The following is a 115,343-nucleotide window of genomic DNA, read 5'->3' on the forward strand; positions in this document are numbered from 1 at the left end:
TCGTGATGATCGTTGTTGCGATCTGGTTTCGTAACCATCCGCACGATGTTGGACTCGCTCCATATGGTACGGATAAAGTTGCTCCGCCAGTGCCGTTTACAGGGAATATTTTTCTAGCACCGATTAAAGCTTTGCTGTCCGCATTGAAAAACAAAACGTTCTGGCTGCTTGCAGGTACATTCTTCTTCTGTGGCTTTTCGACGAATGGTCTTATTGGAACGCACTTGATTCCAGCTTGTGGAGATTTTGGAATTCCAGAGGTGACGGCAGCAGGTCTTTTAGCTCTGATGGGGTTGTTTGATCTCGTAGGCACGACTCTGTCGGGCTGGCTCTCAGATCGTTACGACAATCGCAAGCTGCTCTTTATTTACTATGGACTGCGCGGTCTGTCTCTGATGTTTTTACCTTATGCGCTTGATGCAGGTCCAACGATGCTGCTCATCTTCTCGATCTTCTATGGTCTCGATTGGATTGCAACCGTTCCACCTACTGTGAAGCTGGCTGCGCAAGAGTTCGGTAAAGAGAATTCGGGCATGATTTTCGGCTGGATCGTGGTCGCTCACCAAGTCGGAGCTTCGGTAGCTGCGTACGGAGCAGGGGTTATGCGTGATTGGCTGGGAAGCTACTCGACCCCATTTATTATTGCCGGACTGGTATGCTTGCTCGCTGCGTTGATGGCGATGCGCATTGCCAAGGAGAATACGGCTTTGACTGTGGCAGGAATAAGCAAATAACGATAAGTTGTCAGCAGGAAAAACAAGATCATTTGAATACCAGAAATTAAGAGCCAGCTCGAATTGAGGTAGAAGTCAATCAAAGCCAGATCAATACTGCTTTTGCTCAGATTGATCAAGAAATTGCTCAAGCAATTGTAGATATGACTGCCTATTACGAAGCCAAGTACCCCGATTCTTATTACGAGAACGTTTCTATTACAGTTAATCCAACAAGTTGGAATGCACAATCTAATTCCATGACTAGATGGCCCGGTTCCTTCCCAATGACTGTACTTGGACCTGGAATCGATAGAAACTACTCGTTGAATCCGAAATCTGCTGTGCAAAGTCAGATCTACGATGGTACAACAGTACCAACATTAACAACATGGGCCCTACAACTAAATGCTGAAGATTACGTTGTTAAAACCGAAGCATTTGAAATTGAGGTACCTTACAAGGTGGATTTTGAGATCAGTTATGAGTTATGTTCCGGAACGAGCGATCCATCTGATCCAGACGCTCCAGCTGGAGATTGCGCACCAGGAACAGATCGTGGCAGCATTCAAAACACGTTTACCATTAAAGTTACTGGGGATGATACCAAGTTTGAGGTATACGAACCAAATGCAAAAGGCTATTGCTGCACACACCAGAATGGATTGATAAGCATTCGAGAGACCGGTACAAATCGAGTACAAACAGCTCTTACTATGCTGGTGAAACCATTCTTACCCATATGATTTTAGAGCCACGACATAAGCATCCTTTCTCCAATCAATATCCAGTCATCCTGTCAGCTACATCCTGGATGCAAGAAAAAGGCGGAAAGAACACTGACCTACGAAACTCGCTCAATCTCGTGAAAGTAGGACAAGAGTGGCACGGTCCATCCATTTCCGTACCGAAACTGGGTAATCGAGAAAATGGAGTGGATACCTTAAAGATGGGGGATGTATGGAGTGGTTTGCAGCTAGGGAACTATGCTGTATACTTCCTGCCCCGCTTCAAGTTCGGGGTCGATAAAGGGTATCCCGTGTATGATAAGACGCAGCTGCGTGGTCACAACATGGATGATTACAAGTTGCCTATCGAGATCCTTGGGAACGCAGCGGAGTGGATGGCCTACAAAACCCATTACAAGTAAACCATGGAATTACTAAATGGTAAGAGATGGCTGATAATGGCCATCTCTTGTTTTACCTCAAAATACGAAAGAAAAGGGGAAATACTATATGCATAATGTGAAGAAGGTGGGATTGGTATTATTTTCAGTGATGCTGACGATCATGTTCATGGTTGGCGTTGCTATTAACTATCAATCCGAGACAGCGCAAGGATTATCAAAGCACAACACTCATCATGGTGGTGAATGACAAATCCATTTCACAGAATAATAGTGAGGTAGTGTAAAAGGCTTTTCCTCCATCCTTCCTCTTAACTCTTGACTTCTGCACATGTCATTGCTACTTCAGCCTGTTAGTCTGAGTGTAGCAAGCGATCTATCCCTCATTTGATGCTTCGGCAACGATGCAACAGTTGGGAAAACTCATCAAATTTAACTTGTGGAGGGGGATCTAACGTTTAAGAAGAAACATCTAAAGTGACGATGGATACTCCAAAACCCTTTTTGCGGCCAAATCTCCTTCAGGATGGAAGGCCTTAAAATCAATCATCTCGTTTATAGTTACGTATTCCAATGTTAGAAATTTCATACCAAAAAGCCTCATATGATGTTCCGCTTCTATGATCCCTCCAATACATCGGCCCAAGCCGATTCTTGAACGTTGTCGCCAGCAAACGTAAATATACGCACTGAGGAGGGGGTCTCATTTGATGCTGACTTTAGTGACAAGAGGAACTGCCGGAAACCCAGCAACACAACTAAATGGGAACGTCAGCAGATTTAGGATACACTATACTGGTTTACTATCTGCAATGAGATGCCTACAACTTGGACCACCCACGGCAAAGGAATTACTAATCACCGAGCCCATGAGAAAATATCAAACACAATGAAAACAGCCTATTCCTCATTGGTAGGCTGTTTTTCATTGTGTTCATAAAATATGGGATACATCCTATTAATTGGAAGTATAGGGTAAAAAATTATTGTTTTTCTACACCATTAACAGCCCAAGTTTCCCCATTCTTCTCTAATGTGATTTCTATCTTTTCCCCTTTTCCTTCTTCTCTTTCAAATAGAATTTTTGCAACATTTAGTTCCTTATTGACAAGTACCACAGGAACTAAATCACCTTTTTCACGCACATCAGTGATAGCTTCTAATACCGTATCATTAAATGAAGTGGCTTCTTTTTCGTTCATTTGTTGTGTGATAAGGTCTGTATCGAAATAATCATATGCTTTCCACTCGTTGTCTGTGACCATAAATTCAGTTTTTAGTTCTTCCCATGAATCGTTAAGCTTATTATTTTCTTGTTCGCTTCTAAGCTGGCTCATTTTGCCTTCGTTGGCAGCGAGCTTTGCGGTGGAACTTGCTTTCGATATTTCTGCTTTAGGTTCTCCATAAGCGTCCCAAATTTTATGGTTTGTTTTAGCGGAATAATTTGTATGTTGATTGGTTACTTTAACCACTGCATAAGAATAGGATCCTGACACTTTACCGCTATCATCATTGTCTTGGAATACGCCATTTTTATAAATTTCGATGTACGTTTTTGAATAATGAACATCTAATGGTTTACCTTTTGTTACCCCTAATGCTGACATATAGACGTTATTGGAACCTGATGGGTAAATTTGGGTATAAAAATTATCAAAACCAAATGCAGCATAAGCAGATGAAACTGGAAGTAGTAATGCAATCCCTATCCAATAGATAGTACTTTCTTTTTCATAAATTTACCTCCAAATGTTTATGTTGGAAACAATCCTATTATATTCTAATTTTTTACAATTAATATATTGTTACAAATACGTGAATTTTTCATTGTTTTGGAAATTATTTTTATCTATAAAAATATAACACATGAATACTAAAGGATTCTTTTTGTACACTCTGTGTGAATGATACATTTTTCCCGACCATCCAGTGTTATAATCGTGTTAATATTCTTATGTTGTTCTAATTTAGGTAGTGATCTCATCTTTAGGATAGAAATGAAATAAAATATAATATATTCACCAAGAAGTGTTGAAGAGGAGTGGGATATGGATTATGGAATATGTTAAATATCTCTTTCACATTCTATGTATAGCCATTTTATTTCCAACCGCTATGTCTATTGTTTATTCGATTAGTAGCCCGGTTGCTTCTTCGCAAACGAAGCCATACATACCCGTTGAAACGAGACTTTACACTGAAAAGCAGCAAAGAAATAATGATCAGTCGACTGTTGAGTTCGATGATCATATTAAGCGTTCATGGTCCAAAGGAATAAACCGACTTAATGTGTCTACCACAAATTATTTACAATTCAATTACTTTGATACCGATAAGATTACTCAAAAAATGGGGGATGAAGAAGCAACCTCATTTAATGATACTTTGCTGAACTCTTTAATCAGTGTGAGGAAAAAGGGTGACTTAGTTCCTATAGTTTTAATAAATAAAGAATTAAGTGAGGCGATTTTGGTTTTTCAAGAGAATGAAGGAAAAGGTGGATTTGTAGGCATCTTTATGTCTGTTAATTCAATCACAGGAAAGAAAAAATGGCAGCTCGATTCAATAAAGAATTTGTAATTGCAAAGAGTCCAAGAAACGATGGACCGGGCGCAGCTTCGCTCGGAGGAGCTCAGCAGCATGGACGTTCAACCGGAGCAGCAGCAGCTGTCCCGGTATGTGGAGGCCTTCGAGCAATTCGATATTGCTGCTCTCGTCGCGTTGTTCCACGAGGAAGGCTGCATGTCGATGCCGCCCTTCGAGATGTGGATCCGCGGCAAGGAAGATTTGTCCGCCTTCTATTCGCTTACTCGCTTGCATTGCGAAGGTTTGCGATTTGGGCCCATTACGGTGAATGGCGGTTATCCGGCGTTGGCCCAGTAAATGTCGGGCAAAGAGGGCTCTGGCCTGGTACCCTGGGGCATCCACGTCATCGAAACCAAAGAAAATCAAATCCTGCACGTTTAAAACTTCATTCATATACCATTATTTTCGCGATTTGAGCTGCCTGAGCGAATTGACCAATGAATTTCGTCATTGGCTTACGTCTATATCATTGAGAATAACCAAACGACGAATATCATGAGAGAGGTGTCTATTTAAAATGGAAACGAGTCAACCGACGAAAGTAACCGTGCAAGCCGTCATTCAAGCCCCTGTCGAGAAGGTATGGCGCTATTGGACCGAGCCGGATCACATCACGAAGTGGAATCAAGCGTCAGAGGACTGGCATGCGCCGAGAGCCGAAAACGATCTGCGGGTCGGCGGCAAGTTTCTGACACGGATGGAAGCGAAGGATGGCAGCATGGGCTTTGATTTTGGCGGCGTCTACGATGTCGTGAATCGGCATGAGGCGATCGGCTACATCATGGAAGACGGAAGAAGAGTGGATATTGCTTTCGTCGATCAAGGGAATGAGACGAAGGTCATTGAAACGTTCGATGCGGAAAGCTCCAATCCTGTCGAGTTCCAGCAAGCAGGCTGGCAAGCGATCATGGACAATTTCAAAGCCTATACCGAACAAAACTAATCATCGCGAAGAAGACGCCGGGGGAGATGCCCGGCGTCTTTCTTTTGAACCCTAGTACGAGCGTGCTCTCCGTTAGCCTTAACCTTGTGCCGCATTCATGTTCATGTAGTTAATGGCCCACAGATGCCGTCCAAGTCCACGAAGCCCCAATGATACATGAACCCATGATCTTCAGGTTCAGCGTGCAATTTCCCTCCCAAGGAGACCGCGGTATTCACGATTTCATCGACCTTTTCCCGACTCTCGAAGGCCAATGCGATCGTCATCTGCGCATACTTGCTCGTATCGACGGATTCCTTCTCCGTGAGCGTATTAAAGAATGCTTGATTGATCAGCATGACCTGTAGGTTGTCGCCGATCACGATGGCTACCGAATTCTCATTCTCGGGGAATTGCGGGTTGAGCTCGAATCCGAGTCCGGTGAAGAACGCTTTCGATTGTTCTACGTTTTTTACAGGCAGGTTGAAGCTCGTGAATGCGGACGTTAATGCCAATTTCAAAACACCTCTTCGTCAAATTAGTTTGTGTTCATTTTTGCCTTTGTTTATGAAGACGACAGTCGATCCGGGAATTCGTCGGTCTCATGGATTTGGAAGCGTAAATTTTGAAAAATAACTTGGTATTGAGTTCGGATACCCGCTATTCCCCTAAGGTTGCTTATTCTTATTGTGCAGGGACGTGAAAATACTCGGAAAACGAAATAAGTTGTTGAGGGTGTATTCAAGAAGTGGGGGTGGAGTCCTGGAGCAGTCTTTAAATTGGTCAGAGTCGTTCCCGTAACATTTTTGAACGAAAGATCGTCATTATGGGTAAGGGGTGTCACGAAGTAACAGGATTCAAGGTTAAAGATTATATACAAGACAAAACACTAAAAGGAGGAGTGTGGTTCGATATTACTTTTTTTCCAAATTTAAACTTTTTGTGAACGTCACTTTTCGACATATTTTTCCAATAAAAAGTGATAAGATACAAATAAGGAAAATAATAGTAGTTATTCTTATCACTTATTGTCAATTGAGTTTCTCATTTCGACTGCCTATAATAGCGACTGAATGGAAAGTGTATATTTACTTTAATATGTGCAATGTCACTATGAAGGGACACTTAACAATTAGTAGCTCTTTATGGAAGAAAAGAAAAATGGGCTACCCCCTTAGTACAACAACTTCAATAAAATATACTAACTGAGAAAGGGATGGGTCGATTATGAAGATGAAAAAAAGTTCACTTACGGGTGTAATAGTGACTTTGGCTTTAGTGATTGGCGTACCTACTGTATTTTCAATACAAAATGCTGTGAAAGCTAACATTTCAATGGAAAAAGGCGCATCTAATTATCCTGTTAACGAGCAAGGACAAACCCATGGGTCAGTACCTTACGCTTTTGAATCAACAGAAACACTGGACAAAGATGCTGATAAAACGAACTCTTCGATGGAAGAAGATGCATCTAACTATCCTGTCAACGAGCAAGGACAAACCTATGGACCAGTACCTTACGCTTCTAAATCAACTGAAACACCAGATTTAATTTCGGCAACAGGAGAAAATGGCGTTGTTGGATATGTAAAAGCCACCGATTTAGATCCAAAAGTTTCTTCACCAGAAGAGGCTATGGCCTACCAAAAATCTATTGAGGCTATTGGTTACAAATCTATCCCACTGTATGAGGCAGATGGTAAAACTGTAATCGGTGAATTTAGATTATCTACTTCAAAAAGGGATTAATGACATTAACATATAATCCAAAAAAATACTTATGGTGAGGAGAAGAAAAATACAATGAATTTATTAACGAAGACTAGTAAAATCTTGATGGGCAGCGTTTTAGCAATGACTATGCTAGCAATACCAGTATTCGCTGACACTTACTCCCCCCTTTAAAAACACCTGAGATCTATGGTAAAAAGTATTCTTTTACATCTGAGGTATGGGTTCGTTATTTAAACCCAAAAACAGTAGAAGCAGTTGCCTTCGTTGAGTCACTAAACGGGGATGTGCCAGTAGGATATATGGGTGGACAAGCTTATTTGTATGATAAAGCTGGCAATTTAAAAGCTGGAAGTACCATGGTTTATAACTCAGATAGTATTTCTGCTTTTCACGTGTATTCGCCTCGTATTAGCACTTATGGCGAGTATTACGCTTTCAGTAGAGCCGATTTCTATAATGGAAATGGATACACAAGGTATGCAGGTAATAAATCGCCAATTCAAACATTAAATAGCTCAACTTTCGCAAAAACAACTGAAGATTCCAAGGTTATTGAAGACTTATTGTCTAAAACGGAGTACGATGTTAATGATAACGGAGAAACCTATGGTTCTGGCTTATCCATATTAAGCATTGGTGAAGAACCAGATTTAATTTCTGCAATTGGTACCAATGGGGTTAAGGGATATGTTAGAGCTATTGATTTAACACCAGAAGTTAGCTCTATTGAAGAGGCAATTGAGGCTAATAAAGATAATGGTGACATTAGCACAATTCCTCTTTATGATGTAGATGGAACAACTGTACTTGGGGAATTTGAGTTGGTAACTAACTTTGAATTAGATCCTGAAAAAAAATAACACCAGATTAGTTCTGAATAGTTGGGTTATTTTAATAATTGCCAATAAACCCTCAGCCGTTTTGGTTGAGGGTTATATGCGCTAGAAAGTAATGCTAGGCTTACATATCAGTCCAGTGTAAGACTTTATTTTCCTTGAACACTCGAAACGGATCTAGTTGAAAAAAACTAAAATTAACTTGAAATATAACCATGTAATGTCAAAATATGTATGTCATCTGCTTGAAAATTTTGACAAGTGGTGTCAAAATTGCCACTTATTTGTTTTCGTAGAGGAGGCCGGTCTCTCGCATACCTATTTATACCAAAGATTTGAAAAAATGGAGGTTTTCGTATGAAGAGCAAGTGGATTTACCTTATCACATTTCTTGTTATGTTAAATGTTGCTTTTATTAATGCAAATCCTGTACAAGCATATCAGCAGAAAGAGTGTGATAATAATTCAACAAAATGGTATTGTTCTGATTGGTATTCTGGAGATTTTGAGTATGAAGAAGACTCTGATTCAATTGGAGGTGACTACCAATTAAATTATGACGGGGCGGGTGTTTATTACTGGGAAATTGCATGGGATGAGATTTTAATGTTATCTGAACCTCGATTATGGGTGCACTTAAACGAGTCAAAATTTAGAGCTGATGCTATGTATATGGTTTTGTATGACGACTCTGGGTTTGGAGCGGAAATGATAGGTTCAATTGATCAAAATACAGCACCAGGAGGATGGAGCTATATTGGGAGAGGGGATAGTAATGGAACTGGATCAGAATATACTACCATCTATGTGTATGCACTCGGTGGAGATGACAACCTAGGCGCTGATGCAATAAGAGTTCGAGAAAATTATTAATTACAGGGAGGTAACATAATTTTGAAGCGACTATCTATTATAGCAATTCCTATTCTTACGATTATGCTTTTAGGTGCTCAATTTAACGGTGGAGAAGGTTTAGCAAATGCTGCAAGCAAAAAAGTAGATATTAAAGAAAAAATGTTAAATTCAATTGATTATTACGAGTATGTAGAAGGTGTCTTTACGTATGATATTGGTGAAAAGAAATACAAAGCAGAGTTTTCTGTTCAGGAAGGTAGCAATCCAGGAAGTCGTACTCTTGTCAAAGATTCTTCTGGACAAAAAGTGCAGGAATTGATTGCTGACGATGACAATAATGTCCTACAATTAAACACAATGGCTAAAACTTACGTGAAAATGAAAAGTTCGAAAGTCAAAGAAATACCAAAAGGTGATCGAGTAAAAAAAGACAAGAGTCCTGATGGTAAAGAGATAAATGAATATATTTACCGACAAGACCCTGCAAATGCTCTCATAGCGAAAACTGTAACATTTCCGCAGGAATATGCTTTTTGGTTAGATGATGAATCTCAAAATTATGAAATTCTTGGTGAAGAAAAGCTATTGGAAAGAAACTCAGTTGTTATCTCCGGAGACCTATCTGAATATTTGGCAAAGAAATTAAATTCAACTTCTTTTAAAATGTGGGTTGATGAAGAAACCGGGGTTCTATTAAAATTAATTACATTAAATAAAGATAATAAGATCGAAAATAGCATTGAAGTTTTAGAGATTAATTTTGACACGAAGCTTGCCAAAACTGCGCAAAAAAACTTTGATACAGATGACACCAAAGGGTATAAACAGATAAAGTTTGACACAAAAAAACCAGAGAAAACAAAAAAGTGATTGTTTAAATTCAATTAAACCACAGATTAACCAACCTTACTTCTTCAAAAATGGAGAGTAAGGTTGGTTAAACTCATTAGTAGAGGTGAGTTATTCATAAAAAAGCAGTGGTTGTCCTACATCCTAGTCTTGAGTATCCCTACTTTAATTGTAGCTTTAATTTTCAGTCAAAATAACAATGAATCAAAACCTCAACTCGAAACTGTTTCTGGCTATCAAGAGGAGAAAACAGATCTAGATTTAATGAATCCACTATGGGAGCAAGATGACAAAGCTATTGAATTAGATGAAAGGAACTATATAATCCATGATGGATTTTATTATGTTCCTATTGATGAAGAGGTCAATGAATCGCAGTTAGATACAATCCTCGGTACAGTGACTAGAATAGGAGAATGGGAGGATAGGCGCGAAGGAGATACCAGACAGTATATACCGGGTACCAAATACTACAGTATAAAAGGAATAAAAGATAAGGATAAAATTGCGATAGAAATACTTTGGCATACAATTTATGAACATAAAATTCTAAAATATCAAGTGATGGAAAGAGAAAAACCTATATCAGAGACACCTCAACATGGACGGTAAAGGTAGAGCATATATCTATATGTGTGCTGATTTAGCATTTTCAGCTTAAGCTATTTATTTTTGGAATCGATTAAGATTAAATGTAGCCTGGCAGAATGTCCAATAAGGTTTCGAAAACATTGTCTTTAACCAAGCAAACTGTCGATTTTAGGTCCTACAGATTCGAAGTACAATTCAGATGTGAAATCACTTATCACAGTATATTGGAAACCGTTATTCGAATGATAAAAGATGATTAGGTTACTAGGAGGAGGCATTATGAAACATTCTGTTACTATGACGTTGTTTCTTGCCTTTATAATAAGCGGTTGTACAGATACAAATGCAATAAACGATAATCATTCAGATCAGCCAATAGAAAATACTAAAATGATAGAAGCTGAAGTTTCTGTTCAACGGTCCGACACACAACAACAACAGATTAATAAAGTAGAGGCACGTAATGAACAAGAAACAATATATGGACCACCTAAAAAAGAGGAAAATTACAACGATATGACAAAAAAGGAAGTATTAACAAAGCTTCTAAATACCGTTGATCACTTTGATACAGCAATGGGGAAGTTTGAACTCTTAAGAAACGGGAAAAAGGTGCAGGTTGAATATCAACTGAGTTTAACCAAAATGTCGGGTGGATTCAGTAAGGTAACTATAGATGAATCAAGCTCAAAAGATCCTAAAGTTCAATATATTTATTACAAAGACGGTATTTTATGGAGAACTGACGAAAAAAAGCAGTCATACGACATGATAAAATACTCAGTAAATAATAAATCAGAGTCAATTACTCCAGAAGAGGCATTTAGTGTAGATAGTGAAGGAAATAATGTTACAACATACCGTGAACGTCCACCTATTGGCTTAGCTCAAGTTTCTCTGTTTCCTTACGAACTAGCATCTAACTATACAAGGGTATATGGAGACTGGGAAGTTGAAAAACAAAATGAAGATGTGTTGGGTCATAATACAATAGTGTTGAAAGGAACACTAAACAACTATGCCTCTATTAAGCAAGGAGCGAAAACATTCCGTTTTTGGGTCGATAAAGATACAGGGATTCTTATTAAATACGAATTATACGATGAAAATAGTGTAGTTGTTAACTACATGCACTCAATAGAACTTCAGGTAAACGTCCCAATTGATACAAAAGAATTCGAGCCAAAAACAGCTAAATTAAATTAAAGGGCTATGAATGAATTGTGGTCAGCATTACAGCATGAATTCATTTTAATTTATCGAAGCATTGCGTCGCTCGTCATCATAAAACGCTATCCTTTCGTTAGTCTATCTACCGAGAGAATAGCGTTTTTGTTTTGAGGATCATGTCGAAGCGATGTGGCTCATGCTGCAACAGGAAAAACGGAATGACAGACAAACCTATTGCAAGAATCGAACAATCTTTCACTATTAACAGGTCAGCCTATTAGTGAGCTGCAAGAGAAGTGAGTCTCCTGATTTCTTATAAAAAAGCAGAAAATTCAAGTTTATCTGAATATTAAATCTTTTGGCACGCCGCTTGCTTGTGTAGAAAAGTGCATATGGTCCAAACGTTTTCAATCGAAAGGAGGCTTCATATGAATCTGGTAGCTAACATCTAGCGAGGAGAAAAGATAGAGAGCTCACATCTCGGCCACATCCTCGAAATAGTTAGGGGAAATAATCGTTATTGGACAGTATAACCATTCCTTCACAAAGAAAAAGGGGGTCAATCATTCATGAAGTTACGAAAAGGGTGGAAGCTGCTTAGCTCAGCAGCTCTGGCAACTGTTCTTGCTGTGACAGGCTGCAGTCAAACGGTAGCTCCGACGCAGCCAGGCACAGAGACTACTAAGGGACAGGCGCCGCAAGATGACGGTGGACAAGCTGACATGACCGCGATGCTAAGACTCAATTTGAAGACGGAACCACCTTCTCTCGATCCGCCAAAAGGTTTTGACACCACATCCAATGAAGTGTTGAATGCCACCATGGAAGGTTTGGCACGTCTGGACAAGGATCACAAGCCACAACCAGCGATGGCAGAAAAATGGACCGTGAGCGAGGATGGAAAAACCTACACGTTCACTCTGCGTGACAGCAAATGGTCCAATGGAGATCCGGTTACTGCACAGGATTTTGAATTCGCTTTCAAGCGCATCCTTGATCCGAACAATGCATTCCCTTCCGCTTTCCTTGCATACTACATTGCGGGTGCAGAAGAGTACAACACTGGCAAAGGGAATGCAGACGCAGTTTTGGTGAAAGCGCTAGATGACAAGACACTGGAAGTGAAACTCGACGCCCCGGCAGGCTTCTTTACGCACATCCTCACCCAGCCGACTTTCTTCCCAGTAAATAAGAAGGTCGTCGAGAGTAATCCGAAATGGGCTGAAAATGCTTCGAGTCTTGTAACCAACGGACCATTCAAAATGGAGGATTGGGTGCATGACCAGTCTATCAAAATCGTCAAGAATGATGGCTATTGGGACAAGGATTCCGTGAAGTTAGCGGGAATTAACTGGGTCATGGTGAATGATGAAAATACCCAGTACCAAATGTATAAAACAGGTCAGCTAGATAAGGTGTCAAGCGTCCCGAATGACATGAAAAAGCAGTTGATTGACTCTGGCGAAGCCAAAGTAGAATCAGACGCATCGATCTATTACTATCGTATGAACACAAAGATGCCCCCATTTAACAACGTGAACATCCGCAAGGCTTTTGCGCTCGCCATCGATCGCCAATCGTTGATCGACAACGTCGTACAAGGCAAACAAACTCCGGCTTTGGCCCACGTACCATACGGCTTCCCTGAGCCTGCAGGCGGTGATTTCCGCGAAAAGGGCGGGGAGTACCTAAAGGACAACGACATCGAACAAGCAAAAGCACTGTTGAAAAAAGGCATGGAAGAGGAGGGATGGACTACTCTGCCACCGGTAACCATGACCTACAATACGAGTGATGGACATAAGTCGATCGCACAGGTACTGCAAGAAATGTACAAGAAAAACCTCGGCGTAGATGTAAAGCTGGAAAACAAAGAATGGAAAGTGTTCCTGTCTGACCAGCGCGCTCGTAATTTGCAGTTCTCCCGATCAACGATTCCTGCAGACTATGGCGACCCGATCAACTACCTGGAGCTGTATGTAACCGATCACCCAGGAAACCGGATCAACTACAGCAATAAAGAATACGACACACTGGTAGAAAAAATCCGCAACACAGGAGATGAGACGGCGCGTTTCAAATTGATGCATGACGCGGAGAAAATATTTATGGATGACATGCCGCTCGTGCCGATCTACTTCGCTACAAAAATATTCATGGATCAACCAAATGTAAAAGGCATCATTCGTCACCCTGTTGGAACGACAGACTACAAGTGGGCAGAGGTCAGAAAAAAATAGGAAGATATATGAAGACAAGAGCTCTGTTATTAGGAAGCTCTTGTCTTCATTTTACTTTCTGGAGCGAGCGAGAAAGAAAAAACAGCAGCCTTTTTGCGAAATAGGTCTTACAGCGTAATATCCAAGTCCTTCAGCTTTCAGCATACTCTCCCGATAGCTTTCCTTGATCCCCATTTCGATTTTTTCCTCGTCGGATACCCATTCCACCGAGCGATCGTCCATACACTCCAAGACAATCCGCTTGATGAAGTCTGCGGCTTGTCGCTGTTTTTGATCGCCAGGATCAACCAAAATCGCAAAACGCTCCAATGAAACCGACTTTTAAAGAAGCGAACGGTCGGTATATCGCTTGTCACTTGTACGAATAAAATAGCCTGTTTTCCTAAGGAGGATGTACGAATGACGTCAACGAACTATATGAAAGAGATGAGCTGGACCGCCTTTGTCGAGCGCACCACGGAAACAGGGAGGTACCTAAGCAAAAAGATCTCTTTCCCGAAATAATAAAATATTCCCGTTATTCTACAAAAACAGAGTCGGGCGTCATTGGCAATTCTACAGCAGCAACGAGTCAAAAGGGCGAGGTGCATGTCCAGCGTTCCGTCGATCGGATCGTTCATTTTTTGCATGATACATGGGACATTCCTCATTCCTAGTACATAGTAAGTGGTCACTGCGCTCGATGTAGACAGGAGGATTACTGATGACAATAAGTGAAAATCAGGTGAGAGTGGCTGTTGTGCAAGCATCCCCAGTGATCATGAATTTGACAGAGTCGATCGAAAAGCTACGCACGTTGACATCAGATGCGGCCAATCAGGGAGCCAAACTAGTGCTGTTCCCGGAAGCTTTTCTTTCCGCATACCCAAGAGGACTCACCTTTGGATCCAAGATTGGAAGTCGTTCTGAAAAGGGACGAGAAGACTGGTATCGGTATTGGGAAAGTTCTCTCGCTGTACCAAGCGCAGAAACTGATCAACTTGCTAAAATAGCAAAGGACTATGCGGTGTATCTCGTCGTAGGGGTAACGGAAAAAGATCATGGCTCTGGTACGCTCTATTGCAGCGTTCTTCATTTCGGACCGGATGGTACATTACTCGGAAAGCACCGTAAATTAAAGCCTACCGGAATCGAGCGGCTTGTTTGGGGGGAAGGAGACGGGAGCACACTGCCTGTTTTCGAAACGCCGCATGGGAAAATGGGGAGCTTGATCTGCTGGGAAAATTACATGCCCTTGGCACGAATGGCTATGTACAGTAAAGGTGTGGAGCTCTATTTGGCACCAACGGCGGATTCCAGAGAAGTGTGGCAATCGACTATCCGCCATATCGCTTTGGAGGGACGTTGCTTCGTTTTGTCTTGTAATCAATTCGTTACGAAGGATATGTACCCGACTGATTTGGCTTGCTACGACGAGCTGGAATCTGAGCCAGAAGTAATGTGCAGTGGCGGAAGCGCTATCGTAGGACCACTCGGAAACTATGTGGTAGAACCTGTTTATGGAAAAGAAGACATCTTGCTTGCTGATCTCGATTTAAGCCAAATTGTGAAAAGCCGTCTCGATTTTGATGTGAATGGGCATTACTCCAGACCGGATGTGTTCCAGCTCAGCATCGATGAGAGACCGCGTACCAATACAAAAAGAGATGAGTAGCGAGTAACAAAAGAAAAGACAACCATTTGCATGACAGCTCCTTGTTTGGAGTGACAGTAGATGGTTGTCCTTCTTTATAATGTACATCGTTCACTCTACGTACAACCCACCGGTATACATCGCAGTTAGATTCCGAGCGATCTCACATACCGAATGGTTATACTCATTTCGGACGATGTCCCACAAATACATTTCGTTTGCAAAAAACCATCCTCTGGCGATCAAGATGTGGTCAACATCCTTGCGAGCTAGGCCGTTTTGCTGGGAATAGACGATATCCTGCGAAATGTGCATGATAAATCGCTCACGAATTTCTTTCCATTTCTGATTCACATCATCGGATAGCCGTATGCCTTCCTCAATCACTTGCATCATGGCACGCTCCTGATTCGCCATTTCGAGAAAAAGTCCCGCCTGTTTTTCAATCATCGCACAAGCCTCTTCTTTTGTTCGGGGGTGGAACGGCAGCTGCGCAATGGCATAAAACTGGTTCATGACCTCATCCATTAAGTGGATCAGAATTTCGTCTTTTCCGGTGAAATGCAGATAGGCAGTGCCATATCCGGTTTCAGCCTTTTTTATAATCTGCGTAATCGTCGCTTTTTGAAAGCCATGCTCGATAAAAACGTCTCGTGCAGCGCTAAGCAGCTTAGCCCTGGTCTTAAGGGACCGTTGTTTTCTTGCAGAGGCTTGCTCATTAGATGGATTCATGTCGAGTCCTTCCATTTCTTTGATTTGTAACTGACACGATGTCATTGACATGATGTCAGTTATAGAATATTCTAAATTCATTAGTGAAATCAAGTCAAAAAGGGTGGTTACGATGAAAGAGTATACGTTCGATCCTTCGGTAGACTGTGCACATGCAATGGATAAGGCAGATGAATTGGCAGCTTTTCGTCATGAATTTTACATAAAACCAGAACGAATTTATTTGGATGGCAACTCGCTCGGATTGCTCTCCAAAAGAGCAGAGCAGTCGCTTTTGGATGTATTGGACACATGGAAGGAGTACGGCATCGACGGATGGACGGAAGGCCCTAATCCATGGTTTTATTTATCCGAGAGTCTAGGAGAAAAAATGGCGCCGCTCGTAGGTGCGAGACCTGAGGAAGTAATTGTTACCGGTTCGACCTCCGTAAATTTGCATCAGGTGGTTGCAACGTTTTATCAGCCAAGCGGCAAGAAGACGAAAATACTAGCAGATGAATTGAATTTTCCGTCGGACATTTACGTGATGCAAAGCCAGCTACAGGCAAAAGGCTATGATCCCAATGAGCACTTGGTTCGAGTAAAAAGCCGTGATGGTCGTTTTATCGAGGAAGAAGATATTATTGCCGCGATGACAGATGAAATTGCATTAATCGTTTTGCCAAGTGTTTTGTACCGCAGCGGACAGATACTCGATATGAAACGACTGACCAAAGAAGCACACGATCGCAACATCTTGATCGGCTTTGACTGCTGCCATTCTGTTGGTGCCATTCCGCACTACTTTGATGAGTGGGGCGTCGACTTTGCCGTCTGGTGCAACTATAAATACGTGAATGCGGGACCAGGGGGCGTTGGCGCCATTTACGTCAATCAGAAGCATTTTCATCGGGTGCCTGGTCTTGCGGGATGGTTTAGCTCTAGCAAGGAAAAGCAGTTTGACATGGAGCATGTGCTGACGCCTGCAACTACGGCCGGAGCCTTTCAGATTGGTACCCCACATTTGCTCAGCATCGCTCCCTTGATCGGATCACTCGAGATCTTTGCGGAAGCGGGCATTGACCGGTTGCGGAGCAAGTCGCTACAGCTAACAAACTACATGCTCTATTTGATCGGGCAAGAGCTGGATGGCATGGGCTTTACGATTGGAAATTCGTTGGAAGAAGAAAGACGTGGAGGCCATGTATACCTGGAGCATGCAGAGGCAGCGAGAATTTGCAAGGCGTTGAAAGACAACGGTGTGATCCCTGACTTCCGGGCTCCAAACGGGATTCGTTTGGCTCCGATGGCTTTGTATAACACTTTTGAAGAAGTGTGGAATGCTGTTCAAATACTTGCCAAAATCATGCGAGAAGAGCAATACAAGAAATTTGAGAATAAACGGGGAGTCGTCGCTTAAAACGAGTTCTCCAGTACAGCGTGGTAATAACAGGACACCCCTTTTACACTGAAAAGTAATTACAAAAAAATGATCTGCCCGAAAAGAAGGGAGCAAAACAAAGAACCGGAAGCTGATCTGTCTTCCGGTTTCTTCTGTTCTCTTCCAACGATCTGGTGTTAGCGCACTTTTTTCATACCGAGCAACGTGATTTCCCCTTGATCATCACGGGAAAACGTACAGCTCCAATCTTGCCACATATGCTGGAAAGAGGCTTCTGATCGTGGATAAAGCGGAATGACTGTCTCCTCATTCCAAACTAACAACCACTGCTCTCCGACTTGCTCCACGCTGGCTGTACAGCCAAAGCCTTCATATACTCCCATGTAAGTGTCGAACGCTCTTTTTTCAAGCGGATATTCTGGTGGACGCCGAGGAACGGAGATGTCCTTCCCAAAAAGCAAGGTACTCAAGGCTTCCACAAGTTTGCGTACAGGTACAAAATCATAGTTGGTCAGCATAATGACTGTGGCCTGATCGTCTGGGAACCTGTGCAGTTCACTTCGATGCCCGCGGTATGCACCACCGTGATGGACTCTTCTGTGTCCAAGATACGTGTCCAGAAACCAGCCAAAACCGTACCCTGCACCGGTTGCTTGAAAGGCCAATTCTCGTGTCTCTTTTGAAACTATTTTTTCGCTGTACAACGCCTGGTCCCAGAGGTAGAGATCATTGACTGTTGAATACATGGCCCCGGCGGAAAAGCTGGAGCTCATGTCCATATATTCGCACAAGATGAGATCATTCCATGAAGAATCATAAGCCGAGCTCATATGAGGGATAACCTTTCTGTTGTTGTCTAAGCCCGTGTCATTCATCCCGAGGGGAGCGAGTAAATGCTTGCTCAAAAAGTTTTCAAATGTCAGTCCGGTTATTTTCTCGATGATCATCCCAAGCAAGAAATAGCCCGAATTTTGATATGCGAATGTAGAGCCTGGTGTGAAAGCAAGCGGCTTATCCACAAATAAATTAAGAACCTCTTGTCTGGACATCCTCCGTTTGTTTCCATACTTATTGTATTCAGGCAGTGACGAGTAGTTGATGAGCCCGGAGGTATGGGTCAACAAGTGTGAAATGGTAATATCTGGAGCCTGGCTGAGTTCGGGAAAGTAACGATGCAGTCGATCATCTAAAAGAAGCTGTCTTTGTTCAAATAATATCAAAATAGCCATCGCCGTAAACGATTTGGTAATCGACCAAATCCGAAATTTCGTTTCTGTGGTGTTCGGTACATGATGCTCGAAATTCGCATAGCCATACGCTCTTTTGAGGAGAACTTCCCCTCGATGGGCGACTAACACCGTTCCGCTCAAGGGCCAATCACGTTCATACGCGTTTATATATGTTTCCAACCGTTCCGGTAACCCAATCATTTCCATACCCACCGCTAATTAACCCCCACCTGTTTTTTCCAACCGCTACATTCGATTAACGTAAGTTTGCATTCTTTATCGCTGCTTGAATATAAGTCTCCAAGGTATCTATAAACGCTTTGGCGGCATACCCCAGATATTTGTCCGAGCGATAGACAAGACAGATGTCCTGACTGGGAGTAGGATTCAAGAGCGAAACAATGGCAATCTCCTTTTTGGCCAGATTTTCGAGAAGCAGGCGAGGCAGTACACATACACCGATCCCTTGTTCTACCAACGAAAGAAGCGAGGATAGGGTAGTGGTTTCAATATGCGGCTGCAGTCGGAAGCCTTCTTGCTGGCAATACTGGCTAATGAGCTGTCTAACTTGATGATCGTGTGGGAACATAAGCAGTTTCAAATCCTTGAGCTGGGAAAAGGGGACTGCTTTGTCTATGGCAAGGGAGTGGCCCGCCGGAACAGCCAAGGCGAATTCTTCGTGAAATAAGGGAATGACAGTCATTCGCTCGTCAGAAACAGGCATCGTTGTAACGCCAATATCGATCGTCCCTTGGATAATCTGCTCCAGAATTTTCGTAGATTCGATGACGGACAAGGATAGTTTGGGATAGGTACGGTGAAATTCGATGAGCAGCGCGTTAAATATCAAATCTGCGTCTCCGGGAAGGACACCGATTGAAAGGGAGCCGCTTTGGACGTTCTGGAGTTCAGCGATGGCTGAACGCGCGTAATCAAGATGTGAAAAAACATGGCGGCTTTGCTCCAGCAGCACTTTTCCGGCTTCGGTCAAACCAATGCGTTTTCCCAGGCGATCAAAGAGCGGTACACCAAGCTCACTCTCCAAAAACTTGATTTGTTGACTGAGATTGGATTGCGAGGTGCACAGCTTTTCGGCCGCTCGGGAGAAATGCATTTCTTCACAAACGGCGATAAAAAATTCTAATTGACGTAGCTCCATGTATCCATCTCCTGCGTCTCATCGTTTTTATTAATCATTATAATCGGAAAGGCATGATTGTTGGCTCTCTTTCTAACAGGTACACTGATGTTGACGATAAGCGCGCGCGAGTCAAGAAACGATAATCATTGGAGGGATTGCCCCATGTCTCAAAACATTATTCATACGGCTGTATCTGTTCGGCAGATTGCATTGCAGCAGGTTCAAGCGATTCCAGAGGAGCTCTTTGACGTTCATCCTCAGGCATTTGCTAATACCATTCGATGGAATGTGGGACATCTCGTCTTTTCCCTGGATTATTTTCTCTCGCTCTGCCTGCCTTTTCACTCCAATCTACCACAAGCCTATGCGACATTCTTTCATACGGGAACGAAGCCGGCGGATTGGACTCTTGCCCCTCCGACAAAAGCAGAGCTTGTACAGTACCTGACAGGTCAATTAGAGAGACTTGGCCAACTAGCTCCAGAGCAATTCGATCAGCCGCTGCCATCGCCTATTGAAATGGGGCCGTTGCGATTCGAATTCGCGGGAGAGGTTGTCAACTTTGCCATCGTCCATGAAGCCATGCATCTCGGGACGATCTCAAGTCTCGTTAAAGTGATCCAGCACGAGCTTGCGGATAGCGTGAAATAACGAAAAGAACAGAAAAGGAAAATCTAGGACGGGTGCTGGTCATCCGTCTTTTTTGCCAAAGGATGGATCTTCAAAATGAATATCAAGATAAAAGGGATTGGAATGATTGTTATATTCGCGTTCCTGACTGCTTGTACTGTAAATGAAATTAATCAGGAAACATCTCAGAGTAAAGACGTTATTACTGCGCAACAGTCTAATACAAGTGAAGCTAGAATGAATGCAGCATCCATACAAACTCCTAGTGAAGATCTGGTAGGAACGCTTGGTACTGGGGCAAGTAACTCTCCACACAGCTTCACTTTGGATTTTTCTAAAGTTGACTGGGAACAACCATTGCCTCAAGCTACTTTAACGAATCATCTAGGAACAGTAGTCGAAAAAAAGCAAATAAACGATTATGTAGTATTCCTCTATCAAAAAGACCAAGAAAATTTATATGCCGCAATCCAATCAGGCTCATCTACTTTTGATATCGGTCAAATTGGATACATACTACAACAAAAGGATTCCATATCAATTGAGCAGATAGATGCATTTGGTAAAGACTATGTGAAAATTACGGGCTTTTGTGGAGCAAATTGTCCGATCACTAATTATGTTCAAATGGACAAGAATCCCCCAAGTCTTCTCCAAATTCAAGCCCATACCGTAGAAGCGGATTTGAATCAAGACGGGGTAAAGGAGATTATTGCCACAGTTGGTACGTTAGCGGAGACATCGATCTATCGATTAGGCCAGGAAAGGATGGAAACTGTAAATCTAAATGAAGCGATGAAGGCACAGGTGGTTATTTACAAGTATGAGACGAATACGTTTGAAGCGAGTATACAGAACGAATCGATGTCCGTTTGGAAATATCTCGATGGAAAAATGGTATCACTTACTGTGATGAGAGGAGACTGATGAAATTCCGTCGACTCAATGCTTCTCCTTATTTTCTACATCATTTCTATTTATACTGAGAAAGAGTAACCCTCGCATCGTGTTTGGAGGTGTAATAGATGTCTTCCATACTAATCGTGGATGATGAGCCGCAAATTTTGGAAATCCTCTCGTCATATTTGAGAAAGGAGGGCTATCACGTTCTCACCGCGTCAGAAGGAGGGCAAGCGTTGGAGATAGCAGCGACATATCCATTAGCTTTGATGATCCTCGACCTCATGCTTCCTGATAAGGCAGGTGAGGAGGTATGCATAGAAGTGCGCAAATCATCCCGTGTACCTATCCTGATGTTGACCGCAAAAAGCGGGGAAGCAGACAAAATTAGGGGCTTGGAGATTGGTGCCGATGATTATTTAGTCAAGCCATTTAGCCCACGTGAGCTGGTAGCAAGGGTTCGTGCCATTTTGCGTAGGATGGGGGATTATCAGTCTTTGAGCGATCTCGTTGAAATGGGGGAGTTGACTGTATCCTTGGGGGAAAAACGGATTTTTCTGCGAGGAAAGGCCGTAGAGATCACACCCAACGAATTTCGCCTGCTGGCAACGCTTGTTCGATACCCGGGTCGTACGTGGACGAGGGATGAATTAGTAGAGGAAGTTCTGGGAATGGACTTTCTGGGAAATGATCGAACGATCGACACCCACATCAAAAACTTGCGCCAAAAAATAGAGGATGACCCGAGACAGCCAGTCTATATTAAAACGGTTTACGGGCTGGGCTATCGCTTCGACGATCCTGACAAAAGTCGGGGGTAAGAGATGAAACGTATCTGGGTGAGGCTCGCCCTCGTTATTTTACTGGTGAGCGCGAGTGGCATTTTGATTTCAACAATTCTTTCCATCAAAGAAATGCAGCATCATTTTACGCTCTATGTGCGTGACGTAAATCAAGTCCATAAGCAAGACCTGGTTACGATGCTCACGGACGAATATGCGATCCATCAAAAATGGGAGCAAAGTGCTTTTCAAAAGCTAGAGGCCGCTTCCCAATTGCTCGGATTGCAGCTCATGCTCTATGATGAAAACCTCCAGCTTCTCCGGTCTTTTGGGGATACGCTTGCCGTTACTATGACTGGTGGTGACGATGAGCTGACACAAATAGTGGAGCAGGGAAAGGTCGTCGGTTCTATACGCATTCATTTTACTAACACCGGAACCACTTTTTTGGAGGAGCATTTTCAAATCGCCCATACAAATGCGATGCAATGGACGATGCTTGCTCTGTTCATCATTGTCTGTCTGGTCAGTATCGTCACTGCTAAACGTTTCACCAGACCAATTGTCACCATGAGTGAGGCGGCAGTAAAGGTGGCAAAAGGAAATCTGTCAACGAGAATTATCGTTCCGCCTGGAAAAGATGAGCTTGCCAGTCTGGTAGAATCGTTTAACAACCTGGTGAATAGCTTGGAAAAGCAAGAGGAGCTGCGAAAGAGACTAACCTCCGATGTTGCACATGAGCTGCGTACCCCTCTCAATACATTGCTGGCGCAAACGGAAGGGATGATTGATCAGGTTTGGGAAGCCACCCCGGAGCATCTCGAGGCGATCCGCGCAGAAGTGCTGAGACTCATTCGAATCGTTAGTGATCTGGATCAGGTTATGCAGGCCGAAGCCGGGGCCATGACGATTTCCAGGGAGAGAGTGGACATGGGTAAATTGGTTGAGGCAACAGTTGCATCGATGACCGCCGCTTTTCAACAAAAGCAAATCGCGCTATCAAGCGAGGTTCAATCTGATGTTAGGGTGATGGGCGATGAGCAACGGCTAGCGCAAGTGCTGTCCAATTTACTGACGAACTCGTTCAAACATACCGAGAGTGGCGGTAAAGTGCTCGTGACTGTCCAAAAAGCAGGCGCTTTTGTCGAGATACAGGTGATCGATAATGGCAGCGGTATTTCACCGCAAGATTTACCATACGTGTTTGAGCGTTTTTACCGTGGGGATCGATCGAGAAATCGGGGGCGCGGAGGTGCTGGATTGGGTTTAACCATCGTCCAGGGAATCGTGGAAGCGCATCTGGGAGAGGTTCTCATCAACAGTAAAGTCGGGGAAGGTACGGTGGCTATGGTTCGTCTACCGGCAATAAAAGAAGAAGGGCAGGAAAAATAATTCCTGCCCTTTTTGCATGTGATTACTCAGGCTTGTTATTCACTGTAGGATCGACTACAAAATCTCTTTGGAAGCCCTCGTATTTTACTTCTGACATCATCCCTTGAGCGGCGTGACCTAAATCATGACAATGGAACATCCATTCTCCGGGATTATCCGCAATAAAGGCTACGACAAACTCCTCTCCAGGCAGTAGATTTAATGTGTCTTTTACTAATGGCGAAACGGAAACGGGCTGTCCGTTTTTACTCAGTACTTGGAAAAAGTGCCCGTGCAAGTGCATCGGATGAAGATCCTTTGGAGACTTGTTCACAAGCTTTACTTTTACTAAATCTCCTTTTGTGACCTGCAGTGGTGGCGTGTCTGGATAGGTTTTGCCGTTTATCGTGAACGTCATTTCTCCGCTTTTCATTTCGGTATTCAAATCCATCGTATACTCGATGTCATACGAATCGTCGAGTGAGAAATCACTTTTTGCAGCTTCCCCATATTTCGTAATATCGATCAGAGGCAAATCGCCTTTTTCTGCCTTTGGCTTGGTAGCCTCATAGCCTTCGTACAAGATCGGAACGGTCAAAGATGCGGCCCCAGGATTTGAGCTGCGTTCTTCCAAAAGCCAGCTTCCCGGATTGTTTGCTACAAACTCTATATCGTAGCGTTCGCCGGGAGCGATATTCAATAACTGACCACTTACGAGTGGCGGATTGTTGATCGGCTGACCGTCCGTAGAAACAATTTTGTACTCATGTCCCTGCAGATAAAGCCGATGGGATAGAAAGCCCGCATTAATCAAACGAATTCGTACTTTTTCTCCCTGTTTGATCATAAGTGGCGTAATCGCCGAGCCTGTTTTGCCGTTCGCGGAAAAAATCGTGTACATCAGTGGCATCATTTCAGCATCACTCATGGGCATTTCACTGCTATTGCTGTTCATCATGGAGGAATGATCGCTAGTTGTTGTGCTCATGCTCATTCCTGCATGTCCACCACCGTGACTCATGCCAGCCATGCTATCGTCTTTCAACCACTCATCTACTACAAGGGTGAAGTCTTTATCGACCGACTGCTGTTCTTTTGGCTCAACCACCAAGGAGCCGTATAGCCCTTTATCTACTTGGACAACTCCGTTTTGATGCGAATGGTACCAGTACGTTCCGGGGACATCTACTTTGAATTGGTAGGTAAAGCTTTCGCCGGGTTTAACCGCATTTTGGGTGACACCCGGAATTCCGTCCATGTTGTTTGGGACGGGGAGGCCATGCCAATGGATCGTGACAGGCTCAGGTAACTGATTTTGCAACAGTATTTTGACTGTCTCACCTTGTTTTACGCGAAGCTGTGTACCGGGAACCGTACCATTATAAGTCCAAGCCGTTTTCATCGTATTGTCATCCAGATGAAGCATGCTTTCTTTTGCCGTCAGTGTAAAAGTATTTCCTGTCAATACTTCCATGGCGGAATCGATTGCCGCGGACATGGTTTTGGGCTCAGTAGCTTGTTGCGGTGCCTGGGACATATTTCCCATGTCATGACCTTGATGATCCATTGGCTGACTGTTGGCAGCACAAGCCGAAAGCAGCAACGTAGCTGTCAGGATCAACGGCAGGGCAATCCGTTTTTTTCTCAGTTGCTTGGGAATCACGTGTATACCTCCTTTTTACTGATGCAACCAAGGTAGCACATGACTATGAAGAAAAGATGGAGAACTCAATACTCACTTGACCGCTGGGAATAATCAGATTAAACTAATGGATAATCTAGCCGATCAGACAGCTGAAGGCTCCCATAGCTTGCATGGCTTCAAGCAAGTGAGGGGGCTTTTTTGCTTTTTTACAGAGAAGCTGTTAGGAGGATGAATATGGAGTATAGATGCCCGGATTGCCAACAGATTTTTCAGGCTGAAGCTGAGTTATGTCCTCATCTGATGCAGTTTTTAGAAGCGCTCCATGGGCAAAAGGTATGGAGAATCCGCTTCCTGCACCGATATGCATTTGAATTTTACAGTGACGCGCAGATCCAGGATATGGTGAAGACAGAGCCCTTGAATGTTTCCGAGGTGATGTGCATCGAAGCATTCAATGCCAAGACGTTTCAAGGTGTAAACTCCCTAGGAAAACGGATCTCACTTTTTGAATAGGTCCAAAATATGCATGTCCGATGCAGCCGATTGCGACAAATTACCTTTTACAAAATAGAAGGAGGCGATTGGATGAATATTGAAAATCTCGAGGCATTTGTTTATGTCGTCCATTTCAACAGCTTTAATAAAGCAGCGGATGCCTTGTTTTTATCCCAGCCATCTATATCGGCACGTATTCAAACCTTGGAGCGGGAATTGGATGTGAAGCTGTTTCTGCGGGAAGGCAAAAATTTTTCTTTGACGGAAAAAGGAAAGCAATTTCTCCCGTTTGCCCAGCAAATCCTGCAATCGTACCGAAAAGGCAAGCAGCAGCTGCGACGCGAACAGACCACCCTGCACGAGCTGAGGATCGGTTGCACGGCCTCCGTTTCCGCCTATATCATGCCAGAGCTGCTGCCCGCACTTAAACAGCTAAATCCCGAGCTGCAAATCAAGCTGTTAACAGCGCCAAGTGAAACCATACTCGAAAAAGTACTGCAAAAAGAGATCGATTTGGGACTTGTACGCAACATTAGCCATCCCCTGATCGACTCTGTTTTGTTCTATGAAGACCCGATTCGTTTGTATGTTTATCAAGGACATCGATTTAACGAGCAGCATCCAAGCACACTGGACGAGATCGGTGGGGAGAAGCTCGTTTTTTTCGAATGCGGATCGCTTGACTGGATGAAGCTGCACAGCCTGTTCGAGACTTTGCAGCGGCAGCCTGTCATCGATTTGAATATCGACAATCATGAGACAGCCAAAAAATGCATTGCTAAAGGAATGGGGATCGGATTTTTGCCTGATCTTTGCGCACGTAAAGAAGTGGGGGATCAACAGCTGTTTCCGATTGATATTCCGGCCCTTGCAAGCCTTTCCTTGCGTACGAACATTATTACGTTAAAAGGGGAAGGAGGAGAGCTTCGCAATCACTTTTTAGAGCTGATCGGGCATGTTCGCCATCCGACAGAGGCTGAATCGAATCTTTCTATGCATCAATAGAAATCCCTGATTGGGCAATGGATTGACGACAAGAGGGCGTGGTGATAAAGTTTGGAATCATAAAACCAACTAATCTTATCGGTTTTATCGAAACAAAACTTCACTCATCTGGGGAAGGAAGATCGATTCAATGAAATTTGCTTTGTTTAGTCTGATGATGAACATTCCAAATGCAGTAACGGGGGAAACATTAACGACACAGCAAAAGTTCCAAAATGTTTTGAAGCAGGCGGTTCTCGCCGAAAAACTGGGCTTTGAAGCGTATGGAGTAGGAGAGCGACACGGCGAGCCTTTTATTTCCTCAGCTCCTCCAGTCGTTCTAACAGCCATCGCCGCACAGACATCAAGGATTCGCTTGTTGACCACCGTGACAGTTCTCAGCGTGCTCGATCCGATCAGGGTAGCTGAAGATTACGCGACACTCGATCATTTATCAGGCGGACGCCTGGAGCTGATTATCGGAAAGGGCAATGACCCACGTCACTATCCATTGTTCGGCATTACGGAGGAGGACCAGTGGGATTCACTGGCAGAGCGATACGAGCTGCTCTTACGCTTATGGACTGAGGAAAATGTATCGTGGAGTGGAAAATACAGACCGCCACTTCATCAGGTGACTACTCAGCCAAGGCCATTTCAGGCGAAAATTCCTGTCTGGCATGGGAGTGCTTCCAGTACGCTCTCCACTGAACTGGCAGCGAAATATGGCGATCCGATCTTTTCGTCAAACGGGTTTCACCATATGAGCAAATACAAAGCACTGATTGATCATTACCGGGAGCGCTGGGAGTATTACGGTCACGATCCGAAGGAAGCTGTAGTAGGAGCAGGGGGTGGAGCCTTGTACCTGGCGGATACTGCTGAAGAGGCTGTCCGGCGCTATCGTCCCTACTACAATGCTTTTCATGCGACGGACTCTTCCAAGCACAATCAATCTCCTTTTACAGACCTGGAAGACAATATCGAAAATGGCCCGGCTTTGATCGGAAGCGCCGATTTTGTGATCGAAAAAATCTTGAAATACCACGAAGCATTTGGTCATCAGGTACTCAGCATCAGTGTGGACGGTCTGACGGAGGCAGAGCAGCAGGAGCAGATCGAACGTTTTGCAGCCGAAGTCATGCCAGTACTTCGCAAAGAGATCCCGAGTACCGTTTGGGCAGATGGCCCGATACTGAAAAGAGCAAATGAAGTGGCTATCGCAGCCAAATAAAGGCACAAGAGAATCAGTGTGAAAAACAAAATGATGGTTTCATTCAAAGTTTAAACTGACTAAATACATCTGTTTACTAAGATAATAAAAAGTTTTATGGGAGGTCATGTAATCATGAGCCAAATCGATATTCAAGCCTATCTGGACTTGCACGGACAATTAATAGAGGCGATCAAAGGGTTAACAAAAGAAGAGCTGCATTGGAAGCAAAAAGCAGAATCCTGGAGTGTGACCGAAGTGCTTACGCATCTACTGGATCACCATATTGTGGTTTCGTTTCGGATTCGTGACGTACTTGCGGGTACGACAGTGCAGCTTCCGGCGTTTAACCAAGACCAGTGGGTCCATGGACAGAAGGGTAATCAAAGCGACCCGGAAGACATTCTAGATACCTATCGTTCGTTGCTCCAATACAATGCAAAGCTTTTTGGAAGACTGGCACCTGAGGAATTGGAAAAAACAGCGATTAACCACAAAGGTGATACCGTGCGTGTCGTCGATATTGCAGCTGGCTTCATCAAGCATGTGCATCACCATCTCGGACAAATAGAACGGATCAAGCAAGCACAGGCTGCTCAAAGCGTAGGCTGACCTGAGACATCAACCAATACACGAATAAGGGAGTAGAACGACAGTGAAGACCGAACGCACAAACAAATGGATAAAACATACTGCTCTTTCACTTGTGACGGCAGCACTGCTTGCCGGATGCGGATCAAACCAAGGACAAAGCTCAAATCCTTCTGCGCAAGCGGATCAGACTGCTGCCTCGGCAGGAAACGAGCAAGGCGGCGAACTGACGTATGCCTTGGCTACTTCTCCTGATACGCTTGATGCTGGCGCGAGCGGATTTGCGGTGTCCCATCGGGTGTTTCGCAATATCTTTGACAGCCTCGTGTTTCAAGCAAAAGATGGTACCTACCAGCCTTGGCTGGCCAGCAGCTGGACGAAATCAGAAGACGGCAAAGAGTACACGTTCAAGCTACGTACGGATGTAACCTTCCAAGACGGCACGCCGTTTAATGCGACTGCGGTCAAAGCGAATTTTGATCATATTTTTGCCGGAGGACGCGGACAGTCTCGCTCCTTGCTCGGTACGTTCTCGTCAGCAGAGGTCGTGGATGAGCATACGATCAAAATCAAATTGTCAGAGCCGTTTGAACCGTTACTTGCTGGACTTAGTTCAGGTTTTCTCGGCATCTCCTCACCCAAGGCATTTGAACAGTATGGGGATCAATATGGCAAGCATCCCGTTGGCACTGGGCCGTTCAAATTTGTGAGCTGGACGGAAAATGACCAAATCGTGCTCGAAAAAAATCCGGCTTACAAGTGGGGACCACCAGGGGCTGACAATAAAGGACCATCACAGCTGGATACGATTACGTTCAAGATCATCCCGGAGGAGGCAACGCGAATCGGCAGCGTACAGAGCGGTCAGGTGCTCGCTGCGGAGACCGTTCCACCACAATTGATTACTGCACTTAAAAATGATCCCAACATAGTCGTAGATCAGTCGATCACAAACGGTACTGCGTTTTCGCTTTATCTCAATACGAAAAATGAGCCTTGGAACGAGCTTAAAGCCCGTCAGGCTGTCCAGCTGGCAGTAGATGTGGATACGATTGTTCAAACGCTCTATTTGGGCACATACGAGCGTGCGTGGTCCGCATTGACACCGGGTATTCTTGGCTATGATTCTTCACTCGAAAACAAGGTGAAACAAGATATTGCCAAAGCCAATCAACTGCTTGATGATTTGGGCTGGAAGCAAGGTGCAGATGGAATTCGTGAAAAAGATGGCAAAAAGCTGATCCTTCGTTATCTCGATGGTTCGCCAAACCGCGAAAAACGTAATGATATCGCTGCAATTGTTCAGCAGCAGCTGAAGCAGATCGGGATTCAGGTCAATCTGAACATTACTAAAGATACCAATACACCGATTACAAACGGTGAGTACGACATTTTCGGCAATTCCCAAGTAAAAGCGGACCCTGATATTCTGCGCAATCTGTTCCGTTCAGATAAGGTTTTTACAAAAGGCGGAACGAACTGGTCTAATGTGGCAGACCCAGAAATTGACGAGCTGCTCGATCAGGGCGCATCAGAAAGCGATCCCCAAAAGCGAAAGGAAATCTACGCCCAAATCCAGCAGTACATGATTGACAGAGCAATTATCCTTCCGATCTATGTCTTTCCGTATACCGTCGCTCATTCGAAAAAGGTAGAGGGATTGAAATTCGATCTGCTTGGCTATCCGTTATTGTACGACGTCACCATTCGCAAGTAAGAGAGGAGGTAAGTTTTGTGACTGGAACGATTGCTACTCGTCTGCTGACCTCCCTTCTCGTTGTCATTGGATCGTCGATGCTTGTCTTTGTGATTATGTTTGTGCTACCTGGTGATCCGGTGCTGCAGCTGCTCGATGGCAACGCAACAACTCCAGAGGCAATTGAGCAAATGAGGCAGCAGCTCTGGCTTGATCAACCGTTTTACGTCCAATTTATGCAGTATTTCGTGCAGCTTTTGCAGGGGGATTTTGGTGCGTCGCGGATCGACAGCACGCCGGTCCTTCCTAAAATCCTGGAGCACGTGCCGGCAACGCTCGCCTTGACAGCGGTTAGTGCTGCGGTGTCCGTATTGGTAGGTACGATACTGGGAGTGCTTTCTGCCATTCATCGAAATGGAATCATTGATTTGATAGCAAGGTTTGTTGGCTTGTTCGGGATTTCCATGCCAACCTTTTGGACAGGAATTTTGTTGCTCCTTTTGTTTTCCATCCATTTGGGGTTATTCCCGATAGCAGGGTCGGACGGATGGAAAGCACTTGTTTTGCCAGGTATCACTTTGGGCCTGGTCGGGGCAGGGTTTATCGTGCGGATGGTGCGAAATACGATGCTGGAGGTCATTAGCGAGCCGTTTATTGTGACCCTGCGATCGAAAGGCTTGACGGAAAGAGTCGTTATGTACAAACACGCTTTGCGAAATGCTCTCATACCAGCCCTGACGATGATCGGTGTTATGGTTGGCGAGCTTTTGAGCGGAACGGTTGTCGTGGAGACTGTTTTTGCACGGCAGGGAATCGGGCGAATTCTCGCGGATGCCATCATGTCGAAGGATATGCCAGTCGTACAGGGTGTGGTCTTTTTCACTGCCATCATCTATGTACTTGTCAATTTGCTGGTAGATGTCTCGTATTCCTTTGTCGATCCACGTATTCGACGATCGCAGTGAGGGAGGAGGAAGCGTAAGTGAAAGAAACGACGATTACGAAACCACTTGGGACGACAGTCCAACTGCACAGGTATCGGCTGAGACGGTTGGAGCCTTCACAGTTTTTCCTGTTTGGGGCAGGACTGGTTGTACTGTTTTTAACGATATGTGCCATTGCTCCGCAGTGGGTGGCACCTTATGCGCCGACGATGATTGACCCGACCAATTTGCTGCAGCCTCCGAGTGTGAGTCATCTATTCGGGACGGATTATTTTGGGCGAGATGTCTTTACGCTTGTCGTTTACGGCAGCCGAGATTCTCTGCTCATCGGACTTGCTTCTGTCGTCGTTGGCGGAGTGTTGGGAGGAGTGCTCGGGGCAATCTCCGGTTATGTCGGTGGACTCGTTGATCTGATCATAATGCGTTTCATCGAGGTGCTGATGACCATTCCGGGCATACTTTTGGCTCTGGCAATCGCGGCGGCACTGGGACCCAGCACACTCAATATCATTTTGGCAATTGCCTCTGGGACGATTCCGCGTTATGCGAGAGTAATGCGCAGCTCGATTTTAACGGTGAAGCATCGCTCCTATGTCCTCGCCTCGCGCTCGATTGGTAGTTCAGAATTTCGCATCTTTTGGAAGCATGTTCTGCCTAACTCAACTGCCCCTTTTCTGGTGATGGGGACAATCGGCATTGGGACGTCCATTTTAACCGGATCTGGCCTCAGCTTCCTTGGACTTGGGGTAATCAAGGAAATTCCGGATTGGGGTACGGTCTTGTCCCAAGGGAGAGGATACTTGACGGTTGCCTGGTGGGTTTGCACCTTTCCCGGGCTCGCCATTGCCCTATTTGTCCTCTCTGTAAATGTGATTGGAGACCGGATTCGAGATGTGCTGGACCCGAAAAAGAATAACGGATGATTCAAAGGAGGCAGCTGATGTCACAATACCTTCTCGAAATCAAAGGGCTGACGGTTGAATTTCCGACATCTGAAGGATCAGTAACGCCTGTAACAGATGTGTCGTTTCATATGGATCGTGGAGAAACCGTATGCCTCGTCGGCGAGTCCGGCAGCGGCAAAACGATTACCTCCAAAGCAATCATGCGCCTGATTGACTTTGAGCGGGGCCGAATTTCTCAAGGTACGGTCAAGCTGGATGGTGAAGATCTGACTACTTTTCCCCAGAGTGTTCTGCAGTCAATTCGGGGAAAACGAGTTGCTATGGTTTTTCAGGAGCCGATGGCCGCCTTCGATCCTGTATTTACGATCGGGACACAGATTGTTGAAACGATCCGCAGGCATGAAAAGCAAAGTGCAAAGGAAGCCCGTGCTCGTGCCATTGAACTTTTAGAGCGAGTGGGACTGCCTGAGCCGCAGCTTCGCTTTCAGCAATATCCGAATGAAATGTCAGGAGGGATGCTGCAACGAGCGATGATCGCAATGGCGCTCGCCTGCGGCCCAGAGCTACTGATTGCGGATGAGCCGACGACCGCTTTGGACGTGACGATCCAAGCGCAGATTTTGACCCTGCTTCGTGATTTGCAAGCAGAGTACGGGATGTCGATTTTACTCATCACGCATGATCTTGGGATCGCAGCAGAGATGGCGGATCGCATGATTGTCATGTATGCGGGCAGGATTGTCGAGCAAGCTCCGACGCAAAAGCTGTTTACAGAACCGAAGCATCCGTATACGGCAGGTCTGCTGCGTTCTATCACGACGATGGACAGTGATCGCTCGGCTGTGCTCTATACCATCGAGGGCACTCCCCCAAATGTAGCTGATTTCCCTTCTGGCTGCCGCTTTCATCCCCGTTGTCCACTGGCGACAGAGCATTGTCGAACTACCACACCGCCACTTGTTGGAACAGGTGATCATGAGGCAGCGTGCTGGCATAGCGATCTACTGTCAGCTGGGCGCGACCTAGGTCAACACGGAACCTCTGTAGCAGAGGTAGTGGTTGGAGAAGAGCGATCTGCTGACAGTCATCCATCAGATCAGGAATCGCAGCGGTTGTTTGAAGTGGAAGGACTGACGAAGCATTATCCAGTCCGGGGGTCATTCGGTCAAACGAAAGCAGTGATTCACGCTGTAGACAATGTCTCGTTTACGATTCATGAGAGGGAGACGTTTGGACTTGTAGGTGAATCCGGCAGTGGCAAAACTACGCTAGGGCGTGTATTGATCCAGCTGGAAAAAGCTACGGCAGGCTCAGTGCTTTTTCGTGGAGAGGACCTCGGTAGGATAGAGGCATCAAGGCGTAGATCGCTTCAACGTGACATGCAAATGATTTTTCAAGATCCTTATGGCTCCGTAAATCCGCGCTGGACGGTAGAGGAGACGATCGCAGAGCCACTTTCCGTACACAGTAATATAAGCCGTACGGATCGCCGAGCGAGGGTAGAGGAGCTGCTGGAATTGGTAGGGCTGAACCCGACTTGGGCGGATCGTTACCCGCATGAATTTTCCGGTGGTCAGCGCCAACGAATCGGGATCGCGCGTGCTATCGCGTTGCAGCCCAAATTCGTCCTTGCAGATGAAGCAGTATCTGCTCTCGATGTATCGGTTCAGGCTCAAATCGTAAATCTCATGCAAGAATTGCAAAACAAGCTGGGGCTCACGTATGTATTTATTGCGCATGGTCTCAATATCGTTAGACATGTTTCATCGCGTATTGGGGTGATGTATCTCGGCAACCTGGTGGAAATAGCACCGGCAGAGGAATTGTTTCAGCATCCTGCGCATCCCTATACAGCTCTGCTCATTTCATCCATTCCTTGGCCAGATCCTAGCCGTAAAAGAGAATTTACTCCAATTTCGGGCGAGATTCCATCGCCAGCGGCTCCACCATCTGGTTGCCGCTTTCACACCCGCTGTCCTGCCGCGACTACGCGATGCCGGGAGCTTGCTCCAGAGCTGCTTCCGATTGGACATGGCCGCATGGTAGCCTGCCATTTTCCTATCTAAATCCAAGCATAAATGACTAGTAGGGAGGAACATCCAATGAAATTTGCTCTGATGAGTCTGATGCAAAATACGCCCAATCCTGTGACAGGTGAAGCTTTTACTCAGCAGGAGAAATTCCAAAACATTCTGAACCAGGCCATACTCGCTGAAAAGCTCGGCTTTGATGCTTATGGTGTCGGTGAGCGGCATGGAGCACCGTTTATTTCCTCCTCGCCACCGATTGTTTTAACTGCCATCGCGGCAAGAACCTCGCGTATTCGTTTGCTGACCACAGTTACCGTTTTGAGCATCCTCGATCCGGTGAGGGTAGCCGAAGATTACGCAACACTCGATCATCTCTCGGGAGGACGGATCGAGCTGATCATAGGTAAGGGGAACTTTGCACAGCATTATCCGCTGTTTGGGATTAATGAAGAGGAGCAGTGGGATTCCTTGGCTGAGCGTTATGAGCTGCTCAGTCGGTTATGGAACGAGGAAAACGTCACGTGGGAAGGAAAGTATCGACCAGCTTTGCAAAATGTCACGACGCAGCCGAGACCATATCAAAAGAAGATACCAGTCTGGCATGGAAGTGCATCCAGTAAGCACTCGACAGAATTGGCAGCAAAATACGGCGAACCTCTTTTCTCATCAAATACATTGCATCGTCAGGAGAAGTACAAAGCGCTGATTGAGCACTATCGTGAGCGCCTCGCCTATTATGGTCATGATCCGAAAAAGGCAGTTGTAGGGGCTGGCTCAGGAGGTAGTATCTTTATAGCGGATACGACAGAAGAGGCGATTAAGAGATTCCGACCTTATCACGATGCTTTTCGGGCCAGACTTACGCAGCCACACGACATTCCTCCGTTTAAAGATTTGGAGGACAACGTGAAGAATGGACCTATTCTCGTCGGCAGTCCCGAGCATGTAATAGAGAAAGTTCTCGATTATCACCAGGCTTTTGGTCATCAAGTTCTGAGCATCAGTGTAGATGGACTTACAGTAGCAGAGCAAAGAGAGCAGGCGGAGCGCTTTGCACAAGAGGTCATTCCGGTATTGAAGCGAGAGATTCCAAGTACAGTCTGGGAGACGAGTCCAGTGATATTACAAGAGAGTGTCTCGTAGCGCTATGCATTCTGGCAAACTTCGCGTGAAAATTGGTTTACGATACAAGGGCGATTCCCAGGGAGGGGTCGCTTTTTTGCTTTGACACTTTCTAGGTAAATAGATACATAAGAAAGGCAGGATATCAGATGGATAAGTCGAACTATTCAGAATATATATCATGACACTTACGTATCCACTGTTAGGAGGGTGTAAAGATGTCTCTGTCCATTCAATTAGCTTATATGTCTGCCAGTGAACTCGCATCTCGTATCCGGCGTCGTGAGCTTTCGCCTGTCGATGTGACCCAGGCTTTTATCGAACGAATTGAAGAGCGGAACAGCAGTATCAATGCCTTGATTTACTTTGGCTTCGATGATGCTCGTAATGCGGCCAAACGAGCGGAGCAAGCACTCATGTCTGGCGAGGAAATTGGTCCTTTGCATGGTGTTCCCACAGTGATCAAAGATTTATTCGATTTTAAACCGGGGTGGGTTAGTACCTTTGGAGGAATTCGAGCATTTCGGCAAAACGTCGTGGATTTTTCGTGTCTGTATACAGAGCGTATGGAGAAGGCTGGGGCAATCATTGTTGGGAAAACAAATAGCCCCTTGCTAGGCTTTCGAGGTACTTGCGATAACTATTTGTTCGGTCCTACTCGCAACCCGTTTGATCTGAGTAAAAATAGTGGGGGTTCCTCAGGAGGAAGTGCAGCTGCGGTGGCAGACGGTCTCTTGCCAATCGCCGAGGGCACAGATGGGGGAGGCTCTATTCGCATCCCTGCCTCCTGGTGCGGAGTCTATGGCTATAAGGCTTCATTTGGCCGCGTTCCGCATACGGGTCGACCTAATGCCTTTGGCGGGACGATGCCATTTTTGTATGAAGGCCCGATTACGCGAACGGTAGAAGATGCAGCTATTTCGATGAATGTATTGTCTGGTTATGATCCGCGCGATCCGTTCAGTTTACCGGATGAAATCGATTTTACCAAAGCACTGACACGCTCGGTGAAGGGCTGGCGAATTGCCTACAGCTCCGATTTTGACATTTTCCCTGTCGATCCAAAAGTAAAAGAGGTCGTGGCAGTAGCGGTGTCTGCTTTTACCGAGGCAGGCGCACATGTTGAAGAGGTTCGCTTAGGCATCAAATATACACAACGGGAGCTAAGTGATTTGTGGTCACGGCTGATTATGCCGGGCAGTGTACGCATGCTGGACAGCATGAAGGAAGGTGGCTTGGATTTGCTGGCAGACCATCGTGATGATTTTCCACCGCAAGTGCTGGAGTGGCTTGAAAAAACGTCTCGATTATCTGCCCAGGATGTAATTCGTGATCAGGAAATGCGAACGCATATTTATGATGCGATACAAGGAGTCTTTGAAAAGTACGATCTGCTCATTACACCGACGCTGGCATGCTTGCCTGTCGACAATGCAGCAGACGGGAATACTGTAGGTCCAAGCATGATTAATGGCGAAGAAGTCGATCCCTTGATTGGCTGGTGCATGACGTATTTTATGAATTTTACCGGTCATCCTGCGGCATCTATTCCAGCTGGGCTGGCAGATAATCATCTTCCTGTAGGAATGCAGATTATCGGAAAACGGTACGCGGACGCCGATGTTTTGACAGCAAGTGCAGTATTTGAAAGAATACGCCCATGGCATCAGCATTATGAGCGCTGTGCAAATCGATTAGTAACGAGCTGAGCTGATAAAAAAACCGCTCCTTCATCACGAGAAGGGGCGGCTCTTTTTATGGGGGTCAATCAATTCCATACCGTGCGAGTGCTTTTTCGGATGACTCTAGCATTCGTTCTTTCAATTCTTGACCACTGACGATCCTGACTCGCTTTCCCAGGAAGCGCATTTTCGAGAGGATATATTCGCGATCATCCATGAGAAAAGTGAGGGTAATTCGGTACGTGTCCGTATCAGCTTCGTATTCGACATCCTTTTCAAAGCAGGAAAAGGAGTAAAGAATACGTGACAGCTCCTTGTTATAAGAGCGTACCACCTCAATGACAGCCTGTTCCTTTTTGGAATCAAGAATGGTTTCGATTTGTGCTTTTACAATCTGCATTTGAGCATCATCGAGCGCTGTCTTTTCGACGGACAGGATATTTTGGAAGCGGGTTGCCATAAAAGAATGATGCCGCAAATGGTACCATAGCAAATACCATTCACGTTTCACCATCGAATACTCCAATTTGTAAGGAAAGCCTGATTGCTCGCTTCTGATTCTCCCATTTTTGTTTTGGTACGTGATTCGTACTCCCTGATTGCTGGCGATGATGCGACGCAGCTGACGTAGCAAGGGATGATAAACCTGCTTCTCTACGCTTTTTGCCTTTTCAATCAAGCTGCTGGCTATGTCATACGTTTCTTCTGGCTCTAGGATTTGTTGAAGCTTGCTTAGTGTATTGGGTTCAAAAGCTTGTGCAGCAGTGGGGTGAGCAAGCATCGTTTTTAGCCATGTACGCTCCTGTGCGGTAATCGTAACAGTACTCGACTCATGGAGCCTGGCAAACAGTTGATAATTAAAGATTTTCTCGAATGGATTCATAATACGATTGAATCTCCTTCCATTCTGCAATAAATTCTCTCCGTAAATAAGAAGGTTCCAATACCTCGCAACTGGAGCCAAAACTGCGGAGCCACGGTCTGATCTCCATCGTTCCATTTACGATAATTTCAAAAACAAACGATTCCTCATTTTCCTCGGTGATCGTTCCCCACTGACCCTGCTGCTGAACACGATGCTTGATAAAATTAGGCTCACCACCCTCAGGATGATAGAAGCGCACCTTAATTTTTACTGGACGACCAGTATCAATCAACCAGCTGAATCGTATTTTTTCATCAAGCTCCGCGCATTTACGGGAAAACTCCTCTTCGGGCACACTCTCCTTTTCTTCTATTTGCGTCAGCCCTTCCACCCGATATTTCGTGATTCCAACTCTCCTGCTATTTCCGAGCAAATACCATCTACCGTATTGGTGGTCATAAATAACCTTCAAGGGGAGGACGAGCTCCTGTTTCCCAGATGATTCTTTTTCAAACAGAGGATTCGTGTTTTGGGATGTGTACCGCTTGCCTGATTTCGGTGAAAAATAAAGAAACGACAGCTTTCGTCTGTGACGGATCGCCCGAAATAAGGTATACAAGTGAGCTTCATCCAGGATGCGAGAATAAAAATGATATTTATACAAAAACAGCTCAGATGCCGTGTCAGCATGCTTCCTCACTTTTTTGAGGTTATCGCGGAGCAGGTATCCTTGGACAGAGGGGACTTGTGTGTTGGCCATCACGTCAACAAAGTCGTACAGATCGGTTAATTCCTCGTCGGTTAAGCTTGTCACGATTTCATTATGAATACGATAGCGATAAGGGCGTCCGCCTGGTTCCTTGCAAATGACACCGACCTCCTCCAAGTATTTGAGATCAGAGCGGATCGTTTTCTCATCGGGGACAGGGAAATCGGCAGGGAGCTGCTCGTTGCATACGTCGATTAATTCAGCAGCAGTCGACGCTTGCTCTTGAATAGCAGTCAGAATGAGAGACAAGCGCATACTTTCAGATTCCTTTAAAGATTTGGCGCGGAATAGAAACAGAAGCATCGGATCTGATGAATCGTAATAGCTGTAACGCAGCATCTGGGTAAGCTCTTTTTCCTGATGGGCAGGGAGCTCGTTGGACATTGTATAGATGATATCTTTTAACCGCTTAATCGTTTTATCAAAAGTATGTACGGAAATCCCTAATCGCTCGGCAAACTGCTGCCGAGAATAAGCGCCACTCGTCAAAACAAGCAGACGCAAGAACTGGATTTCTTTATCAAAGCTCTCTCTAGCCATATCATTTCCTCGCTTTGTGCGTAATTGCTATCCCTTATTGTAATGGGAATTCGGGAAGAAAAGGGGGAAAATGGTAAAATTATCTGAAGTCGTAATACTTTCGCCATGTTCGCTCACAAAAAAATAAGCGATGATAAGCGTGTGAGGTCAACACAACAGCTGATGGCCACACACCAGGATCATTGAGGCGCATGGATGGGTTACTCCGCCTTTTAAGCGACGTGTCGTTGGTTCGAGTCCAACTCCTGTCTTTGCGGCAGGATAGCTCAGTTGGTAGAGCAGTTTGTACCTATCCGCCTTTTTCCTCAATGATCACGATAAAAAGTTGCTGAAGCGAGGCGCACGAAAGGGATCCTTCGATAAAATCCAAAGTATTTGACAGTGCCAAGCGGGCACTGACCGACCTTTTCAAACTTTTCCTCGCTTCAGTCTAACATTTCAGATTTGGCGACACACTGGACAATTCATTGAACTAATCTCCGCTTTTCCCGCAAGGTCTACCAAAAGGGGGAGTACATATGGGAATGACGCGAAACATTTTTCAACCGCAGCCACCAACTACGAAAAACAAAGAGGGGTTCTCCGCTTATACACGTTCCTTAGAAGAACAATATGTGCAGACACTCTTGACCAATACACTTGGCAACACGTTTTATACTGACCAGAACCAAATGATCGAGGAAGCGACACAGCTGCATCATGAGATCGCAAAAGAAAATCCGCATTTTATGGCAAAGGCCATTGTCTTCGCTCGCAACGAGGGATTCATGCGACTACAGCCTTTGTTTGGCCTCGCGTTATTGTCTCTTTATCGTCCAGACTTGTTTTCTACTGTTTTTTTGCAAGTCGTGCGAATCCCCTCAGATTTGTCCGATTTTCTGACCATTCTCCAAAGCATGGGGAGGGGAGAAGGAGGGAGAGCGGTAAAAAGACAAGTGAACCGCTTCCTGGCCAATGTCTCTGAATATTGGGCGCTGAAATACAATGGGCGGGGACGGGGCTATAGCTTGGGTGACGTCATCGCTACGGCCCATCCAAAGCCAATCGACCTCAAACAACAAGCATTGTTTCGCTACTTGCGCGGTCATGAAGTCAATAAAGCACTTCTGCCACAAATAGAAGCAGTGGAAAAGCTGAAGCAGGCAAAGACAGAAAACGAACAAATCGAGTGGATTCAAACGGGAAAGCTTCCTTATGAAACAGTGACCAGTGCGATCAAGCCTACAAAAGCCATCTGGGAAGCGCTACTGTATCAAATGCCTGTCTTTGCTTTGCTTCGTCACCTGCAAGCTCTAACACGGACAGGAGTGTTTGAAGATCAGTCTCATCTCGACTATGCAGTGAAACGTTTAACGGATCGTCAAGCCTTGGAGAAAACCAAAATATTACCGTTCCAGTTTGCCAAGGCGTTCAAACAGATAGAGCATCCGGAGCTGCGAGATGCCTTGCGTGTAGCGGTAGATTTGACCTTTGATAACCTGCCAGAGCTCGGAGAGAAAACAGCTATCTTTCTCGATATTTCTGGCTCCATGAGCGGAGACTATTTGCAGATCGGGTCCGTCTTTGCTTTGGCTTTGTATAAAAAAACAAAAGGGAACTCTCTCTTTTGGCTGTTCGATACCAATGTAGTGGATGCGAAGCCCTCCCGTTTTGATAGCATCCTAAGCCAAGCGGATAAGATTCGTGCTCGCGGCGGGACCGATACGGGTGCACCTGTAAGAAAGCTTACGCAGGAGCGCAGGCTAGTTGATCAAATTATCATCATTACGGATGAGCAGCAAAATAGCGGAAGTCCGTTTTATCGTGAGCTGCTTAACTATCGTTCTGTCGTAAATCCGCATGTCAAAGCTTTTATCGTTGATATTGCGCCATATCGACATGCGATGGTACCTCCACAGGATGAGAAAACGTTTTACATTTATGGGTGGAGTGATACCGTTCTTTCGTACATTGCGCAAGCAGCTGCAGGCTATGACACGATCGTACAGAAAGTAGAATCGCTCCCTTTATAAAAGATCAAGCTGGCCGGGAACGCATCTTGTTCTTTGCCTTATTTACACAACAAAAGAAAGGTGGGCCCAGCATGCCTGATTATCAACAATCCATTCGAAACGAGCTACACAAGATTGAACAGGAAGAACAAGTCCGCATCCTTTTTGCTTGCGAATCAGGTAGCAGAGCGTGGGGATTCCCATCTAAAGACAGTGATTATGATGTGCGATTTCTATATATCCGGCAGCCATCCTGGTACTTATCCATTTTTGAGAAGCGCGATGTGATTGAAAGGCCGATAAGCAATATGCTTGATGTGAACGGCTGGGATTTGAAAAAGGCACTGCAATTATTTCGGAAATCAAACCCACCTCTACTGGAATGGCTGCATTCGCCGATTCAATATGAGGAAAAGTACTCTGTTGCGGAGCAGCTGCGACAATTAGCCGTTCACGCGTTTTCCCCCAAGTCATGTCTGTACCACTATTTGAACATGGCAAAAGGAAACTACCGCGACTATTTGATGGGGGACCAGGTAAGGATCAAAAAGTATTTTTATGTCCTACGTCCTATCCTCGCGTGCTGCTGGATCGAGAAGTTTGATAGCATGCCACCTGTGGAATTTGAGCGTTTAGTTGAGGTGTTTGTTTCAGATAGCAGTGAGCTTAAAGCAGTTATCGAGAGTCTATTGGCACGCAAGAAGGCCGGAGATGAACTGGATTTTGAGCCCAAACTTGAACCAATTCATGCTTTTTTGGAGGAAAGAATTCATTATTTCGAGGCGATAACAGGAACGATCGCACAAAAATCAGTACATGTAGATGAGCAATTGGATCAGTTATTTCGTGAGGCTTTACAAGAAGTATGGGCTATCGAGCAAAACAGGTAGTCGGGGGAGAAGATAAAAATGGCAATCGTTCAATTGAAATCGCAGAATCCGGAATTTTCTTTTCTGATAAAAAAGAACCCGAACTCCGGAATGCTTCTGCGATCAATCCGAAAAGGTATCGGTTATGGTTGGTATACAGATGATACGACGTTCAATGTGTACTTTAAGGATGCCGACAATGAAATCTCGTATAAACAGTCTGCTGATGATCGCTTTGAATATTTAAATGTGTCTCGTTACAATACTCCTTTATTTCCTTTGCATGCGATCAATGAATTTTTTTCTGCTCCGTTAAAAGTAAAGGATGACCGTGACGTAGAAGGATATGAGCATTCTTTTTTCATCAACATGGTTCATATCGAATTGGTTCATTACGTCGGTTTTTTTGAAAAGCATTTACCCGATTATACGTTTGAACTAAAATCTCTCGCGCATAAGAGCTATTCTCTTACTGTAACTACAAAGAAAACACTATATGAACTGCTGCACACCGTCAGCGTATTATGTTTGTTCTTCTCCATGTTTGGCAAGGAGCATCTGGATATCTCCGAAAACCTATTAGATAAATACGTAAATAGCATTCAAGTAATCGATGCACCGTTCTACATTCGCAGCCTGTTTGCCCGCAATTTTCTCACCTCGAGACAATTATTCGGTAAATACAAACCGGAGCTGGAGAAGACGGAGCGGTACGACATTCAGTTTGACTATGGCAGCACCGCTCACCAAAGAAGAAACTTCATAGAAGGTGTCCTTTCATTCAATAAACCCATTATTGATATTGGATGTGGGGAAGGGTTTTATGCGATTCGCTTCGCTGGAAAGCTGGAGGATTTTTATTATGCGGTGGATACAAATGAGGAAGTGCTCTCTACTGTTTCTCGCAGAGCAGAAGCAAAAGAGATCGATAACATCATACCTTTTTCCTCTATTTCTCATTTCATAGAAAACTACGATGGTGAACAGGTAGATGTGATTTTGACCGAAGTCATCGAGCATATGAGCCTGGACGAAGCTGGCTTGTTTATACAACAAATCGTGAAGGCTATTAACTTTGAGCGATTCGTTGTTACAACACCGAATGCTGATTTTAATCGCTACTATGAACTAACTGGATTTCGTCATGACGATCACCAATGGGAACTGGGGCAAAAAGAGTTTCGAGAGTGGTTTTTAGAAGTGATCGGCCAAACTGAATTGCAGGTTGACTTTATTTCGATAGGGGATAAGGTAAACCAGATTCAAACCACACAAGGCGTGATTCTCAAGAAAGGGGGGCATGAGCGTGGAAATACGGACTAATGTCCATACGATTTTTATGCTGATTGGACCCACAGAATGTGGAAAGACAACGTTTGCCAAGGAGGTGCTTATCCCGGGGCTTCGTTTTGTGGACGAATCTAGAAGAATAAAGGCAAATGTTCAATATATTTCATCGGACCAGCTGCGGCAGGAGCTTCTGGGATACGAATTTGATAAATACGATCAAGTTATGCTGGAAGCGAGTGAGCAAGCTTTTCATCTCTTGTTTGAAAAAGTAAAAATGGTCACTTCATTTCCAATCAATGCTGAATTTGTTGTGGTGGATACAACAGGCTTGTCAGAAGACTTCCGTGCCAAGGTCCGTGATATCGCAAAAGAAAATAATTACAACCTGGATGTGATTGTCTTTGATTATCGCAAACGCGAAGACTATTATGCGTCAGAGCGTTCGAAAAAATTGATTACTTCGCATACGCACCGAATGAAAAAAGAGGTTTTACGAGCGCTCTCAAAGGAAGGCTACACGCGCATTCACCGAGTCCGTGCGAAAGATTTTTACGGAATAGATACGCAGCAGGCAACTCCTGCATACAGGGTAGTGATCGAAAATGGAGACGACTATGCTTCTACGATCCTGCCAAAAGACCAAAAGTACATCATCGTGGGAGACATTCACGAGTGCGTGGACGAACTAAAAGGACTCTTGCTGAGCTATGGCTTTCAAATAGAGGGGAATCGGGTCGAGCTGACTGAAAGAGTCCAGAATACCAAGGTAATCCTCGCAGGTGACTGGATTGATAAAGGTAAAAAGACACAAGAGATCATTCACTTTTTATACGAGAATCAGGAACACTTCTTATTTGTCATGGGGAATCACGAGAACTTTGTCTATAAATATTTGCATGGAGAGATAAAAGGGATTGAGCAAGAACTTCTCCATAACTTTTTTGATTCGATTCAGGTATTGATCGACGATCCAGGGCTGCAAGAGAAATTTTTCCACCTGCATGCAAAATCAAAACCTTTTTACAAAGGAAACGCTATTTCGGGACCGACCTTTTATGTTACCCACTCGCCATGTAAAAACAAATATGTAGGAAAGCTCGATACGAACTCTGTGCGACGTCAACGTAATTTCCGGATTGACCGTAGCGCGGTACTTGAAGAACAGCTCTCCTTTATTAAAGAGGAAGCGACTGGGAACCATCCTTATCACATCTTTGGTCATGTGGCCGCCAAAAACGCGATTCGTATCAAAAACAAGCTGCATATTGACACGGGATGTGTACACGGCAATGCGTTAACAGCTGTTGAGATTACGAATAAGCCATATTTCAAGTCACATAAATCTACTTCTGCAGTATTCTCTGAGGAGCTCCGATCCTTGTTCCAGGAGGAGCGCCGCGTATCGATTCACGATTTGGCAGACGAGGAAATCCGTAGATTACAGTACTGCTCGCAGCACAAAGTAAACTTCATTTCGGGCACCATGTCTCCAGCTGACAAGGATGAAGCGAATAGTGATCTGGAGTCCTTGCGATCAGGCTTAGCCTATTTTGCCGGACGAGGTGTTCAGCAGGTAGTGCTGCAACCCAAATATATGGGCTCGCGGTGCAACATTTATTTGCATCGGGACCGGGAGCTTTGCTTTGCCGTCAGCAGAAACGGATACAAAATCAATCAGATAGATTTAGCTGAGGTATACAATCAGCTATGGCGAAAGTTTTCTACGTACATGCAAGAAAAACAGATTGCCATGCTCATACTGGACGGAGAGCTGCTTCCATGGCGAGCGATTGGAGAGGGTTTGATTGAAAGGCAATTTACCCCGATTGAAAAAGCGTTGGAGAGCGAATTGGAATTTTTGAAGCAAACAGGCTTTGATCAAGCAATCGACAAGCTCGCTACTGAGTATAGAGAAAGTGGCTTTGAAAAAGATCAATACCACACTTCAAAAGCGGAACTGACCCAGCGATACGGATCGAGGATGTATCAAACATTTAAGTATGTACGTGACGCACTTGATACCTACGCGCCAGTCGAGGAGCATCAAAAGGCTTTACGCATTTACCAAAAGCAGCTCACTTTGTATGCCGGTGAGGCTGAACTAGAATATAAGCCGTTTGCGTTATTAAAAATCGTCTATAACAATGGTGATGAGGAAGTACCAAGCTGGAAAACCTCGGATATGTATTCGTTCTTATCGGACGACGAGTGTATGTCGATAGATTTAACAGAAGCGGGCGCATATGAGCACGCGGCTCAGTTTTTTTCAAAAATGACAGTAGAAAATCAGATGGAAGGGCTCGTAATAAAACCCGAAGTTACTACGGGAAAAGCGGTGCCTTATATGAAAGTACGGAATCCAGAGTATTTATCTATCATTTACGGGTACGATTACCGTTTTCCGCATAAGTACAGCAAGCTGTTTAAACAAAAAAACATTACTCCAAAGCTGCGTACATCCATGCAAGAATACAACCTTGGATCGAAAATGCTTTCTGTACCATTTGACGAGATTTCTCCTACCAATCAATCGTATCGGGAAATCGCAGCGAATTTGTTATTTGAAGTCGCAAAAGAAAAAGAAATAGACCCGCGCTTGTAAAGCGCTGCCTAATTAGGAGGATAAAATAACGTGTATCAAACGATCAACAACGTAAGAGTATGGGGTAATCCGTTAGAAAATGCCGTATCACAAGCAGTTACATGCGCCAACCATGGAAATGTCGTACAGGTACTGCTAATGGCGGACCATCACAAAGGTTATTCGCAGCCTGTCGGCGGGGTCGTCGTGTACGAAGGACAAATCTCGCCATCTGGCGTCGGTTACGATATCGCGTGCGGGAATAAAGCAGTCAAAACAGATTTGAAGTACGAGGATATCAAGGGAAAAATAAGTACAATTATGGACTCTATCTCAAAAAAGATTTCGTTCGGGATTGGACTCTCCAATAGTAAAAAGGTAGAGCATGATCTGTTTGACGATGAAAACTGGTCCGTTTATCGAGAAATTGGGCAGCAAGAGCATGATACTCTCAAAGCATTGGCACGTAATCAGCTAGGTACTGTCGGGAGCGGCAATCATTTTGTTGATATTTTTGTAGAAGAGTCTACGGGAGATGTTTGGATCGCCAATCATTTTGGCAGCCGTGGCTTTGGTCATAAGACAGCAAGCGGATTTTTAAATTTGGCACAAGGAAAAAAATTCTCAGATAAAGCAGCCGGGGAGAGCATGGATCAAGCTCCAACTCTGCTTGACCTAAATAGCGAGCTAGGAGACATGTACTTCCGCGCCATGACGCTGGCAGGCAGGTATGCCTACGCTGGACGCGATTATGTAAGCGACCTTGTCTTGTCCATTTTAGGCGCGAAATCCGTATTTGAAGTCCACAATCATCACAATTTCGCCTGGAAGGAAATGCATAACGGCAAAGAGGTCGTCGTCGTGAGAAAAGGAGCAACTCCATCCGCTCCGAATCAATTAGGCTTTATTGGTGGAAGCATGGGTGATTTCTCGGTGATTGTAAGAGGGAAGGACTCCGAGGAAAATGCGGATGCTTTTTATAGTACCGTGCACGGGGCTGGTCGAATCATGAGCCGTACAGAGGCAGCTGGCAAAATGAATTGGAAAACAAAGACGCGAAAAGGAGGAAAAATCTCCGTCGAGCAAATGAGAAGCGCGATCAAGCAATTTGGAGTCGAGTTACGCGGTGCGGGAACGGATGAGAGCCCCTTTGTCTATAAAAAGCTCGGAGATGTACTCGATGCGCATCAAGAAACGGTAGAGGTATTACATGTGTTAAAGCCTATCGGGGTGTGTATGGCTGGCGCAGATGAATTCGATCCCTATAAAGACTGATGTTTGTTCGATGAGAGAAGGAACGACGCCTACTTATTTCGAAATAATAGAGTAGACCTCACGAATCAACGGAAGATAAGTATTGAAAACGGGAGGGAGAAAATGAATTCATTCGAGCAAAACATAGAGAAATATGCGGATTTAGCCGTTCGGACAGGAGTGAATTTGCAACAAGGGCAGACGCTTGTCATCCGCGCTCCGATTGAAGCCGTTACTTTTGTTCGTGTATTAGCGGAAAAGGCTTATGATGCTGGCGCGAAGCATGTCCATGTGGATTGGAACGATGACGAGCTATCGCTGATCAAGTACAGGAAAGCACCAGATGAAGCCTTTACGGAATATCCAGCTTGGAAGGCAAAAGGCTTCGAAGAGCTGGCAGCTGGCGGAGCAGCATTTCTCACTATTTACGCACCAACACCTGGACTTCTGAAAGACATAAATCCAGAGCGAATCGCTACGGAAGCTAAGACGACTGCGGTTGCGCTGGAAAAATACCGGAACTACACAAAGTCAGATGGTGTGAGCTGGTCGATCATCGCGTTTCCGACAGAAGCCTGGGCAAATAAGGTATTTCCCGATCAACCAGTCACACAGGCAATCGAATCTTTGTGGGATATCATTTTCAAGGTGACACGAATTTATGAGCACGATCCGATTGCAGCGTGGAACGAGCATAATACCAAGCTTGCCAATATCGTGGAGTACTTAAACAAAAAGCAATACAAACAGCTGATCTACGAGATGAATGAAACAAAGCTGTCCGTTGATTTGCCGAAACAACATGTTTGGAAAGGCGGAGCTTCTCGCACACAGCAAGGAATCGTCTTCAATCCAAACCTGCCAACCGAAGAAGTATACACCATGCCTCACAAGGATGGGACCAATGGAGTCGTTCACAGTACGAAGCCTCTTAACTACGGAGGCAATCTCATAGACCATTTTTCACTTGTGCTTGAGAACGGAAAGGTGATTGATTTTTCAGCGGAGACAGGCTACGAGACACTGCAGCATTTACTGGAAATGGATGAAGGCGCCCGTCATTTAGGAGAAGTGGCGCTTGTCCCGTACCGTTCGCCGATTTCCTTGTCAAATCTGATTTTTTACAACACGCTTTTTGATGAAAATGCCTCCTGTCACTTTGCACTGGGGCAATGCTACCCGACAAATATCAGCGGTGGAACGAGCATGACGGACGAAGAGCTAGCGCAGCATGGAGGCAATAAAAGCCATATTCACGTTGATTTTATGATGGGCGGAGCAGAAATGAATATTGATGGCATCACGGAGGACGGGAAGAGAGAGCCGATCTTCCGCGATGGCGAGTGGGCGTTAGACGGTCTGTAATCGATGGGAAATAGAATCCTTTCAAGACGAGGATTCTTTTTTCGTTGACTTATCATTTTTGAGAACTTTTTCTCATTTTTTGTAAATCTGTTGGAGCGATTTTCTAACATTCACAGGCAATTGGAAGAGATGCTGCCACGAAATAAGAGGGAACTAAAAGTGGCATTAGAATTGCAAATGCTTTGGAAGTGTTTGCTGGATGCCGCTACTAAGAGGAGTGTGTGCCATGAAAACAGTCAAAACCGTATGTCCGCATGATTGTCCAGATACATGCTCGATTGTCGCACAAGTAGAAGACGGCAGAGTTATTTCTACAAAAGGCGACCCAGCTCACCCATTTACACGTGGTGCTTTGTGTGCAAAGGTTATTCGCTACAGTGAACGGATCTACTCTCCAGATCGTCTTCTATACCCATTGCGCCGCGTCGGGGCAAAAGGGGAGGGGAGATTTGAAAGAATTTCCTGGGATGAGGCTTTGGATGAAATTGCGTCACGATTAAAGCAGACCATTCAAGAACACGGGAGTGAAAGCGTTTACTGTTTCGAAGGAAGCGGCAACATGGGGATTATCCAAATGAACGCGCATTCTCCCTTTTTTCATAAGCTGGGAGCGAGTCAAGGACGAGGAAATCTGTGCTCACCAGCTGCGGATGTTGGATGGAATTACACGATTGGCGCCATGCTTGGAAGTCGGCCGGAATCTGTGAAGCAAACAGACCTGTTCCTTGTTTGGGGATCAAATATGGCTTCGAGCAACATGCATATGCTTGCTTTTTTCAAGGAAGCAAAGAAGCACGGTGCACAAATGGTCGTCATTGATCCGTATAAAAATCGCACGGCCAAACAAGCGGATTGGTACGTCCCGATTCGCCCGGGGACAGACGCTGCTCTAGCGCTTGGCATGATGCATGTGCTGGTAGATGAGGGACTTATCGATCAGGCTTATATCGAAAAATATACGTTGGGCTTTCCTGAATTGAGCGAATCCCTTGCCGATTACACGCCGAAGAGGGTGGAGCAGATTACAGGAGTACCAGCAGAGGATGTGAAGCGTCTGGCGCGTATGTACGGACAGGCGCGTGCACCGTTTATCCGGATCGGAATTGGTGTCTCGCGCAGTCGTAGAGGCGGGATGTCCATTCGCACGATCTCCTGCTTGCCTGGTCTCGTAGGTGCATTCCATAAGCCAGGAGGAGGGGCATTGATGTTTACTTCTGGTGCCTTCCCCATCAACATGGAGGCGATTTATCGCTCTGATCTGTTGTCAAAAGAGACGCGAATTCTGGACAATGTGCGGTTAGGGTACAACCTCATGAATGAAGATGTTTCTCCGATAAAGTGCTTGTTCGTAACGGGGAGTAATCCGGTCTTGTCTTGTCCGGATGCAGGGATGGTCCGCAATGGCCTATTGCGCGAGGATCTGTTTACGGTCGTTCACGAGCAATTCATGACGGATACAGTCGCCTATGCTGACCTTGTCCTGCCAGCCACGACATCCTTTGAAAGCTTTGATGTATTTAAAAGCTATGGGCACACCTATTTGCAAAAAGCGGAACCAGTGATCCCTCCACTCGGTGAAGCGAGAAGCAATTACGATCTGTATACCGCACTCGGCAGGCGGATGGGCTACACCGAAGACATTTTCTCAAAACCGATAAGGGACCTAGTATGGGACCTATTTCCTAGCTTACAAACGAATGAGACGCTGCGTGATGATCTTCAACAAGGGAAAACGATTGAGCTGTTCAATATCGACGATGCGTTCGCAGACGGATTTCCAACTCCTTCTGGAAAGCTGGAATTTTACTCGGAACAGATGAAAAAAGATGGCTATCCTCCGCTCCCGACCTATCTGGAGGTTGATGAGGAGGAAGGAGACCTTCATCTATTGACACCACCTGCTCATTTTACGTTGAATACGTCGTTTGGTGGAGTGGAGGCGTTGCGTGAGAAGGAAGGCAAGCCAACGCTGCAGGTACATCCTGTTGATGCGGCAGTGCGGGGAATTGAAGAGGATGGCTGGATAGAAGCGTACAATCAACGGGGAAGCGTACAGCTATGGGCACGTCTGACAGAGGAAATACCCCCAGGTACTGCGGTTGCAGAGGGAGTATGGTGGAGCCGTGACACGCCAGACCAAAAACCGATCAATTTGCTTACGAGCGATCGGTTAACCGATATGGGGTGGGGGAGCACACTGCACGATAATCGTATTTTCATAAGAAAACCTTTATCGAAGCAAACTCAAGGGTGAGCGACCGCGTTTTAGCGGTAGGTTATTCTTGCTAAATCAGGATGAAGGTACGTGAAGATTATACTTTCTGATTTAGTATGAAAACCATTATCGAAGAATCTTCAGGGGTGAGCGACCGCGTTTTAGCGGTAGGTTATTCTTGCTAAATCAGGATGAAGGTACGTGAAGATTATACTTTCTGATTTAGTATGAAAACTGGCGCCAGACAGAGAATAGCGCTAGTGAAATCAAATTATGCATGGAATGGGAGGCAGTAGGCATCGTCCACACAGCTAGGCAAGCGAACAAAGGAGGTGATACTTTTTAGAATTGAGCGCCATTCGTTTGATGCAGGTGATACCAAATGATTTATTGTGAAGGGGGTAGTTCATTTGGAAAAACAGCTTTCATTCAATCGTTCGTTGACGCTGCTGCCAGTTGTTTTGTTTGGACTCGCCTACATGGCTCCCATGACTGTCTTTTCAACCTATGGTGTGGCATCAGAAGCTTCGCAAGGGATGCTACCTGCTGCCTATCTGGTGGCTTTGATCGCCATGATGTTCACTGCCTACAGTTACGGGCAAATGGTAAAAGCGTATCCAGTAGCAGGTTCGGCCTATACGTACACACAAAAATCGATGAACCCTCATATCGGATTTTTGGTTGGCTGGGTAGTCTTGACGGATTATTTGTTTTTGCCCATGATCAATTTTTTGGTAGCGGGTATTTACTTGTCTGTCGCTTTTCCATCTATTCCTACCTGGATATGGGTCCTGCTGTTTATTTCCGCAATCACGATTATCAACCTGCTCGGAATCAAACTGACGACGAACATCAATGCGTGGTTAATTTCCTATCAGTTTCTTGTCATCGCACTATTTATCATTCTTTCCTTCAAAGGAATTGCTGAAGGGATGGGGACTGGCACGTTTTTTTCCATGCAGCCCTTTTTTAACCCAGATGTGTCTTACTCATATGTTCTTGCCGGTTCTGCGATTTTGTGCCTGTCGTTTCTTGGCTTTGACTCTGTTACGACCCTCTCCGAAGAGACGATCGATGCCAAAAAGACGATCCCTCGTGCCGTTTCTCTTATCGCCCTGATCGGTGGCTGCATGTTTATTTTCGTATCATATATTGGTTATATGGTTCATCCCAACTATACTTTTTCTGATCCAGATTCAGCTGCGTTTGAGATTGCGCAGTACATAGGGGGAACCTTGTTTAGCTCGATGTTTCTCGCTGGGATGATCGTATTGTGCTTCGCATCGGCCCTTTCCTCACATGCCAGCGTGTCCCGACTTCTCTTTGCCATGGGACGCGACTCCGTTCTTCCAAAAAAGATTTTTGGTCATCTGAATCCTCAGTTCAATACTCCGATCTACAATATCATCATTGTCGGCATTTTTTCCTTATCAGCGCTCTTCATTGATTTGGTTACAGCAGCTTCCTTTATCAATTTTGGGGCACTCGTGGCCTTTACCTTTGTAAACCTATCTGTCATTTTCCATTACTTTATTAGACAAAAAAAGCGTTCGCCAAAAGAGTCCATCCGTTACTTTGTACTGCCTCTGATCGGCTCCCTTTTCAACATATGGCTATGGACAAATCTGAATGTGAACTCCTTGTTGCTTGGACTGATTTGGGGGGCAATCGGACTGATTTACCTGATGTATTTGACGAACATGTTCCGAAAGCGCCCACCCGAAATGAATTTTGAAGATAAAGAATCTTCTGTCGAAACGCGTGTTCCAGCATCATAATATTACCCGTGCAATGGGAAGAGAGGAAAGAAGGGGAGACGATTGGCAGTTCGTGAAAGAGAAAAAGCAGATCTGGTCTTGGCAAGCCATGCGATCTTTACCGGAATCGATGATCAGGTGAGGGCAGGCGCAGTGGCGATTACTGGCAACCGGATCACAGCGATTGGTTCAATGGAAGAGATAAAGCCATACATCGGTCATGAAACTCGTGTGTATGATTTCGGTGATCAATTGATTATGCCTGGTTTTCACGATTTTCATCTTCATCTGCTGCTCGGTAGTCTGTATCACGATTGTGTCAACTTGCTGACTGCAACTTCAGAAGAGGAAGCAGCTCAGATGGTCAAACAATTTGCGGATAGCCGGCCGGAAGATCCATGGGTTTTCGGCTTCAGCTGGTACCATGTCTATTGGAACAACAAGCAGCTGCCACATCGTGCTACGCTAGATCACCTCATCCCGGATCGCCCTGTCTTTCTCTTCAATGCAGAATGTCATGGTGCTTGGTTAAATACGAAAGCGCTGGAGCTATTGAACATTACGAGAGAAACGGAAGACCCGCCGTTTGGACATATCCAAAAAGACGCTCATGGTGAACCAACCGGATTTTTATATGAAACGGCGATGGGGCTGGCGAGAGAAGCATTCCAATTACCAGACCAACAAAAAAATAGATTGCTGCGCGGATTTATGAACCAGGCAGCGAGCCTGGGGATTACATCTATTAATGACTTTTTTCCTCTACCGGGCTTGGAGCTTGGAGATTTAGAGCTGTATCAGTCTTTTGAAAAAGCAGGTCAATTGAAAGCCCGGATTCATTTTCTCGCGGCACTCGATGGCAATTTGGAAAGACCTCGCTTCCTGCGGAGGCAGTATGCTTCAAGCAAGCTACGGTTTTCTGGGTTAAAACAGTTTTTAGATGGGGTTCCTACTACGTATACAGCTTTGTTAGTTGATCCGTATTCTGATCGGCCGGAAAGCATTGGCGATACGTTAATTCCACCAGAGACAGTGAAGCAATGGGTCGTGGAAGCGGATCAAGAAGCGTTTCGTGTGCGGCTGCATGCCTGCGGGGACGGTGCGGTACGCTTGGGACTGGACTGCTTTGAGGCTGCAAGAAAGCAAAATGGAGCCAGAGATTCCAGGCATACGATTGAGCATATCGAAGTGATCCATCCTGATGATATTAACCGTTTTGCACAGTTAGGGGTGATCGCCTCGATGCAGCCTGAACATATGGCAGCAGCGCAAACATTTGCAGACAACTGCTACCTAAATCGTTTTGGCAAAGAACGTGATCCGTATACATGGCCGATCAAAACCTTGTTGAATAATGGAGTATCTCTTGCTTTTGGCAGTGATTATCCAATTGTGCCGCTAGACCCCATGACAGAGATTTATCGGGCAGTGACGAGATTGCATGACGATCATCAGCCAGCGGGCGGCTGGAATCCGCAAGAGAAGATCACGATGGCAGAAGCGTTGCGTGCCTATACACAGGGGCCTGCATATGGCGTTTTTCGAGAGCACGAGCTCGGAACGCTTGCCTCCAATATGCTTGCTGATGTGATCGTGCTTGACCGTAATCTGTTTATGGTAACCTCTGATCAGATTCGAGAAACAAAAGTGGTCCTGACAATCATGGATGGCCAAGTCGTATACGACAGAGATACTTCAGAGAAAGGATGACTTCTCACTTTTAAGAAATGCTTCTCACCTGGAATCGATGCGTTCTGAATAGAAGAGCGCGAATTTCCGTCATAATGGTCGTTTCATTTCTAAAAAATGAGAAAAAACGTGCGGAAACAGATTGAAAACCGGGCTTTTTCGTGTGGCACCATTCTTGCAATTATTCCTAATTGTGAAACAACTACAAACGAAAAGGATGGATAAGTATGGAACGCAAGACAAGAGAAGAAGCACTGGAATTGGCGGCAGAGGTGCTGGAGTTTATTCAAAGTGAAACTCTTTCAGTTGATCAAAAGAAAAAAATCGTATCTGATTCTGTAGATAACTTTAGCAACTATGTAACCAAAGCGATACTGGCTCATCGCAAGTCTGTCTCCAATGATTTTTCCGTCGTCGAATGGGAGGACGAGGCAGCAGTATTCCGTGACACGATGGGAGATGAGTACATTGATTGCCTTGGTGGCTACGGCGTTTATTTGTTAGGGCACCGTCATCCAAAGGTCGTCAAGGCTGTTGAGGCGCAAATTAAGCGATATGCGCTACATAGTCAAGAAATGGTTGATCCTCTGCGCGGGTACTTGTCAAAGCTCGTTGCGTATATCACACCTGGGGACCTGCAGCACTCCTATCTTGTAAACTGCGGAACAGAAGCGAATGAAATGGCATTAAAGCTGGCGCGTCTGGCAACGGGGAAAAAGTATTTCATTTCGACGGAAAAAGGCTTCCATGGCAAAACGTTTGGATCTTTGTCTGCTTCGGGAAAAGGCACGTTCCGTGAGCCGTATTTGCCGCTCGTCCCTGGATTCCAGCACGTACCCTTTGGCGATGCTGATGCGGTTGAGCAAGCGATCCGTATTCTGATTAATACAGGAGAAACGGTGGCAGGGGTCATTGTCGAGCCGATCCAAGGCGAGGGCGGCGTTAATATCCCACCGGACGACTACTTGCCACGTCTGCGTGAAATTTGCGATCGCTACCAATGCCTGTTGATCGTCGATGAGGTCCAAACCGGGATGGGCCGCACAGGAACGATGTTCGGGGTCGATCACTGGAATGTCGTTCCCGATATTATGACTTTAGGAAAAGCGTTTGGCGGCGGTGTGATGCCGATTGCAGCGATGGTTGCCAAGAAAAAATGGTGGGGAAAAATGGAAGAAAATCCGTTCCTCCTCGGATCGTCCACCTTTGGCGGGAACCCGCTCTGCTGCGCTGGAGCGATCGCTGGCATTCATACGATTCTGGAAGACAACATACCGCAAATGGCGAAGGAAAAAGGCGATTATATCATGAAACAGCTAAAGGAAATCCAAAGCCGTCACGCTGATATTTTTGTCAATGTCCGTGGCAGAGGGCTCTTGATCGGAATGGAGTTCGCTACAAACAGCTTCGGCTATACGTTGGCAAAACGTCTATTCGGGAAAAAGATCCTGGTTGGCGGTACGTTAAACAACGCTACAGTCATTCGCCTGGAGCCACCTGCCATCATTTCGTACGAGCAAATTGATTACGTACTGGCTTGCATCGAGGAAGGTATTGCACAGCTATCCAAGGAAACAAAAGTGCTTCGTTAAGGGGGATTCATCCATGTCTAAGCCGATAAAACAGATGTACATCGACGGAGAATGGGTCTATTCTCAATCGCAAGAAACCTTCCCAGTTGTCAATCCTGCGACAGGCGAAACGATTGCCATCGTAACCAAAGGCGGCAGAGAGGATGCCCAGAGGGCGATAGCGGCTGCCAGGCGTGCCTTTGATGAATCGGGATGGGCAGAGACTCATGCCCGTCAGCGGGCGGAGATTTTGAACCGTGTTGCCGATTTGATTGAGCAGCGAGCGGATGAATTTGCGAAGCTGGATACACAAAATAACGGGAAACCGTTACGGGAGTCTACCTATGACGTTTCTGACGCAGTCAATCAGTTTCGTTATTATGCTGGATTATGCACAAAACCGACTGGACAAACGTATGACGTGCCAGATGATATTCAAGCACTCGTCGTGCGCGAGCCGATCGGGGTAGTAGGGGCAATCACGTGCTGGAATTACCCGCTAGTCATGAATGCGCAAAAGCTAGCTCCAGCTCTGGCTGCTGGCAATACGATTGTGTTAAAGCCTGCTGATCTGACACCACTGACGACGATTTTACTATTCGAGTGCTTGGAGCAAGCAGGCTTACCCGCTGGTGTTGCTAATCTGGTGACGGGACCTGGCAGCGAGGTCGGGGACGAGATATCCAAAAACGAGCTGGTAGACAAGGTAGCGTTTACGGGTGGAACCGACACGGGAATTGCCATCATGAAAAATGCTGCGGATACGGTCAAAAAGCTATCACTTGAACTAGGGGGCAAGTCGCCAAACATCGTATTTGCCGATGCTGATTTTGAGACTGCCGTCGATTATGCCCTGTATGCGATTTACGCAAACCAAGGTGAAGTATGCTCGGCAGGGTCACGCTTGATTCTCGAAGAAAGTGTTTATGATCGCTTTCTTGATCGCTTGGTAGAACGCGCCAAAAAGATTGTGGTAGGCAACGGAATGGACGAAGAAACCGAGATGGGACCACTCATTTCCGAATCTCACATGAATCGTGTATTGTCCTATATCCAGCTCGGAGTCGAAGAAGGAGCGAAGCTGTTGTGCGGAGGAAATCGCCTGGTGGAAAACGGATTGGGAAAAGGGTTCTTCGTTGAGCCGACCATCTTGGAGGCTGCTGATCCATCCCTTCGAATTGTACAGGAAGAGATTTTTGGACCTGTGCTTGTCGTGCAAAAATTCCGCTCAGAAGAAGAGGCAATCCGTTTGGCAAACGGCACGAAGTACGGTCTGGCGGGAGCTGTTTTTACAAATGACGGTGCCAAGGCTCAGCGTGTCATTCGCAAGCTCAGAGCAGGAATTACCTGGATTAATACGTATCACCCTACCTTTAATGAAGCACCTTGGGGTGGATACAAGCAGAGTGGAATTGGCCGTGAGCTAGGGACTTTCGGTTATGAAGCGTACACGGAGGTAAAGCAAATCAACATTAATTTGCAGGTAAAGCCGACTGGATGGTTCCGCAATTAATCACATAGCTAATAGAAAGGGAGGTACACCATGTACCTCCTTCTTTATGTCATATTCTCATCGATAGTGAGCTGATGGACATCAATTTTCCGATACAGGGTGGCAAGCCCAATATCTAGCTTCGCGGCGATAAGTCGTTTCGCTTCCAGTCCATGTCCATACTTTTTCAGCATTTCAATCAGGATTTGTTTTTCGTGATCCAAAAGCATATTTTTCAGCGACTGTTCATCAGTTTCAGCGGTTACTGGTTGAGAAGCACTGCAAGCATTTCGAATACGCGGAAGAATACTGTCCATATCGATGTAGGAGGACATTGTCATATTCACAGAGTATTCAATCGCATTTTCCAATTCGCGCACATTGCCTGGCCAATGGTAGCTGCTAAAAGCGCGCCTGACGGCAGGCGAGAAAGTGAGCGGGCTGTGCTCAGACATTTGGCTGTATTTTTCGAGAAAATAATCCATGAGCACGGGGATATCCTCTGTTCTTTCAGACAAAGGCGGCATGTACAGCGGGATGACATTCAGACGGAAAAACAAATCCTCGCGAAACTCCTTTGTTCGTACCATTTCCTCCAAATCTTTATTAGTGGCAGAGATTACACGAATGTCTACAGGGATAAGGCGATTGGACCCAACCCGCTCTACTTGCTTGGATTGCAGCACATGCAGCAGCTTTACCTGTAGATGCAGAGGGAGATCGCCGATTTCATCCAAGAAGATCGTTCCGCCATCTGCCAGCTCGAATTTTCCTGCTTTGCCTTCTCGTCTCGCCCCCGTAAAAGCTCCGCTCACATAACCGAATAGCTCGCTTTCTAATAATGTCTCGGGGATAGCCCCGCAGTTGACGATAATAAAAGGCCCGGTCCGCCGGTTACTAGCAGAATGGATAGCAGCAGCCATCATTCCTTTGCCTGTACCGCTTTGACCTGTAATCAATATATTGGAGGTTCCTCTAGCCACCTGCTCTGCTTGTTTTTTCACCAGCGAGAGGGCACGGCTCTGTCCATAGATTTCCGTAAAAAAGAGATCCTTCTGTTCACTGGTCAGCTCATACGCCAATCTCCGAGCATCCGCCATCCGGCGAAAGGTAGCCACAACGCCGACAACCTCATCCTGAATCAGAATCGGACGGGCTGTGACGATTAGATGCATGTCATGCTGATCCAGTTGGTAATGCTCTTCCTGCTGAATATAGCCTTTTCCAGTCTGAATCACCTCTAGCATGGGAGAGTTTGGCCAGATTTGTTCGATCGGAGTGTTGATCAATTGCTGTTTATCCATCTGGACAAGCTGCTCTGCAGTTTCATTACAATTCGTAATGATTCCATGTTCATCAATCGCAATAATTCCTTCGTGGATAGAACCAATCAAGACCTCCAGCTTTTGGGTAGTCTTAATCCACTTGTTGAGAGCGGCTTGCTCGGAAATTTTACTGGTCAACAATTCCGACATGCGCTGCAAATAGGTGAGCAGTACGAGCTTATTCATGAGAAGCGAGCGACGCTGGATTTCATCAAAAGCAATCAGGCCAATGACCCCGATCACGGCACCATCGTAATGGATGGGAGCACAAACCTCAGCTAGCTCTTCGGTACCTCCAGTGAGGACGGACGGATCGTAGGAGGGATCATTGCGTGCATCCTCCACAAAGAATGGCTGATTGGTTCGAATGACGCGTCCATACAAATATCCCGCTTCAACCTGGCCTTCTTCCTCCTTCATATTAATCATATCCTTGTATTTTCCTGTCCCGGCGATGATCGTCATCTCATTATCGACGATTTCCGTTTCGATCTGCAGGACCGCGGATATTGCTTCTGCAACTTGCTGGACTGTGTGCTGAATCTCTTTTAGCAGACTCACGTGTACACCTCCATCTATCCTTTTTCTATTAGGACCTCGTCAAAAGATAATAAATAGTATTTTCCCTCTTTTTAGAATAATACCTCTTTCTATTTCAGTTATTATTTATGAGAATAGGGAGAAGAAAAAAAAAAGCAGATCTCATGGCAGCCAGAAGGGAGCGAAAGCAGCAATGAACATCCAAAACATCAAAGCGTTTATTTATGTCGTACAATTCGGTAGCTTTAACAAAGCAGCGGAAGCCTTGTATTTATCGCAGCCATCTATTTCAGCACGCATTCGTTCATTAGAGAACGATGTCAGCCAAAAGCTGTTTATCCGGGATCGCAACAAGTGTGTGCTGACGGAAGCGGGAAAAAGCTTCTTGCCCTATGCTGAAAAGATTTTACGTGAGTACCAGGAATCGGTTTATAAAATGAATCAGCAACTGTATATACCGGATCAAGTTAAAATCGCCTGCTCCATTTCCATCTCAAATTATGTCATTCCCCAGATTCTTCCTGTCTTGCAAAGCAGGTTTCCGGCATGTCGGTTTAAGATCGTTTCGGACCATTCGGAGTCCTCGCTGTCCAAAGTTTTGAATAACGAAGTGGATTGTGGTCTCATTCGAGAGATTAATCATCCACGCATCGACTCCACAGTGTTGTTGAACTATCGTGTAGGCTTATACGCACATCCTGATCATCCATTAGTGCACCAGGAGAGCGTCACAATCGAACAGGTCGTAGAGCACAATATCATTTTCTATGACCATAATTCTCCGGAGTGGTTAGGGATCAGGAGCTTGCTTGAGACGGTCAAGTTTCAACAGCACTTAATTGTCGATATTGATAACATGGAAGCGGCTAAAAGACTGGTCATGAAAGGAATGGGGATTTGCTTTCTCCCGGAAAATGCCGTCGAGGATGAAGTGATTAGCCAGCGTTTGAAAAAAGTACCGCTCGTTCTTCCTCTCGAATTTACAACGAGCATCGCGCTCGTTCATCTAAAAGCAGAAGAAATATCGCCAATCGTGTCCGATATCAAAAGAATGTTTGTGTGAACAGCGAACCAGCGCGCAGGAAATAAGTCCGAGCGCTGGTTTTCTATCGGATGGGGCAATGACATGGCTACTAATAAAGTTTATCTATTAGTTGATAAATCTCTCGGATTATTTTTGTTTCCGCTTACATGATAGTCTTGGACATAAGACGTCTGAATCTTTTGATAGAAAGGGGATCCATGATTTGTGAGCTTACAAGACGGGACATTAGGGATTAATCTGCTTACCTCAACAGCCATTGGTGTGATACTGCTTTTATTTGGGATGTGGATTAACAAGAAGGTTGGTTTTTTTCGAAAGTACTGCATTCCAAGTCCCGTTATCGGCGGATTTAGTTTTGCAGTCATTGTCTGGCTCTTAAAAGAGTTCGAGATTGTGCAGGTCAAGGTCGACAATACGATGGGCGATTTGCTTATGTTTGTTTTCTTCGTAACCATCGGATTGGCAGGAAGTCTTTCCTTGATCAAAAAGGGCGGGAAGGTCTTATTCTATTACATTCTCGTTTGCTGGGGACTAGCAATTTTCCAAAATGGATTTGGCGTAGCACTTGCTATATTGCTCGGTATTGAACCCTTGCTTGGGATTGCATCAGGTGCTGCTGCATTAGAAGGCGGTCATGGTATGGCAGCAGCGATGGCACCCTCCATAGAAGCAGCGGGTGGAACAGGGGCTTTAACAGTGGGACTTGCTGCAGCGACATATGGCTTGGTTGCGGGAAGCTTAATCGGTGGGCCTCTTGGAAACTGGTTGATTAAAAGGAATAAGTTGAAGATCGAAACGGACGACAGCTGGGAGAAAAGCGTCGATCTCTCTGAAGAAAAGAAGCCAGAGAAAAACATCAACTATATAGATGTTGTGACGGTAATCGCTGTCGTTCTCATTGTTCTGGCTTTCGGGACGAATGTAGCCAAATGGCTGACGAATATCACAGGGTTTACGATTCCAGGACATGTCTTCAGCTTATTTGTTGGCTTGCTTTTTGCCTCCTTTAATAACAAGAAAAATATCGTCAAGATCGATAGCAAAACTCTTGATGTTGTATCTGTAGTCGCACTTGAGCTGTTCCTAACTATGGCGATGATGAATTTGAAAATTTGGGAGCTGTATGATCTTGCAATTCCTCTACTCATTATCTTAGTTGCCCAAACGATCGCTATCATTTTGATCGCATGGTTAATTATCTTCAAAGTGACTGGAAAAAACTACGATGCAGCATTACTGGCAGCCGGTTTTATCGGTCATGGACTAGGCGCGACAGCAAATGCTTTGGCAGTAATGGATGCGGTAACAAAGAAGTATGGTCTGGTTTCACGTAAAGCCTTTTTCATTATCCCCGTAAGTGGATCAATGCTAGTAGATATCGTTGGAGTACCATCCATCGTTATTTTTACGAATCTATTTGCTCATTAAACTACTAACTCTACCATTGGAGGTACGATCATGAAAAAAGTAAACATGCCGATTACAGGAATTTGCACGTTCGCGAAATACCCGATTTGTGATGATCTCGAAAAGCTGGATGCAGATGTTGCGGTTCTCGGGGTTCCTTATGATACAGGAGTTGGTTTTTTATCCGGATGTCGTTTTGGTCCGAGACGTATTCGTGAGGTGTCCACGCACTACGGACGAGGAGACGCAGGCTTTTATGATCCGGAAAGAGATGAGGTATTCCTGGGCGCGTCGGTTAAAATCGTAGATGTTGGTGATGCGGATGTCGTTCACGGAGATATTCAGGGCTCCTTTGATGCGATTGAGTATGCTGTCAGCAAAATTAGAGAAAAAGGAGCGATACCAGCCATCATGGGTGGCGATCATTCCATCTCGATACCAATCGCCAGAGGATTAAAGGATGAAGGGGAAGTGACCGTCATCCAGCTTGATGCTCACCTGGATTGGTCAGACGCACCTGGCGGACAGCGCTTCGGAAATGGTAGCCCGATGCGGAGAATGTCGGAAATGAGTCATATAAAGGAAATGGTGCAAATCGGATTGCGTGGTCTCGGCAGTAGTCGAAAAGAAGACTTCGAAGCAGCCAAAGCGTACAACAGCAAATTGATTTCAGCGAAGGAAGCTTTGCAGCTTGGCGTGGAAGGCGTCCTGGCGCAAATTCCAAAAGCAGATAAGTACTACGTCACCATCGATATTGATTGCTTCGATATTTCCTTGGCAACAGGAACAGGCTCGCCATCGCCTGGTGGCTTCTCCTACGACTTTTTAAACGATATTTTGATTGGAATCGCGGAAAAAGGCAATGTGATTTGCTTCGATTTGGTTGAAGTAGCACCACAGTACGATCCTACAAACGCAACTACACGCGTAGCAGCTATGACCATGCTTAATTTTATGGGGCACATTCTGAAACAAAAAGAAAAAAGAGAAGCGAAGTAGTACTTATAGTCATGGTGGAGAAGCGAAATCTCTATCATGGCTTTTTTTCGTACTTCATGCTAATTCGCTTCGATAGAGTTTTTTTATTTGGGCGATATCCTTTTTTGTTAACAGAGAGTACGGCTATAATGAATCATAAATGAAAAAGCTTGTGCTGAGAGGGCTGAACATGACAGATCAGACAATCAAGGAAAGAAAGCTGCTGCTGCAAGAAGTTGAGGGCCTGCTGTCGTTAATCACCTTACCTGTTCTGGTTGTCGATACGACTGGAGTAGTCATACATGCCAATCCAGCTGCAGAGCATATATGGCAGCGCTCTCAAGTGGTACTTCTCAATCAGACTCTTCAAACACTCGTGGATACACCCAAGCTGCTTGAATTTGTTAAAAAAGGAAAGCCCTTGCGCGATTTCGCAGTTGAGCTAATGGATGGAAGGGGGAAGAGGCATGCGTATGTATGCCGCTTGCATCCTCTTTTTGTAGATCGGCGTGTAACGGGGGCTATTCTGCAATTTACGATTCAAGTAAAGGAAACAGAGTCCGAAAAAAATCGCAAATTTGTTACGCGATATAACTTTGAAGATATTCGTGGACATAGCCCAGCGATTCTGGCATTAAAAGAGCAGGCAAGAACGATTGCGAAAAGCGATTCAACGGTTTTGATTCGTGGGGAGAGTGGAACGGGAAAAGAGGTGCTCGCCCAGTCTATTCATCGCAATAGCGAACGGAAAAATGGACCTTTTGTTGCGATCAACTGTGCGGCAATCCCGGAAGCGCTGCTCGAGAGTGAGCTTTTCGGTTATGAGGATGGAGCGTTTACCGGAGCCAAAAAGGGCGGCAAGCCCGGTAGATTCGAATTAGCACTAAACGGAACGCTATTTCTGGATGAGATCGGTGACATGCCGCAATATCTGCAGGCAAAACTGCTGCGGGTCCTGCAAGAGCGTCGGATGGAAAGAGTCGGCGGCTCCGAAAGCATCCCGGTAGATGTTCGCTTAATTGCCGCCACTCATAAAGATTTGGACGCGATGATTGTCAGTGGTCAATTTCGTGAAGATCTGTTCTACCGCCTAAATGTTATTCCGCTTTTTGTCCCACCGTTGCGGCATCGTAAAGAGGATTTATACGATTTAATTCAATTTTATTTAAAATGGTTCGGTGACCGATTGGGCAAGGAACCAAAGCGATTCTCGACGAAGGCGATAAAATGCTTTATGGATTATCATTGGCCAGGTAACATTCGCGAGCTGGAGAACACGCTGGAATATATTGTGAATTTGGAAATTGGAGATCTCGTTACGATCAGCAGCTTGCCAGCTTCGATTCGAGGGAATCAGGCAAATGATGAAATCTTATCTGTGCCACTACAACACTTTCCGTCTAGCCCTCATGCTATGGACAATCAAGGGGCTGCCGTTGAGGGCGTACTCGAGCAGAGTGAAGAACAGCTGATCATTGAGGCCGTTCGACGATTCGGCAAGAGCACCGAAGGAAAAAGAAAAGCAGCTGAGTTTTTGGGCATCAGTGTTGCCACACTTTACAGACGCCTGCAAAGGATCAATCGAAAAGGATAGAGGGGAGGGGGTGCGTGAATGACTACAAGTATCGATGAGCGCTTTGTCGATTCACTTGCTTGCGGCGCCATGTTTCTGGGCTCAGGCGGTGCAGGTGATCCAGCTTTGTTACAGATCATGGCGAAGCAAGCCATCCGCGAGTTTGGTCCTGTGCAGCTCGTATCTCCTTTTGAACTGCAGGACGAAGATTGGGTGGTGACGATCGCACTGATGGGCTCACCTGCCATTCACTATGAAAAAATGATGTCAGGTCATGAAATGGTCATGGCACTGAGAGAGATGGAAAAAGCAGAGCGGTGTAAAGCCCATGCCATTACTTCACTTGAAATTGGCGGGATCAATGCACTCCCTCCAGTTCTGACGGCAGCGCTGACAAATCTTCCGGTAGTCGATTGCGATGGGATGGGCCGTGCATTTCCGGAGCTGCAAATGACTACTTTTCATGCATTTGGTGTTCACGCAAGTCCGTTAATCCTTTGCGCGAGCAATGGTTATTCAGAAAAAATCATCAGTCCATCGAATATCGAGATCGAAAAAATAGGACGGGTATCCATGACAAAAATGGGAGGCTCAGTCGCGACAGCCAGCTTTCCCATGAAGGCAAAAATGCTGCAGGAGGTAGGAATTCCGCATAACTTCCTGCTGTCACAACGGATTGGCGAAGCCGTGCTGCATGCAGGGGCTGACGTTCATCGCGTCTTTACGAATCTGGCTCGAGAGCTGCAAAATTCAATCTATGGTCGGCCTTTCAAGCTGATCGAAGGAAAAGTAGTCGAGCTTCAACGATACTTGAAGAATGGACTGCTGCGCGGAGAGTTTTTCGTAGAAGGAACTGGTTTCTATCACAGTGAACAAATTGAGATCCAATTTCAAAGTGAATATTTGCTCGCCAAAAAAGGGGAACGAATCCTGACAACGGTACCTGATTTAATTTGTGTGCTGGATTCCGACACCGGACTCCCCGTTCTAATAGAAGATCTAGAATCGCATATGAATGTTTGGGTAATCGTCATTCCTTGTCCAATCGTCTTGCGGCATTCCAAGATGATGGATGTTATCGGTCCGTGGAACTTCGGCATTGCCGACTCATACACTCCAGCCGAACATCTATTAGCTGAAGAGGGGAATGGAGATATTCATGCACCGGTTAGGTATTGATGTAGACAAAGGCTCCACAACGGCTGTCGTCATGGACCAGCATGGTATGATTTTGGCACTGGCCAAGGAAACGACAGCACCGGATAGTTTGGTGAAAGGAATAGGGACAGTTCTGGAAAAAATTTTAACGCAGATCGATCAGGTACACACGACGATATGTGATGTGATCATTGGTACTGACTATTTTGCCAATGCGCTCCTGGAAGGAAAGCATCTTGCCAAGGTTTGCTCCATTCGGATCGGACAAGCAAAGAGCACGATACCCCCTTTATACGGAGGACCCATGCTCATCCATCAAGCTTTAGGGCTAGGCACTTTTTATGTGCAAGGTGGGCACGAGCTGGATGGGAGTCCAACCTGGATCGAACCGTGTAAACAAGACATAGAAAAATACTTACGATCCACCCATCACTTGGGCTTTGAGGCATTTGCCATTACGGGATCGTTTTCGCCAGTGAACCACTCCCATGAAAAGCTCGTCGCCGACTGGATTCACGAAATCTTGGGCGATGATTACCCGATTACCATGTCTCACGAGCTGGGAAGTATCGGGTTTTTGGAACGAGAAAATTCTGCGATTCTCAATTCTGCACTGTCCAAAGTCATCATCCATTCGCTAAAAGGCTTGGAAGACTTGATGAAGCAATGTCGCATCGATGCGAATATATCCTTTACGCAAAATGATGGATCGCTTTTGTCGTACAAATCTGTTTTGTATCATCCGATTCGCACGTTTGGCTCCAGAATATCGAACAGCTTTCGCGGTGCTTCTCTCCTGACGGGCCTACAGGATTGTGTCGTTGTTGACGTGAGTCATTCAGATGTTTGTGTTGGTGTGATTGAGGGTGGTTTTCCACGTGAAAAACGACGAAATCAAAAAATGGCGGGAATAAGCGTGAATCTTCAAATGCCGGATATCACACGTTTGCCACATCGCGGTCAGCTTATTGTTAATGATGAACTGTTAGATACGGTCTACCACGCCATTCAGAGATTCCAACCTCGCTTTGAGCCGCTCCCGATCGTTTTTGTAGGAGAAGAAAGTGCCCCTCTCGCAGCTGCTTTCAAGTATCCGTGGGCAGACGTGCTTCATCCCACGCATTATGAGAATGCGAGTGCGATCGGGACCTGTATCGCTCCGGTCAGTGGGAGTGTCGATCGGATTTACTGGCTGGAGGATATGAACCGTGAAGAAACGATTCACTTGGCAAAAATAGAGGCCATTCAATCGGCGATACACGCAGGAGCGATACCAGAAACGGTGTTCGTTCAAACGGTTGAGACGATCCCGCTTTCCTATATGCCAACAAAAGCGTTGCGTATAAAGGTGAAGGCAATTGGTTCACTTCAAACGTGTACTGGTATTGGTTCAGCCGGTTAAGCAGAGCTTGCCCTTAAATAGTGCTAATAAAATAACTGGATTCAAAAAAGGATGAGCCGTCCTTTTAGATATCCAGTCTTTTTTATGCTTATTTTTATCAAAAAATTATCAAATTGATAAAAACAGAGAAAAAATGCGAAATCATGAGAAATATCATTAAATATGGACATGATATTCAAATTTAGTACGTGTTCATAGCTCGAAATAACGCTTTTCCTTGAGAAAAAATAGAAAAATCGTTCAAAACCGCTCTCACTTTCTCAAAATGAGGTCAACAAAGGTTGGCATGGGAATTGCTTTTTAAAATTGTCAGACAGTAAACAATATTCCAATTCAATTCTCGTAAATGACTTAGCTAAGAAAGGAGCTGTGCAAAACCAAACTTTTTGCATGTTTGTTTCTCACCATAATGACAAAGGAGGGCGGAGATCATGGCTGGTAATTCCAAAATGGCGGACGATTTCTCACTGACGAGGGTACCAAAAGAGGCGAGAGTACCTATGTGGGAAATACTTGTGATTCGGATCGGAGCTTTTACATCGCTCAGTCAATTTATTTTAGGAGCGTCGCTCGGTTTTGGGATGACATTCTGGGATGCGGCAATAGCGAGCTTTCTCGGAGTAATCCTGCTGGAGGTCGTTACTTTTTTCATTGGAATTGCCGGCATGCGCGAGGGACTTTCGACAAGCATGCTTTCCAGATGGACCGGATTTGGAAAATACGGCTCCAGTATGATTGCTTTTGTGATTGCCGTTGGTACAATTGGATGGTTTGGCGTTCAGAACTCTGTATTTGCAAATGGTTTAAATGATGCTGTAGGTGGGATATTAGGATTTCCGTTAGCGGCAACGATTACTGGACTATTTGTAACCATCATTGTGATTTTTGGCTTTAAATGGCTGGGATTGACAGCGAAGATTGCCGTTCCCGCGTTTTTGCTCTCGATTGCGTACGGAATCTATCACGTATTTGAGAGTCACTCACTGAAAGAATTGATTGCGTCAGCTGCCCCAGGACCTGCTCTATCCATTGGTACCGCTGCCACGATCGTAGCTGGGAGCTTCATGGTGGGAGCTATTCTCGCGCCAGACATGACTCGCTACTGTCGCAATGGCAAGGATGTATTATGGTCAACCTTGATTTCCGTTGTAGTAGGGGAAATTGGCATTAATTTAATCGCTGTATTGATGGCCCATGCTGTGAATAGCAGTGATGTGGTTACCATTGCCCTTCAAACGTCAGGCTGGCTCGGAGCTGCGACTGTTGTGTTTGCCACTGTAAAAATCAATGATATCAATTTGTATTCGGCCTCATTAGGTTTTACCAATATTCTGGATAGTGTGTTTGGCAAACACGTAAATCGTGGGCTCCTGACATTGATTGTCGGTGTAATCGGAACCGTACTTTCTGTCATGGGGATACTGGATCAGTTTGTTAACTTTCTGATTTTTCTTGGAATATGGGTACCTCCTATTGGTGGCATCATGGTTGTGGATTACTTCATTCTTAAAAGGAGTAGACAGCTCCTGGATGAGAGCCGCGCACAAGGAGAATTGACAGAATCTTGCGAAACCTGGAATCCGGTTTCAATAGTTGCATGGGCTCTCGGCTTTGGCATCGGCTATTTGTTTGACTGGGGGATTCCATCGCTTAATTCGCTAATCGTTGCAGGGATTTCTTACTACGTCGGAATGCGCTTATTTGGAGCCACGCTGGACCAAAAGTGGAAAAGCGTAAAAATGGACCAGGCAGGCTAACGCTTGGAAACAAAGGAGAGGGACACATTGAGACAAATAGGCAAACAAGAAATTGAAGATATCGCAGTTGGTGCAGCGCTATTAGGCACAGGAGGAGGAGGCGATCCTTATATCGGCAAGCTGATGGCTATCCAGGCATTCGAAGAATTTGGTCCGATTACCTTGCTGTCCGTGGATGAAATTCCAAACGATGCACTAGTGGTCGCCTCTGGCGGCATGGGAGCACCAACCGTGCTCGTGGAAAAAATTCCAAGTGGTCAAGAAGTATCCAAGGCATTCAAAGGCTTAGAGAAATATATGGGAAAAGAAGTCTTCGCCACATACCCGATTGAAGCAGGGGGCATCAACTCGATGCTGCCACTGGCGCTCGCCGCTCAGCTCGGATTGCCAGTAGTGGATGTGGACGGAATGGGCCGCGCTTTTCCCGAGCTGCAAATGACAACCTTTTATCTCGATGGAATAAACGCTACACCAATGGTGCTTGCTGATGAAAAAGACAACGTCACGATCATGGATACGATCGACAACTCATGGACAGAGCGGCTTGCTCGAAGCGTAACAGTTCAAATGGGGGGATCAGCAACATGCGCGATTTATCCGATGACAGGTAAAAATCTCAAAGACAGCGGTATTCACAACATCTTGAAATTGGAAGAAGAAATCGGTCGTGCGATCCGCATGGCCAAGGAAACAAATTTGGACCCGGTCCAAGAAATTTTGAAGCTAACGAGTGGATATGAATTGTTCATCGGGAAGGTCGTAGATGTGAATCGCAAAACAGAAGGCGGATGGGCGCGCGGCACAGCAAAAATAGAAGGTCTTCTGGGTTACAAGAGCGAGGAGCTTGAGCTGAGCTTCCAGAACGAGCACTTGCTTGCACGGACAAAGGACCATTTGTTATGTGTGACTCCTGATTTGATCGCAGTAGTGGACTCGGAAACAGGACTGCCGATCACGACAGAAGGACTCCGGTATGGCGCGCGCGTTGTTGTCATTGGAATGCCATGCCACCCAAAATGGCGCACACCAAAAGGCATCGAAACAGTGGGACCTCGTTACTTCCGCTATGACGTGGACTACACCCCTGTAGAAGAACTGGTAAAGAAAGGGAGTGTTGTAAAATGAGCTATCGAATCGGGATTGATGTAGGCGGCACTCATACTGATGCCGTTTTACTGGACAAAGATTATCGCGTACTGGCAAAGACAAAAACTTCTACTACACAGGATGTAAGCTCGGGGATTTATGCGGCCATGCGTGAGGTAATCGCAGAGTCAGGGGTTCCACGTGAACAAATTACGTATGCCATGCTGGGGACAACGCACTGCACCAATGCAATCGTAGAGAGAAAGCACTTGAATCAAATTGCGGCAATCCGTATCGGAGCTCCAGCTACTTTAGCCATAAAGCCGCTAATCGGTGTTCCCGATGATCTGAGAGCTCATCTTGGCAAGCATGTGTATATCGTGTCAGGTGGGCATGAGTTTGATGGAAGAGAAATCACAAAGCTGGATGAGGCAGAATTATATCGTATTGCTAATGAAATCAAGGACAAGGTAGATTCTGTTGCAGTCGCCTCCGTTTTTTCACCTGTTTCCAAAGATCACGAGCTGCGCACGGCCGAAATCTTGCGTGAAGTACTCGGAGAAGAAGTTCCAATTTCTCTTTCCTATGAGATCGGAAGTGTCGGTCTCCTGGAGCGGGAAAATGCAACCATCCTGAATGCCGCTATCGTCAATGTTGCGAAGACTACGGCAACTGGGTTCATTAACGCTCTGAAAGCAGAGAATGTGGATGCGAGGGTCTTCTTTGGTCAAAATGACGGAACCTTAATGAGCATTGAGTACGCGATGAAATATCCGATTCTGACCATTGGCTGCGGACCTACGAACAGTATCCGCGGGGCATCCTACCTGTCTGGGCTGGCAAATGCACTCGTAGTTGACGTAGGAGGCACCACGACTGATATCGGCGTTCTCGTCAATTCCTTCCCTCGCGAATCCTCTCTTGCGGTAGAGATCGGAGGGGCTCGTACGAATTTCCGCATGCCGGACTTGATCTCCATCGGACTTGGCGGAGGAACAATCGTACGTATTCAGGACGACGGCAGCTTCACGGTTGGTCCTGACAGCGTGGGCTACCAGCTTCCGCAAAGAGGGCTGGCGTTTGGCGGCGATACACTGACAACGACAGATGTTTTAATCGCATTAAAGAAAAGTGATCTGGGGGATGCCGAGAAAGTGGCGCATCTTGATCAGGACATTTTGTTGAAGGTGTACGACCGAATCGTCGAAATGGCTGAAGAAGCAATCGACAAAATGAAAACAAGCGCAGAGCCGGTACCCGTTATTCTCGTTGGAGGCGGTAGTATCCTGTTCCCTGATGAGCTAAAGGGGGCATCCCAAATCATTCGACCTGAAAACTTTGGGGTGGCCAATGCTATCGGGGCCGCGATCTCACAAATCAGTGGTCAAATTGATCGCGTCTTTTCACTGGATGAGATGGGCCGTGACCAGACTTTGGCACTGGCAAAAAGCATTGCTGTAGAAGAGGCCATTGCTGCTGGTGCGGAGCCTGCGACGGTTGAAATCGTCGAATTCGAGGATATTCCGCTCTCTTACCTCGGCAATGCGACGCGAATTCGTGTCAAAGCAGCGGGAACACTAGCATCCGTAGATACTGCATCAGCGTGCGAAGAGGTCAGCAATTCCTAATAGGTTGATGGCGTACACCTGGTAATCTGAAAGCCAGAAGCGTAGACAACAATGCATCGGGCAACAAGGGAGGCTTCTGAACCTAAATCACTTTTGAAAGAGGGTATTGGGATGAAAATCAGAGTCTTATTGCCGATTGTTGTTGACATTTTTAACGAAGAGGTACACCAGGAGTTCAGAAATTACTTTCCAGAAACCACCGAAATAGAAGTCTGCCATCTCGACTATGGACCTGCGTCTGTAGAAGGCGAGTACGACGAAGCGCTATGTGTACCCAACATGCTCGAAAAAGCTATACAGGCTGAAAGAGATGGCTGCGATGGCGTGATTAGCTTATGTGGTGCTGATCCTGCGGTTAAGCCAGGGCGTGAAGTATTAAACATTCCGATTGTCGGCGCAGGAGAAGCATCGATGCTCTATGCCAGTCTTTTGGCGAAGTCATTCTCGATCGTAACGGTGCTGCCGAATGTCATTTCCATGGTGGAGAATGTCAGTAAAACGCTTGGTGTCGACACCAAATTAAACTCGATCCGCTATGTAAACATACCCGTTTTGGAATTGGTAGATAAACAAAAGATGGAAACATCGTTGCTGGAGGAAATGGTGCTTGCGATTGAGCAAGATAAAGCTCACGCCCTCATTCTTGGTTGTACCGGAATGATGGGCGTTGCCTCTACCCTACAGGAAAAGCTGAAAGAACGAGGCTATGATGTACCAGTAATTGATCCGTCTTTTGCAGCTGCAAAGCTTTTGGAGAGCCTGATTTCAATGAACATCAAACAGAGCCGCTTGACTTATATGACGCCTACCAAAAAGCTGTACAAACAACGTGAGCAGTAAATACTGGCTTGAAAAACGATCAATGGAACACCGTACTTTTCTAAATAGCATCACTACTGATAAAAGAGGGGGAAATTGAGTTGAAAATCAGAGTCATTTTGCCTACCGTTGTAGATGTTTTTGTGGAAGAGACGATTCAGGAATTCAAGCATTACGTTCCAGATTCCGTTGAAGTTGAGGTATGTAATCTCGATTATGGTCCAGCTTCTGTAGAGGGCGAATACGACGAGGCTCTATGTGTTCCAAATATGCTTGAAAAAGCGATCGAAGGCGAAAAAGAAGGCTGCGATGGAATTATTAGCTTATGCTTTGGTGACCCAGGAGTAAAGCCAGCCCGCGAGGCAGTAAACATCCCAGTTGTAGGGGCAGGAGAAGCTTCTATGCTCTACGCCAGCTTGCTTGCACGTTCATTTTCAGTGGTGACTGTACTACCAAACGTTGTGCCCATGATCGAAAATATTAGTAAAAAGCTCGGGCTGCACTCCAAATTGGCTTCCGTCAGATATGTGAATATACCTGTTCTGGAGCTGGTCGATAAAAAGAAGATGGAGGATGCCTTGCTGGAAGAAATGATTCGCGCGATCCAAGAGGATAAAGCTCATGCTCTTGTTTTGGGCTGCACAGGGATGATGGGTGTAGCAACCTCGCTCCAGGATAAACTGAAAGAGCATGGCTATGAGGTTCCTGTCATCGATCCTTCCTTTGCTTCAGCCAAAATGCTGGAAAGCCTGATTTCCATGAACATCAAGCAAAGTCGCTTAACCTACATGCCCCCTACCCAAAAGCTATATAAGTAAGTAGGAAAATGCCAAATCACCGGTTATCCGGGTAGTGGTAGCTCCCTCCTGACTTCCTTATTTCAAATGTGGCTACAGTAGGACTTGCGCATCGCAAATCATAATGCATCATGCAAATTCCAGCCCTTTCTAGTAAAGAGTGCCTCGAAAGATACATTTTTCGGGGCTTTTTTGTGTGAGCATGGCTAGCGTTTTTGATATGATAGAGAGGTGTAAGAAATTGATCAGCAATGTTTTTGGAGGTTGTCATGAGATACGACGTGATCTTATTCGATGTTGACGATACATTAATGGATTTTAAAATAACGGAAGAAAACGCATTACAAAACACGTTTGCGGCGTTTGGGTTACCTACAGGACTTGCCGATTATGGTGCCCAATACAAAGAGATTAGTAAAGTGCTTTGGCGAGATTTAGAAGAGGGCAGAATCACAATCAGTGATTTGGGTGTAGAAAGATTTCGGAGATTGTTTGCTGTAGATCAGCCTGAGCTGGACGCAAATGCGTTTGGACAAGCCTACTTAGAGAACCTGGGAAAAGAAGTGCACCTCATCCCGGGCGCGGTAGAATTGTGCAGCAGGCTCGCAGGCTGTCGGCTTGTAGTCATCACAAACGGCTTTGCATCCGTGCAAACCGCGAGAATTGGTGCTTCACCGCTGTGTCAAACATTTGAAGAATTGATCATTTCCGAACAGGTGGGCTACAAAAAGCCTGATCAGGAAATTTTCGAATATGCCTTTTCCAAGCTGGGGTTAACGGATAAGACCAAGGTGTTGATGGTTGGGGACTCTTTGACCTCGGATATTCAGGGAGGCAATCGTTTTGGTATCGATACATGCTGGTACAATCCGCTGCAAAAAGAAAATCATTCCGAGATTCAGCCAACCCATGAAATAAAAGAGCTTGGGGAACTGCTTGCCATAGTAAACGGAGAATAGTGATTCTCGGTGCAGTTTGAGCTATTCTCATCCGGTAAGTGTAATTGCGAGGTCTATCATGTAACATGGAAGAAATACGGCTAGCACGTGAATCTAGCGATAGGAGCCATTCAAATATGTATCGTACGTTAGAAGAATGTATTCTTGATTTGGAGAAAAATGGACATTTGGTGCGTATTACAGAGGAAGTAGATCCGTACCTGGAGATGGCCGCCATCCATCTGAAGATGTATGAAGTGGGCGGTCCTGCGCTGCTTTTTGAAAATGTCAAGGGCTCGAAGTTTCGAGCGGTGTCCAACTTGTTCGGTACAATCGAACGCAGCAAATTTATTTTCCGTAGCACGTGGGCAGCGGCAGAAAATGTAATTGCACTGCGCAACGATCCGATGAAGGCGCTTAAGCATCCGTTTAAAAATATGGAGAGTGGCTTTGCTGCTTTGAAAGCATTGCCGATCAAAAAATCGACGGGCACACCCGTTACGTACCAAGAAATCAGTATCTCCGACCTGCCACTGATCCAGAGCTGGCCGATGGATGGAGGGGCGTTTGTTACGCTACCACAGGTTTATTCGGAAGACCCGGAAAAGCCTGGTATCATGAATTCGAATTTGGGCATGTACCGCGTTCAACTGACAGGCAATGAGTACGAAATCAATAAAGAAATCGGCTTGCACTACCAAATTCATCGCGGGATCGGCGTCCATCAGGATAAAGCCAACAAGCTTGGGACTCCACTGAAAGTGAGCTGCTTCGTGGGCGGACCTCCTGCACATACACTTTCAGCAGTAATGCCTTTGCCAGAAGGAATGAGCGAGATTACGTTTGCAGGCTTGCTCTCTGGTAGGCGTTTTCACTACAGCTATGATGAGGACGGCAATTGCATTAGTAATGATGCTGATTTTGTCATCACTGGAGAAATTCATGCCGGGGAGACGAAGCCAGAAGGACCATTCGGCGATCATCTGGGCTATTACAGTCTGACACACCCGTTTCCTGTTATGCGAGTAAAAAAGGTTTACGCAAAGGAAAACGCAATTTGGCCGTTTACCGTGGTTGGACGTCCACCGCAAGAAGATACTTCCTTTGGTCAGCTGATCCACGAATTGACGGGCGATGCCATCAAGCAAGAAATCCCTGGAGTGAAAGAAGTTCATGCGGTTGATGCAGCGGGTGTCCACCCATTGCTTTTTGCCATCGGCAGCGAGCGGTATACTCCTTATCAACAGGTGAAGCAGCCGACGGAGATACTTACCATCGCTAATCGGATCTTAGGAACAGGTCAGCTGAGTCTGGCTAAATATTTGTTCATAACAGCGGAAGAAAATCGACCAATCACGACCCATGATGAAGTGGACTTTATGACCTATATTTTGGAACGGATCGATCTGCACAGAGACATTCATTTCTATACGAATACTACGATTGATACCTTGGATTACTCAGGTACAGGCTTGAATAGTGGCAGTAAAGTTGTTTTCGCGGCTTATGGCGAGCAAAAAAGAGAGCTTTGCAAGGAAGTGCCAGATGCTTTGAAGGAGCTGCGTGAATTCGGCAATGCGCAAATGATCATGCCAGGTGTTGTCGCCATCCAAGGCGCTTCATTTACGGATTATGCGAGCGCGCAAAAAGAGATGCAATGCTTGTCTGATGCTATTAAAGACAGAGGCTCGATTGCATCCTGCCCGATGATCATTGTCTGTGATGACAGCTCGTTTTTGAGTGCTACGCTATCCAACTTTTTGTGGGCAACCTTTACACGAAGCAATCCGTCGCACGATATTTACGGCGTCAACAGCTACTATGAAAACAAGCACTGGGCATGTGACAATGTCCTAATTGACGCCCGTGTCAAGCCACATCAAGCACCGCCGCTCATTCCAGACCCCACTGTGGAAAAAAACATGGAGCGATTGTTTGTAAAAGGGGCAAGCCTGGGCGGTATTCTCTAGCAAAATTTAATTCGTGTGGTTCCTTTTGTAACACACCGAAACAAAACAACGGTTCTTTGATGACCGTTGTTTTGTTTCATCACGTATACGGGAAGGTGAGGGGCTCGATGGATTTTTCCGACTTTGAGATCACCGTACAAGCGGATGTTGTGATTGGTGGTCATGTGAATAATGTAAAGTATTTGGAGTTTTTGGAGTCAGCGCGTCAGTCCTGGTACGAATATTTCAACAGTTTGGGCTTTGTCTCATTCATGGCTCACTTACGCGTGGATTATAAAAAAGAGGCTTTTCTCGGTGACCAGCTGCACATTCATACTGATGTACACCAGGTCGGAAATACTAGCTTCGTACTTAAACAAATGATTAAAAATCAACACGAGGAAGCTGTACTGGAAGCAGAAGCTACCTTTGTCTCGATCTGTCAGCAGACAGGACAAAAAATCCGCGTTCCCGATGAGCTGCGCGATCTTCTGTAGACTACATCGGCCCCGTCATTTTTTTCATTTTTCGGTAAACGGTACTGCGACCGATTCCGAGCAATCGTGCCGTCTCGGAAATATTGCCGCCTGTCTTGTGCAGCACATCCACAATCGCGTCATTTTCAAGCTTTTCCAGCTCGCCGGTCGGCGCTGTTGTTTTTGTATAGGTTGAGAGAATGTACGGTGGGAAACAGCTGGTGTCTACGAATCCATCCTCTGATAAAAACGCGGCTTCGCGTAGTGCTGCTGTCAATTGGCGCACGTTGCCAGGCCAGGGATAATTCTCGATCAATTGCTCAGCAGCAGCTGAGAGCGAGAGGGTGCCCTGGTTTAATTCTGTTTCGATGCCAGTGAGCAAAAGGCGGGCTAGCTGTAGTCGATCTACTCGTTCGCGAAGTGGGGGAAGAATGATATGCACACCTTGCAGACGGTAAAACAGATCGGCTCGAAAGCTGCCTTCCTGCACTTTTTTCCACAGGTCCGTATGTGTCGCCGTAATGATCCGTACATCTACATGAGCAGGCTTGGTACCTCCAACACGGGTAACGCTCAAATCCTGTAGCACCCGCAGGAGTGCGACCTGCATTTCCATAGGCATTTCCGCGATCTCATCCAGAAATAGTGTGCCTCCGTGCGCTTGTTCGATTTTTCCAGGCTGTCCGGTTTGCTTTGCCCCTGTAAAAGCGCCAGCCTCATAACCAAACAACTCACTTTCCAATAAGCTTTTCGGGACTGCTCCACAGTTAATTGCGACGAAGGGCTTGTTTGCGCGCGGGCTGGCCATATGGATCGATTGGCTGACGATGTCTTTTCCAGTCCCGCTTTCTCCTGAGAGCATGATCGTGTAATCCGTAGTCGCAGCACGTTTGGCGAGACGAACCGCCTTCAAGAATGAATCGTCGCTTCCAAAAATGTCATCGAAGGTAAATAGCGTGGAGCCATCAGCTCGCTTTTGCTTCTGTTTTACTCTTGATATAGCACTCCACGTGGTGAGAGGTGGCCGAGTATCAATCAAAACGGATGCTTGCCATCTGTTATCGACGCCATTCCCATTCCCCACAAGCAGCGTGTCCGATCGAAGCGCGCCTGCAGGCCTTTGTAACAAAGAATCCATATCGGTCAACAGATCAGATAGTTGAATATTCCCCATCAAATGCTTGTCCAAGTGGAGCAGCATCTGTGCTTCCCGGTTGCCGCCTGTGACGACGCCATCCTGATTGACCGCTATTAATGCCCGATGCTTGCCAGGCTGCTGCGGTGAGAGGGAAATCACGAGTTGACGGTCAGGGCGATGGATGAGAAGCCAATCCTCGATTTTTCGTGCCATCGCATCAACCATCCCGAGTAGCGATGGATGATACTTTACTGATAGTCCACTGAAGTCCAGGACAGCAAGCAATTCTCCATATGGATCGAAAATGGGAGAGGCGGCACAGTACAGCATGTGATTCGCTTCCAAATAATGTTCTGTGCCTACAACGGCAAGTGGCTTTTTTTCAACGATTACCGTTCCAGCCGAATTCGTACCCCGTACCTGCTCAGACCAGCAAGCGCCTTGGTGAACCTGAATCTTTTCCGTATCCTTTAAAAACGAAGGGTCGCCTTTACTTTCCAATATGTATCCGGATGTGTCACAGATAATCACAATCGAGTACGACGACTTCAGCCAATAGGCCAAATGCTCCATTGTTGGAGCGATCTCTCTCATGAATTCTTCTTTTTGCTCCCTGTACTGCTTGAATTGAGATTGTTCAAGTATGGCATCCTTCGCAGTTAAGGCATTAACTCCATTCATTCGACTGCGTTCCCATGATTTTTTCAGCAAAATACTAGTGGGCTCCAGCAAGGTTTTCACCCCTCGTAAATAAATGGAAAATTCTAAAAATATTGTACCACAAATCTAGTGAATTCGAGCAATTGTATCGACCAGATGAAGCAACTGTTTCATTTTGAACCACTAATTGTTTGCGCAAAAGCCATGTTGTAAGCGTTTTCTGATTGGCACAAAACATGCTTCTATCAATCATCGAAAGCACAACAAATAGGTAGAGGAGGCAATCGGATGGCAGAAACGGTAAAAGTCGCATTGGACCCTCGAGTGGAAGCATTCCTCGCTACAGGTCCGAAGAAGCTGTTTATAGGTGGGGAGTTTGTCGAGTCGCTCTCCGGAAAAACCTTTGAGTCTGTCGATCCATCAAATGGCGAGATTATTACAACCGTTTACGAAGCAGATGCTGCAGACGTGGACAGAGCGGTAGTGGCAGCCGAGCGCGCATTTCATGGAGATTGGGCGAAAGTAAGCCCGAGCGAACGCGGGCGAATGCTTTGGAAGCTCGCAGATTTAATGGAAGAACACGCTGAAGCACTCGCCCAGCTCGAAACGATTGATAACGGTAAACCGGTTACGCACGCTCGTGCCGCGGATGTACCTCTTGCCATCGATCATTTCCGTTACTATGCGGGATGGTCTACGAAATTGTCTGGAGAAGTCATCAATAATTCTGCTGGCAGAAACATGCTAACATACACACGCCGTGAGCCGATTGGTGTCGTCGGACAAATCATACCTTGGAATTTCCCTTTGCTGTTAGCGGCATGGAAGCTAGGAGCTGCACTCGCTACGGGCAACGTCGTCATTTTAAAAAGCGCCGAGCAAACGCCACTTTCAGCCATTTATCTGGCGGAGCTGATTCAGCAGGCAGGCTTCCCAGAAGGCGTGGTCAACATCATTACAGGCTATGGTCCGACGGCTGGTGCCGCGATAACGAATCATCCCCGCATTCGCAAGGTCGCGTTTACTGGATCGACCGAGGTCGGGAAGCTGATCATGCAGCAAGCCGCTGGCAACCTCAAGCGAGTATCGCTTGAACTAGGTGGAAAATCTCCGAATATCATTTTCCCGGATGCGGACTTTTCCAAAGCGATCCCGGGGGCTTTGATGGGTATATTCTTTAATCAGGGACAGGTTTGCTGCGCGGGTTCACGCTTGTTTGTACATAAAAAGGTGTATGACAACGTGCTGGCTGACATGAGCAGCTTTGCCGCCAAGATGAAGCAGGGTCCTGGCCTTGATGAGTCTACGGAGATCGGACCGCTTGTTTCGAGCGAGCAGTTTGAGCGGGTCTCCGGTTACTTGCAAAAAGGCTGCGATGAGGGTGCAATGGCACTCACAGGTGGCTCTCCGCTGGACGGAGCAGGTTATTTTGTTCCACCAACGATTTTTGCTGATGTGAATGATCGGATGACGATTGCCCGTGAAGAGATCTTTGGACCTGTCGTTGCTGCTATGCCATTCGATGATGAAGCGCAAGTCGCTGACGTCATCCGCCAAGCTAACGATACGGAGTATGGGCTAGCCGCCGGCGTGTGGACAACGGATATACGCAAAGCGCACAAGGTTGCGCATGCCCTGGAAGCCGGAACTGTTTGGGTGAACTGCTACAATGCCTTGGATGCTGCAGTGCCATTTGGCGGCTACAAGCAATCTGGATACGGACGGGAAATGGGTTCTTATGCGTTAGACTTGTATACAAACGTGAAATCAGTTTGGGTCAACCTCGATTAACCAAATACGTGTTAAAAGCTGAAAGGAGGAGTATGTGATGAGAGCTGCACAAATTTTGGAGCATAGAATGCCACTTCGTATTGGAGAGGTGCCTGACCCAACTCCAGGACCAACGGATGTCATCGTACGTGTAGAGGCATGCGGCGTATGTCGAAGTGACTGGCATGCATGGATGGGAGACTGGGCCTGGATTGGATTAAGTCCGCAATTGCCGATCATCCCGGGGCACGAGCTAGGGGGAGTAATCGAGGCTGTTGGCAAGGACGTGAAAAACTTCCGTCCAGGTGATCGTGTGACAACTCCTTTCCATGAGGGCTGCACTCACTGCTCTAATTGCCTGAGTGGTCATTCCAATCGATGCGACAACCTGGCGATCTTTGGGTTTAGCTACGATGGTGCTTATGCAGAGTACGTGAGAGTGCCAAATGGAGATTTTAACCTCATTCGCCTCCCTGATGAAGTGGATACGCTGACTGCTGCTGCAATCGGTTGCCGATACATGACAGGGTATCACGGAGTTCTGCGTGGAAATGTACAGCCTGGAAATTGGCTTGCGATTCATGGAGCAGGCGGTGTTGGCTTGTCGGCAGTGCAGGTGGGGAATGCGGTAGGTGCGATGGTGATTGCAGTTGATGTGGATGATGCCAAGCTTGCCAAAGCAAAGGAAGAGGGGGCAGTTGCAGTTGTAAACGCCCGGAAAGAAAACGTAGTAGAAGCGATCAAGGAAATTACAAAAGGGGGCGCTCATGCATCCATCGATGCCCTCGGAATTCGGGAAACGATTCTCAATTCGGTATTAGGCTTGCGCAAAGGCGGTCGACATGTGCAAATCGGCTTGACGACAAAGGAAGAGGGAGGCATGGTCGACCTGCCCATCGACGCGATTACAGCGATGGAGCTGGAGATTGTCGGCAGCATCGGAAATCCACACTCTGCCTATGACGGGCTGTTGGCTTTGATCGCGCAAGGCAAACTGAATCCAGGCTCGCTTGTTTCAAAACAAGTCGCTCTTGATGATGTATCGGGTATCCTGGACGACATGACCAACTTTCAAACGTTTGGCTTTAACGTCATTACGAAATTTAGATAATAATGGAGAAAAAGTCGGCAAAATTGTCGGCTTTTTCTGTATGCAAAAAAGGCTTCCTCTTCACGCTTGCTGAGGAGAAAGCCTTTTGCCTCATTTATATAGAACCGTGTTTATAATCTACCAGTGTAGTGTGTTCTACTGCACCATTTTCGCGAGCCATCAAGTAGTGAAGCCGTGCGTCCGCCATAACCACTAGCTGTCCATCATCTGTGTAGCCTCCGATGGGACCATGTGAAATAGCTAACATGATTGCGCCGTCCGGGGAAACAAAAGGCTCATGGATGGCCCCTGCGGATTCACAAGTATAGTAACCTGCATACCCCTTGTCATCTCCTTCATCATAATAAAAACCGCCTTCGATAATGAATGCTTCTGTGTTATGAAGATGCCAGTGCACCGCAGCTTTTATACCCGGATCTACCTTTAGGAGCATCGTAAAATTGCCGGAGACGAGATCACAGAAAAAGAGTTTGAAATAAGTACCAGGCATGAGCCAGTCAGTCCACGGAATCCAGTCGGGATTAATAAAATCGCGCCGTTCTCCCTTAGGTGTCAGTCCCGGATTTTGCATCCAGTACATAGGGTTGAACTTCTTTGTTTCATTAGGATTGATTGACATGTGAATCGCCCTCCTGTAATCGTTTTCAAAAGCATGATGTCATCGTATCTGGGCGATCTTACAATAGTCTTACAAAATGAGCCTGATTTCTTCAATTTTTGGCCTGCTTCTTTTATTGGACAAAAGAAGTTATAATTTTCTGTAATATCAAATGATTTGTTCGGTGGAAGGAGCGGTCATGATGAAGATTTTCGAATCCAAGCTGAGTCCCCCCGAGATGAGAAAATGTCTTACTCGTGAGCGGCTGTTCCAATTCCTTGATCAGCATCTACATAAAAAAGTGATATCGATCACGAGTGAGGGGGGCTACGGGAAAACAACACTCGTTTCCAGCTATGTACGCGCGAAAAAGCTAGCAGCGGTGTGGTATCGGCTGGAAGCGTCTGATCGCGATCCTCTTGTTTTTTTATCGTATCTGAATGCGGGACTACTGACACATGGAGAGGGGCGTCATAGAGGTGATGTGCAAAAAGCAGCGCAATTACATGATCTGGCACAGCTATGTGAAGAGGTGATCGAGCGGCTCGAAGCAGTCAACGATCGGCTGCTGATTATTTTAGATGACTACCATAATCTGAAAGAGAATGAGGAAGTAAGGAAACTAATGATAGATTTACTTCGGTCCGCTTCACCATACGTCACTTTTATTTTGAACGGTCGAATGAAGCCTGATTTGCCTCTCATACCTCTAAAATTGCGTCAGCAGCTAGCAGAATTATCCTCGCAGGATTTAGCATTTACAAAAGAGGAGACCGAGGTCTTTTTTCGAGAGCTGTTTGAGCTGAATGTATCTGCAGAGGAAATACTCTTGATTCTCCAAAAAACGGAAGGCTGGGCAGCGAGTCTCGTGTTACTGTGGGATGTGCTCAAAAACTTAAATGAACGCCAGCGAAAGCAATTTATTACACACATGGATATCACCGACGATATTTACAGTTACTTAGTGACGGAGGTTTTGGGGCAGCAGTCAGAGGAGCTTCAGCGTTTTCTCCTACATACAAGTCTGCTTGAAGAACTAGACCCTGTCATTATCAACCGTTGGCTTACGATCACGGACGCTCAAAAAAAGCTGGATCACTTACAGGCACATCATCTGTTTTTATATAAGGATCATCGCGGCTTATTTCGTTACCATCAGCTGTTCAAGGCGTTTTTGTACCAGCATTTAAAAGGAGAGCTCACGCAGCTTGAATTGAATCAGAAGCATGCCAGACTAGGAGAAATCTATGAGCAGAATCACCTGCTGCTACGGGCATTTGTCCATTACACATGGGGCAATGAATATGTGGAGGCAGCTCGACTAATGCGAACCATGGTGAATCGTTATCGGCCAGATTGGTTTCTACATGTAGTTGATGGTGCATTAGAGTCCTTATCCCCGGAGCATTCCCTAGCGACGACAAGTCTTTTTTTGTTCCGCTGTGTTCCGCTTGAAGCATTGGAGCCGCTTATTCCAGTGTTAGAGGAAAGCATTGATCGCCATCAGCATAGCAGCACGATCGTAGCCCAGCTTCAGCATCGCTTAGCGAATATTCTGTTTTATCGAGGAGACCTCGAGCGTGCGCTGGTTTTCTTTCATTCTTCTGCAGCTACGGCTGAGCAAGTCCACGATTATGCACTCGTCGCTTTGAATTTGTCGATGGCTTCGCAAGTATATCGCTTGCAGGAGTACCATGACGACGCCATTCGTTATGCACGCCAATCTCTATCATACTCGGAGCAACATGCGATACCGCCACATGTGCTGATGCACGGACTGTGGAATTTGGCAGAGGTGTTGTTAGAACGAAAAGAGACTGAGTCCGCTGAAATCTTCATTATACAGGCAATGACAGTTTCAGAATCATGCGATGAGGCATCCAAGGCGTTTCCGTACAGCTCGATGGGGAAGTTTTACAGACAGCGCAAAGACTATGAATTGGCCGTCGAGTGGGGACAAAAAGCAGTAGATCATGCTGCGCGATTTTCCATAGATACAGATATGGGTTGGGCGAGCAAGGAGCTGGGTATCACCTATTTGCATACCAGGCAGTTTGATTTGGCAGAGCAATACCTACGAGCAGCACAGCAATCCTTTCGAGCTTATAAGTACCTGCACGAGATCATGGGAAAATGGTTATATACATTGACTCGCAAGCAAAGCACGGATTCCCGGGCAGAGACAGATGGAGCTGTAATGCCCCCTCAACAGCTTTACGTTCAGGCATTAGGAGAGCTGCACATTAAGAGAGGTAACAGGCAGATGAAAATAGCTAGAAAAACGAGTCTGTACTTATTCCTTCTCTTACTGACCCATCGTGGCAGCAAGCTTACCAAAGATTACATCATCGAACAATTGTTTCCTGAGGATGAGTGGGCGGCGGCTCAAAACAAGTTTTACGTGTCGTTGTCCATTTTACGCAAAAGCTTGGAGCCAGAGCTTGAGTACGGTCGCAAGTCTGCTTATGTGAAGCAGCAGGGGGACAACTATTTTTTATGCATGGATAGCATTTCGGTGGATACAGATGATTTTTTGAAAGGGGCCATGGGTAAAGAGTCAGGAACGGCTCAGCCACAAATTGATCAGCTTCTACAGATAGAATCCTGCTATCGGGGTGATTTTGCCAGAGATTTTCCGTTCCAATCGTTTCTTGCCATGGAAAGGGAGAAGCTGCGTGCTTGTTATCTCCAGCTTGTCGAACGGATTGCCAGACACTTTTGGGAAAGTCGTCAATTTGATCAAGGAATGTACTTCTATGACAAAATATTGACGGTTGATCCATACTGCGAGCATATTTATCGTGAGTATACAGATCGGCTGCTAGAGGAAAAGCTCGTCATCAAAGCAAAGAGTGTGTATGACAAAGCCAAAAAACATATGGAAGAAGAGCTAGGAATTCCGTTAAAGCTGGCATCTTTTAACGACCGAATACAAAATCCTGTAAGAAAGAAATGAGGAAATGTAAGACTCTTGTAAGAACTACTCGGTACCTTTGAAAGCGTTATCAATACGCTTGATGAAGGGACTGACTAAGATGAGTACATTGAAAGGTCAAGTAGCGGTAGTAACCGGCGGTGGAAGTGGGATTGGCAAAGCTATCTCTCAACAGCTGGCTGAGCAGGGCGCACATGTATGGGTCACGGACATTCAGGAGGTATCTGCCACCCGCGTAGCAGAAGAACTCAGCCAAAATGGGAACAAGGCTTCTGCGTATCGATTGGACGTAACCGATGCTGAGGGCGTTAGAGGATTCTTTGAGCAAGTGGACCAAGAATGTGGACGTGTCGATATTCTGGTCAACAACGCAGGAATCGCTGGCAATCCGTCCTTGCTCGTGAACATGAAAGACGAAGAATGGATGAAAATGTTCGATATTCACGTAAACGGCTCCTTTTACTGCCTGCGTGAAGCCGCCAAGCGTATGATTCGCCATAACTATGGCCGAGTCATTAACATGTCTTCTCTGGCAGCTGTAACCTCGCTGGCAGGCTTTGCCCATTATGGAGCAGTCAAATATGCGTTGGTTGGCTTAACCCAGGCTGCAGCAAAGGAGCTAGCTGCCTATCAGATTACCGTCAATGCAATTAAACCTGGAGTCATACGTTCTGCTTTAACCGAAGGGATATTGGCCATGGCAGAAGAACGACTGTCTGAGGCAACTCCTGTGAAAAAAATCGGCAGCCCTGAGGATATTGCCAAAGCCGTATTGATGTTTGCACAGACTGACTCGTCTTTTGTTACGGGCACGTCTCTGGTCGTAGATGGTGCTTTTAGCCTGATGAATGAAATGGATCGTGTGATGCTGGATGCCTTGCAGCAGTAAGGGATTTCCTTCTCTCTTGGATGTGTGAACCCGTTTTTGCTGTTTAGCCGTTTCGTGATCTAAACAGCGTGAATACCCTAATAGGGTTAAGAACGGCTCACGACATCGTGTACAGGGGGAGAGGGATGGATCAGTACTTGGTAAAGCCGTGGCTCGTCAGGGGGGGGAATGAAGCTGTCTCTGCTGACTGGGATGTGTCTGTACCACCCGAGATAGATGAACTAGCAGAACGTGTTATGGGGTATTACGACATGTACGTGAGCGAGCGAGTATTAATTACCTCTAAGCCAGATAAAGGCGGGGCTATTTGGCGAATCGAAACGGACAAAGGGAGTCGCAGCTTGAAATTGCTGCATCGGAGCCCGGAGCGAAGCTTGTTTAGTGTCGGTTTTCAGGAATATATCGTTAACCAAGGCGCGCGAGTACCCAGGTTGATTCCTGCAAAGGATGGAAAGCTGTTCGTCGAAATGGGCGGGAAGCTGTGGATCGTCACGGATTGGATCAGCCTCCAGCCGGCAACAAAGGTTGATTTGATTGGTGCCCAGGAGCTGTGCTACGGCCTCGGTGAGTTTCACCGTCATTCAAAAGGGTATGTCCCTCCTGCAAATGCCAAAAATTCATCGCGCTTATTCCGCTGGCCCGCTTACTACCAAAAAATTGCCAAAAAAATTGGCTGGATGCGTGATATGGCAGTTGCGTATGAAGATGCGATCGCTAGTCGCTCCATTTTGGCAGTCGTGGATCAATACCAGCAGCAAGCGCTCGATTCGTTGGCAAAACTGAACGAATCTGCTTACGCAAATATGGTGGCTATGGGAGAACCCTACTGGGGACTCGTGCATCAGGACTACGGCTGGTCAAATGGGCAGAATGGACCTGGGGGGCTATGGGTAATTGACCTTGATGGCGTAGCCTATGATCTGCCATTCCGGGATTTACGAAAATTGATCACTAGCACAATGGATGACATGGGCGTCTGGGATGTAAGCTGGATGAGGGGAATGATTGAAGCCTATCATCAGGCCAACCCGCTGGATGCCGAGTCCTATGATCTACTGTTGAATGACATGGCGATGCCAAATGAGTTTTACAAGCACTTGAAGGAAATGTTTTTTGATCCCGTCCAGTTTTTGAATACAGAAGCAGAAGGCATTTTGCAGCGCGTAGTTGCAACCGATCAATCCAAGTCACAGGCATTGGCAGAATTAGCCCAGAATCGGAGCCTATATCAATCCGGGAATTATGAAAGCGTGCAAGAAGCTCGCCTGACACAGCCTGCTTCTTCAGAGAGAGTCGTGGAGGCAGGCAACTGGCAACTGCAGTCACAGGGATCAGAAACTGTAGCGTGGGAAGAAGGAGTCATTGAGGAAGAGTCTGGTGAGTCTGAAATGGCGTTGCCAGAAGAAGTGGCTTTTGTAGAAGAGGCGGTTGAGTTAGAGATCGCGTTACCAGAAGAGATTACTTTTGCGGAAGAGACAGTCGAGTTCGAGGTAGCAGTACCGGAAGTAGTTTCTTTCGAGGAAGAGGCAGTCGAGTTCGACATAGCACTACCGGAAGTAGTGGCTTTTGAGGAAGAGGCGGTCGAGTTCGAGGTAGCAGTACCGGAAGCAGTTGCTTTCGAGGAAGAGGCGGTCGAGATCGACGTAACGCTGCCAGAAGAATTGTCTATTGAAGAAGAGGCGGTCGATCTTGATATAGCAGTACCGGAAGTAGTTTCTTTCGAGGAAGAGGCAGTCGAGATCGACGTAGCAGTACCGGAAGTAGTGGCTTTTGAGGAAGAGGCGGTCGATCTTGATATAGCAGTACCGGAAGTAGTGGCTTTCGAGGAAGAGGCAGTCGAGTTCGACGTAGCAGTACCGGAAGTAGTGGCTTTTGAGGAAGAGGCGGTCGAGTTCGACGTAGCAGTACCGGAAGTAGTGGCTTTTGAGGAAGAGGCGGTCGAGTTCGACGTAGCAGTACCGGAAGTAGTTGCTTTTGAGGAAGAGGCGGTCGAGTTCGACGTAGCAGTACCGGAAGTAGTTGCTTTTGAGGAAGAGGCAGTCGAGTTCGACATAGCAGTACCGGAAGTAGTTGCTTTCGAGGAAGAGACAGTCGAGTTCGACATAGCAGTACCGGAAGTAGTTGCTTTCGAGGAAGAGGCAGTCGAGTTCGACATAGCCCTACCAGAAGAGGTGACTTTTAAAGAAGAGGCGGTCGAGACCGAAAAAGCTATACCAGAAGTAGTTGCTTTCGAGGAAGAGGCAGTCGAGACCGCAAAAGCTATACCAGAAGTAGCTGCTTTCGAGGAAAAGGCAGTCGAGTTTGACATAGCCCTACCGGAAGAAGTTGCTTTTGAGGAACAGGCAGTCGAGTTTGACATAGCCCTACCGGAAGAAGTGGTCTTTGAGGAAGAGGAGGTCGAGACCGAAAAAGCTATACCAGAAGTAGTTGCTTTCGGAGAAGAAGTTGTCGAGTTCGACGTAGCCCTACCAGAAGTAGTTGCTTTCGAGGAAGAGGTTGTCGAGTTCGACATAGCCCTACCAGAAGTAGTTGCTTTTGAGGAAGAGGCACCCTTCGACTCAAGCTTAGCCGAGAAAAAAGAAGTTTCTTCTCAAGAACCGCCAACACGTTCCTATATAGTTCAGCCGTTAGAGAAAACCATTCAAAAATCACCGGTTTTCTCAAGCTTGGTTCCATCTAGTCCACCAAAAAGAAAAGAGTCCATTGACGTTCGGCCAATCGCCAGTATCGAAGCACAAACCGACAACCAGCAATCGCAGATCGTATCTATCAGTAAGAAATCAGGGAAATCCCGAACCTTCTCAGTACGTGTCGAAGATGATTCAGTAAAACCAAAGCAAAAGAAGACAGCAAAAGAAGAAACGATAAAACAGGCGCAACCTAAACCTAAACCGGTGCAAGTCGAAGAAAATTTGCTCAAAGTCAAACCTAAGACCACATCCCAAGTTGAGAAATCAGCAGTAGCAAAAGAAAAAGTAGAATCGGCGGAAGGTAAGTCGGAAAAAACACCAAAGAAATCAAAAGACAAAGCGAAAACAATCTCCATCGTAAAAGAAAAGAAGTCCACAAAAACAAGGAAAAATGTAGACACGGAATCCAAGCCAGTTGTTAAGCGTGCAAAGGTGGAGGATAGGGACCAGGAAATGACTGAGAGTGTGCTTGAATCAAACGAGAGCACGCCTGAACAGCAAACGACCACAACAAGGAGTAAGCAAAGAAAAAGTAATAGCAAAAAAACAGCTCGACCGTCTTCGGGAATCTCCAATGAGAATTCTATGGCTTCGGGGCTGCAAAAGAAAAATACAAGCAACAAGCAGAAAACGGTTCGAAAGAGAGGGACACCTGCGAAGCGGAAAAAAGTGGTACATCCAAAAAGGTCCCCCATCACCACAAACAATCCGATTTTAAAAGTCTCTCCACAGCAAACCAGTATCGTAAAAGCAAGAAAGCAAGAACCAGCAAAGCAAGCCCGCCCGGCCAACAAGCTAGGAAAAAAACAAGCTGCCGCTTCCAAAAAACAAGCTTTTTCAAAAGTTCCAGCACCCGTGCAGCGGACGAAGAAACGTCAGCCAGAGAAGCTGCGAGCTAGAAAAGGGAAGAAAATTGCGTAATTGAAAGAAAAAAATAGGATGGTCTTTAGCCATGACAGCTTTTAGCCTCGAACGGTCTTTTTCATGTTCAGGGCTGGAGCTGTCATTTTAATCTCGATCGACGACGGTCATAAGCGGAAGGGAACTAAGCCATCTAAATCGAAAAAGTACTTGAAACATCGTTTATTACAAAACATGGCTGGAGGTTCATGTGAGCAGTCATCGTGCAAATTCAAATACATCTGCTATTCATGTACTCAGTAAGGTATCAATTGCTCTAAGTGAAACGCTCAGTCTGGATAAGCTATTGTACAAAGCAGTGGCCCAATGTATTGAAATATGCAGCTTTGATGCAGCAGTAGTTTATTTTCTTGAGCCTTCAGGTAATTATTTTGAAGCCCAACATTTCTATGGGATTCGATACGAATCAAGCGAGCAGTTAAAAAAATTGCCGACTGATTTTATCGGCGGGATTGTCATTAAAAATGGTAAGACAATTGTTACAGAAAATTTGGCGCAGCATTATCAGCAGCGCCCACAACTCGAAGACTTCCAATCCCTTATCTCCGTACCGATCAAAGCAAGAAAGGAAACCATTGGCGTGTTAGATGTATTCACTAAGAATCACCGTGATTTCTCACAGGAGGACATTTCATTAGTCGAATCGATTGGTTTGCAAATAGGTGTAGCTAGTGAAAATGCGAAACTGTTTGAATCCGTGGAGAATGTGACGACAAAGCTAAGGGAACTGGTCACTCTCAATCAGCGCATTGCTTCCTGCTTAAACGTAGAGGCACTCATCCAAGTACTGACGACGGAATTAAGTTGTGTTTTTAAAGCTGATATCCTTTTTTTAAGTAAAAATGACAGTCCAATACTTCAGGTAAACGCCTCTAACCAATATGAAGGTTCCCAACTCACCTCTGATTCTCTCATAGAAAATATGCTGCTACAGGAACCAAATAAGATACATCATTACAAGCGAAGGCAGACCCAACAAGACCTGGATGCAGTCTTTGAGAGATTTGAGATCCAGCGAGCAGAGTTTATCAATTTTTCATACAGAGCAAATCTGCACTGTCTGATCATCGCAAAAGAGCAATGTCACCAATGGACGATCGCCGAGCAGGAAGTGATGGAAGGAATTACGAAAACGATTTCATTGGCATTGACGAATAGCTATCTATTTCTTGAGGTTGAAAAAAGCAGAGAACGCAACTCGAATCTGCGTGCGCTTCAAACTTCTGCTCAGGAAAAAGAACGCCAGCGAATCGCAGGCGAAATCCATGATTCGATCAATCAATCTCTGTCTGGACTTTATTTCCATTTGCAATATTGTCGCGATGAAATCGAGCATTCTCCAGAAAAAGTAAAAGCTATTTTGGATAAGTTGCTGTCGATCACCAAGGATAACATTAATGAACTCAGACAAATCATTCACGACCTGCATCCATTGGCAATCCAAAAATTCGGATTTGTTGGGGCAGTGGACGAATTGGTGAAAACCTGCTCGATGCAAGAGATCATGAAAATCAAGCTGTCTGTCGTAGGTCAACCTGTCAGGTATGAGCCGGAGATCGAGATTCAGTTATACCGTGTTCTACAGGAATGCATGAATAATGCGCTAAAGCATTCAGAAGCAGGAGAAGTAATGATCAGCATGAATTTCGAGCTCGCCAGGTTGCGCATCATGGTCGAGGATGACGGTGTAGGGTTCGTTCCCTCCGAGCAGCTTAGCGATAATCATGCCTACGGAATCATGGGGATGGAAACGAGGATTCGAGATATCGGAGGCACGCTGTCTATCTTCAGCCAACGTGGAAGGGGGACAAAAGTAGAGATCACACTGTAAAAGAAACGGGTACAAGGGGGAAGATAGCTTGAGTGTGACGCGGGTATTTATCGCAGATGACCATAACATTGTTCGCGAAGGCTTGCAGCTATTGTTTAGTACGTCTCCATTTCAAGTTATAGGGGAAGCGTCAGATGGCGAGTCGGCCTTACGCAAAATTTTGATAGACTTGCCGGATGTAGCTATTCTCGACTTGAATATGCCTGAAATGGACGGTATTGAGGTAACGAAGCGTATCAAGGAGAAGGCTCCCGAAATTAAGGTAATCATTCTCACCATTTATACAGAAGAAAAGTTTTTGGTGGAATCGATGCTCGCAGGGGCGGATGGTTACGTCTTGAAAACAATTAACAAAAACGAGCTCTTTTACGGGATTGAAGAAGTTTGTAGAGGTCAAAAGTACATCGATGGCAATCTCATGCAGCGCGCGTTTTTTCAAGTCATAAGAGGGGAGCAGAAAGATTCGGTTTTGACAGATCGAGAGCTGGACGTCCTGAAACTGATGGCACGTGGGAAGACAAACAAAGAAATTTCTTCGGAGCTGTACATTGGCTCAGATACAGTGAAAGAGTATGTGACTGCCATTATGAAAAAGCTGGATAGCAAAAATAGAACGGATGCAGTTGCCAAAGCGATCCGCAATCAAATTATTTTATAACGTCTAGTGAATGGAAAAACTGGTAATGTGAGAGGAGTATTTACATGGGAGCATGGGGATACAAGGCATTAGAAAGTGATGAAGGCTTGGATGTAGTCGATTTCTTAGAGGATTTTATACAAAATCATTCGAATGCAGGTCATATTCAACTATCTGAAATCGTTGCTGCGATGAAAAATAGTGGCTTTTTTGGAGAGACTTATGAGGAAATTGACTTTTTCTACGACACCTGTGCAATCGCACTTACAGAGCTCTATACCATGTATCTTGATAATGGGGAATTTACTAATTTGGAAAGTGTATCTGGAAAAGTAAGTTCATTCACAGCAGACGAGGGAGCGCTTACGTTTTTATTACGCTATTTAACAGATATCAGAGATGAAGTTCCGGAATCGGATGATACAAGAGAAATTATCGATTTATGGCGTGATTCCGAGAGCTGGGCAGAATGGAAAGCCAACCTGGAATTTCTGATTGCGAGAGTTGAAAAAGAACTCAGCCATTTTTCAAAAACTACCTAGAGAACAAACAACCTAAGGAGCGTTAGACATGGCACGTGTTTTATTTATTAATGGTGGATCAGAAGGTCATATCAATCCAACTGTTGGGGTAGTTCAAGAGCTCATCTCGCGTGGGGAAGAGGTCGTGTACTTTACGATAGAAGCTTATCGAGAACGTATGGAAAAGACGGGAGCTACTGTACGCACTTTTGACGGTCAAAAATTTATTAAAGCGTTCATTTCAGGTGGAAGAAATTATTTACTAGAAAGAGTCAACGGTCTTTTACTTACGGAAGATATCGTCATACCTAGCGTTCTTGAACAGATCAAAGGAGAGCATTTTGATTACATCATCCACGATTCCATGTTTGGGTGTGGGCGGTTGCTGGCCCAGATTCTGCAGCTTCCCGCAATAAATTCTTGTACTTCTTTTGCGCAAACAAAGGAATCATTTGATCAAGAGCTGGAACGATTTTTTAATGAAACCCCTACTGAAATCGTGAGGCCAATCCAAGATCAATTTCATAGCCTTACAAAAATGGTTAAGGAAAAATATGATGTGGAGATCTTTTCTCCTTCTGAGGTTTTTTGTAATCCTGCACCACTTACCATTGTTTATACGACCAAGGATTTTCAACCTTTTGGAGAAACATTCGACCAATCGTACAAATTTGTAGGTCCATCCATTTCAACTAGATACACACAGGAGTACTTCGACTTTACTGCACTCAAGGGAAACAGTCCGATTTATATTTCACTTGGTACCGTCTTAAACCAATCGATCGATTTCTATAAGCTTTGTTATCAAGCATTGGGGAATACGGACCATACTGTTGTCATGTCCATTGGGGATAAAGTTCACATTTCTGATTTAGGAGAAATCCCCGCAAACTTCATCGTAAAAAGCTATGTTCCTCAAATGGATGTTCTAACATGTACGAAATTATTTATTACGCATGGTGGAATGAATAGTACCAATGAAGCTCTCTATTTCGGGGTTCCGCTGGTCGTAATTCCACTAAGTGCGGATCAACCAATCATTGCGAGGCAAGTGGCGAATATCGGAGCAGGTGTGACACTGCAAATGCAGAGCTTGACTTCAAGTAAACTACGTGAAACCGTAGAGCATGTGTTAAACCACCCATCTTTTCAGATAGCTGCTGCAAATAGTAGCCAATCCTTTCAAAGCTCAGGTGGGTATCGTCAAGCGGTTGATGAGATTTTCGAATTGAAACGTCAATATCATATCTAACTGAAAGTAGATCTAGTGTAGCGGTAGTCTTGGACATTCGTTTCTTGTCGAAGGACTGCCGCTTTTTATGTTGAAAAATCCCCACTCGGGGAGCATGAGAACCATTTTAGGGGGAGGAAAGGTTGCAGGATTCTTTGTAAAGTAAAGTTATCCACATAAAAGAAACGGGATAGTGCTCCCGTATTAACAACAGTTGAAACCGATTACATAGGAGGGTTACACGCATGAACTACCGCAATCAAGTTAAAACCAAACTGAATATTGGCGAAGAATTGTTGTATTTGAGCATGCAGGATGTAATAGATACCGGCATTACTGTAAAAGAAGTAATCGAATTAACCGAACAGGCAATGGTTTCTTACAGTACAAAGAAAGCGGAAATGCCAGCAAAAATCGGGCTGCATCCACAGCCGGACTCATTGATGCACGCGATGCCAGCGTATTTGCCAGATCAAATGGCGTGCGGGATTAAGTGGGGAAGTAATTTTCCGACGAATCGGGAACGTTTTCCGGACCTAACACCAACGAATTGTCAGATCATTTATAATGATCACGAAACAGGACTTCCCCTCGCATTTATGGATGCTACATGGATCACAGAAGTGAGGACCCCCGCCGTAACGCTAGTCGCTGCCAAATACATGGCCAGTCCGGATGCCACTACGTTTGGGATGTATGGATGTGGTATCCAGGGTAAGGCTCACGTCAAAATGATCGAGCATGTACTGCCCAAGCTAGAAAAAATTTATGTATTTGATGTTTTCGAAAAAGCGATGGATGACTTAATAGAACGCTGCCAGCCTCATGTTCATGCCGAAATCATCAAGGCATCCTCCTACGAGGAGGTAGCAAAAAGGTGTGAAGTCATTGCATCAGCGATCCCTATCCACCATCATCCCAACCCTATGGTAAAAAGCGACTGGATATCGAATGGACAAACATTAATTACATGCGACTGCCACTCTGTTTATGAGGACGCCGTTTATAAAAGGGCGGATGTTTACACAGTAGACAGTGAGGAGCAGCATCGCCTGTTGGAAACATATGGGTATTATCCTTGGGGGCTTCCCACGATTCATGCAGAAACGGGCGGAGTTGCTGGCGGAATTCATCCTGGTAGAACGACTAAAGATCAATTGATCGTATCCAACAACGTCGGTATGGCGGTAGAAGACATGATCGTGGCAAGAAGAGTATTTGACAAAGCCTTGGAGCTCGAAATTGGCCTTAGATTGCCCTTGTGGAAACGAACAAACTAACTTTTGGTGAAAGGAATGGATTCTGATGATGGACCCCCGAGAAATCAATTTATCCGATCCGAAATGGCTTCCAGGTGAAAAACCAATCGTGAAAAACGTTCGAGCGGCTGCTAGCTCTGATAATGCTGTTGTCACACATACGATGCTGAAAGTCATGCAGGAAGGCGGAAATGCGGTAGATGCTGCCATCGCTGGGTGCATGGTTCAGGCAGCAATTGAGCCTTTTATGACCAATCATGCTGGAACCGTTACATTCCTCTTCTACCATGCCAAAGAAGAGAAGTACTACCAATTAGATTCGACAGGTACATTCCCGGCAGATTTGCCTGCCCATATGCCTGTACCCCAAGGGATGGGTCCATATGCAGGAATTCCGCCCCGTTCAGTCATTCCTGGTTTCATGCCTGGCTTAAAAGCCATTCATGAGAAATTCGCAACAATGGCTTGGGACGCACTCTGTGAAGACGCAATCTGGTGGGCTGAAAACGGACACCACGTCTCCGATTTTGAGCACGAAGTCAACCTGTTTGGTGAAGACTTCGTTACCTTCTTCCCTGAGGGGCGAGCCTTTTATATGCCAGACGGAAGATTTCCCCGCATAGGAGAGCGATTTGGATCGCAAGACATGGCCAAAACCTTGAAAAAAGTCGCGGAAGAAGGCCCAGACTACATGATTACGGGTGAATGGGCAGATGAATTTATAAAAAAAGCAAACGAGCTTGGCTGGATGATTACGAAGGAGCATATGACGGAAACTCCTGCAAGATGGATTGAGCCGATCCGCTTTGCAGTAGGCGAGTATGAGATCGTTTCCCTTGCCCCACCACAGCAGCAGGGTGTCTTTATTGCTCTGGTCCTAGTGATATTAGAGAAGGTGGGTATCAGGGATGTACAGCCTTACTCAGCGGAGCATATCTTTTATATGGGCCACGCCTTAAAAATGGCGCAATACATGTGTGGCTATTGCCAAGACCCGCACGTTATGCAAACGAGTAGTAGCTCCTTTTTGGATGAAGGATTGCATGTGTCACTTGCGAGCTTGATCAAAGGAATGAAGCCGCAGGTAGATTTGACCAGTCATACAGCCTTTACAACCGGATTCGGAGGTGGTTCGCCGTTTGTAGATAGCATGACTGGTGGGAAAATGCCAACGGCGAGGCAAAACAGTCACCATGACCAACCGTCAGGCAGCTGTGAGCTAAGCATCGTGGATTCAGAAGGAAACTGGGTCCAAATGATGAACACGCTCCAGTCAGGTGGCATCCCCGGACAGGTAGTCAAAGGTATTCCGATGGTTGGCTCGCACGCACTTCCTAATGTCCAAGGCAGCCCGATGCAGTATTACCAAATCAAAGGCGCAAGAATGAGAACTGTTATGGGGAATACAATGGTACTAAAAAATGGGAAACCGATTTTACAGCTCGGCTCTCCTGGTAATGTTCATGTTACTGTTCCATAGGTTTTGTGTAACCTTTTGGTCTTTGGCATGGAGCCGTACGAAGCGATTCGTGCTCCACGCATGCTTGCTCTGCAAGAGGGAGGGTCGCTTCTCATTGAAGACCGAATACCCGAGAATGTACAAATGGATTTGCTTTCGCTTGGCATTCGGATGAAGGTTTCCGGCGTTTGGGACTATCATATGGGCTCTTTTCAGATTTGTTACCTCGATCAAAAAACGAACGAGCTTTGCACGATTGCAGATCCGCGAAGATGCGGTGTTGCGGATGGTATGAGATAAGTGGTATTTAGAGAATAAATACAGCGAAATATATGGATTAAAAACGACCAGCAGCTGAGAAGTAAATTGAAAGAGGAAACGAAGAAAAGCCCGAAATCGATTCGGGCTTATTTCGTTTAGAGGAATAATCAGGAAGCTTGTGCCCTGCGGGAAGCACCTTGAAGGTAAAGGAGTGAGCAGGCAATCGCAATAAGGATGACGATAGACATACCCCAAAAAATGTTGCTGTACGCTTGAGCTATGGGAAGCTCCTTCTGCCAAACCAGAGCAGTAGCGGTCATTGCCACTCCGAAACCGCCACTGAAAAATTGGAGAAGCTGAAATAGTCCAAGTCCAGAGCCAATTTGGGAAGGAAGCAAAATTCTTGACATTTCATTGGAGATGCTGCTTGAAAGAAACGTAAATGCGATACTCATCAGCATATAAATAGACATGACAGCGAAATACGAAATGTGTTCAAACAAAGCGAACAAGACTACAGACATTAGGAAAAGCACAGGAATATAGCGGATAATAGGTGAATTCCCTCGCAAATCAATGACTTGACCCACATATCGGGACAGAATCATAGCTAGTAATGAGCCCGGGAACAGTACGAGCCCTACATTAATAGCACTCAGATGGTATTGGTTCACCATAATTTGCGGGATCAGAAAAAGGGTAGAAAAGCTGCATAAATACGCTGCGATACCAACGGCTGCAAGTGTGAGATACGACCGATTAAGAAATAAGGACGGGAGTACAAAAGGATCCTTCGCCGACCGGATATTCACGATAAACAGGGCAAGAGCGACTAGGCCGATCACCAGCGCGATCCATGAACGATTCGTTAAAAACAGGAGTGTACCCGTTGTGCCTACTCCGATAAAGATGGCGCCCAGCACATCGAAAGAGCCTTTCCGGGCATTTTCTTTCGGAATTAATGATAAATACAGTGGCACGAGAAGTAATGTCACAGCAGTCACAATAAACAAGGTATGCCAACCTGAAAACTCAACAATAGCTCCACCGATAACAGGGCCTAAACCAAGTCCCAACGAAACTGCGGACATAATCACTGCCATCGCTTTTCCACGTCGTTCTGTTGGAATGTAGCGGGCGAGTAATACCATAGATAAGGCAGGTATTGAGCCTGCTCCAGAAGCTTGAATGATGCGGACGATCAGGAGCATGATGAAGCTGTTGGTGAACAAGCCAGCGATAGATGCAAGACTTAAGGATAAAATTCCAATTAAGTATAAACGACGTATAGGAACGAAGTCCGACAGTCTGCTGTACGTAATCGATGATATGGCAAAAACAATCGAATAGCCGGTTACAATCCACGAGGTCGAAGAAGGTGACAAGTGGTAAGCCGCGGCTACATCTGGCAATGCCAAGTTAAACATCATGGTATTCATGATGACAAGTACGATTGTGATTCCTAGCAGTAGAATAGCAGGGCCTTCCCTTAGCGGCACTCTTTCTGGCGTGTGGGTTTGAATTTGCGGAGTGGCCATTTTTATATACCTCGCTTCTTTTCTTATTTCGATTGTTATCGAACAACAGAAATATAACATGCGTTTCGTTCATTTGCAATCATTTTGAATCAACTCCAGCTGTGACAACTGTAAAAGAAGGGGGAGGTGAGTTTCCATTCGATAATTCGATTGTTATGGAAGAATAGGATTAACGCTAGTCCTGTGATAATATATAAAGGGAAGGTATATCAAGTCAGGGAGGCGCTACCATGAAAATACTCCATCACCCGGACAGATCCGAAATTCATTTGTCTTCCGTGCTCTATGCATTAAGTGATCCTGTACGGCTATATATTGTGTCTGAAATAAAAAAAGCGGGTGAGCGTACTTGCGGAGATATGTCCGTTCCCGTAGCCAAATCGACGTTGTCTCACCATGCTCGAACTCTCAGAGAAGCAGGGATCGTAAATGTTCGCGTCCATGGAACACAGCGTCTATTATCTTTGCGAACAGAAGACCTTGAATTTCGCTTTCCAGGCTTGCTGAACGCCATTCTGGATGCTTTTGAATCTTCTTTCGAAAAAGATCAGTTCTTGAATTCATGAGACCGAGTGGATTTACCTGAAAGCCCTCCTGCTAGAAAAGAGCCAACTAACGTTGCCGTTACATCAATGCTGGCAAGCAGCTCTGGTTGGCTCTTTCTTAGCAGGAGAGACTTCAATGATAAGGGTGGCGATAACCCTATGAAAGATGCGTTAATGGAGAGATTGAAGATTTTCCTTCATCGGGAGGATAATAGCACACTAGTAGGAATTCCGGCGAGCGAGGAGGAAATTGCTAAGGCACAGCAGCAGCTAAATGTAAACTTTCACGAGGACTACGTGCATTTTATCCGGACATTCGGTGGAGCATATGCAGGTCTTGCGGTGCATGCATTTTCTAATGCCTCTAGTCTCGGAAATGAAACGGTTGTCGATTTGACGCTGGGGTTCCGAGAGCAATTCAAGGAACTTCCTTTTGCAGAGGTGTTACAATCCAATTATGTCATTTCCATGGATGGTTCAGGCGATCCGATTTTCATCAATTCGGCAGGAAAGGTTTTCATCTGTTATTACGATTCCGGGGAGATCAAGTTGTTAGCGGATTCATTCGAGGATCTGATCGAGGATAATTTTTTTGAATGGTGAGTAATCCCATTTGGTAGACAATCTGCCTATGGCGGCGGTTCTGGAAATAAGCAAAAGAAGGTTAGCGGAAAAGCGCCACGGCAGATTTTTTACCAATATTAGGTCTTCCTGGCAACAATGAAATATTCTTGAGAACTTTTCTTTAAGCAATCCGATTCGACAATTGAAAAATTCGCTTCCTCAATTGTATCCACTAAATTACGTATTTTAAATGATCTTATGCTCGGCACTAAACCAACCCTACCTGCAAAGAATAACAAGTTTCTTAGAAATATCTTTTCGCCAATGCATGGTGTTGCTGAAATCAATAATCCTCCTGGTTTCAACAATTCATTCATTCTTAGCAGGGCAATATGCACATCCTCCAACAAATGTAGAACATGAAAGACCAGGATGGCATCAAATGATCCTTTCTTATACCTTTCATCAAAAATGGTTGAATGAGCATAGTTTAGGTTTGAAATGCTTCGCTCTTTTGCTTTTTTCTCTGCAATTTCTATCATAGTAGAAGATATATCAATCGCATGAATCGTTTTCACATATTCTGCAATTTCGTTTGAGATCAATCCAGTCCCACAGCCGTAATCCAAAACAATGTCGTTTGTTTTGAGGTATGTTTTCGTTCTTTTTATGATGTCGATGTATGTCTGTTCATCCTGCATCTCTATTTGATCATATTTACTTGCAGTTTTGTCCCAATACCTCTCCGATTTATTCAATTCAGTTACACCTTCTTTTCTAGTGCCTTCATCTTATTTGGATACAAAATCCTGTTCCACGCGGTTAAATCCTTTAATGATTAGCCATACAGCCAGAGCCAATTGTTGAAAGGCTATTGGAATGTTAAGCATCATGTAAGTTGAATCTAGACCGATAAAACGAATCATGAATAATAAGCTTGCCAATATGGACAATGTAGACCCAATCAGACCTAAAACTGACAACCACTGTGGAACTAACTTTGTTTGGTAAAATATGCAGGTAAACAAGAGCATAGCCAATACAAATGCCAGCGTCGTTGCGACATGGTTTACCAAATCCCGTCCTTCCCGTAACAATCCACCAAGGGTCTGAAAATAAGATACATTCAGTGTTCCACCTTTTGCAAATTCGTGGCTTACTGTCAATAACAGCAAAAGAATGATTACACCAATAATAATGAACACACCGGCAATGATTCCGAAAGCAGCAGAGCCAAGAGCTAAGCCTTTATGATGCTTACTTAAAATCGGATACAAAAAAATGGGAATTCCTACATATGCAGCAACCATTAACAACTGGAAAAACGCTCCTATAAGTACCTGATTTTCATTTATAGATGCCTCGACAAGGTAGTCTGCCCCATCAATAACAGGAACAACACTAAGTATACCTGTAACCAACCCGGTTAGTAATAACACCCCAGTAATTACTGCAGACCTTCTGCCTGAATTTGTACTTTTCCCGAGCATGATTAGCCTCCTTATCATATCTTCATTTGGCGGATGTTTACGGGACGTGCTAGGAGGTGATCTCCTAATTAAAGTATATTTCACAACATGCAAAATAAGCTATACATCATCTAATTGAAACAGATGGACAGCAACAACCTATCGAATGATGGCATCAGGGATATGGGGCCAACGCATGAGCAACAGAAGCGTTCCAATCACATGCTTGATACTCGGCTTGACCGATGACTGGAAAGTAGTTATTATAGACATATATAGTCTTTAATTGAATTGTTTTATTAAAAAGAAGGATATTAAATATCTGTTATATCAGATTTCTTGAATAGATTTGTGTGGGAGGAAATCACTCAAAAATAATCCTGGTAGTATTTTAATCATAGGGGGTCAGTGAGGATGGAAAACATTTGGAACGAGCGTTTTAACTCAGAAGAATATTACTACGGGGAAGAACCGAACGTATTTATTCAACAACAAGCATTTCGATTAGAACCACGTCAAAAAGTTATTGCGTTTGCAGAGGGGGAAGGTCGAAATGCTGTTTTTTTAGCAAAAAGAAATCTGGAAGTGACAGCCATTGACTATGCGGAAAGCGGTCTGCAAAAAGCAAAAAAGCTAGCTCAGAAGCATGGTGTTGACATACACACCCAAAAAATTGATCTTATGGTTGAGGATGTGGCGAGTGAAGAATACGATGCCGCTATTATGGTATTTGGACATTTTCATAAAAACGCCCAGACCATGGTTCTTAATAAAATGAAAAAGTCGATAAAGCCTAAAGGAATTCTCATGCTTGAGGTATTCTCCAACGAACAATTAAAGTATGGTACTGGTGGACCGCCAGAACTTGAAATGCTATATGAACCAAAAGATATACTAGCTTGGTGCGAAGGTCATGAGGTGATTCATTTTTTCTATGGCGAGCAAGAACGTGTGGCAGGAAAGGTGCACAATGGATTAGCTCATGTCATTCAGCTTGTACTCCGAAAATAAAGAGATTCTTCGTTCCTCTCACCAAAAAGAGGACACGACAGGATTGAGCCTTGACCCGCGAGAAGACACTTAGAGTGCTTCTTCCCTTATTAAGCTTCCTTGACAGACAGAAGCGCCGAGGCTAGGATAAAGCATCATGTTCTAAGAACCGGAGAAGGGGAGAAGCGTCTTGCAGGAAATCAGCGTTACGGATCTTAACGCTTCATTGGAAAAAGAGCAATCATTTGCCGTGTTTGTATATACACCGATGTGTGGTACATGCAAGCTGGCAGAAAGGATGCTTGGGGTGACTAGTGAAGCATTGCCTGCTATCTCGATTTATAAGCTCAATATCAATCTTGCGCAGGGACTGGCAGAACGTTTTATGATCACGAGTGTACCAGCACTTTTGTTATTTCAAAACGGCAAGCTATTAGAGCGGCATTTTGCCATTCAATCGGTCGGCTTTTTGTACGAGGTGCTGAAGCCTTTGGCATAGACGTACACCTAATTCCTTCACTCTGAATAACATAGAAGAGAGACATTGTGTGAAGGAGGAGGCGCGCATGCAAATCCATGTGGTGGAAAGCGGACAATCCTTGTCCAGCATCGCGGAAACATACGGTACAACCCCAGCGGCGATTCAAGAAGCGAATGATTTGCCGAACCCGGATGATCTCGTCATCGGACAGGCGATGGTGATTCCGATCGTAGGCAGTTACTATTGGGTCAGGCAAGGAGACACGTTGTATACGATTGGGCAGCGATATCAAATTAGTGCTGCCGAGTTAGCCAAGGTGAACGGCATCTCGCAATATCGGCCATTGCAAGTCGGGCAAAGACTCTACATTCCACCTCGCCCGAGAAGAGCAGCAGACTTTAATGCGTATGCAGAGCCTAGGCGCACGGTATCGCCCGAGCTGGAAGCTGATGTTCGTCAGGCGGCACCCCATCTTACGTACTTGGCACCCTTCAGCTTTCGAATCAAGCGTGATGGAACACTCCAGCGACCTGCGCTGAACGATTTTCAGGCGATCGCAAAAAACAACCAGGTCGTTTTGATGCTCGTCGTGACGAATTTGGAAAAAGATCAGTTCAGCTCAGAGCTGGGCGGTCTCATTCTAAATAATGAGGAGCTGCAAAACAAGCTGTTGGATACGATAATCCAGACGGCGCGAGAGCTAGGCATGGGAGATATCCATTTTGATATGGAGGCCCTGCCCGCACAGGATCGGGACGCGTATATTCGCTTTTTGCGAAAAGCTCGGGACCGGGCACATGCGGCGGGTCTTATGATGTCCGTCGCTGTAGCTCCCAAAACGAGCGCGGAGCAACAGGGCAAATGGTACGCAGCTCATGACTATAAAGCGATTGGCGAGATTGCCGATTTTGTGGTCATTATGACGTATGAATGGGGATACAGCGGTGGTCCGCCGATGGCTGTCTCACCGATCGGGCCGGTTCGCAGAGTATTGCAGTACGCTTTGACGGAAATGCCTGCCGAAAAAATCATGATGGGTCAAAATTTGTACGGATACGATTGGACGCTGCCTTATCAGCCGGGAACGACAGCAAAAGCACTGAGTCCACAAGCGGCAATCGCTTTAGCTGCTAAGCAAAATGTGCCGATCCACTATGATTACCGTGCTCAAGCACCGTTTTTTGAATATACGGACGATCAGGACAAAAAGCATCAGGTCTGGTTTGAAGATGCCCGTTCTATTCAGGCGAAGTTCAATCTGGTTAAACAGCTAGGACTTCGAGGTGTCAGCTATTGGAAATTGGGTTTGCCATTTCCGCAAAACTGGCTTCTTATCGAATCCAACTTTCGGGTACGGAAAAGAGCATAGATGCAAGGCGTACAATCCACGGGCTTGTACGCCTTTTTTTCGCCAGGAGAATCATGGTATGATGGCGTAAAGCCTATCATGAATGAGGGGGACGGATCATGGGTGAGTGCAAGCTTGATCATAGTGTAGAGGATGTACATAAAAAGCTGGTAGAACAAGCTCCTTTTTTACCCAGCTCGCGGGTGGAGCAGCTGCAAGCATTATTTCAAACAGAATTGTCGCAGGATAGCCTCAACAAATGGTTCCACCTGCTGAAAAAGTACGATTTGGCGAGTCCAGAGGAGCGTTTAAAGCGTGAAGAAGAGATGGACCAGCTGCTAGGCTAAGCTAGACGTGATCGACAAGCCGCAATCTGGCTCAGTCGATTCGTTTGCGACCTGCAAAGCCTTCATGAAGACCGTGATAATGTGTAATCGCGTCTTCGCCGGCGCGCCAGCACAGCAGGACTTCCTCGCCGCCCATCATCGCTGGAAAGTCGAATAACCCGATGTCAATATCCTTGACCTGGATTCCTTTAGAAATCAGCTGCGTGATATGCATTTGGGCTTCCAGCTCCATAAATTCGAGACGGCATTCCAGCGTAAACAGCTCTTGTTCATCGAGGGGCTGTTGCCTTTTTATCTGCTCACGCTTCTGGTAGAGATTATAGAAAGAGCGCTTCGCTTCCTGTAAAAAGGAGAGCTCTTCGCGTATATACGGTAGCAGATCATTGGCTTCTTCTAGCGTAAACAGTTTTTTGGTCAAAGAAAACACCTCCTATCTCTATTATACTAGCAACGACCAGCGAGAGAAAATGCTGGAGTAAAAGACAAGTGTGGAATGGTTCCATACGGCAAGGAGTCATGATGAACGATAGATTGTATTACCAAGATGCCTATATTCAAACATTCTCAGCGCAAATCACGAAAAGAGGAACAGAGGAAGATGGTACTGCGTATGTAGTGCTAAGCGAGACCGCCTTTTACCCTACAGGTGGCGGACAGCCGTGTGATTTGGGGCTGCTCAGCGGTATTCAAGTGGTGGATGTCGAAGAAATTGGTGGCGAAGTGCGTCATAGGCTGGCCTTTCCATTGTCAGAAGAGATTACCGAGGTAACTGGGCAGATTGATTGGGAGCGCCGGTTTGACCATATGCAGCAGCATGCAGGTCAGCATATTCTCTCCGCCGCTTTTCTAGAGGTAGTACAAGCGGAGACCCTCGCTTTTCATTTGGGCAAAGAACGCGTCACAATCGATGTGCGTCTGGATGAATTGACGGAGGATGTGTGGACAAAGGTAGAGCAGCGAGCAAACCAGGTTGTCCTAGAAAATCACCCGATCATTGCTCGTTTTGTAGATGAGGCAGAGCTGGCTGCACTTCCATTGAAAAAACAGCCAACCGTGACCGAAAATATTCGCGTGGTCATGATTCCTGATTTTGACTACAATCCATGTGGCGGAACTCATCCTGCGCGGACAAGCGAAGTCGGCATGATTAAAATCTTGGGCTGGGAACGCCATCGCGGCAATATCCGTCTGGAGTTTATTTGCGGCTGGCGAGCATTGCGTGATTACACCCGCAAGCAAGCGACCGTTCGTGAGCTGGCGCGCCATTTGCTCACGAGTGAAGCAGAGCTGATCGAGCAGACACAGAGAGTCATTGCAGAGCGGGATCTCCTGAAACAAACGCTTATGGAAAAAGAAAAGCTGCTGCTAGGCGTCGAGGTGCAAAAGCAGCTCGCATGCGCCACAGCACTAGGAAACGTCCGCTTGATCCAGCTTGCCTTTACCGATAAAACGATCCAGGAGCTTCAGCAATTTGCCCAAATGATGACGGCTGAGGCGCCAGATACAGTATGTCTCCTGGCTGCGACAGGGGAAAAATTACAGCTCGTATTTGCCCGCGGACAAGACGCTACGGTAGCAGTCAATCAATTGATAAAAGAAACGCTCCCGCTCATTTCTGGAAAAGGTGGCGGGAATCCTGCTATGGCTCAAGGCGGCGGACAACCTGTGATGGCTGCCGAAGAGGTACTTGCTCACGCACGCAAGCTATTGGAAGCAGCATTGGAAGCATAAGTAATGGAATAAACGATACATTTCACTGAGGAGGAGATCAAGATGATGTGGAACCCGGGAGATATCGTACGTGTCACACAAAAAACGGGAGAATATATTACGGAAGTGCTAGAAAACCATGATAGCAAGCTGTTGGTAAAGGTATTGGCAGTAACCAAATTTCCGACACAAGGCGACCTGCACACGTCGTTTGAGGTGGACGTTCCTTTGTTTCATCAGCGCCCAGCCTTGTCTTATCAAGAAAAATTCATGACTTCATCTGTAGGACCGATTCGTTATAATGGGGCGATTCCTGATTATAAGGAGTCTGTTCGCGTGGCAATGGAGCGCGAGATGGACAAACTCAGAAAAATGTCCGTCTGGGCAGAGCGTTGTCTGGTTGAATTGGAAGCAATGCACAAGGAAACCTTTACAAACACAAAATAGAGTGGTACTGTAGAAATCGAGCAAGACAACTGAATAGGTTAATTACCAAACGGGGGCCGAGCATTGTTGGCTGAGATTGTAACGAATGTGTTACTGACCGTTGAACCTGACCTGGGTCATGCCAGCGGAGGAAGAGGTATAGCGAATCGTTATCACTAGAAGATGTCTTTTTGAGTGCATCCACACTTAAATGAGAACTTCTTCGAGAGGATCGAAACTCAACCATCCCGAGGCGGATGGTTTTTTTATTCACCATTCGCTTTAGGGTGTACCGTTATTCGGCTTCTTCTGTCTGACTGGGTGTAAACCAGCAGGTGGGGGGAGCCTTTTTTTGTACGTGGAGGAATAGGCGAAGGTGCAATCCCCGGGGGGCGACATGAGAAGGAGGAATACAATGGTTGTTCAACTGAATGGAAAAAAAGTAGAGTTGGCAGCAGAAATCGGCACTTTGCGTGAATTGCTGGCATCATACCAGCTGCAAGAGAAGATTGTAGTGGTAGAGCAAAATGGCGACATCATCGATCGTTCCCAGTATGAGACGACCCCCATTGCTGATGGGGATCGCATAGAAATTGTTCACTTTGTAGGAGGAGGATGATCATCATGGATACATTGAAAATTGGACCATACGAATTTCGCTCGCGCTTGCTTTTGGGTACTGGCAAGTTTGCGGATCTGGATATACAAGGAAAAGCGGTGGAAGTATCAGAGGCAGAAATTTTGACATTTGCCATTCGCAGACTCAATTTGGAAAATCCGCAAGAGCCTAATTTTTTGGAACAGCTCGATCTGAAAAAGTTTACGCTCTTGCCAAATACAGCAGGTGCTTATACTGCTGAAGAAGCAGTCCGTATCGCTCGCCTGGCAAAAGCATCCGGTCTGTGTGACATGATCAAGGTCGAGGTTATCGGTGATCCAAAAACGCTGCTGCCTGATCCGATCGGCACGCTGGAAGCTTCGAAAATCCTCGTAGAAGAGGGCTTTATCGTTTTGACGTACACCAATGACGATCCGATTCTGGCACGACGCCTGCAAGAGGTTGGCGTGCATGCAGTTATGCCAGGTGCTTCTCCGATTGGCTCCGGACAAGGAATCGTCAATGAAAACAATCTGCGCTTTATCATTGAAGAAGCGAAAGTACCGATCATCGTTGACGCAGGAATTGGTGCCCCAGCGGATTGTGCAAAGGCAATGGAACTGGGCGCTGATGGCGTACTACTCAACACAGCAGTCGCTCTCGCAGACAATCCCGTACTCATGGCTGAAGCGATGAAGCTCGGTGTGGAAGCTGGACGCAAAGGCTTTTTGGCAGGTCGAATCGCCAAAAAACGATACGCGTCAGCGAGCAGCCCAACGGAAGGGATGATCGAGTAACGTGGACCGTCTACAGGAGGCAATAGCAGCGATTGCTAACCGAAAAGAAGAGATGTTCGCGTTGTTGCAGGAGTTGGTTGCCCATCCGACGGTTAGTCCACCTGCACGAAACAGTGATGACGCACAGTCCTTTCTGGCAAATGAACTGCAAGCAATGGGCTTCGAGATCGATCGGTGGGAAGTGTATCCTGGGGATGACAATGTCGTAGGTCGGCTCCAGGGAACGGCTGCGAGCAAAGCCCATAGCCTCATTATCAATGGTCATATGGACGTCGCTGAAGTGGGAGACGACAGTGGTTGGACATACCCACCCTTTTCCTTGACAAAAGGGGAGGATGGGCGACTCTACGGCCGTGGTGTAGCAGATATGAAAGGCGGTTTGGCTGCTTCTCTGTTTGCGATTAAAATGCTTCGTGAGCATGGAGTGGAGCTACGAGGCGATCTGATGTTGCAATCCGTCATCGGAGAGGAAGCAGGAGAAGCCGGAACACTGGTAGCGATCGAACGAGGCTATACGGCAGATTACGCAGTAGTTGTCGACTCGAGTGACCTGCACATGCAAGGTCAGGGAGGCGTCATCACTGGCTGGATTACAATCGAGAGCCCAGCGACTTTGCATGACGGTATGCGGTCTAAGACCATTCACGCTGGGGGCGGTGTTCGTGGAGCCTCTGCGATTGAAAAAATGATGAAAATCATAAATGCACTGCAAGAGCTGGAACGAGATTGGGCAGTGATGAAATCGTATCCGGGCTTCCCGGCGGGTAGCAATACGATTAACCCTGCTGTGATCGAGGGTGGGCGCCATGCCGCTTTTATTGCAGATCGCTGCGCACTGTGGATCACGGTCCATTTTTACCCGAATGAATCGTATGAACAGATCATTCGTGAAGTGGAAGACCATGTGCAAAGAGCTTCAGCTGCTGATGTGTGGCTGCGGGATCATCCGCCAGCTTTTCGCTGGGGCGGCCGCTCTATGATCGAAGAGCGCGGAGAGATTTTTCCATCGCTAGAATTGGATCAAAATCATCCTGCACTTGCCATGCTGCGATCTGCCTACGAAAACCAGCTTCAGCAAGCTCCAGTGGTTGACATGTCTCCGAGCGTGACCGATGTGGGGTGGTTTGCCCATGCGGGAATTCCTGCCGTTCTGTTTGGGCCGGGAGAGCTAGAGAATGCTCATTCCGTCGATGAATCTATCAATCCGGAACAGCTTGTCCAATTTGCCCAAGTCATGGCAAGGTTCATCGCCGAATGGTGCAATACGGCAAAAAATGCGAAGGAGTGAATGTATCATGACAAAATTTACAGATCGACTGTGGAAGAGTGTGGCTCCGATTTGGGAACAGACGCATAAGCATCCGTTTGTTACCGGACTTGGGTGTGGCACCTTGCCAGTAGATTCGTTCAAGTTTTATATGAAGCAAGATTATGTTTACTTGATCGATTACGCCAAAATGTTTGCCCTGGCAAGCACGAAAGCCTATGACTTGACTACAAGTGCCAGATTTGCAGGCTTGCAGGAAGCGACGCTGAATGGAGAGATGGAGCTGCATCGACAGTATGCAGAGCGCTTTGGCATCTCGCGTGAGGAACTGGAAGCAACAAAGCCGTCCTTTGTGATGCTGGCTTATACTAGCTACATGCTGCGCGTTGCTCATCAAGGATCATTGGCGGAGCTAGTTAGTTCCTTGCTGCCATGCACGTGGAGCTATTGGGAGATCGGCAAGCATTTGGCAAAAGTAGAAGGCGCTCTGGAGCATGAATTGTACGGTGAATGGGTGCGGATGTACAGCTCCGATGAGTTTGGACAGCTTGCGATTTGGCTGATTGATATCATGAACGAGTTGGCTGACGGCAAGAACGAGCAAGAGCTTGCCCGACTCGAGGAACATTTCCTGTACACGACAAAAATGGAGTACATGTTCTGGGATATGGCGTACAGAAAGGAAATGTGGCCGTGCGAGATCAACTAGCCTTTGCTGGTGTACGATTTGCCTATGGTGATCAACCGATTCTCGACAACTTTGATCTAAACGTAGCCAAAGGCGAATTTGTAAGTTTGATCGGACCAAGCGGGATTGGCAAAAGCACTTTGTTTCAACTGATAGCAGGGCTCCTGCAGCCACAAAAGGGAGAGATTCTGCTAGGAGGAGAAGCGATGGCAAATCGACTGGGGCAAGTAGGCTATATGCCCCAGCGAGATTTACTGATGCCGTGGCGTACCATTGTTGAGAACGCTGCATTACCACTGGAAATCCAAGGCATCTCCAAAAAAGAAGCACATGAGAGAGTGAGAAGTGAGCTTCCCCAATACGGTCTGGAAGAATGGGCGGACGCTTATCCCGCACAGCTGTCTGGTGGAATGCGTCAGCGCGTGTCTTTTTTACGTGCTCTGCTGTCAAGCTCAAGCATGATGCTTCTGGATGAACCCTTCAGCTCGCTCGACGGGATTACCCGGATGGACATGCAAGAATGGCTGATGGCCAAGTGGCAGGAAACGGGAAGCACGATGCTGATGATTACGCATGATATCGACGAAGCGATTTTACTGGCGGATCGGGTTGTTGTACTCACGGGTAAACCGATTACGAAACCAATTGAGCTTCGGGTCTCGATTAATCGCCCGCGTTCGTTGGTCAGTCGCAATCAGTCTGGGTTCCTCGCTTTGCGTGAGGAAATATGGGATTTGCTCCGCAGCCATCGGAGCCAGCCTTCCTTGGGGAGGGAAGCGTAATGGGACATTGGCAAAGAGGTGTCTGGTTTGGTTTTTCCATCGCCCTGTTCCTAATCGCGTGGGAGCTCGCATGCCAGTTGCTTGCGATTCCACCGTTTATTTTGCCCCCACCGAGCGCTGTGGCTGTTTCTTTATGGGAGCTGCGTGAATCACTTTTGGGTCTGCATTTATGGGCGACGCTGAAAGAGGTTTTGATCGGGCTGTCGATTTCCATCGTGTTTGGGATATCGCTTGCCTTTGCAATGAACGCGAGTCGCATTGTCGAGCGATTGGTCTACCCGTATATCGTCATTTCCCAAACAATACCAATTATAGCATTATCGCCCGTTTTTATTTTATGGTTCGGCTATGATTTGTCGGGAAAAATCGCGGTTACGATCTTGTTTACTTTTTTCCCGATCGTAGTCAATACGTATGACGGGCTGCGATCCACAGATAAAGATACGTTGAATCTCCTAAAAACGATGGGAGCCACACGCGGGCAGATTTTTACCAAGCTGCAGCTGCCATCTAGCTTGCCGCACTTTTTTAGCGGACTAAAGGTAGCTGCTACTTACAGTGTCGCTGGAGCAACCATCGGGGAGTGGCTTGGGGCGAGTGAAGGTCTCGGGTATTTCGGCCGGCGAGCCTCTGGTAATTTTCAGGCACCAGCTTTGTTTGCCTCGGTTCTGCTGTTATCTGTGCTCGGGATGCTGCTCTTTTGGCTGGTAGGAAGAGTCGAACGGCATTTTAGCCCGCAAGTAAAAGTGAAAAAAAGCAGCAACGTGAAAAACTAGGAGGAACACCAATGAAACGTGTAAATACGTGGACGAAAACAATAATGGCACTGACGCTCGCTACAAGTCTGGCAGCCTGCAGTAACCAAGCGGGAACTAGCTCAAGCCCATCGACGCCAGAAGCAAAAGGGGGAGAACCGACAGAGCTGACCATTGCACTTGATTGGTATCCAAATGCAGTTCACTCCTTCCTGTATGCAGCGGAAGACCAAGGCTTTTTCAAGGAAGAAAACCTCAAGGTAAATCTGCAAATGCCATCGGACAGCAATGATCCGCTAAAAATGGCAGCTGCGGGGAAGGTTGATTTGGCTATCAGCTATCAACCACAGGTGGTTCAAGCCCGCTCAGAAGGAATTCCTGTTGTTTCTGTCGGGGCGCTTGTACGCCATCCGCTCAACGTCATTATGACACGCAAGGATAGTGGCATCGACACCCCGCAGCAGCTTGCCGGAAAAAATATCGGTTACCCATCCATTCCACTGGATGAGTCGATCGTTCGTACGGTAGTGAAACAGGCAGGGGGAGATGATTCAGGACTCTCGTTTACGGATATCGGTTTTGACATCGTGCCTGCTCTGACTGCTAAAAAGGTAGACGCCGTAGTGGGAGGGTACATCAACCACGAGCAATTGATTCTCGAAAAAAATGGGGTAGCTGTAAATGCCTTTAAACCATTTGAGTTTGGTGTGCCGGACTACTATGAGCTTGTGCTTACTACTAGCGACGATACCCTCGGCAAAAAACAGCAAGCAATCGAAGCGCTCCTGCGCGCAATCGCCAAAGGTCAAGACTACGTGAAAAACAATAAGGAAAAAGCTCTCGACCTGCTCCTGGCAAAACAGGCAGGAGAGTTCCCACTTGAAAAAGACATCGAAACAAAAAGCCTGGATATCCTGATTCCGTTGATGGATGCTGGTGATAAGCCATTTGGCTATCAAACGGCAGAGTCATGGCAAACGCTTATTGACTGGATGAAAAGCGAAAAACTGATTACAACAGATGTAAAAGCTGAGCAGGTCATGCGCGATCTTATAAAGTAAGAACAATTTCAGCTTTCATACCTTCTCCGATCGTACTCGCCAGCACAAGCTGCCCTCGATGGGCTTTGGCGATCCTTGCGACCATCGGCAAACCAAGTCCGTGTCCGTTTTGGGCCGGGCTTTTTCTTTTTGTGGAGTAAGGCAGCTCGAGCAAATCGGAGAGCTCGTCTGACGGATATCCCTTGCCGTTGTCTGTAACGATGATTCGACCAAACAGGTTATCTGCTGATAGCTCTGTGCGCATGACAATTCGACAGCCTTTCGGATTGTGCGTGATACTGTTTTGAATCAGATTGGTGACAGCCCGCGTCAACAGCTTTTCATCCCCGTTTACCACGATACATTCATCAGAAAGATCAACCTCAAGTGTATAAGAATCATCCAATCCGTTATTGAGAAATTCAGTAGCAATACTCCTGGCAATGGCTGATAGCTTCAATGGTTTGGTGTACAGTGGCTGCATGTCATACTCCAGCATAGAAACTAAATTCAAATCATGTACAAGTGAGCGCAGCTTTTCGCCCTGCTTACGAATGATACCAGCTTTCTTCTGCTCCTCGATGGGTATGCGCTCGCTTTCCTCCAGCTCACTTGCATAGCCTAGAACCATGGAGAGCGGTGTGCGGATATCGTGGGAGATTCCAGCAATCCAGTTTGAGCGTGCTTCATCTCTTGCTTTTAGCTGTTCATTTTTTTGTTGGAGGAGTGTCGACGTTTGGTTCATGCTTTTAGCCAGGCTGCTTAATACACCTTTGGGCTCAACATAGGCTTGCTGTTCATCTGCAAGTGCATGAATACCGCGAACGAGAGGCCTAATCGACTTAACAAATCTGGAGCCGATCAACAAGGCCACAAGCAAGGCAAGTACTGCATTGCCAGCCAGCAAAGCCAAAAAACGATAGGGGAGATTGCTGATCCATTCAATCGGAAAGACAAATTGATATTTGGCAACACTGTCTTTCGGAAAGCCTACGACGACGAGTCCTTGTTTATGCTCCCAGACATATACTGGATAATCCTGTAAGTAATTCCTCGAAAACTGCGCGACTTCCACCAGTGAATAGGAATGAGAAAGCTCGCTGGGGAGAGAGTAACTCCACGCGATCTGTCCTTGAGCATCCAGCAGCATAGCCCAGGCATAGTTTTGGCGCAGAAGTTTTTCAGCCGCAGGTTCCAAAGAAAAACGAGATTCGGAGATGGTTAATCCTTCTGTGACGTGCTGTGCGATGCTTGCTGGAGGAAGCCCCTCATTCATTCCAGCGAAGAACCACGTTCCGAGAAAGATAAAGTTAAGAATGAGCAAAAACACTGCGATCACGATTGTGGTACCGATATATCGATGTAAGATGCGAGCAACACCATCCATTTTTTACTCTTCCTTTATGTCTAGTTTGAGCCGAGTCCTCTAGCGGTGAGCAAGTATACGGGAGAGGAAGGGGTGGCTTCAATCTTTTCCCGGATCCTTCTGATATGTACCATTAGTGTATTTTCATAGCCAAAATAATCGTCGCCCCACACCGCTTGACAAAGAGAGTCGCTCGTAACGATTCGCCCACGGTTTTCATAAAGCTTTACGAGGATGGCAAGTTCTTTTGCCGTCAAGGTTAGCTCGCCTTGTTCTCTGCGAACCACAGCAGCATTCAAATCGACTGTTTGGCTGCCGAGGTTAAATATCGGGTGGGGCTCATCCATAGGTGGAATATACACGCGGCGCAAAATAGCAAGCAGGCGCAGAACCAGCTCTTTTGGCAAAAAAGGCTTGACCATGTAATCGTCGGCACCTAATCCGAGCCCGAGCAGCCTGTCTTCATCTTCGCCTCTTGCGGACAGAAATAGGACGGGAATCTGTGAGAAGCGGCGAATAGAAGATAGCAGGGCAAAGCCGTCGCCATCGGGAAGCATCACATCCAGGATGGTAATGTCAGGCTTTTCGGTCCGACATGCAGTCAGGGCTTCACCACAGCTTCCAGCTTGAAAAATACGAAAAAAGCCTTCCTTGCGTAAAAAACCATCAATCATATTTCTGATTTCCGGCTCATCATCTACGATGAGTATTTTTTTGGATTTTACATCTTCAAACACATTCATCACCTGCTTCCATTATACTGGCTATTTGCAATGCTTCTACCGGCCAGCTTCTCTTTCTAGTTGATTTAAGGTTACTGTAAGGTTGTCGTCAGCTTGGGGTAGGGTGCCGCGTATATGCTTTTCCTGTGAAGCAAATATCGTGTATATGAAAAGACAGGAGTGAACAGCATTGGATACGATTGTTACTACGCGTAGCCTGACAAAACGATACGGGGCCGATTATCGGGTCAATTCGGTCAATGTAGAGGTAAATGAAGGGGACATATATGGTTTTCTTGGCCCGAATGGCGCTGGGAAGACAACTACCATCAAAATGCTCTTGGGTTTGGTGAAACCTACTAGCGGGCAAGTCTTACTATTTGGAAAAAATTTCAGTGAAAACCGCCAAGCGATATTGAAACAAACGGGATCGTTGATAGAATCACCCTCATACTACGCACACCTTACTGGCCTGGAAAACATGAGAGTAATTCAACGTATAAGAGATGTGCCAGACAAAAACATCACAGAAGCACTACGCATCGTGCGGTTGGAAAAGCAAAAGGATAAAAAAGTAGGACAGTATTCATTGGGGATGAAACAGCGGCTCGGGATTGCGATGGCGCTTCTCCACTTTCCGAAGCTGCTCATTCTCGATGAGCCTACGAATGGGCTTGACCCTGCCGGGATTGGCGAAATTCGCGAGCTGATCCGTTCACTGCCAGAGCGGTATGGCATGACTGTCTTTCTCTCCAGTCACTTGCTTACAGAAATCGAACAAATAGCGACGAGTGTCGGTATCATTCACGATGGGCAGCTCTTGTATCAGGGAAGTATGGATGAGCTGAAAAAGAAGCATCAAGCGGTGATATCCATCAAGACAGGTGATAATGAACGAGCGATGGGACTTCTTTTCCACTCTGGATTTGAAGCAGCATGTACGGACGGTTTTCTGCGTTTGCCTGCTTTAACGGACAGCGAGGTAGCAGAAGCCAATCGCGTACTTGTTCATAGCGGAATTGATGTCATACGGATTTCCGAACAGAAAAAGAACCTGGAGACGATCTTCCTGGAGCTTACCGGAAAGGAGCGGAGCCTGTAGATGAATGCATTTGGGCTGGAGTTTTTCAAGCTTCGACGCAAGCACCTGCCGTTGATGATTGTACTGTTTTTATGTGTGGAGCTCGGCTGGGTGTTTGCGTCCGTCAGTATGTCACTTGCAAGAAACCCGGATGGAACAGGATGGGAAGCGATGCTGGCGACAGTTTCGTCGATGAACGGGCTGTTTTTGCCGATCCTTGCGGCAGTTGTCGTTTCTCGCCTTTGTGATATGGAGCACAAGGGGAACACCTGGGGACTCTTGATGGCTGCGGCTGTAAACAAAAATCAATTGTATGCTGCCAAATACACGTGTGCAAATGTATTGCTGTGCTTTGCAGCCATGATGCAGGTGATGGTCGTCGTAGGTATCGGCTATGGACTTTCATTTACTGATCCAGTGCCGTTTTCGCTACTGATTGCCTATTTGTGGGGAACAGTACTAACTAATCTGGTGGTTATCGGCTTACAGCAATGGGTATCTATTATGCTCAATAACCAAGCGTTCTGCTTAAGCCTAGGAATGATCGGTGGTTTCATCGGGATGACCTCAGATCTTTTCCCGTCCGAGATTGGTCGGCTATTTATTTGGTCGTATTATTCGGGCTTGAGTCCGGTTACGTACCAGTACGTCAATCAATCAATGGAGTTTGTTACGAGAAGCAGTGGAGTCGTTTTGCCAATGGGTGTACTTGCCATGGTCGTGGTTGTTTACGGAGCAGGTAGCTATTTTGCATCACGGCGAGAAGTTTAGGAATGAGGAGGCCAGACATGCTGACTAGATGTATCTCTGCAGAGTTTTTAAAGCTGCGCCATTCAAGGATGTGGCTAATTCTTCTAGTCCTTCCTGTGATCAGCGCGTTCATTGGCTCTGCGAACTACTACTTCAATCGAGAGGTTTTGCAAAAAGGGTGGTACAGCTTGTGGACACAGGTAAGTCTTTTCTACGGTGAATTTTTCTTGCCCGTCCTGATTGCGATATGCTGTGCGTATATGTGCAGGCTTGAGCATACGAATAAAAACTGGAACATCGTGATGACTGCC

Annotated in this window: 101 protein-coding genes, 2 pseudogenes and 1 riboswitch (2 of these 104 cut by a window edge); of the genes and pseudogenes, 85 read left to right on the top strand and 18 right to left on the bottom strand. The window is 45.9% G+C overall.

Features of this window, described 5'->3' with window-relative positions; translation table 11 throughout:
* The 4 genes from C3B52_RS11860 to C3B52_RS37770 form a co-directional block, all read left to right on the top strand.
* Nucleotides 1-734, top strand: the 3' portion of a protein-coding gene (locus C3B52_RS11860) for an MFS transporter (RefSeq protein WP_103106295.1). The gene continues 544 nt to the left of window position 1, outside the view; 734 of the gene's 1,278 nt are visible here — the last part of the coding sequence; the start codon falls outside the window, past its left edge; its stop codon occupies nt 732-734.
* A 143-nt stretch (nt 735-877) separates the two neighbouring features.
* On the top strand, nt 878-1,459 hold the full coding sequence (locus tag C3B52_RS11865; protein ID WP_164684759.1) for a hypothetical protein: 582 nt from the start codon (nt 878-880) through the stop codon (nt 1,457-1,459).
* Entirely contained in the window at nt 1,456-1,863 is a 408-nt protein-coding gene (locus C3B52_RS11870) for a hypothetical protein (protein ID WP_103106297.1), read from the top strand. The genes C3B52_RS11865 and C3B52_RS11870 overlap by 4 nt, the downstream gene beginning before the upstream one ends.
* Nucleotides 1,864-1,969: 106 nt before the next feature.
* Nucleotides 1,970-2,092: a hypothetical protein gene (locus C3B52_RS37770; RefSeq protein ID WP_268811883.1), complete on the top strand. Its 123-nt coding sequence runs from the start codon at nt 1,970-1,972 to the stop codon at nt 2,090-2,092.
* A 733-nt stretch (nt 2,093-2,825) separates the two neighbouring features.
* On the opposite strand, the gene C3B52_RS11880 is transcribed toward C3B52_RS37770, so the two are convergent.
* A complete protein-coding gene (locus tag C3B52_RS11880; protein ID WP_103106299.1) occupies nt 2,826-3,449 on the bottom strand; it encodes a hypothetical protein in 624 nt (207 codons plus the stop codon).
* Between the two features lie 448 nt (nt 3,450-3,897).
* On the opposite strand from C3B52_RS11880, the gene C3B52_RS11885 reads away from it, so the two are divergent.
* From C3B52_RS11885 to C3B52_RS11895, 3 genes are all read left to right on the top strand, one after another.
* Nucleotides 3,898-4,422 carry a hypothetical protein gene (locus tag C3B52_RS11885; RefSeq protein ID WP_103106300.1) on the top strand — a complete coding sequence of 175 codons (525 nt, stop codon included), beginning with the start codon at nt 3,898-3,900 and terminating at the stop codon, nt 4,420-4,422.
* Between the two features lie 60 nt (nt 4,423-4,482).
* Complete coding sequence (locus C3B52_RS37285) at nt 4,483-4,725, top strand: nuclear transport factor 2 family protein (RefSeq protein WP_235615678.1); 243 nt, start codon at nt 4,483-4,485, stop codon at nt 4,723-4,725.
* A 220-nt stretch (nt 4,726-4,945) separates the two neighbouring features.
* On the top strand, nt 4,946-5,371 hold the full coding sequence (locus tag C3B52_RS11895) for an SRPBCC family protein (RefSeq protein ID WP_103106301.1): 426 nt from the start codon (nt 4,946-4,948) through the stop codon (nt 5,369-5,371).
* A 78-nt stretch (nt 5,372-5,449) separates the two neighbouring features.
* Here the strand turns inward: C3B52_RS11895 and C3B52_RS11900 are convergent.
* Nucleotides 5,450-5,865: pseudogene (locus tag C3B52_RS11900) on the bottom strand (VOC family protein).
* A gap of 718 nt (nt 5,866-6,583) precedes the next feature.
* On the opposite strand from C3B52_RS11900, the gene C3B52_RS11905 reads away from it, so the two are divergent.
* From C3B52_RS11905 to C3B52_RS11935, 7 genes are all read left to right on the top strand, one after another.
* Entirely contained in the window at nt 6,584-7,099 is a 516-nt protein-coding gene (locus C3B52_RS11905; RefSeq protein WP_164684760.1) for a hypothetical protein, read from the top strand.
* A 269-nt stretch (nt 7,100-7,368) separates the two neighbouring features.
* Nucleotides 7,369-7,944: a peptidase gene (locus tag C3B52_RS11910; RefSeq protein ID WP_201264875.1), complete on the top strand. Its 576-nt coding sequence runs from the start codon at nt 7,369-7,371 to the stop codon at nt 7,942-7,944.
* A 333-nt stretch (nt 7,945-8,277) separates the two neighbouring features.
* Nucleotides 8,278-8,793 carry a hypothetical protein gene (locus C3B52_RS11915; RefSeq protein WP_103106303.1) on the top strand — a complete coding sequence of 172 codons (516 nt, stop codon included), beginning with the start codon at nt 8,278-8,280 and terminating at the stop codon, nt 8,791-8,793.
* Between the two features lie 21 nt (nt 8,794-8,814).
* Nucleotides 8,815-9,645, top strand: a complete 831-nt coding sequence (locus C3B52_RS11920; protein WP_103106304.1) for a hypothetical protein — start codon at nt 8,815-8,817, stop codon at nt 9,643-9,645.
* A 129-nt stretch (nt 9,646-9,774) separates the two neighbouring features.
* Nucleotides 9,775-10,236, top strand: a complete 462-nt coding sequence (locus C3B52_RS11925; RefSeq protein ID WP_164684761.1) for a hypothetical protein — start codon at nt 9,775-9,777, stop codon at nt 10,234-10,236.
* 258 nt (nt 10,237-10,494) lie between these two features.
* Nucleotides 10,495-11,421 (top strand): sigma-E factor regulatory protein RseB domain-containing protein, encoded by a 927-nt coding sequence (locus tag C3B52_RS11930; RefSeq protein WP_103106306.1) that lies wholly within the window; start codon nt 10,495-10,497, stop codon nt 11,419-11,421.
* Between the two features lie 533 nt (nt 11,422-11,954).
* Nucleotides 11,955-13,625, top strand: coding sequence for a peptide ABC transporter substrate-binding protein (locus C3B52_RS11935; protein WP_103106307.1), 1,671 nt, complete (start codon nt 11,955-11,957; stop codon nt 13,623-13,625).
* A gap of 51 nt (nt 13,626-13,676) precedes the next feature.
* Here C3B52_RS11935 and C3B52_RS11940 read toward each other — a convergent pair whose 3' ends face one another.
* Nucleotides 13,677-13,934, bottom strand: coding sequence for a hypothetical protein (locus C3B52_RS11940; RefSeq protein ID WP_103106308.1), 258 nt, complete (start codon nt 13,932-13,934; stop codon nt 13,677-13,679).
* A gap of 394 nt (nt 13,935-14,328) precedes the next feature.
* Here C3B52_RS11940 and C3B52_RS11945 point away from each other — a divergent pair, with 394 nt between their 5' ends.
* Nucleotides 14,329-15,279, top strand: coding sequence for a carbon-nitrogen hydrolase family protein (locus tag C3B52_RS11945; protein WP_103106309.1), 951 nt, complete (start codon nt 14,329-14,331; stop codon nt 15,277-15,279).
* Nucleotides 15,280-15,369: 90 nt separating this feature from the next.
* Here the strand turns inward: C3B52_RS11945 and C3B52_RS11950 are convergent, their stop codons facing one another.
* Nucleotides 15,370-15,990: a TetR/AcrR family transcriptional regulator gene (locus tag C3B52_RS11950; RefSeq protein ID WP_103106310.1), complete on the bottom strand. Its 621-nt coding sequence runs from the start codon at nt 15,988-15,990 to the stop codon at nt 15,370-15,372.
* A 112-nt stretch (nt 15,991-16,102) separates the two neighbouring features.
* On the opposite strand from C3B52_RS11950, the gene kynU reads away from it, so the two are divergent.
* The gene (gene kynU / locus C3B52_RS11955; protein ID WP_103106311.1) at nt 16,103-17,389 is read left to right on the top strand and encodes a kynureninase; all 1,287 of its coding nucleotides are present in this window, start codon (nt 16,103-16,105) and stop codon (nt 17,387-17,389) included.
* 158 nt (nt 17,390-17,547) lie between these two features.
* Here the strand turns inward: kynU and C3B52_RS11960 are convergent, their stop codons facing one another.
* A complete protein-coding gene (locus C3B52_RS11960; protein WP_164684762.1) occupies nt 17,548-18,801 on the bottom strand; it encodes a serine hydrolase domain-containing protein in 1,254 nt (417 codons plus the stop codon).
* A gap of 55 nt (nt 18,802-18,856) precedes the next feature.
* Nucleotides 18,857-19,759 (bottom strand): LysR family transcriptional regulator, encoded by a 903-nt coding sequence (locus tag C3B52_RS11965; RefSeq protein WP_103106313.1) that lies wholly within the window; start codon nt 19,757-19,759, stop codon nt 18,857-18,859.
* A gap of 144 nt (nt 19,760-19,903) precedes the next feature.
* On the opposite strand from C3B52_RS11965, the gene C3B52_RS11970 reads away from it, so the two are divergent.
* The 4 genes from C3B52_RS11970 (at nt 19,904) to C3B52_RS11985 (ending at nt 23,445) form a co-directional block, all read left to right on the top strand.
* The gene (locus C3B52_RS11970; protein ID WP_103106314.1) at nt 19,904-20,392 is read left to right on the top strand and encodes a DinB family protein; all 489 of its coding nucleotides are present in this window, start codon (nt 19,904-19,906) and stop codon (nt 20,390-20,392) included.
* Nucleotides 20,393-20,467: 75 nt separating this feature from the next.
* Nucleotides 20,468-21,298, top strand: a complete 831-nt coding sequence (locus C3B52_RS11975) for a hypothetical protein (protein ID WP_103106315.1) — start codon at nt 20,468-20,470, stop codon at nt 21,296-21,298.
* Between the two features lie 98 nt (nt 21,299-21,396).
* Nucleotides 21,397-22,092 (top strand): response regulator transcription factor, encoded by a 696-nt coding sequence (locus C3B52_RS11980; protein WP_103106316.1) that lies wholly within the window; start codon nt 21,397-21,399, stop codon nt 22,090-22,092.
* A 3-nt stretch (nt 22,093-22,095) separates the two neighbouring features.
* Nucleotides 22,096-23,445: a HAMP domain-containing sensor histidine kinase gene (locus C3B52_RS11985; RefSeq protein ID WP_103106317.1), complete on the top strand. Its 1,350-nt coding sequence runs from the start codon at nt 22,096-22,098 to the stop codon at nt 23,443-23,445.
* A gap of 22 nt (nt 23,446-23,467) precedes the next feature.
* Here C3B52_RS11985 and C3B52_RS11990 read toward each other — a convergent pair whose 3' ends face one another.
* Entirely contained in the window at nt 23,468-25,087 is a 1,620-nt protein-coding gene (locus tag C3B52_RS11990; RefSeq protein ID WP_373419718.1) for a multicopper oxidase family protein, read from the bottom strand.
* 216 nt (nt 25,088-25,303) lie between these two features.
* Here C3B52_RS11990 and C3B52_RS11995 point away from each other — a divergent pair, with 216 nt between their 5' ends.
* The 10 genes from C3B52_RS11995 (at nt 25,304) to C3B52_RS12040 (ending at nt 36,758) form a co-directional block, all read left to right on the top strand.
* Nucleotides 25,304-25,582, top strand: coding sequence for a hypothetical protein (locus tag C3B52_RS11995; protein ID WP_235615679.1), 279 nt, complete (start codon nt 25,304-25,306; stop codon nt 25,580-25,582).
* Between the two features lie 72 nt (nt 25,583-25,654).
* Nucleotides 25,655-26,569 carry a LysR family transcriptional regulator gene (locus tag C3B52_RS12000; protein WP_103106319.1) on the top strand — a complete coding sequence of 305 codons (915 nt, stop codon included), beginning with the start codon at nt 25,655-25,657 and terminating at the stop codon, nt 26,567-26,569.
* Nucleotides 26,570-26,699: 130 nt separating this feature from the next.
* A complete protein-coding gene (locus C3B52_RS12005) occupies nt 26,700-27,782 on the top strand; it encodes an LLM class flavin-dependent oxidoreductase (RefSeq protein ID WP_103106320.1) in 1,083 nt (360 codons plus the stop codon).
* Between the two features lie 114 nt (nt 27,783-27,896).
* Nucleotides 27,897-28,373, top strand: a complete 477-nt coding sequence (locus C3B52_RS12010) for a DinB family protein (protein ID WP_103106321.1) — start codon at nt 27,897-27,899, stop codon at nt 28,371-28,373.
* Nucleotides 28,374-28,416: 43 nt separating this feature from the next.
* The gene (locus tag C3B52_RS12015) at nt 28,417-30,069 is read left to right on the top strand and encodes an ABC transporter substrate-binding protein (protein ID WP_103106322.1); all 1,653 of its coding nucleotides are present in this window, start codon (nt 28,417-28,419) and stop codon (nt 30,067-30,069) included.
* A 17-nt stretch (nt 30,070-30,086) separates the two neighbouring features.
* Nucleotides 30,087-31,013: an ABC transporter permease gene (locus tag C3B52_RS12020; RefSeq protein ID WP_235615680.1), complete on the top strand. Its 927-nt coding sequence runs from the start codon at nt 30,087-30,089 to the stop codon at nt 31,011-31,013.
* Between the two features lie 77 nt (nt 31,014-31,090).
* On the top strand, nt 31,091-31,915 hold the full coding sequence (locus C3B52_RS12025) for an ABC transporter permease (RefSeq protein ID WP_373419721.1): 825 nt from the start codon (nt 31,091-31,093) through the stop codon (nt 31,913-31,915).
* A 17-nt stretch (nt 31,916-31,932) separates the two neighbouring features.
* Nucleotides 31,933-33,963, top strand: coding sequence for an ABC transporter ATP-binding protein (locus C3B52_RS38025; RefSeq protein WP_103106323.1), 2,031 nt, complete (start codon nt 31,933-31,935; stop codon nt 33,961-33,963).
* A 36-nt stretch (nt 33,964-33,999) separates the two neighbouring features.
* Complete coding sequence (locus C3B52_RS12035; RefSeq protein ID WP_103106324.1) at nt 34,000-35,070, top strand: LLM class flavin-dependent oxidoreductase; 1,071 nt, start codon at nt 34,000-34,002, stop codon at nt 35,068-35,070.
* 197 nt (nt 35,071-35,267) lie between these two features.
* Nucleotides 35,268-36,758 carry an amidase gene (locus tag C3B52_RS12040; RefSeq protein WP_103106325.1) on the top strand — a complete coding sequence of 497 codons (1,491 nt, stop codon included), beginning with the start codon at nt 35,268-35,270 and terminating at the stop codon, nt 36,756-36,758.
* A 55-nt stretch (nt 36,759-36,813) separates the two neighbouring features.
* Here the strand turns inward: C3B52_RS12040 and C3B52_RS12045 are convergent, their stop codons facing one another.
* Both C3B52_RS12045 and C3B52_RS12050 read right to left on the bottom strand, forming a co-directional pair.
* Nucleotides 36,814-37,614, bottom strand: coding sequence for a WYL domain-containing protein (locus C3B52_RS12045; RefSeq protein ID WP_103106326.1), 801 nt, complete (start codon nt 37,612-37,614; stop codon nt 36,814-36,816).
* Nucleotides 37,589-38,905: a helix-turn-helix transcriptional regulator gene (locus tag C3B52_RS12050; RefSeq protein ID WP_103106327.1), complete on the bottom strand. Its 1,317-nt coding sequence runs from the start codon at nt 38,903-38,905 to the stop codon at nt 37,589-37,591. Before C3B52_RS12050 ends, C3B52_RS12045 begins: the two co-directional genes overlap by 26 nt.
* Nucleotides 38,906-39,423: 518 nt before the next feature.
* Between C3B52_RS12050 and C3B52_RS12055 the strand changes: the two genes are divergently transcribed.
* The 11 genes from C3B52_RS12055 to C3B52_RS12105 all read left to right on the top strand — a co-directional run bounded on the left by C3B52_RS12055 (nt 39,424) and on the right by C3B52_RS12105 (nt 57,000).
* On the top strand, nt 39,424-40,917 hold the full coding sequence (locus C3B52_RS12055; RefSeq protein WP_103106328.1) for a TROVE domain-containing protein: 1,494 nt from the start codon (nt 39,424-39,426) through the stop codon (nt 40,915-40,917).
* A gap of 71 nt (nt 40,918-40,988) precedes the next feature.
* A complete protein-coding gene (locus tag C3B52_RS12060) occupies nt 40,989-41,786 on the top strand; it encodes a nucleotidyltransferase domain-containing protein (protein WP_103106329.1) in 798 nt (265 codons plus the stop codon).
* An 18-nt stretch (nt 41,787-41,804) separates the two neighbouring features.
* Nucleotides 41,805-43,088: a class I SAM-dependent methyltransferase gene (locus tag C3B52_RS12065; RefSeq protein ID WP_103106330.1), complete on the top strand. Its 1,284-nt coding sequence runs from the start codon at nt 41,805-41,807 to the stop codon at nt 43,086-43,088.
* Entirely contained in the window at nt 43,072-45,657 is a 2,586-nt protein-coding gene (locus C3B52_RS12070) for an AAA family ATPase (protein ID WP_103106331.1), read from the top strand. The genes C3B52_RS12065 and C3B52_RS12070 overlap by 17 nt, the downstream gene beginning before the upstream one ends.
* 30 nt (nt 45,658-45,687) lie before the next feature.
* Complete coding sequence (locus tag C3B52_RS12075; protein ID WP_103106332.1) at nt 45,688-46,911, top strand: RtcB family protein; 1,224 nt, start codon at nt 45,688-45,690, stop codon at nt 46,909-46,911.
* Nucleotides 46,912-47,013: 102 nt separating this feature from the next.
* Nucleotides 47,014-48,255, top strand: a complete 1,242-nt coding sequence (locus C3B52_RS12080; protein ID WP_103106333.1) for an aminopeptidase — start codon at nt 47,014-47,016, stop codon at nt 48,253-48,255.
* A 226-nt stretch (nt 48,256-48,481) separates the two neighbouring features.
* Nucleotides 48,482-50,509 carry a molybdopterin-containing oxidoreductase family protein gene (locus C3B52_RS12085; RefSeq protein ID WP_164684763.1) on the top strand — a complete coding sequence of 676 codons (2,028 nt, stop codon included), beginning with the start codon at nt 48,482-48,484 and terminating at the stop codon, nt 50,507-50,509.
* Nucleotides 50,510-50,880: 371 nt separating this feature from the next.
* Entirely contained in the window at nt 50,881-52,248 is a 1,368-nt protein-coding gene (locus C3B52_RS12090; protein ID WP_235615681.1) for an APC family permease, read from the top strand.
* Nucleotides 52,249-52,290: 42 nt separating this feature from the next.
* A complete protein-coding gene (locus C3B52_RS12095) occupies nt 52,291-53,937 on the top strand; it encodes an amidohydrolase (protein ID WP_103106335.1) in 1,647 nt (548 codons plus the stop codon).
* Between the two features lie 206 nt (nt 53,938-54,143).
* Nucleotides 54,144-55,508 (top strand): putrescine aminotransferase, encoded by a 1,365-nt coding sequence (locus C3B52_RS12100; protein WP_103106336.1) that lies wholly within the window; start codon nt 54,144-54,146, stop codon nt 55,506-55,508.
* Nucleotides 55,509-55,521: 13 nt separating this feature from the next.
* The gene (locus C3B52_RS12105; RefSeq protein WP_103106337.1) at nt 55,522-57,000 is read left to right on the top strand and encodes an aldehyde dehydrogenase family protein; all 1,479 of its coding nucleotides are present in this window, start codon (nt 55,522-55,524) and stop codon (nt 56,998-57,000) included.
* Nucleotides 57,001-57,044: 44 nt separating this feature from the next.
* Here the strand turns inward: C3B52_RS12105 and C3B52_RS12110 are convergent, their stop codons facing one another.
* The gene (locus tag C3B52_RS12110) at nt 57,045-58,865 is read right to left on the bottom strand and encodes a sigma-54-dependent Fis family transcriptional regulator (protein ID WP_103106338.1); all 1,821 of its coding nucleotides are present in this window, start codon (nt 58,863-58,865) and stop codon (nt 57,045-57,047) included.
* A gap of 172 nt (nt 58,866-59,037) precedes the next feature.
* Here C3B52_RS12110 and C3B52_RS12115 point away from each other — a divergent pair, with 172 nt between their 5' ends.
* From C3B52_RS12115 to C3B52_RS12180, 14 genes are all read left to right on the top strand, one after another.
* Nucleotides 59,038-59,907, top strand: a complete 870-nt coding sequence (locus tag C3B52_RS12115; RefSeq protein WP_103106339.1) for a LysR family transcriptional regulator — start codon at nt 59,038-59,040, stop codon at nt 59,905-59,907.
* 186 nt (nt 59,908-60,093) lie between these two features.
* Complete coding sequence (locus C3B52_RS12120) at nt 60,094-61,317, top strand: sodium/glutamate symporter (protein WP_103106340.1); 1,224 nt, start codon at nt 60,094-60,096, stop codon at nt 61,315-61,317.
* 30 nt (nt 61,318-61,347) lie between these two features.
* A complete protein-coding gene (locus C3B52_RS12125; protein WP_103106341.1) occupies nt 61,348-62,295 on the top strand; it encodes an agmatinase in 948 nt (315 codons plus the stop codon).
* A 169-nt stretch (nt 62,296-62,464) separates the two neighbouring features.
* Entirely contained in the window at nt 62,465-63,868 is a 1,404-nt protein-coding gene (locus tag C3B52_RS12130; RefSeq protein WP_103106342.1) for a sigma-54 interaction domain-containing protein, read from the top strand.
* Nucleotides 63,869-63,886: 18 nt separating this feature from the next.
* On the top strand, nt 63,887-65,026 hold the full coding sequence (locus C3B52_RS12135; RefSeq protein WP_103106343.1) for a DUF917 domain-containing protein: 1,140 nt from the start codon (nt 63,887-63,889) through the stop codon (nt 65,024-65,026).
* Nucleotides 65,007-66,407, top strand: a complete 1,401-nt coding sequence (locus C3B52_RS12140; RefSeq protein WP_164684764.1) for a hydantoinase/oxoprolinase N-terminal domain-containing protein — start codon at nt 65,007-65,009, stop codon at nt 66,405-66,407. Before C3B52_RS12135 ends, C3B52_RS12140 begins: the two co-directional genes overlap by 20 nt.
* A gap of 431 nt (nt 66,408-66,838) precedes the next feature.
* The gene (locus tag C3B52_RS12145; RefSeq protein WP_103106345.1) at nt 66,839-68,164 is read left to right on the top strand and encodes a purine-cytosine permease family protein; all 1,326 of its coding nucleotides are present in this window, start codon (nt 66,839-66,841) and stop codon (nt 68,162-68,164) included.
* A 27-nt stretch (nt 68,165-68,191) separates the two neighbouring features.
* Complete coding sequence (locus C3B52_RS12150) at nt 68,192-69,289, top strand: DUF917 domain-containing protein (protein WP_103106346.1); 1,098 nt, start codon at nt 68,192-68,194, stop codon at nt 69,287-69,289.
* Nucleotides 69,286-70,878: a hydantoinase/oxoprolinase family protein gene (locus C3B52_RS12155; RefSeq protein WP_103106347.1), complete on the top strand. Its 1,593-nt coding sequence runs from the start codon at nt 69,286-69,288 to the stop codon at nt 70,876-70,878. Before C3B52_RS12150 ends, C3B52_RS12155 begins: the two co-directional genes overlap by 4 nt.
* A gap of 111 nt (nt 70,879-70,989) precedes the next feature.
* Nucleotides 70,990-71,718: an aspartate/glutamate racemase family protein gene (locus tag C3B52_RS12160; RefSeq protein WP_103106348.1), complete on the top strand. Its 729-nt coding sequence runs from the start codon at nt 70,990-70,992 to the stop codon at nt 71,716-71,718.
* Between the two features lie 80 nt (nt 71,719-71,798).
* The gene (locus C3B52_RS12165; RefSeq protein ID WP_103106349.1) at nt 71,799-72,515 is read left to right on the top strand and encodes an aspartate/glutamate racemase family protein; all 717 of its coding nucleotides are present in this window, start codon (nt 71,799-71,801) and stop codon (nt 72,513-72,515) included.
* Between the two features lie 248 nt (nt 72,516-72,763).
* Nucleotides 72,764-73,453 (top strand): YjjG family noncanonical pyrimidine nucleotidase, encoded by a 690-nt coding sequence (locus tag C3B52_RS12170; protein WP_103106350.1) that lies wholly within the window; start codon nt 72,764-72,766, stop codon nt 73,451-73,453.
* 116 nt (nt 73,454-73,569) lie between these two features.
* A complete protein-coding gene (locus C3B52_RS12175) occupies nt 73,570-75,402 on the top strand; it encodes a UbiD family decarboxylase (RefSeq protein WP_103106351.1) in 1,833 nt (610 codons plus the stop codon).
* A 107-nt stretch (nt 75,403-75,509) separates the two neighbouring features.
* Entirely contained in the window at nt 75,510-75,878 is a 369-nt protein-coding gene (locus tag C3B52_RS12180; protein WP_103106352.1) for an acyl-CoA thioesterase, read from the top strand.
* A 1-nt stretch (nt 75,879) separates the two neighbouring features.
* Here the strand turns inward: C3B52_RS12180 and C3B52_RS12185 are convergent, their stop codons facing one another.
* Complete coding sequence (locus C3B52_RS12185; RefSeq protein ID WP_373419719.1) at nt 75,880-77,736, bottom strand: sigma-54-dependent Fis family transcriptional regulator; 1,857 nt, start codon at nt 77,734-77,736, stop codon at nt 75,880-75,882.
* A gap of 207 nt (nt 77,737-77,943) precedes the next feature.
* On the opposite strand from C3B52_RS12185, the gene C3B52_RS12190 reads away from it, so the two are divergent.
* Both C3B52_RS12190 and C3B52_RS12195 read left to right on the top strand, forming a co-directional pair.
* Nucleotides 77,944-79,446 (top strand): aldehyde dehydrogenase family protein, encoded by a 1,503-nt coding sequence (locus C3B52_RS12190; RefSeq protein WP_103106354.1) that lies wholly within the window; start codon nt 77,944-77,946, stop codon nt 79,444-79,446.
* A gap of 37 nt (nt 79,447-79,483) precedes the next feature.
* Nucleotides 79,484-80,536 carry a zinc-dependent alcohol dehydrogenase family protein gene (locus tag C3B52_RS12195; RefSeq protein ID WP_103106355.1) on the top strand — a complete coding sequence of 351 codons (1,053 nt, stop codon included), beginning with the start codon at nt 79,484-79,486 and terminating at the stop codon, nt 80,534-80,536.
* Nucleotides 80,537-80,630: 94 nt separating this feature from the next.
* Here C3B52_RS12195 and C3B52_RS12200 read toward each other — a convergent pair whose 3' ends face one another.
* Complete coding sequence (locus C3B52_RS12200; RefSeq protein ID WP_103106356.1) at nt 80,631-81,155, bottom strand: 2,4'-dihydroxyacetophenone dioxygenase family protein; 525 nt, start codon at nt 81,153-81,155, stop codon at nt 80,631-80,633.
* A 181-nt stretch (nt 81,156-81,336) separates the two neighbouring features.
* Here C3B52_RS12200 and C3B52_RS12205 point away from each other — a divergent pair, with 181 nt between their 5' ends.
* The 10 genes and pseudogenes from C3B52_RS12205 (at nt 81,337) to C3B52_RS38185 (ending at nt 95,807) form a co-directional block, all read left to right on the top strand.
* Nucleotides 81,337-84,090, top strand: coding sequence for a tetratricopeptide repeat protein (locus tag C3B52_RS12205; protein ID WP_164684765.1), 2,754 nt, complete (start codon nt 81,337-81,339; stop codon nt 84,088-84,090).
* Between the two features lie 79 nt (nt 84,091-84,169).
* Nucleotides 84,170-84,958, top strand: a complete 789-nt coding sequence (locus tag C3B52_RS12210; protein WP_164684766.1) for an SDR family NAD(P)-dependent oxidoreductase — start codon at nt 84,170-84,172, stop codon at nt 84,956-84,958.
* A 125-nt stretch (nt 84,959-85,083) separates the two neighbouring features.
* Nucleotides 85,084-86,217 (top strand): annotated as a pseudogene (locus C3B52_RS38180) (CotS family spore coat protein); the annotation flags it as partial.
* A 2,542-nt stretch (nt 86,218-88,759) separates the two neighbouring features.
* Nucleotides 88,760-90,400 carry a GAF domain-containing sensor histidine kinase gene (locus C3B52_RS12220; protein ID WP_103106360.1) on the top strand — a complete coding sequence of 547 codons (1,641 nt, stop codon included), beginning with the start codon at nt 88,760-88,762 and terminating at the stop codon, nt 90,398-90,400.
* Between the two features lie 34 nt (nt 90,401-90,434).
* Nucleotides 90,435-91,058, top strand: coding sequence for a response regulator (locus tag C3B52_RS12225; protein ID WP_235615693.1), 624 nt, complete (start codon nt 90,435-90,437; stop codon nt 91,056-91,058).
* 44 nt (nt 91,059-91,102) lie between these two features.
* Nucleotides 91,103-91,579 carry a DUF4259 domain-containing protein gene (locus tag C3B52_RS12230; RefSeq protein ID WP_103106362.1) on the top strand — a complete coding sequence of 159 codons (477 nt, stop codon included), beginning with the start codon at nt 91,103-91,105 and terminating at the stop codon, nt 91,577-91,579.
* Between the two features lie 28 nt (nt 91,580-91,607).
* A complete protein-coding gene (locus C3B52_RS12235; RefSeq protein WP_103106363.1) occupies nt 91,608-92,810 on the top strand; it encodes a macrolide family glycosyltransferase in 1,203 nt (400 codons plus the stop codon).
* Between the two features lie 224 nt (nt 92,811-93,034).
* A complete protein-coding gene (locus C3B52_RS12240) occupies nt 93,035-94,069 on the top strand; it encodes an ornithine cyclodeaminase family protein (protein ID WP_103106364.1) in 1,035 nt (344 codons plus the stop codon).
* 25 nt (nt 94,070-94,094) lie between these two features.
* Nucleotides 94,095-95,528, top strand: coding sequence for a gamma-glutamyltransferase (locus C3B52_RS12245; RefSeq protein WP_103106365.1), 1,434 nt, complete (start codon nt 94,095-94,097; stop codon nt 95,526-95,528).
* A 15-nt stretch (nt 95,529-95,543) separates the two neighbouring features.
* Nucleotides 95,544-95,807 carry a gamma-glutamyltransferase gene (locus C3B52_RS38185; protein ID WP_103106366.1) on the top strand — a complete coding sequence of 88 codons (264 nt, stop codon included), beginning with the start codon at nt 95,544-95,546 and terminating at the stop codon, nt 95,805-95,807.
* A gap of 128 nt (nt 95,808-95,935) precedes the next feature.
* Here the strand turns inward: C3B52_RS38185 and C3B52_RS12255 are convergent, their stop codons facing one another.
* A complete protein-coding gene (locus C3B52_RS12255) occupies nt 95,936-97,306 on the bottom strand; it encodes an MFS transporter (protein WP_103106367.1) in 1,371 nt (456 codons plus the stop codon).
* Between the two features lie 230 nt (nt 97,307-97,536).
* Here C3B52_RS12255 and C3B52_RS12260 point away from each other — a divergent pair, with 230 nt between their 5' ends.
* Nucleotides 97,537-97,872: an ArsR/SmtB family transcription factor gene (locus tag C3B52_RS12260; RefSeq protein ID WP_103106368.1), complete on the top strand. Its 336-nt coding sequence runs from the start codon at nt 97,537-97,539 to the stop codon at nt 97,870-97,872.
* A 138-nt stretch (nt 97,873-98,010) separates the two neighbouring features.
* Nucleotides 98,011-98,454 (top strand): SMI1/KNR4 family protein, encoded by a 444-nt coding sequence (locus tag C3B52_RS12265; protein WP_103106369.1) that lies wholly within the window; start codon nt 98,011-98,013, stop codon nt 98,452-98,454.
* Between the two features lie 98 nt (nt 98,455-98,552).
* On the opposite strand, the gene C3B52_RS12270 is transcribed toward C3B52_RS12265, so the two are convergent.
* Both C3B52_RS12270 and C3B52_RS12275 read right to left on the bottom strand, forming a co-directional pair.
* The gene (locus C3B52_RS12270; RefSeq protein ID WP_103106370.1) at nt 98,553-99,173 is read right to left on the bottom strand and encodes a class I SAM-dependent methyltransferase; all 621 of its coding nucleotides are present in this window, start codon (nt 99,171-99,173) and stop codon (nt 98,553-98,555) included.
* Between the two features lie 33 nt (nt 99,174-99,206).
* Nucleotides 99,207-99,905, bottom strand: a complete 699-nt coding sequence (locus C3B52_RS12275) for a DUF4386 domain-containing protein (protein WP_103106371.1) — start codon at nt 99,903-99,905, stop codon at nt 99,207-99,209.
* A 393-nt stretch (nt 99,906-100,298) separates the two neighbouring features.
* Between C3B52_RS12275 and C3B52_RS12280 the strand changes: the two genes are divergently transcribed.
* The 4 genes from C3B52_RS12280 (at nt 100,299) to C3B52_RS12295 (ending at nt 103,050) form a co-directional block, all read left to right on the top strand.
* Entirely contained in the window at nt 100,299-100,895 is a 597-nt protein-coding gene (locus tag C3B52_RS12280; RefSeq protein WP_103106372.1) for a class I SAM-dependent methyltransferase, read from the top strand.
* Between the two features lie 169 nt (nt 100,896-101,064).
* Entirely contained in the window at nt 101,065-101,373 is a 309-nt protein-coding gene (locus C3B52_RS12285; protein WP_103106373.1) for a thioredoxin family protein, read from the top strand.
* Between the two features lie 67 nt (nt 101,374-101,440).
* The gene (locus C3B52_RS12290) at nt 101,441-102,724 is read left to right on the top strand and encodes a LysM peptidoglycan-binding domain-containing protein (protein WP_103106374.1); all 1,284 of its coding nucleotides are present in this window, start codon (nt 101,441-101,443) and stop codon (nt 102,722-102,724) included.
* A gap of 98 nt (nt 102,725-102,822) precedes the next feature.
* Complete coding sequence (locus C3B52_RS12295) at nt 102,823-103,050, top strand: 50S ribosomal protein L7ae (protein WP_103106375.1); 228 nt, start codon at nt 102,823-102,825, stop codon at nt 103,048-103,050.
* A 31-nt stretch (nt 103,051-103,081) separates the two neighbouring features.
* Here C3B52_RS12295 and C3B52_RS12300 read toward each other — a convergent pair whose 3' ends face one another.
* Nucleotides 103,082-103,468: a DUF2203 domain-containing protein gene (locus tag C3B52_RS12300; protein ID WP_103106376.1), complete on the bottom strand. Its 387-nt coding sequence runs from the start codon at nt 103,466-103,468 to the stop codon at nt 103,082-103,084.
* 101 nt (nt 103,469-103,569) lie between these two features.
* Here C3B52_RS12300 and C3B52_RS12305 point away from each other — a divergent pair, with 101 nt between their 5' ends.
* The 9 genes from C3B52_RS12305 (at nt 103,570) to C3B52_RS12345 (ending at nt 111,134) form a co-directional block, all read left to right on the top strand.
* Nucleotides 103,570-104,781 (top strand): alanyl-tRNA editing protein, encoded by a 1,212-nt coding sequence (locus C3B52_RS12305; protein WP_103106377.1) that lies wholly within the window; start codon nt 103,570-103,572, stop codon nt 104,779-104,781.
* 42 nt (nt 104,782-104,823) lie between these two features.
* Nucleotides 104,824-105,207, top strand: a complete 384-nt coding sequence (gene kapB, locus C3B52_RS12310; RefSeq protein ID WP_103106378.1) for a sporulation phosphorelay system protein KapB — start codon at nt 104,824-104,826, stop codon at nt 105,205-105,207.
* 39 nt (nt 105,208-105,246) lie between these two features.
* Nucleotides 105,247-105,357, top strand: a riboswitch (TPP riboswitch).
* Nucleotides 105,358-105,601: 244 nt separating this feature from the next.
* Complete coding sequence (gene thiS / locus C3B52_RS12315; RefSeq protein WP_103106379.1) at nt 105,602-105,805, top strand: sulfur carrier protein ThiS; 204 nt, start codon at nt 105,602-105,604, stop codon at nt 105,803-105,805.
* A 5-nt stretch (nt 105,806-105,810) separates the two neighbouring features.
* Nucleotides 105,811-106,581, top strand: a complete 771-nt coding sequence (locus tag C3B52_RS12320; protein ID WP_103106479.1) for a thiazole synthase — start codon at nt 105,811-105,813, stop codon at nt 106,579-106,581.
* Between the two features lies 1 nt (nt 106,582).
* On the top strand, nt 106,583-107,869 hold the full coding sequence (locus C3B52_RS12325; RefSeq protein WP_103106380.1) for an acetylornithine deacetylase: 1,287 nt from the start codon (nt 106,583-106,585) through the stop codon (nt 107,867-107,869).
* 7 nt (nt 107,870-107,876) lie between these two features.
* Entirely contained in the window at nt 107,877-108,557 is a 681-nt protein-coding gene (gene tenA / locus C3B52_RS12330; RefSeq protein WP_103106381.1) for a thiaminase II, read from the top strand.
* Complete coding sequence (locus C3B52_RS12335; protein WP_103106382.1) at nt 108,542-109,318, top strand: ABC transporter ATP-binding protein; 777 nt, start codon at nt 108,542-108,544, stop codon at nt 109,316-109,318. The genes tenA and C3B52_RS12335 overlap by 16 nt, the downstream gene beginning before the upstream one ends.
* A complete protein-coding gene (locus tag C3B52_RS12340) occupies nt 109,318-110,094 on the top strand; it encodes an ABC transporter permease (RefSeq protein WP_103106383.1) in 777 nt (258 codons plus the stop codon). Before C3B52_RS12335 ends, C3B52_RS12340 begins: the two co-directional genes overlap by 1 nt.
* Before the next feature lie 11 nt (nt 110,095-110,105).
* Nucleotides 110,106-111,134, top strand: coding sequence for an ABC transporter substrate-binding protein (locus C3B52_RS12345; RefSeq protein WP_103106384.1), 1,029 nt, complete (start codon nt 110,106-110,108; stop codon nt 111,132-111,134).
* Here C3B52_RS12345 and C3B52_RS12350 read toward each other — a convergent pair.
* Nucleotides 111,124-112,500: a sensor histidine kinase gene (locus tag C3B52_RS12350; RefSeq protein ID WP_103106385.1), complete on the bottom strand. Its 1,377-nt coding sequence runs from the start codon at nt 112,498-112,500 to the stop codon at nt 111,124-111,126. The genes C3B52_RS12345 and C3B52_RS12350 overlap by 11 nt on opposite strands.
* 20 nt (nt 112,501-112,520) lie before the next feature.
* Nucleotides 112,521-113,222, bottom strand: a complete 702-nt coding sequence (locus tag C3B52_RS12355; protein WP_103106386.1) for a response regulator transcription factor — start codon at nt 113,220-113,222, stop codon at nt 112,521-112,523.
* Between the two features lie 169 nt (nt 113,223-113,391).
* On the opposite strand from C3B52_RS12355, the gene C3B52_RS12360 reads away from it, so the two are divergent.
* The 3 genes in view from C3B52_RS12360 to C3B52_RS12370 are tightly spaced (at most 20 nt apart) and all read left to right on the top strand, a layout consistent with a single transcriptional unit that may run on beyond the window.
* A complete protein-coding gene (locus C3B52_RS12360) occupies nt 113,392-114,303 on the top strand; it encodes an ABC transporter ATP-binding protein (RefSeq protein WP_103106387.1) in 912 nt (303 codons plus the stop codon).
* The gene (locus C3B52_RS12365; protein WP_103106388.1) at nt 114,304-115,053 is read left to right on the top strand and encodes an ABC transporter permease; all 750 of its coding nucleotides are present in this window, start codon (nt 114,304-114,306) and stop codon (nt 115,051-115,053) included.
* Between the two features lie 20 nt (nt 115,054-115,073).
* Nucleotides 115,074-115,343, top strand: partial view of an ABC transporter permease gene (locus C3B52_RS12370; protein ID WP_103106480.1) — the 5' end (the start) only. Its footprint extends 459 nt past the window's final position; 270 of the gene's 729 nt are visible here — the first part of the coding sequence; the start codon lies at nt 115,074-115,076; its stop codon lies off the right edge, out of view.

This window comes from Brevibacillus reuszeri, from assembly GCF_002897295.1.
Taxonomy (GTDB): Bacteria; Bacillota; Bacilli; order Brevibacillales; family Brevibacillaceae; genus Brevibacillus; species Brevibacillus reuszeri_A.

Excerpts from the sequence above, each read along its gene's own strand:
- C3B52_RS11865 (WP_164684759.1), top strand. The coding sequence starts at position 878 with ATGACTGCCTATTACGAAGCCAAGTACCCCGATTCTTATTACGAGAAC.
- C3B52_RS11870 (WP_103106297.1), top strand. The coding sequence starts at position 1,456 with ATGATTTTAGAGCCACGACATAAGCATCCTTTCTCCAATCAATATCCA.
- C3B52_RS11880 (WP_103106299.1), bottom strand. The coding sequence starts at position 3,449 with ATGTCAGCATTAGGGGTAACAAAAGGTAAACCATTAGATGTTCATTAT.
- C3B52_RS11885 (WP_103106300.1), top strand. The coding sequence starts at position 3,898 with ATGGAATATGTTAAATATCTCTTTCACATTCTATGTATAGCCATTTTA.
- C3B52_RS37285 (WP_235615678.1), top strand. The coding sequence starts at position 4,483 with ATGGACGTTCAACCGGAGCAGCAGCAGCTGTCCCGGTATGTGGAGGCC.
- C3B52_RS11895 (WP_103106301.1), top strand. The coding sequence starts at position 4,946 with ATGGAAACGAGTCAACCGACGAAAGTAACCGTGCAAGCCGTCATTCAA.
- C3B52_RS11905 (WP_164684760.1), top strand. The coding sequence starts at position 6,584 with ATGAAAAAAAGTTCACTTACGGGTGTAATAGTGACTTTGGCTTTAGTG.
- C3B52_RS11915 (WP_103106303.1), top strand. The coding sequence starts at position 8,278 with ATGAAGAGCAAGTGGATTTACCTTATCACATTTCTTGTTATGTTAAAT.
- C3B52_RS11930 (WP_103106306.1), top strand. The coding sequence starts at position 10,495 with ATGAAACATTCTGTTACTATGACGTTGTTTCTTGCCTTTATAATAAGC.
- C3B52_RS11935 (WP_103106307.1), top strand. The coding sequence starts at position 11,955 with ATGAAGTTACGAAAAGGGTGGAAGCTGCTTAGCTCAGCAGCTCTGGCA.
- C3B52_RS11945 (WP_103106309.1), top strand. The coding sequence starts at position 14,329 with ATGACAATAAGTGAAAATCAGGTGAGAGTGGCTGTTGTGCAAGCATCC.
- C3B52_RS11950 (WP_103106310.1), bottom strand. The coding sequence starts at position 15,990 with ATGAATCCATCTAATGAGCAAGCCTCTGCAAGAAAACAACGGTCCCTT.
- kynU (WP_103106311.1), top strand. The coding sequence starts at position 16,103 with ATGAAAGAGTATACGTTCGATCCTTCGGTAGACTGTGCACATGCAATG.
- C3B52_RS11960 (WP_164684762.1), bottom strand. The coding sequence starts at position 18,801 with ATGATTGGGTTACCGGAACGGTTGGAAACATATATAAACGCGTATGAA.
- C3B52_RS11965 (WP_103106313.1), bottom strand. The coding sequence starts at position 19,759 with ATGGAGCTACGTCAATTAGAATTTTTTATCGCCGTTTGTGAAGAAATG.
- C3B52_RS11970 (WP_103106314.1), top strand. The coding sequence starts at position 19,904 with ATGTCTCAAAACATTATTCATACGGCTGTATCTGTTCGGCAGATTGCA.
- C3B52_RS11975 (WP_103106315.1), top strand. The coding sequence starts at position 20,468 with ATGAATATCAAGATAAAAGGGATTGGAATGATTGTTATATTCGCGTTC.
- C3B52_RS11980 (WP_103106316.1), top strand. The coding sequence starts at position 21,397 with ATGTCTTCCATACTAATCGTGGATGATGAGCCGCAAATTTTGGAAATC.
- C3B52_RS11985 (WP_103106317.1), top strand. The coding sequence starts at position 22,096 with ATGAAACGTATCTGGGTGAGGCTCGCCCTCGTTATTTTACTGGTGAGC.
- C3B52_RS11995 (WP_235615679.1), top strand. The coding sequence starts at position 25,304 with ATGGAGTATAGATGCCCGGATTGCCAACAGATTTTTCAGGCTGAAGCT.
- C3B52_RS12000 (WP_103106319.1), top strand. The coding sequence starts at position 25,655 with ATGAATATTGAAAATCTCGAGGCATTTGTTTATGTCGTCCATTTCAAC.
- C3B52_RS12005 (WP_103106320.1), top strand. The coding sequence starts at position 26,700 with ATGAAATTTGCTTTGTTTAGTCTGATGATGAACATTCCAAATGCAGTA.
- C3B52_RS12010 (WP_103106321.1), top strand. The coding sequence starts at position 27,897 with ATGAGCCAAATCGATATTCAAGCCTATCTGGACTTGCACGGACAATTA.
- C3B52_RS38025 (WP_103106323.1), top strand. The coding sequence starts at position 31,933 with ATGTCACAATACCTTCTCGAAATCAAAGGGCTGACGGTTGAATTTCCG.
- C3B52_RS12035 (WP_103106324.1), top strand. The coding sequence starts at position 34,000 with ATGAAATTTGCTCTGATGAGTCTGATGCAAAATACGCCCAATCCTGTG.
- C3B52_RS12040 (WP_103106325.1), top strand. The coding sequence starts at position 35,268 with ATGTCTCTGTCCATTCAATTAGCTTATATGTCTGCCAGTGAACTCGCA.
- C3B52_RS12045 (WP_103106326.1), bottom strand. The coding sequence starts at position 37,614 with ATGAATCCATTCGAGAAAATCTTTAATTATCAACTGTTTGCCAGGCTC.
- C3B52_RS12050 (WP_103106327.1), bottom strand. The coding sequence starts at position 38,905 with ATGGCTAGAGAGAGCTTTGATAAAGAAATCCAGTTCTTGCGTCTGCTT.
- C3B52_RS12055 (WP_103106328.1), top strand. The coding sequence starts at position 39,424 with ATGGGAATGACGCGAAACATTTTTCAACCGCAGCCACCAACTACGAAA.
- C3B52_RS12060 (WP_103106329.1), top strand. The coding sequence starts at position 40,989 with ATGCCTGATTATCAACAATCCATTCGAAACGAGCTACACAAGATTGAA.
- C3B52_RS12065 (WP_103106330.1), top strand. The coding sequence starts at position 41,805 with ATGGCAATCGTTCAATTGAAATCGCAGAATCCGGAATTTTCTTTTCTG.
- C3B52_RS12080 (WP_103106333.1), top strand. The coding sequence starts at position 47,014 with ATGAATTCATTCGAGCAAAACATAGAGAAATATGCGGATTTAGCCGTT.
- C3B52_RS12085 (WP_164684763.1), top strand. The coding sequence starts at position 48,482 with ATGAAAACAGTCAAAACCGTATGTCCGCATGATTGTCCAGATACATGC.
- C3B52_RS12100 (WP_103106336.1), top strand. The coding sequence starts at position 54,144 with ATGGAACGCAAGACAAGAGAAGAAGCACTGGAATTGGCGGCAGAGGTG.
- C3B52_RS12105 (WP_103106337.1), top strand. The coding sequence starts at position 55,522 with ATGTCTAAGCCGATAAAACAGATGTACATCGACGGAGAATGGGTCTAT.
- C3B52_RS12115 (WP_103106339.1), top strand. The coding sequence starts at position 59,038 with ATGAACATCCAAAACATCAAAGCGTTTATTTATGTCGTACAATTCGGT.
- C3B52_RS12125 (WP_103106341.1), top strand. The coding sequence starts at position 61,348 with ATGAAAAAAGTAAACATGCCGATTACAGGAATTTGCACGTTCGCGAAA.
- C3B52_RS12130 (WP_103106342.1), top strand. The coding sequence starts at position 62,465 with ATGACAGATCAGACAATCAAGGAAAGAAAGCTGCTGCTGCAAGAAGTT.
- C3B52_RS12135 (WP_103106343.1), top strand. The coding sequence starts at position 63,887 with ATGACTACAAGTATCGATGAGCGCTTTGTCGATTCACTTGCTTGCGGC.
- C3B52_RS12140 (WP_164684764.1), top strand. The coding sequence starts at position 65,007 with ATGCACCGGTTAGGTATTGATGTAGACAAAGGCTCCACAACGGCTGTC.
- C3B52_RS12145 (WP_103106345.1), top strand. The coding sequence starts at position 66,839 with ATGGCTGGTAATTCCAAAATGGCGGACGATTTCTCACTGACGAGGGTA.
- C3B52_RS12155 (WP_103106347.1), top strand. The coding sequence starts at position 69,286 with ATGAGCTATCGAATCGGGATTGATGTAGGCGGCACTCATACTGATGCC.
- C3B52_RS12160 (WP_103106348.1), top strand. The coding sequence starts at position 70,990 with ATGAAAATCAGAGTCTTATTGCCGATTGTTGTTGACATTTTTAACGAA.
- C3B52_RS12170 (WP_103106350.1), top strand. The coding sequence starts at position 72,764 with ATGAGATACGACGTGATCTTATTCGATGTTGACGATACATTAATGGAT.
- C3B52_RS12175 (WP_103106351.1), top strand. The coding sequence starts at position 73,570 with ATGTATCGTACGTTAGAAGAATGTATTCTTGATTTGGAGAAAAATGGA.
- C3B52_RS12180 (WP_103106352.1), top strand. The coding sequence starts at position 75,510 with ATGGATTTTTCCGACTTTGAGATCACCGTACAAGCGGATGTTGTGATT.
- C3B52_RS12190 (WP_103106354.1), top strand. The coding sequence starts at position 77,944 with ATGGCAGAAACGGTAAAAGTCGCATTGGACCCTCGAGTGGAAGCATTC.
- C3B52_RS12195 (WP_103106355.1), top strand. The coding sequence starts at position 79,484 with ATGAGAGCTGCACAAATTTTGGAGCATAGAATGCCACTTCGTATTGGA.
- C3B52_RS12200 (WP_103106356.1), bottom strand. The coding sequence starts at position 81,155 with ATGTCAATCAATCCTAATGAAACAAAGAAGTTCAACCCTATGTACTGG.
- C3B52_RS12205 (WP_164684765.1), top strand. The coding sequence starts at position 81,337 with ATGAAGATTTTCGAATCCAAGCTGAGTCCCCCCGAGATGAGAAAATGT.
- C3B52_RS12210 (WP_164684766.1), top strand. The coding sequence starts at position 84,170 with ATGAGTACATTGAAAGGTCAAGTAGCGGTAGTAACCGGCGGTGGAAGT.
- C3B52_RS12230 (WP_103106362.1), top strand. The coding sequence starts at position 91,103 with ATGGGAGCATGGGGATACAAGGCATTAGAAAGTGATGAAGGCTTGGAT.
- C3B52_RS12235 (WP_103106363.1), top strand. The coding sequence starts at position 91,608 with ATGGCACGTGTTTTATTTATTAATGGTGGATCAGAAGGTCATATCAAT.
- C3B52_RS12240 (WP_103106364.1), top strand. The coding sequence starts at position 93,035 with ATGAACTACCGCAATCAAGTTAAAACCAAACTGAATATTGGCGAAGAA.
- C3B52_RS12245 (WP_103106365.1), top strand. The coding sequence starts at position 94,095 with ATGATGGACCCCCGAGAAATCAATTTATCCGATCCGAAATGGCTTCCA.
- C3B52_RS12255 (WP_103106367.1), bottom strand. The coding sequence starts at position 97,306 with ATGGCCACTCCGCAAATTCAAACCCACACGCCAGAAAGAGTGCCGCTA.
- C3B52_RS12260 (WP_103106368.1), top strand. The coding sequence starts at position 97,537 with ATGAAAATACTCCATCACCCGGACAGATCCGAAATTCATTTGTCTTCC.
- C3B52_RS12265 (WP_103106369.1), top strand. The coding sequence starts at position 98,011 with ATGAAAGATGCGTTAATGGAGAGATTGAAGATTTTCCTTCATCGGGAG.
- C3B52_RS12275 (WP_103106371.1), bottom strand. The coding sequence starts at position 99,905 with ATGCTCGGGAAAAGTACAAATTCAGGCAGAAGGTCTGCAGTAATTACT.
- C3B52_RS12280 (WP_103106372.1), top strand. The coding sequence starts at position 100,299 with ATGGAAAACATTTGGAACGAGCGTTTTAACTCAGAAGAATATTACTAC.
- C3B52_RS12290 (WP_103106374.1), top strand. The coding sequence starts at position 101,441 with ATGCAAATCCATGTGGTGGAAAGCGGACAATCCTTGTCCAGCATCGCG.
- C3B52_RS12295 (WP_103106375.1), top strand. The coding sequence starts at position 102,823 with ATGGGTGAGTGCAAGCTTGATCATAGTGTAGAGGATGTACATAAAAAG.
- C3B52_RS12305 (WP_103106377.1), top strand. The coding sequence starts at position 103,570 with ATGAACGATAGATTGTATTACCAAGATGCCTATATTCAAACATTCTCA.
- kapB (WP_103106378.1), top strand. The coding sequence starts at position 104,824 with ATGATGTGGAACCCGGGAGATATCGTACGTGTCACACAAAAAACGGGA.
- thiS (WP_103106379.1), top strand. The coding sequence starts at position 105,602 with ATGGTTGTTCAACTGAATGGAAAAAAAGTAGAGTTGGCAGCAGAAATC.
- C3B52_RS12320 (WP_103106479.1), top strand. The coding sequence starts at position 105,811 with ATGGATACATTGAAAATTGGACCATACGAATTTCGCTCGCGCTTGCTT.
- tenA (WP_103106381.1), top strand. The coding sequence starts at position 107,877 with ATGACAAAATTTACAGATCGACTGTGGAAGAGTGTGGCTCCGATTTGG.
- C3B52_RS12340 (WP_103106383.1), top strand. The coding sequence starts at position 109,318 with ATGGGACATTGGCAAAGAGGTGTCTGGTTTGGTTTTTCCATCGCCCTG.
- C3B52_RS12345 (WP_103106384.1), top strand. The coding sequence starts at position 110,106 with ATGAAACGTGTAAATACGTGGACGAAAACAATAATGGCACTGACGCTC.
- C3B52_RS12350 (WP_103106385.1), bottom strand. The coding sequence starts at position 112,500 with ATGGATGGTGTTGCTCGCATCTTACATCGATATATCGGTACCACAATC.
- C3B52_RS12355 (WP_103106386.1), bottom strand. The coding sequence starts at position 113,222 with ATGAATGTGTTTGAAGATGTAAAATCCAAAAAAATACTCATCGTAGAT.
- C3B52_RS12365 (WP_103106388.1), top strand. The coding sequence starts at position 114,304 with ATGAATGCATTTGGGCTGGAGTTTTTCAAGCTTCGACGCAAGCACCTG.